Genomic DNA, 115,343 nt, shown 5'->3' with positions numbered 1-115,343 from the left:
GGCCGGACGATCTCGGCCGTGGCTTCCGCTACGCCTTCATCTGCCGGCTCGAGTTTCCGCTTGGGCCGGTCGCCGACTGCCGTATCGAGCGGCCATGCATCGGTCAGCAACCGAATCACCCAGGCGCGGACGGCCTCGTTTTCGTCGCCGCGTAAGACGATGAGCAACCCGTCCTGTAGTCGGCCGATCCCGGCGAGCGTCCAGAGGGCCTGGAGCCGCAGTTCCGACTTGGCGATCGCGGCTGTTGTGAGGAGGGTGCGAACGTGGGTTGTATCCTCGCCCTTCACCGCGCGGTCGACCAGTTGCAGCCGGGCCATGCGCGACCGCCAGCCGTCCTCGCTGGCGAGCATGCCGACCAGTTCGAGGGTGCTGGCCTTCGTCAGGTCGATCGGTCGGGCTGGGGTGGGCTTGCCGTAGGTGATTTTGAAGATCCGGCCCGAGGTCCGGACGACGCCCGTGCTGTCGTGGCATTCGCCGGCGTCGCTCCAGTCGAGGACGTAGACGCCGCCGTCGGGACCGGCCGTCAGGTCGATGCCCCGGAATTTGAGGTCGGGGGAGAAGAACCGATCGGGCTCATGCTTGCCGACGAACCCCGCGCCGGAGCGTTCCAGGCGCTCGACGTTCGCACGACGGCCGTGGAAATTGAGGGTGAAGAGCTTGCCGCGGTCGGCCGCCGGCCACTGCGTCCCCTGGTAGATCATGACGCCGCTGTGGGCGTGCCCGCCGCCGAGCCGGCCGTGCTCGCCCGAGGCCGATCGCGAGTCGGTCCAGTCCTTGGCGGTGTCCCAGTGGTAGTGGTCGGCGTGCTGGTCGATCAACGCGTAGGAATGCGGGTTGGCGTCCACGGTGTGCGGGCGGGCGTAGTGGGCGCCGGGGATGGAGTGCCAGAGCTGGCCGTTGACCGTGTTGATGAAGAACAACTCCCCGCGAGCGTCCCAGTCGTGGCCCCAGGGGTTCGTGGTCCCCTGGGCGAGGGCCTCGAACCGCTTCGAGCGGGGGTCGAACCGCCACATCGTGCCGGCGATCGGGATGCGGTCGGCGTCGGCCGTGCCGGGGACGCCGATCCGCCCGGGGCTCGACGCCCCGCAACGGCCGTAGAGCCAGCCATCAGGACCCCACCGCAGGCCGTTGGCGAAGTTGTGGTAGTTCTCCTGCGGCACCGTGAAGCCGTCCAGGACCGTTTCCGCCGGGCCGTCGGGGCGGTCGTCGCCGTCGCGGTCGGGGATGAAGAGGACCTTCGGCGGGCACATCAGCCAGACGCCCCCGCGGCCGACCTCGACGCTCGTCAGCATCTGCACGTCGTCCGTGAACACCGTGCGCTTGTCGAACCGGCCGTCGCCGTCGGCGTCCTCGAAGATCAGCACCCGGTCGCGGAACCGCAGGTCGAACCGGGCGGAACGCTCGGCGTACGTGTAGTTCTCGGCGATCCAGAGCCGCCCGCGCGCGTCCCAGGCCGAGGCGATCGGGTTGCGGACGTCGGGCTCGGCGGCGAACACCGAGACGTGGAACCCGTCCGGCACCTTGAACCCGGCCGCCGCCTGGTCGGCGGGCATCGGCGGCGACTTGTCGGGATCGGTGTCGATCACCTGGGGAAAGTCGTCGCTCCGGGCCGCCGACGCGAGGACCAGAACGAGGATCCCGATCCGGCCTATGAACGAGGCTCGACGCATGGCACGTTTCCCGGGTGACGACAAGGATGAGCCGGTTACAGAATTCAGACGCTAATCCCTCCACGCTCGTGCGGCAAGCCCCCGCGCCCGCTATGGTAGGATCGCCGTCTCGAACCCACCGCAGTCGTCGATCGGACTCATACCTTCGGGGTCGCCCTCATGGGAACAAGTAGGCAAATCGGTCGGGGTTGGCTCGTGCTCGGCCTCGCTTGCGTCTTGCTGTTGGTCGGCCGCGCCTCGGCCCAGACGGACCCGGCCGGCGACTGGCCGAGGGTTGGGAACGATCCGGGGGCGATGCGGTATTCGTACCTCTATCAGATCAACCGGGGGAACGTCTCGCGGTTGAAGCCGGCCTGGACGTTCCACACGAAGGAGCTGGACGAGAAGGGGAACGGCAAGACGATCGAGTGCACGCCGATCGTGATCGACGGCGTCATGTATCTCACGACGGGGAACCTCAAGGTCGTGGCTCTCGATGCGGCCACCGGCGAGGAGAAGTGGCGGTTCGACCCGCTGACGGAGAAGCCGTCGAAGTATCCGTTCTCCTCGGGGGGCGTGAATCGAGGCTGCGCCTTCTGGTCGGACGGCAAGCCGGACGGCGAGCGTCGGATCCTGCACGGGACGTCTGACGGTCGGCTGTTTTCGCTGGACGCGAAGACGGGAAAGCTCGACCCGAAGTTCGGCGAGGACGGCGTCCGCGACATGCATGCAGAACTCGATCCGAAGGTTGCGAAGCTCCCTTATGGGCCGACCTCGGCGCCGGCGGTCTGGAAGGACCTGGTGGTCGTGGGCGTTTCGTGCGGCGAAGGCCCGGGGATCGCGGCTCCCGGCGACGTCCGGGCGTTCGACGTCCGAACCGGGGCCCAGGCCTGGTCGTTCCGGACGGTTCCTCGTCCCGGCGAGTTCGGGGCCGAGACCTGGGGGGCGGAGGCCTGGAAGGACCGCGGCGGGGCCAACGCCTGGAGCGGGCTGAGCGTCGACCTCGAGCGCGGGATGGTCTTCGCCGGGCTCGGCTCGGCCTCGTTCGACTTCTACGGCGGCGACCGGCCGGGCGACAACCTCTTCGCCAACTGCGTGTTGGCCCTGGATGCGAAAACAGGCCGTCGCGCCTGGCACTTCCAGACGCTCCGCCACGACATTTGGGACCACGACCTGCCGACCTATCCCGTCCTCGTCACGGTCGAACGCGACGGCCGCAAGATCGACGCCGCGGCGCAGGTCACCAAGACGGGCTTCCTGTACCTCTTCGACCGCGTCACGGGCAAGCCGCTGTTCGACATCCAGGACGTCCCCGTCGCGAAATCGGAGATCACCGGGGAACTCGCCGCGACGACTCAGCCGATCCCCGTCAAACCCCCGCCGTTCGCCGCCCAGAAGTTCGACGAGTCCGACGTGACCGACATCGGCGAGGCGAACCGGAAGTCGGTCCTGGAACAGCTCAAGGGTCTGAAGTACGGCCCGGCCTTCCTGCCGCCGAGCCGCGAGGGGACCGTCCTCGTCCCCGGCTTCCACGGCGGGGCGAACTGGTCGGGGGCGTCGTTCGACCCGACGACCGGGCGGCTGTACGTCAACTCGACGAACATGCCCAACATCATCACGATGACCGAGACCGAGGCGGCCAAGGTCGTCCAGCACGGCCCGTTCGTCCACAAGGGATATATCCAGTTCCGCGACCATGAGGGCTACCCGGCCATCAAGCCCCCGTGGGGACTGCTGAACGCGATCGACCTCAAGTCCGGCGACTTTGCCTGGCGGTCGGTGCTGGGTGAGCACCCCAAGCTGACCGAGCGGGGCATCCCGCTCACCGGCACCGAGAACTTCGGCGGCTCCATCGTCACGGCCGGCGGGCTGGTCTTCATCGCCGGCACGCTCGACGAGCGGATCCACGCCTTCGACAAGGAGACCGGCCAACTTCTCTGGGAGCACGACCTCCCCGCCGGCGGCTACGCCACTCCTTCGACCTACCGCGCGAAGGGCCGCCAGTTCGTCGTCATCGCCGCCGGAGGCGCGGGAAAGTTGAGGACGAAGGCGGGAGACGCCTTCGTGGCCTTCGCCCTGCCGGAGTGAAGCGGGGCGTCGGCTTCGATTTGGCTTTGTTCGCGTGATGTGACAGCGTCGCAAGTCCTTGGCGGAAAACGCGTTTTGCTTCGTGAGGCGCTGGCTTCGTTCGGGTGCTTTCGCGACCGTTCTCGCCCAGTATTCGCCGAGGAAAGTAGCCAAGGGTGCCATGGCCACGCTTGCGTGGCCATGCGATTGGCGACGGTCCTGCAACCGTCCTACGCCGGTTCATGGCCACGCTTGCGTGGCCATGGCACCCAAGGTTCAACTCCCACGAGTAGTAGGAGTTCGGTCGATGCCCTGATGCCTTGGGGCGACACTCTCTCCTCCCGCATGCCGCGGCAACGTGCTCGATCCCACCGAATTGTCAAAGAGGAGCCTTACGCCGCACCGTCCCTCACTCTTCGCAGACCGCCTCGATTGGGTCCGAAATGGGTTCGTCCGTCTGGGGGTTGAACCTGTGAGCGGCGGTGTAAAGACTGATGATCACGGTGTTTGCGTTGCGGCCAAGCGGCGGCTTCGTTTGACGGCTTTCGTAGTGGTTGCCGTTGGCGGCTCGAGGTCATGGGGACGCCGTGGTGCCGCTCGGTGGCGGTCCGCACCCGCGTTCTCCATCTCTATCAGGGCTCCCAGACCGCGATTGCGATCGGGATAAAACGCCTTCGGCCCGGCTTGCGCGGTGGGATATGAGGATTTTGATGGCAGTAGCGATGGGCGGGCGGTGAGAGGGCCGTCAGCGGAACTGGCTGTAGTCGTCTACCGAGGGACCGTCAACCTTGACGCCGGCGGCGGCCTCTTTGGTCTGGAACCGATGGACCGTCAAACCAACCGCCGCCGCCGTGGCGAGGGCGACGAGCGTCAGGCCGAGGATCGTGCGGACGAACGGTCGGAATCTGGCGAGGGGCAGGACTTCGGGGAGTGCGGCGAGCATCGGGGCGAGGAAGAGGATCGCGGCGGCGTCCGGCTTCAACTCACCGAAGCAATAGCCGACGAGCAAGAGGCCGAACAGGATCACGACGCCCGCGCCGGGGAGGGCGTCGCGGTCGTCACCCCGCCAGAGGGCCGCGAGGATTGAGCCGCCGGCCAATGCCGCTCCCAGAGGGAGTCCGTTCATGCCGCCGGAGGCGTACCCCGAGAGCATCACGGCCAGGCTCGCGCCGCCGACCGCGACCGCCAGGGCGAACGGCACGCGAAGGGTCGAGGCCGACCGCTTGGTCGTCCATTCCAGCAGCGACCATCCCGCGAACAATGCCAGGCCGAGGCCGGCGAGGATCGAGTAGCGAATCGCCGGAGGCCACTCGGCCGAGCCCGGCCCGGCCAGGTCGGCGACGTAGCTCGACCCGTAGAGCAACACCGGCGCGACGGCCATCGAGGCGACCAGCCGCACGACGATCTTCACGGCTCGGGAAGCTCGAGGCGTGTTCCCCGCCGCGTCCAGCAGCAGGACGGCCGGGAGGACCAGGAGCAGGAAGCGGTCCTGGTCCTCTCGGGGCGGCCATTTCGGATGGACGTCCAGGACGAACAGGCCCGCGCACGCCCCGAGGGCGATGGCGAGGGCCTGGGCGACGCCCGCCCAGCGGCGATCGAGCCATCGGCCCGCCGCGACCACCAGGGCCGAGACGAGCAGGGCAGCCGCGATCGATTCCAGGATTAGGACGGGGTCGGGCATGGGGCGATCAGGACTTCGTGCCTTCGAAGCTGATCTGAATGACGACCTCGTCGCCGGCGGCGGGGATCATCTTGTCCATGCCAAACTCCGACCGCTTGATTGAGATCTCGGTGGAGTAACCGGTGCGCTGGACGCCCTTGGGGAACTCGCCCGTCTTGCCGCCGACCAGGACGAGGGTGACGGGCTTGGTGACGCCGTGCAGCGTCAGATCGCCGACGACCTGCAGGCCGTTGGCGTGCTTGGAGACGGAGGTGCTGACGAAGGTGATGGCGGGGAACTGCTTGGCGTTGAAGAAGTCCGGGCTCTTGAGATGCCCGTCGCGCTGGGCGTTGCCGGTGTCGAGGCTGTCGACCTTGGCGACGATCTGGAACTTGGAGGCCTCGGCGTTCTGGGCGTCGATCGTGAACGAGCCCGAGACGTCGTTGAAGCGGCCGTAGGTCCAGCTGAAGCCGCCGTGCTCGACCTTGAAAACCGTCGCGGTGTGGGCGGGGTCGACGGTGTACTTGTCGGCCGCCTGCGCGGAGGAGGTCGTCGCCAGGCTCAGAACGGCGGCCAGCAGGCCCGAGGTCGTCGCGAGTGCACGCATTGTCGGCTCCGGTGGAGGGTAGGACGTGAGGCGTCGCAGCGACGCCTCGCCCCGATTCTACCGGGCGGAGGAAGCCCCTTCCGCAGCCTCGCGCCAGAGGCGGAGCAGGTCGGGGAGGCCGTCGACGGCCAGGCTGGGCTCGACGAGGGCGGGAACGTCCTCATGGGGAGCGACCCAGACGGTGAACATCCCCGCCGCCCGGCCGCCGACGATGTCCGAGGCCTGGCTGTCGCCGACCATCGCCGCCTCGGCCGCCGAGCAGCCCAGCCGGGCGACAGCTTCTTCGAACAGCCGGGGATGGGGCTTGCCGACGACGATGGGCCGAACCCGCGAGGCGGTGGCCACCGCCTCCACGAGCGCGCCGCAACCGGGGTCGAATCCGTCGGAGACGGGATAGCGGGCGTCCAGGTTCACCGCGAAGAAGGCCGCTCCGGCGGCCACGGCTCGCGAGGCGGCTCGGAGCCGGCCGAAGTCGAACATCGGGTCGTTGGCGACGACCACGGCTCGGGCCTCGGTCCAGCGTTCGGGGGGGATCGGGGTATGGCCGGCGTCGGCCAGCGAGTCCGACAGGTCGTCGGTCCCGATCGCCAGCACGGGGACCGGACCAACCCGCTCGAGCAACTCCGCGGCCGTGAGGTCGAAGGCGGCGACGACCTCGGCGGCCGTGGCCGGCACTCCCAGGCGAGTCAGCTCGCGGGCCAGCGCGGTCGCCCCTTTGCGCGAGGAGTTGGACGCGAAGACGACCGCCAGCCCGGCGTCCCGCATCGCGGCCACGATCTCCGCCGCACCCGGAAGCAAACGCGGGCCGGCCCAGATCGTGCCGTCGAGGTCGAACGCGAATCCCCGGATCGTTCGCAGGCTCGTCAAAGGCTCCTCCCCTCCGGCTCCGTCGGCTTCCCCCCGAGCGTGAGAGTCTACCACGTTCGGCCCGCCGGCCCTACCCGATCGCCCAGCGAGCGATGTTCCCAACAGTCGCCCATCGCTATAATGCCTTCTGGAAGCGACGTGGAACACGATGTCGAATGCATCCTTGAACGCCAGCGAGCGAGGAACGCGGAATGAGCCTGCTTGACCAGTTGCGTGCGATGACGGTGGTGGTGGCCGACACTGGTGACATCGAAGCGATCGCCCGGTACAAGCCCCGCGACACCACCACGAACCCATCGCTCCTTTACAAAGCGGCCCAGATGCCGCAGTACAAGCGGATCGTCGACGCCGCCGTCTCGTTCGCTCAGTCGACCGAAGACGATCCCAAGGCCCAGCTTGAAGCCTGCATGGACAAGCTGGCCGTCGGCTTCGGCAAGGAGATTCTCCAGATCGTCCCCGGGCGCGTCTCGACCGAGGTCGACGCCCGGCTCTCGTTCGACGTCGAGGGGACCATCGCCAAGGCCCGCCACCTGATCGACCTGTACAAGGCGGAGGGGGTGGACAAGGATCGGATCCTCATCAAGATCGCCTCCACCTGGGAGGGGATCCGGGCCGCCGAGCGGCTGGAGAAGGAAGGGATCCACTGCAACCTGACGCTGCTCTTCAGCTTCCCGCAGGCCGTCGCCTGCGCCGAGGCCGGCGTGACCCTGATCTCGCCGTTCGTCGGCCGGATCCTCGACTGGCACCTGAAGGACCGAGGCGTGAAGTCGATCCCGCCGACCGAGGACCCGGGCGTCGAGTCGGTGCAGCGGATCTACCGCTATTACAAGTCCCACGGCTACAAGACCGAGGTCATGGGCGCCAGCTTCCGGAACATCGGCGAGATCGTCGAGCTGGCCGGCTGCGACCTGCTGACCATCTCCCCCGACCTTCTCAAGGAGCTGGAAGCGACCGACGAGACGCTCGTTCGCAAGCTCTCCCCCAAGGCCGAGGGCGAATCCGAGCCGAAGATCTCGCTCGACGAGAAGGGCTTCCGCTGGATGCTCAACGAGGACGCCATGGCGACTGAGAAGCTCGCCGACGGCATCCGCAAGTTCGCCGCCGACATCGTCAGCCTGGAGAAGCTCGTCTCCAAGATGATCGGCCAGCCGGTCGGCGTCTGAGTCGTTCGCCGTTCAGAAAGCCGTGGGCTCGGACTCGCGCCACCAAAGGGCGGCGCGTTCCGAGCCCCATTCGTTTGCCGAGGAGCAGGCGGCCAGGGCTCGCTCCAGGTCGCGGATGTTCTGGTAGCGATCCTCGGGTCGCTTCTCCAGGCAGCGGAGGACGACGCGCTCCAGATCCTCGGGGACGCCCGGACGGCGCTTCGAGGGGGGCGTAACCGTATCGCGGGCGGCGGCGATCAAGATCGCCACGGCGCTTCCCTGGGCGAAAGGGGGTTCGCCGGTGAGCAGGAAGTAGGCGACCGCACCCAGGGAATAGACGTCGCTGCGGGCGTCGACCTCGGCGTCGCCGGTGGCCTGTTCGGGGGCCATGAACGCGGGGGTCCCCTGGATCCGCCCTTCGCCGCTCAGGTCGGCCGAACGGGCGTCGGGGATCCTGACCAGGCCGAAATCGAGCAGCTTGGCCACGTCGTCGACGCCCCCCCGGCGAGTGGCGAAGATGTTCGACGGCTTGATGTCGCGGTGGACCAGGCCGGCGTCGTGAGCCTCCGCGAGCGCCATGCAAACCTGCCGCAGCAGGTGCACGGTCCTCCCCGGCGGCAGCGGGCCGTGGCGGCGGACGAGATCCTCCAGGCTCAGGCCCGGCAGGTATTCCATCACGTAGAAATACTCGCCGTCCTCGGTGCGGCCGTAGTCGTAGACGTCGACCGTGTTGGGGTGAGACAACTCGGCCGTGATCCGGACTTCTCGCTCGAACCGCTCCAGCGTCCGGGCGTCCGCGACGACGCCGGGGCGGATCAATTTCAAGGCGCAAGGCCGCTTGAGGAACTTGTGCTCGGCCAGGTGGACCTCGCCCATCCCCCCGGCTCCCAGCTTGCGGATCAGGCGGTACTGGCCCATCCGGCGGGCCTCGCGCTCCTGGCGACGGAGTCGGGTGATGGTGTAGGCGCCGTGCGTCGACCAGGCGGCGAGGATCAGCAGCAGGACGGCGTCGAAGCCGAAGTGCGCCAGCGGCGTGCTGCCGCGCTCCCGGCCCAGTTGAGCCATCCAGGTCATCGGCCCGGGGTGCCGCATGAGCAGGATGACGAGCGTCACGAACGGCAGCAGGGCGATCGAGCCGACCACCAGCGCGGCTCGTCGCCAGCTTGTCGGCGCGTAGATGCCGTACGACATGATCAGGATGGTCGCGATCAGGACCCGATGGTTGAACACGAGCTGCGCCCGGTCCGGGTCGTCGCGGAGCGAGAAATCGAGCATCGTCTGATACTGGGCGAACGCGTAGACGACGGCGACCGTCCCGATCATCCCCAGCTCGATCGCCCGGAACTCGGAGAGCGTGAAGAGACGCGGACCGTTGAGGACGAGGACGAGCGTCCCAAGAGCGACGACGAGCAGCGAATACGGCAGAGCTTGCCAGGGGTTCGGGTCGCGGACGACGGTGAATTTCCAGGCCAGAATGAACAGCGTGATAACCAGGCACGTGGTCGTCAGCCCGATCAGGCGGCGGCGGGCGAGGTCGCGTCCCCCGATCGAATGAGAGGCCGAGGCGTGCCGGATCGCCTCATAGGGCGTGAAGCCGCGCCGGCCCCCTCGGCCCTCGTTCGATTCCGTGGAGGATTCCTCGGGTTCCCGACCTCGCGGACGGACCCAGGTCGTCGAGGCCGATTCCTCGGGGAGCGAGAGGAAGCCGTCCCCTTCCGCGCGTTCATCCTGTCGGACGAGGCGTCGGATCTCCTCCAGCAGCTCGAGATCCTCGCCGCAGGCGGATTGCAGCCAGCGGTCGCGATCGGCGACGGGAAGCTGAACCGCCTCGTCGAACAACTCGGCGACGCGCCGCCAGCGGGCGTCGTTCATCCTTCTTCGCCCCCGCGGAGCTGTTCGCCCAGCCAGGCCCGCGCCAGCCGCCAGTCGCGCTCGACGGTGACGACGGCCACCCCGAGGGCCTCGGCGACCTCCGGGACGGTCATCCCGGCGAAGTAGCGGAGGGTCATCACCTGCGCCTGCCGCTCGCTCATCTTCGCCAGGCGGTCGAGGCTCTCGTGAACGGCGATCACGTCGAGCCCTTGCTGCTCGAAATAGTCCACGACGCCGTCCATCGGCACCCGCTTCCACTTGCCGCCGCGACGCCCCGCAGCGCGTCGGCGGGCGTGGTCGATGAGGACCTCGCGCATGGCCCGCGCCGCCGAGGCTAGCAGGAAGCCGCGGTCGTCGGCCTTTTCAAAGACCTCTTCGCCCAGCAGCCGGATCACGGCCTCGTGGACGACGGCCGTCGGCGAGAGCGTGTGGTCGGAACGCTCTCGCGTCATCATCCGGCCGGCCACCCGGCGCAGCTCCTCATAGAGCAGTGAGAGCAACTCGTCCCGAGCGTGCTCGTCGCCGCCGCGCGCTCGCCCGAGGATCTGGGTCACCTCGCCGCCCGGTTCCATCACAACTCCCCGTGGAATTTGATTGTCGGCCCTCGCTGTTTCAGACGAACATTTTCCAGGACTTGCGAGAACTCGGCAAGCCGATGAAGGGTCGCGTCGAGATTCCTCGCGTCCCTTGCGGCGGGCGAGGTGTCGAATCGGACGCGAGACGTGGGGAGACGGGATCATGACGATGCGATGGCGCTTCTTCGGCTTCATGATGCTGCTCGCGGTCGCCGTCGACGCGGACGACGAACTCCTGGGACAGGCCCGCGACCGCTTCCGATCGCTCCCCAAGGACATGGCGACCGCCGACGCGCCGACCACCCCCGAACGGGTCCGCCTGGGCCGGGCGCTGTTCTTCGAGCCGCGGATCTCAGCCGACGGCACGACGAGCTGTTCGCGGTGCCACCTGCCGACGCTGCCGGCGATCGACGGGCTTCCGCGATCGATCGGGGCCCTGGACTTTCACCTTCCGCGCAACGCCCCCACGGTCTTCAACGCGGCGCTGCATTCCTCTCAGCACTGGGACGGACGGTTCCCGACTGTCGAGGATCAGGCCAGGACGGGAGTCGCGGGCAAGGGCTTCGGCAACTCGGGTTTCGACGCCGTGAAGGCCCGGCTCGAGGCGATTCCCGGCTATGCGCCGCTCTTTCGCGAGGCCTTCCCCGGCCAGGTCGATCCGATCAACGACGAGAACTTCGGCAAGGCCGTCGGGGCGTTCGAGCGGACGCTGATCTCGCGATCGCGGTTCGACGAGTATCTCGACGGCAGGGCCGACGCCCTCACTCCCGCCGAGCGCAAGGGGCTTCAGAAGTTCATCGAAATCGGCTGCGTCGACTGCCACAAGGGCGTGGGCGTTGGCGGCGAGGGCTTCCGCAAGTTCGGCGTCGTGGCCGACTACTGGACGGCGACCGGCTCGACGGTGCACGACGAGGGCCGCTTCGGCGTTACCAACAATCCAGGCGACCGCTTCAAGTTCAAGGTCCCCGGCCTCCGCAACGTCGAGGCGACGGCGCCCTACTTCCACGACGGCTCGGTCGCCGACTTGCCGAAGGCCGTCCGCGTCATGGGAAAAGTCCAGCTCGGCGAGGAGCTGTCCGACGACGACGTCGCATCCATCTCCGCCTTCCTCGGCAGCCTGACGGGTGCCGAACCCGCGGAGTACCAAAAGGTGCCGACGCTTCCTTCGGGCGGATTTCCGACGGAATCCGGCCGACGCTGATCCAGTTGGTTATTTTGATGGTCAATTCGATCTGGCTCGCGACCCCGGCATCAACCGGGGGATGGAAATTGTACGCCCAGGATCGGATCGAGATTTTCAAGGAGTTTCACATGGCCACGCTACCGAGGCGAGAATTTCTGGCGGGCGCGGGGATCGCCGCGGCGGCTGCGGCCGCGACGGCGGCGTCCAGGCGAGCGGAGGCCGGCGACCCCACCTTCATGAACAACGTCCCCGACCCGGTTCTCGCCGGCGAGGAGCTGCCGACCTTCAAGTTCGAGCTGGAGAAGTCGCACGGCAAGGTGATCGGCGGCAGCTACGGCAAGGAGGCGACGGTTCTGCAACTGCCGGTTTCCAAGGGGATCGCCGGCGTTTCGATGAAGCTGGAGCCCGGCGCGATGCGCGAGCTTCACTGGCACGCCACGGCCGCCGAATGGGCCTTCGTCCTGGATGGCCGCGTCCGGACGACCGTCATCGACCCCAACGGCGGCTCGGAGACCAACGACTTCGAGCCCGGCGACGTCTGGTACTTCCCGCGCGGCCACGGCCACATGCTGGAGTGCCTGGGGGACGAGCCGTGCCACTTCATCCTGATCTTCGACAACGGCTACTTCTCAGAGTTCGGCACGTTCAGCATCAGCGACTGGATCGGCCACGTCCCGAAGCCGCTTCTCGCCAAGAACTTCGGCCTGCCGGAGTCGGCCTTCGACGGGTTCCCGAAGGAGGAAGTTTACTTCGCGAGGGGGCCGAAGCCTCCCGAGACTCCGCAGAAGCCGATCGAGGGCTGGGTCCAGCCGCCGCTGACGCATAAGTACGAACTGCTGAAACGCCCGCCGCACCGGACGTTCAACGGCGGGCGAGAATGGCGGGTCGATTCCAAGGCCTTCCCGATCTCCAAGACGGTGACCGGCGTGATCCTCGACCTCGACCCGGGGGGGCTCCGCGAGCTGCACTGGCATCCGACGGCCGATGAGTGGCAGTACGTGATCGAGGGGGACGTGAGCGTCACGATGTTCGGTTCGCACGGCCGGTACCGCACCGAGACGCTGTCGAAGGGGGACGTCGGCTACATCCCCCAGGGGTATGGGCATTCGGTGGAGAACGTCGGCGACAAACCCTGCCGACTGCTGATCGGCTTCAACACAGGCGTCTACGAAACGATCGACCTCTCGCAGTGGATCGCCGGCAATCCGGTCGACGTCCTGGCGACGAACTTCTCGAAGCCGGCCTCGCTCTTCGAGAAGTTCCCGCGCAAGGATGTTTTTATCGCGCCGGCGACAGAGTGAGGCTCTCGGCGGGGACGACTCGCGGCCTCAGAGGGCCGCGAGGTAGCCGCCGTCGACGGGGAGGGCGACGCCCGTAATGTAGTCGCTGGCCTTGCTGGCGAGGAAGACGGCCGCGCCGGCCATGTCCTCGGGCTTGGCCCAGCGGCCGTAGGCGATCCGCGCGACGACGCGCTCGTGCAGACCGGGAACCTGCTGGCGCGCGGCGATGGTCATCTCGGTGTCGAACCAGCCGGGGAGGATGGCGTTGACCTGGATGTTGTCGGCCGCCCATGAGAGGGCCAGGCTCTTGGTGAGCTGGACGATCGCTCCCTTCGACGCGGCGTAAGCGGTCGCAAAGGGGGAGCCAAGAATCGACGTCATGCTGCCGGTGTTGACGATTTTGCCGCCCCCCTGCTTCTTCATCCAGGGGTAGACGGCCTTGGAGGCCAGGAACGCCGAGGTGATGTTGGCGTTCATCACCTGGTTCCACTCGTCCAGCGAAAGATCCTGGGGCGGCTTGCGGATGTTGATGCCGGCGTTGTTGAACAGGGCGTCGATCCGCCCGAAGTGCTCGCCGGCCTCGGCGACGGCCCGCTCAACGTCTTCCGGCTTGCTGAGGTCGGCGACGACCGCCAGGGCCTTGGCGCCGGTTTGGCTCGTCACGCTCTCGGCGGCGGCGCGGGTCTTCTCGGCGTTGCGTCCCACCAAGGCGACTGATGCGCCGGCCTCGGCCATGCCCATGGCCATGCCCAGGCCGATGCCGCCGTTGCCGCCGGTGATGATCGCGGTCTTCCCCGTCAGGTCGAAGAGGCTCAAGGAACCGTTCCCTTTCCCGACGCGCCGGGCCGTCTTGCCGTCTCGGCGCGAAGGTTGGATCATGAAGCAAGTCTGTTCCGGAGGCCGTTGCGCCCACGCGCTTCGATCTCCTCGTTCGAAAGGCTAATCGACGTCCCCTTCGCGGGCAAGCGGGCCGAGACCGGCCCGGCTCGCGTCCATGAGGGCGTCTCGGAGTCCGCCGCGATGCCCGACCCTCGCTGGGAAACCCTGGCCGACATCCTCATCGACCACTCCGTCCGGCTTCAGGCCGGCGAGACGCTCCTCATCGAGTGCTTCGACCTTGCCGACTCGACGCTCCCCCGGCTCCTCGTCAAGAAGGCCGCCGAGCGAGGGGGAATAGCCCTCGTCGAGACTCGCGACCAGCGGATTCTCCGCGAGCTGGTGCTGCGCGGCTCCCCCGAGGCGATCGCGACGTGGGGCCGGATCGACCGGGCGCGGATGGACCAGGTCCAGGCCTACCTGGGACTCCGTGGGGCCTGGAACATCAGCGAGATGAGCGACATCCCCGCCGATCGGCTGGACGCCTACAACGCCCTCTACCAGAAGCCCGTCCACTTCGAGCGTCGGGTGACTCACACCAAATGGTGCGTTCTGCGACTGCCGAACGCCAGCATGGCCCAGCAGGCCGCAACCAGCACCGAGGCGTTCGAGGACTTCTACTTCGACGTCTGCACGCTCGATTACTCCAAGATGGCCAAGGACTTGAAGCCGCTGGTCGAGCGGATGAACGCGGCGAAGGACGTCCGGATCACGGGCCCGGAAACCGACCTATCGTTCTCGATCGCCGGAATCCCGGTCGTGCCGTGCGCCGGGACGATGAACATCCCCGACGGCGAGGTCTTCACCGCCCCGGTCCGCGACTCGATCGAGGGCCACATCCGGTTCAACACGCCGACCATCTACCAGGGTGCCTCGTTCGACGGCGTCCGGCTGGAATTCTCGAAGGGAAAGATCGTCCAGGCCGATTGCGCGGGGGGAGACGTCGAGAAGCTCCGGAAGATCCTCGACGCCGACGAAGGGGCGAGCTATACAGGTGAATGGTCGATCGGTTGCAATCCGCGGATCATGTCGCCGATGCGGGACATCCTCTTCGACGAGAAGATCGCCGGGAGCTTCCATCTCACCCCCGGCAACGCGTACGACGAGGCCGACAACGGCAACCGATCGAAGATCCACTGGGATCTGGTGCAGATTCAGCGTCCGGAATACGGCGGCGGCGTCATCGCCTTCGACGGCGTCCCCATCCGCGTCGACGGCCGATTCGTCGTCGACGACCTCCGCCCGCTCGATGCCCGATGACCACGCTGATCCACATTTCAGGTCGCAAACCCCGAACCCCGGCCGGAAACCCGTCGTAAAACTCGACGAACGCGCCGACGTCCTATACGATTCGTGGTCGCCAGTTGCTATTGTGGGATGAAGTTTTCTTCATTCTCTCCCGTCGGTCGGCAGCGTCCTGCCGAGGAATCCCCATGACCGTCATTGGTGAATCCGTGCCTTCTTCGCCCCAGCCTTCGTCGGTTTCACGGACGGTCCAGGCCAGGACGCAGCCGCCCATAGCCAGGACCTCGTTCCTTTGGGGGCTGTTGAAGTTTCTGGTGTTCGCGGCGTTGGTCGGCGGCGGGGCGTGGCTCGTGTACACGGGAAGGGCTCCGAAGGAAGTGACCGAGGTCCTGGCCCGGCTCTTGCCCGTGAAACCAGAGGGACACGGGGAGGCGACGCCCGCTGCTCCGGCGTCGCCGAAGAAGTCCGCCGAGCCCTGGAACGGACTGGTCGGCCTGAGCGACGATCAGATTGCGGCGGTCGGGGTACACGTCGTTCCCGTCATGGCCCAAACCGATCCGATCAAGCTGGCGCTCACGGGCCGGACGGCCTACAACGAGAACTCGCTGACCAAGATCCGCCCCAGGTTCGACACCCTCGTCGAGGGAGTGCTGGCCGAGAAGGGGCGGCGGGTCAAGAAGGGCGACCCCCTCGTCGAGTTGTACAGCACCGAGTTGGCGAAGGCCAAGAACGCCTTTCAGATCAACTACGTTCAGTGGCAGCACGACCTTCGGTTTCTGAAAGTCCGCGAGAAACTGGTCAAAACCGGGGCTGTCTCTGAGCAAGCGTATGTGGACACGGTCAACGACGAGAGCAAGAGCCGTCTCGACTACATCACCGCTCTGGAGAACCTTCGGATCCTCGGCGTCCCCGAATCCGAGATCGAGCCTCTGACCGCCAACCTCAGCGACGCCAGCTCCAGCAACGATCTCCTCAATGTCAGCGACAAGGCGAAGCTGACCCTGCGGTCGCCGGTCGACGGGATCGTCATTCAGCGTGAGGTCGTCCCCGGCAACCTCTACGACAACAACGACGTCCTGATGATCATCGCCCCCCTGGATCAGCTCTGGATCTGGGCGAACGTCTTCGAGCGCGACCAGTCCAAGGTGAAGCTCGGCCAGCGGATGAACATTCAGTTCCCGTTCCTGGAACGCACCTTCCCGGGAACCGTCGAGTATGTCTCCAGCGAGGTCTCGAAGGACTCGCGGGCCTTCCAGATCCGCGCCTCGATTTCCAACCCGGACGGTCAACTCAAGGCCGACATGCTCGTCAAGGCCATCGTCGAGGTCCCGCCCGTCGAAGGCCAGACCGCCATTCCGAGAATCGCCATGGTGATGCTCCACGGCGATCCCTTCGTGTTCGTTCGCGACACCGCCGCCGAGAAGGACGGCAAGACCAAGCTCTTCGCACGCCGGCGCATCTTCCCCGCCCAGGAAAACACCGACGTCGTCATCGTCCACGACGGCCTTAAGGCGGGCGAGGAAGTCGCCACCAACGGCAGCCTCATCCTGGCCCAGATCTACGAGGACTTGCAGGTCGTCGCCACCGGCGCACCGCCTGAGTAAATCCCCTTCAAGGCTGACAGGCGGTAAAGCCCTTGCAATCCGCATAACGCGTGTCGGCTCGCCTGGGCCGGACAAATTGCCCTCAAGTCTCGCAAACTTTAGATAAAATGGGTTGATTGCGAAGAATAGTGCGGCAGGATTGGAGCAGGCGGAGAAATCGCTTCGCTCCAATTGAGCCTCTTCGCGAGCACATCTATGATGGCGGCGTTTGGTCTTGGCGTGGTTCTGGCGGCCTCAATCGGGACGATTCACGGGGGGCATGATCGGGTCGTCGCCGAGTGCTCTGACTGCGGGGCCGAACAGGCAGCGGTGCAGGAGAAGGTGGACAAACTTCGGACCTCCTCGCACTGGATCGTGCGGCGGAAGGCGGCCCGTTCCTTGAGGGCGTTCGACTGGCGTCGACATCCCGAAGCCGTCGAGGCGTTGGCGGACGCCGTCCGATGCGATCGCCAGTGTCTCGTTCGCCAGGAGGCCGCCGAGTCGCTGGGCAAGATGAAGCCGTGCTTGCCCGTCGCCCATGAAACGCTCGCCCACGCGGCCGAAGACGACCCGAGCCTGATCGCCCGTTGCGCCGCGAAGAAGGCGTTGAAGGCCGTGGGCAAGTCGTGCATCGAGCCCTGCGACGTCTGCGAGGGAGACGTCGAGTTCGGCGATGAGATCCCGCCGTTCCGCGAGGAACCCGGATTATCGCCGTTGCCGACGATGCCCCAGGGCTCGTCGGTCGTTCCGGAGACAACCCTGGAACCGCTCGCGCCCACCACGTTCACGACGCCGATCGCACCGCCGACGCCATCGCCGTTCGTACCGGTCGACGATGCTGGATTCCCAGCTCGGCCGCCGGTCGGACCGTCGCGGTTCGATCCCAACGGCTATCGTCGACTCGCGCCGCCGACGGTTCCCGTCGACCGCTATAACCCTCGGCCGGGCGAGGCGGCGCCGACGCCGGTCGGCGACGACGTCCCCGCGCCGAAGGTGGGCTGGTCGGATAAGCCGGCCGTTCAGTCGACGGCCAGGTAACGGCGGATCAGGTCGGGCAACTGCATGGTGAACTTGCTGCGAGGCATGACCTCCTGGCAGCCGGCCTCACGGGCCGCCGCCAGAGCCTGGGTATCGACGTGCGATCCGAAGGCGATGAACGGGACGTCGTCGCCGGCCTCGCCTCGCAGCTTCGTGACGATCTCGGGCGCGGCGAGAGGACCGGCGGCCAGGTCCACAAAGACGGCGCGAGGATTAAGCTCGGCGATCAGGGCCGAGGCCCGATCGGCGTCGCCCGCGACCTTGACCTCACGGCCAAGCTCGCGGGCGGTCCCCGTGATCTTGACCGTGAACATCAGGTCGCGACTCAAGAGCAGGCCCGTCGGGGGGGGGGCGTCCGGCACGGCGGCCTCCTTCGTCGTCATCGCAGGATCAGCGGGCCGGGACGTCGGCGAACGTCTCGTCGATCCACGAAGGGGTCAGTGCGGCCAGGCCGTCGATCGTGGCGTCGGCGCCGGCGCGGAGGAGATCGTCGGCGGGGTAGGTCTGGGTGATCCCCACGGCCTTCATCCCGGCCCCCTTGGCCGACTGGATGCCGGCCGTGCTGTCCTCGATCACGAGGCAGTCGGCCGTTTCCAGGTTCAGGTCGGGGTACTTCGCGCGGAGCGCTTCCCACGCCTGGACGTAGCCGGCGGGGTCGGGCTTGCAGTGGTGGGCGTCCTCGGCTGCGATGATGGCCGAGATGCAGTCGCGCAGGCCCAGGCGGTCGAGGGTGAATTCGATCTCGGCCCGCAGCGCGCCCGAGTTGATCGCCACTGGATAGCGGTCGGCCATGCGGCGAACGGTTTCCGCGGCATTCGGGAAGTATTTCAGGCCCTTCTCAGCCACTTCGAAGTATCGACGGCCCTTGCGCGCGATCATGTCCGCGATCCGGGCGGCGTCGTAGGTCTGGCCGAAATCTTCCAGGACGTGTTCGAAGCAGCCCGCGTCGTCGTAGCCGAGGTAGCGGTCGTGGTAGTCCTGGTAGGAGATGATGACTCCCTCTTGCTCCAGGACTTCGCGGAAAAGATCGAAGTGAACGTACTCGTCGTCGACGAGGACGCCGTTGAAGTCGAAGATCACGGCGGAAATCATGAGGGCGTCACCAGGGGGGCTGCAAGGGGGGCGGCGGGGGCGGCTTCAGATGGCCTCCGGCCCGCGTTCGCCGGTGCGGATGCGGATGCAGTCGTCGAGCGGCAGGATGAAGATCTTGCCGTCGCCGATCTTGCCGTCGGGGCCGCTGCGGCCGGCTTCGAGGATGGCGCTGACGGTGGGCTCGACGAAATCCTCGTTGACCGCGATTTGAAGCTCGATCTTGCGCAGGAGGTTCACCGTGACCTCATGGCCGCGGTAGACCTCCGTGTAGCCTTTTTGCCGGCCGAAGCCCTGGACGTCCATGATCGTGAGTCGAAAGACCTCGACCTTGGAAAGGGCCTCCTTGACGGCTTCGAGCTTGGTGGGCTGGATGATCGCGATGATGAGCTTCATGGAGGTCCGGCCCCGGGCGCGGAGGATTCAGGACGCGGACGCCGCGCCCAGGGCGTCGATTTTCGAACAGGGCCGTACTCGGCGTCAATCGGGGCTTGGCGGAATCCCGGGATCGACCGAGGATCGCGTCACTCCGCGTCGTGGCTGTGGCCGTGCCCCTGAACGTGGTCGTGCGAATGCTGCGCGGCCGAGTACGGGCGGTTCATCGACGCCGGATAGTCTTGATAGCTTCCAGTCCAGGTGCAACCCGTGAGGCCGAGGGCCAGGGCGAAGCACGAGAGTCCGACGAGGGCCTTCCTGGCCATGGCTCGGTTCCTTCCGACCGGAGTCGGGGTCAGGGGAGTTGGGGGAGGTTCGCGTCCGGCGTCCTTGGCAGGACGGGCTCCAGCGGCCGCATCGGCGGAGGGGGAGGAGGCGCAACGCCCTCGCCACGGATGTTCGCGGCTGCGCCGCCCGTGCTGGAGCCGGAGCCGTCGTCGCTCTGGGGGGCGTTGGGGACGAACGACTCCGCGACGCCCCGTGCGGTGGTGGGCGATGGCATCGTGAGTGTCACGTCGTCTCGGCGGGCGTCGCCCTGCAGGGGCGGACCCGTATAGGACCCCGGCATCGCGGCGAACTGCCCGGGGATCGGAAAGTCGTCGCACTCGTCGCAGAACGTCGCGCAGCCGATCCCGCCCGTGGCCAGGGCGACGGCCGCCACCGCGTGTCGTAGTTTGAACATGACGAATCCCTTCTCCTGAGGGCGGCTCGATCGGCTTCTTCCTGCCCCCGATCCAGGGCGTGTCCGTCACCGATCATCGGCAGGCCTTGCGACCGACGATGAGCCGAAATCCCCCAGCCTGCCCCTCCGCCGACCCCTCGCCGGCCTCCCGGTCGATCCGACGGGATGAATTCTTCCATGCAATCGCGGGGCGAGTTGACCGGCGCTGAGGACGTCTTACGGTAATCAACGGACGGGCCGGGCCGGGGGGCCACGGGGCCGTGGACGACATCAGGAGCATCCTCATCATGCCCACGAAGAGCACCAGCCGGCGCGACCTGGGCGGGTCGCCGTTGCAGATCTATCTCCAGGACATCAACGAAACTCCGCTCCTCTCCGCCGAAGAGGAACGGGCCCTCGCCGAACGCGTCGCCGCCGGCGATCCCTACGCCCGCGAGCACATGGTGAAGGCCAACCTCCGCCTCGTGGTGAATATCGCCCGGGGCTATCTAGGCAAGGGCCTGAACCTGGAAGACCTGATCGAGGAAGGGAATCTCGGTTTGATGCGGGCCGTCGAGGGATTCGACGGGATGATGGACACCCGCTTCAGCACCTATGCCAGCTACTGGATCAAGCAATCGATTCGACGCGCCGTGATGAACAACGGCAAGCCGATCCGGCTCCCGGCGTACATGGTCAGTCTGTTGGCGAAGTGGAAGCGGGCCTCGAACATCCTGGGCGATCGCCTCGGCCGGCAGCCGACGCCCGAGGAGATCGGCAAGGCCCTGAAGCTCTCCAAGAAGAAGATCGGAATCGTCACCAAGGCGATTCGCGTCAACAACCTGACGCACCAGATGGAAGGTTCCGATGACGAGAAGCAGATCCTCGACGACGTCCTGACCGACGACCGCGGTCGAGGGCCCGAGGAATTGATGATCGAGGCCGACGACCTGGAGAAGATTTTCGGCCGTCTGGAGCTGCTCGACTGCCGCGAGGCCGCGGTGGTTCGGATGCGGTTCGGCCTGGAACCTTTTGATCCGATGACTCTCCGCGAAGTCGGCGAGCAACTGGGCCTCACCCGCGAACGCGTCCGGCAGCTTGAGAGCCAGGCCCTTCGCAAACTCACCCACGACGTCGACGGCATGGGCGAGTTGGTCCCTCGCACCTGAGGCCGGCCAGTCCGCCTCAGCCGAGGATCAGCATGGCGTCGCCGTAGCTAAAGAAGCGGTATCGCTCGCGGATGGCTTCCGCGTAGGCGGTTCGGATCAATTCCGTCCCCGCCAGAGCGGAGACCAGCACCAGCAGGCTGCTCTTGGGCAAGTGGAAGTTGGTCACCAGAGCGTCGACTGCTCGAAAGACGTGGCCAGGGCGGATGAACATGTCGGTCCGCCCTCGGAAAGCTTGCAGCCCCCCCATCGCCGCGGCCGTCTCCAGGGTCCGGGTCGAGGTCGTACCCACGGCCACGATCCGGCCCCCGCCGGCACGTGCGGCGGCGAGCGTTTCGGCCGTTTCGGCCGTCACCTCGGCCCACTCCGCGTGCATCTTGTGGGCCTCGATCGACTCAACCTCGATCGGCCGGAACGTGCCGACGCCCACATGGAGCGTGACGTCGGCCGTCGGGATTCCGCGAGCGGCGAGACGGGCGAAAACCTCGTCCGTGAAGTGCAGGCCGGCCGTCGGCGCGGCGACCGAACCGGGGGCTCGCGAGTAGACGGTTTGGTAACGTTCCATGTCTTCGGCCGTCCCCAACCCGCGCCGGATGTAGGGGGGCAGGGGAGTCAGGCCGTACTTCGCCAGGAGATCGAAGGTTGTCGCACCGGCATCTTCTGAGAGACCAGGGCGTGGGCGGACGATCCAGGAGCCCCCGGCTCCGCGTCCTTCCAGAACGAGGGCCAGGCCGGGATCGGGACCGACTTCGACGCTTTCGCCGAGGGCCGGTCGGCCGCGGGTCCGCGCCAGGACTTCCCAGGTTCCGTCGACCCGGTCGTCGAGGAACAGGCCTTCCCACCGACCCTTCGTCGCGGCTCGTCGGCCGATCAGACGCGCAGGGATGACGCGGGAGTCGTTGCGAACGAGGATGTCGCCGGGCGAGAGCAGGCTTGGGAGTTCGGCGAACCGGTGGTGGGCGATCGTCCCCGCCCGGCGATCGACGACCATCAACCGAGAGGCGTCGCGAGGCTCGACCGGATGCTGGGCGATCAGTTCGTCGGGGAGGTCGAAGTCGTATTCCGAGGTCAACACGGCCGCCGGGCTCTCTCTCGTTGCGGATCCCAGGTAAGATCGGGACGGGGCGGACGCCGACGTCGCCGCCCGGCCTCCCATTCGAAGTGACGAGTATACCGTGCAGAGCCTGAAGCGACGCCTGGAGATCGCGCGGAGATCGCCTCTTCCCTGGCCCGACGCCCCGGTTCCCATCGCCTTGACGATCACCGATCTGGACGTCGGCGGGGCGGAAAGGGCTTTGACGAGCCTGACGCTCGGCCTGGACCGGCGTCGGTGGTCGCCCGCTGTCGTGAATCTCAGCGGCGAGGGGGCGCTGGCCGAGGGCATCCGATCGGCCGGCATTCCGGTTACAAGCCTGGGCCTGGGACGTCGCAGTTTGTTGCGAGGGGCCGCCAGGCTGGCTTCGACCTTGAAACGGCATCGGCCGGCTCTGGTTCAGAGCTTTCTCTTCCACGCCAACATCCTGTCGCGGTTGGCCGCACCGATGGCCGGATCCCCGTGGGTTCTGGGCGGATTGCGGGTGGCCGAGCGTCAGAAGGGCTGGCATTTGACGGTTGATCGACTGACCAGCCGGTTGGGTTGCGGGTCGGTCTGCGTCTCGGAGGGAGTTCGGCGTTTCAGCGTGGAGGAGGGAGGGCTCGACCCCGCGCGGCTGAGGGTCATCCCCAACGGCGTCGATCTTGGGCGGATTGATGTCGCGTCGCCCTCGCGACGCGGCGATCTGGGAGTTTCGACCGACGACGTTCTCGCTCTGACCGTGGGACGGCTCGACGTTCAGAAAGGATTGCCCGACCTGCTGGACGCGGTTGAGGAGGCCTCGAAGATCGCGCCCCGACTCCGGCTGGCGATCGTCGGGGACGGTCCCCTGCGCGGCTGGCTGGAGTCGAACGTCGCCGGACGGCCGGGGTTGTCGAGCAGGGTCGTCGTCCTGGGACGTCGCGATGACGTCCCTTCTTTGATGAAGGCGGCCGACCTGCTCATCCACGCCTCCCACTGGGAGGGGATGCCCAACGTCGTTCTTGAGGCGATGGCCGCTGGGCTGCCGGTGGTCGCAACGGCCGTCGAGGGGACCGACGAACTGGTCGTTCCTGGGCGGACGGGCTGGCTCGTCCCAGCCCGAGATCCGCGCAGCCTGGCGGCGGCGGTCGTTGAGGCCGCCGCCGACCGCGAAACGCGCCGTCGCCTGGGCCAGGCGGGGCGCTTTCGCGTCGAGGAGGAGTTTTCAATCCCCCGGATGGTCGAGCGATATGAGGATCTCTGGGCGGCCGTGCTTGGCTTCAGTGCCGGTTGACGACCGTCAGGAGTTGCCGCGCGACCAGGCGGAGGCCCGGACGAGCCGCAGGGAGGCGTTGGGCCGGAGTCGGCACGTCTCGGCGATCGCCAGGGTGCACTCGAGGGGATCGAAAGGAGTGTTCACCTGGTCGAGGATGGCCCAGTGGAGCGTCCGGGTGAAGGACGGGCTGAGGGTCACTCCGCGCTGAGCGCGGATGACGCCGTCGTCGGCGCCGACGAGCGAGATCCAGAGGAGGGCCCGTTCTTCCGGAGCGCCAGCCTCCGACGGAGTCGCTCGGGATTCGGGATGCTGGACATGCCAGGCGTATGGGACGTCCCGCCAGGCGGCCGAATCGCCGAAACGGAAGGCGAAGTAGAAAACGGGACCGAGGTTGGTTAGGGCGAATTGGGCGTCACCCTGGCGCACGTCGTCGATTTCCTCATGGGTCGGATCGGCGACGAACAGGGTCAGTTCATGACCATAGGGTCCGTAGCCATAATGAACGCATTCCGGCCAACGGACGCGACCATCCTGGAACAACTCTCCGACGCGATAGGCGGGGACTTGGGGTTCCTCGGTCGTCGTCGTGACCCGGGGCCAGGGGAACGTCGGGACCAACCGGTTATGGGTTTTCATCTCGACCTCGTCCAGGTTTGACGTCTTCCCGAGAACCATCCACGTCCCGGGATCGACTCTGGTCGTCATGTCCGTCTCAATGGGGACCACGGTCCAAAACCACGAGGCGGCGACGTCTCCAACTGCTGTCACTGTTTGGTCAAACGGGCGTCATCCTCCGACTTCAACGCAAGGCCGCTGCGAATATTACAAAGAATTCGCCGAAATCTTGGACGCCCCCCAGGAGCCATCCAGATGACATCGGACACAACCATACGATTCGATATGATCCATGTCGAATCGCGCCTACGCAGCACTGTGCAGAAAGCGATGCCTTTTGTTTGCAGTCATCCAAGCCGATCTGAGAATTTGCTAAAGAAAGTCGAATGGATACCGATCTCGGCACCCACCTCAGGGGGACACGCCGAAGGGGTTCGGCTGTCTGGATTCGATCCAGGGGGAGAGAGCCTTAGGACCCCCTCCGAATAAGGTCGGAATATGCGTGCTCGGCGTCGAAATCCTACATCCCGATTGGACTTTCGTTGAAACGCCCCGACAATCGAGACGGGCCGGGAGGAGGAACTGGCAGGAAAGGGGACTGCTTGCATCGTGGAGTTGATTTGGTTGTGTATTAGCGGAATTTTATTGATGCGACTCCACTTCTTAGGCGATTTGACTCGTTTCGCAATTGATTTTTTTTGGAGCCGTCGTAATATCACATTCATAAGGTAGAGATGCGGACGGGGCTGTGGATCTTCCCCCTTTTCAGTCATCTCGATCTCCTGGCTTTTGCATCCTGCGGGAAGAAACGAGACGTTCCATGAACCTTGCAAAACGGATTCGCGATCTGCGTTACGCCAAGGGGTGGGGCCCCGACGAGTTGGCAAGCCGCGCGAAGATCTCCCGGACGGCCCTCTATCAGATCGAGCGCGGCAATACGAGCAAGCCTCAGGCGGGGACGCTGCGGCGGATCTCCCGAGCCTTGGGAGTGCCGCTTGAAGTTCTGCTGGATTCGACCCCGTTGCTTGGCGACCAGGGTGAGACCGGAGAGTCGACGGTGGGATCGACCCATCTTGGAACTCTGGTGACCGTTGATCGTCTTCCCTCTTCGGAGCGCGGCGAGGAACTGATCGAAAAGTTCCGGCTCCTGCTGGCTTCGCCGATGGCCGACGGCATCGCTCGGATCGTTGAGGAATCATTCCGTCTTCTGCCGATCATCCCGCCGCCCGTGCAGAGCGAGACCTCCCGCTATCTGGCCGCGATGGACGCCGAGCCGACTCGTCGCCCGCGGACCCCGCGCCAGACGCAGCCCTCCGGCGAGTGACCGCACCACTGCTGAACTTTTTTTCGGCCCTCGATCTCGGGGGCCGTTTCTTTGCGCGGCGAGGTTGATCTTGCCGCTGCAAGGCCCGTGGCTACAATGCCCGCGGACTCGGGCTGATGCCGAGGATGGATCCTCGGGCGGCAAGGCCGTCGCCCGCGCCCGCCGCCCCGCCGGAAGGAGCCAGCGTGGTTCGTCGCCGATCGCTTCCCTGGATTCTCGGCGCGCTCGGTCTGACGATCGCGGCCGTAGCGGCTCTCGCCGTCGCCTCCCGCGACTACTGGGTCGAGAAACGGGTCCAGATCGTCGAGCCCGGCCGATTGGTTCGCGGCGCCTGGCAGCAGCCCGGCCCCCTGCGCCGGATTGTCGCGCGCGAGAAGATCAAGACGATCGTCACCCTGACGGCGATCAACACCACGGACGAGAAGTTCGTCGGGCAGAGTCGCGTTGTCCGCGACCAGGGACTGGACTGGGTGATCGTGCCGATGCGCGGGTCTCGGGCGACGGTCGAGCAGATGGCGATCGCCGCCGACCTGCTGGCCGACCCGGATCGACAGCCGGTCTTCTTCCATTGCGTCGCCGGCCACCATCGGACCAGCCTGGCCCACGCGGCCTACCTCATCCGCCACCAGGGCTATACGGCGAAGCAGGCCTGGGAGACGATCTCGGCCTATCCCTGGGCTCGGCCCGACGCCCTGGTTGACCGGAACGACCAGTTCTTGATCGAAGAGTTCGCAAGGGTTCAGGCGACGCTCACGCCCGACCCGGAAAAGGATTCGTGGGAGGTCGGGAGTGGCAAGCATGCGCAGGCGGCTCGTCCGCAGGATCCTGGCGACGATCGCCTTGCCGTTCCTGGCGGCGGCGGCCTGGATCGGCTGGGACCTGGCGAACGACAACTTCGGGACCGTGCAGCCGGGGAAGATCCTCCGATCGGCTCAGATGTCGTCGGGCAGGCTCTCAAAGACCATTCGTGAGCACGGCGTCAAAACCGTCCTGAACCTTCGTGGGCCGAATCCGGACGAGGCCTGGTATCGCGCCGAGCGCGACGCGACGACCTCCGCCGGAGCCACGCAGGTCGACGTCTCGCTTTCCTCGTGCGTCTGGATGTCCCGCGTTCAGCTTCGGACGCTGGTGAAGGCGCTCGACGAGATGCGTCCCCCGGTCTTGATCCATTGCGCCTGGGGCTCGGAACGGACGGGCCTGGTCTCGGCGATCGCCGAACTGCTCCGCGAGGGTTCGACCCTTGAGGACGCACGCGCCCAGTTCACGGTTCGATACCTTTACGTTCCGGTCGGCGACGGTCGGATCATGTCCGAGGCGGTCGACCAGTACGAGGCCTGGTTGAAGAGCCAGGGCCTGGAGCATAATCCCACGGCGTTTCGGCGCTGGGTCGAATCGGGATATCGTCCCGGCAACCCCAGCCGCGAGGCCTGGCCGTACGACCCGTACCCTCTCATCGTGGTGACTCCCCCCGACGCCGGGCCGACCGCCCAGGCTGCCGGGGCTGAGCGGCGATGAGCCGCAGGCCGTCCGGGGTGTTCGATCTGTTGCGAAAGGCGAGGTGATGAGCGAGGTCGATAGCTGCGAGACTCAGATTCGGGTTCGGTACGCCGAGACCGACCGTATGGGGCTTTTGCACCACGCCAACTACGCCGTCTACTTCGAGATCGGCCGTACCGAGTTGCTGCGCGCCCGAGGTGAAAACTATCGGGAAATCGAGGACGCCGGCTTCTTCCTGGTCATCGTCGACCTGGAGTGCAAGTTCCGGCGCTCGGCCCGCTACGACGACCTCTTGACGTTGCGCACGTCGGTCGCGCGGGTGACGCACGTCAAGATCGTTCACGAATACAAGCTGTTCCGCGAGAATGAACTGCTCGCCGAGGGTCGCACGACGCTCGCCTGCGTCGACCGCGAGGGGAAGCCGCAGGCGCTGCCGGGAACTTTGAAATAGCCCGTCTCCTCAATGTTCGATGACGACGTCTCCCCCGAAGAAGCGGCGGGCGTCGGCGACGACGGACTGAACGAGGCCGGCGGCTTCTTCCTCGGTCATCTCCATGCGCTTGCGGACGGCCTCGAGGCGTTCCTGGTCGTCCTCGCTGAGGCGTCGGTCGGCGATCAGGCTTCGGATCATCATCGTGAACTCCTCGCGCATGGCGGCGTCGACCCAGGCGTCGTCGAGGTTCAGGGCCTTGGCCTCGCGCATGAGGGTGGGCCATTCGGTGTCGGACGCGGGGTCCTTCTCGAAGATGTGGTGCAGCTTGCGCCGCCACTGCGTCCGGTCGTATTCCGAGGCGACCTGGTCGGCGGGTGAATCGCCGGCGACGGCGGCCTCGTCGTCGAGGCCCCAGGCGTTGCGGAACCGTTCGAGCGACTCCTCAGAGCGCTCGGCGTGGGAATGGTCGGTCAGCAGGTGCCGGAGCGTGCTGAGAAAGCCCATGGCGTCGCCTCTTCTGTTGAGTGCAGCCGGCCCGGCGCATTGCGGGCCGGCTGTGGTTCCGCGGAACGGTCGTCACTTGGTCGCGGCGGCCTCGCCGGAGGATGCGGCGGCGGTCGGGGAGGGGGGGGCCTTGGCCGTGAAGTAGTCGTACACTTCGCGGGCGGTCTTGGCGCAGAGGACGTTGCCGGCGTTCTCGTCTCCCCAGCTCTGGTCCTCGTTGGCGTTGGTCATGACGCAAAGAGCGACGGGCCCCCCCTTGGTCTCAATGACCCCGGCGCAGGTGCGGGCCTCGTCAACGCTGCCGGTCTTGAACGCCACCTTCGTGCCTGCCGGCAGGAAGCGGGGGAACTTGGCCTTGTCGTCGCAGGTGAGCAGGTGCTTCCACATGGCCTCGCTGGACTTCTCATCGACGAGCTTCTTGGCCTGGAGCGCCTCGAACAGCTTGACCATTTCGCCGGCCGTGGTGCTCCCCAGGCCGAAGACCTTGCTGCGGTCGGGGAAGACCGACGTGTCGCGACGAAAGACCTTGGAGTGGATCTTGGTGTTGGGATAGCCGAGCTTCTCCATCGTCGCGGCCGTTGAGCCGATGCCGACCGCGTCCAGGACGATGTTGGTCGCCGTATTGTCTGAGTAGGTGATCATCAGGTGGACGGCGTCGACGAGCGGGAAGGTGGCGCCGTCGGAGAAGTGGTAGGTCAGGACGCCCGAGCCCGGCACCATGTCCTTCTTGCGCAGCGTGACCGGCGCGTTCAGGTCGATCTTTCCCTCGGCGGCCTGGCGGTAGGCCTCGACCATGACCGGGAACTTGATGAGGCTGGCGGTGGGCATCGGCTCGTCGGGGTTGATCGAGAAGGTCTCGCCCGTCTTGAGGTTCTTCAGCGCGACCGTCGCCTTCCCCTTGTGCTCCTTGACGAGCTTTTCGATGCGGGCGCCAAGCTCCGCCGGAGGGGTCGTTGAGGGCGTCGCCTGCTGCGCCGAGGCCCCGGCGGCGGTCAGGATCAGGGCCGCTATCGTGGCGGCCGCGACGGCGCGCCGCCGAGCCGAAGGAAGGCGTCGCTTGAAGATCTGCAAGACGGTTGATTCGATCATGGTATGCAATTCCACTTGTTTCGTCCTTCGCTCCGGCTGAAAATCAATTGTGATTCGCGCCCGGCCGCGAGTCCAGCCCCATGCCTCCTCCTCGTCAGTCCCGCCTCAACGCCGGAAGCAAGCAAGGAGATCGTTTTGCTCCCTTCCTCGTTTCGAACGTTGCCTCGCGCTTTGGCCGCGGCTTTCGGGATTCTGGCCTTCGCGGCCGCCGCGCAGGCCGCCGACGCCCCGAAGCCGGGCGCTCGGCTGGAACGTCAGGGCGACGAGATCGTCGTCGCCGGCCAGCTTTTCCACACCTCGACGCCGGTGGTCCTCTGGACTGATCCGGGCGGGTATGACGCCTATCGCGTCGATCCCCACTTCAGCGCGCCCGACAAGAAGAAGGCCGATCTGCCGGCGACGCGCTTCGGCGTCCGCAAGGCGGGGCTCTCTGAGGCCGAGCTGAAGCAGGTGCAGTCCGGCGGCTGGGATCTGCCGCTGCTCCAGCGGGTCGTCGACCAGTTCGTGATCCACTACGACGTCTGCGGCACCAGCCAGCGCTGCTTCCGCGTGCTCCACGACGATCGCGGGCTGAGCGTCCATTTCATGCTCGACGTCGACGGCACGATCTACCAGACGCTCGACCTCAAGGAGGCCGCCTGGCACGCCACGATCGCCAACGGCCGGTCGATCGGCATCGAGATCGCCAACATGGGCGCCTATCCGCCGGGGCGGACCGAATCCCGCGACCGTTGGTATGAGAAGGACGCCCAGGGCCTGGTGAAGATCAAGCTCCCCGGCACTCCGGAAGCGAACGGCATCCACAACCCCTCCGCGCTGCTGGCCCCCGCCCGCAACGAGCCCGTCACGGGCAAGATCCGCGGCGAGACGCTGGAGCAGTACGACCTCACGAAGGCCCAGTACGACGCCCTGACCAAGCTCACGGCGACGCTTTGCACCGTCTTCCCCAAGCTCAAGTGCGACTATCCCCGCGATTCCTCGGGCAAGCTGCGGCTGGACACGCTTTCGCGGCCCGAGTTCGACGCCTACCAGGGCGTTCTGGGGCACTACCACGTTCAGACCAACAAGACTGACCCCGGTCCGGCCTTCCAGTGGGATCTGCTCATTGACGGGGCTCGCTCGCAGATGAGCCAGAAGTGACCGCCGACGGCGGCGGCGGTGCGGGCGATCCGTCCGCCGTCGCCGTCATCCACAACGACAGCCGCTCCGCGACGACGTCGGCCCAGACCTCGGCGCCCTTCGGCGACAGATGTTCGTCGTCGATATGGCGGTTGTACAGCGGGCTTCGGGAGAAGGAACCGCCCGAGGCCCTCGTCTTGATCTTCAGCTTCAAATTCTCGTTGATGAATCGTTCCAGCGGATCGCAGTAACTCGCGGGCGGCCCGTGGAAGATGTTGTTCACCAGCCCCGGGTAAAAGCCGTCCTTGCGCGTGCTTTCCACCTGCGGGAAGCTCGGGATCGGAACGACCAAGCACGTCACATTCCGCGCCCGACACCAGCCGTAGATCTGCTCGATCCAGTATTCGGCCTCGGCGATCCAGTCGGGACGGCCCTGGAGAATGTCGAACTCGCTGCCGAAGTCGTTGGGGCAGACGCTGACCACCACGAAGTGCGGCTTCATCCGCTCGCCGTATTCCTTGAGCGAGTAGAAATACTGTTCCGGCGAGTAGCCCATATGTCCGGTGTTGGCCACGGAGACGGCCGTTCCGCGGAGTTCGGAGAGGCGGCGAGCCAGGTGGACCGGCGGCGTCTGATCGTCGGGGCTGAACATCCCCTGCATGAACGAATCGCCCAGGATCACCCCTCGAAGCGGGGCGCTGGGATCGGGCTCGGGTCCTCGCAGTCCCCATGAGTTGGTCGTCGTGGCCGAGGGCTCGTCGACGATCGCCCCCGCGCGGCCGGCGGCCTCGCGGACCTCGGGGGTGTTGGGGACCAGGAGGAGGCTGAATGGGCCGTTGAGGAGCACCACCTGGCGGAGCCAGATCGACCGCGTATTGGGCAGGAATCGATACGATCGTCCCGAGTCGTCGCGTTCGAAGACCTTGGAGGAGATGAGGAACGTCTGGTCCGCGCGGCCGTATCGGACCAGGCCGTGTTCGGGGTCCATCCCCGCGACGCGGAAGAGGGCCCGCATGTTCTCATCGGTGCCGTCGTAGAATTTCCGGAGTGTTTCCTCTGTGCTTTGGAGCGTCAGATTGCGTCGGCGCTTCCAGTCGGCCTCGATCTCGGCGCGGTCCGGGGTGAGGCCGGTGACTTGATAGATGACGGCCCGGCGGACGGTGTTCCAGGTCTCGACCGCATAGTAGCGACCGACACGGAACGACGCGATCGTCAGGGCGACGGCGGCAAGCGTGGCGAGTAAGATGAACCGCTTGAACCGTCGGATCCGCGTGGACGACGGTTGATTGGCGGGGGCGGGCTGTGGGGCGGGGTCCAAGGTCGTCGTCTCCGACTTCGCGGTCGCCGCCCGCCGGATCGAGGGGCAGGGAGGGTGAGTTTGATGAGGATCGCAGTCACGGGCGCGACCGGCTTCGTGGGTCGTTACATCGTCTCACATCTGGCGGCTCTGGGACATCAGCCTATCTGTTGGCAGCGGCCTTCGAGCGATCTGGCCGGACTCCCCGACGACATCCTCTGGATCGAAGGCGGCCTCGACGATGATCGGTCGGCCCGCGAGTTGGTCCGTGGCGCCGACGCCCTCGTCCACGCCGCGCTCGACCGCCCGGGGCAAGCCTTTCGCGGTGGGGAGGGGGACGTCGTCGAGTTCGTCGAACGCAACGTCGTGGGGACGATTCGACTCTTCGAGCGGGCTCGCGAGGCGGGCGTCGGCCGCGTCGTCTTCATCTCCTCTTGCGCCGTGCACGACGAGATCCTGCCCGACCGGCCCCTCGATGAGACCCACCCGACCTGGAGCAGCAACCACTACGGCGCGCACAAGGCCGCAGTCGAGTCGTTCGTCGCCAGCTATGGATTGAGCGGGCGTTTGAACGTCTGCTCGCTGCGGCCGAGCGGCGTCTACGGAATGGCGCGGCCGGCGACGGCTTCCAAGTGGTTCAGGCTGATCCGCAACGTCGTGGCGGGGCGTCCGGTCGAATGTCGGAAGGGGGGCAAGGAGGTCCACGCCGCCGACGTGGCGCGAGCCGTCGAGGTGCTGCTCAAGGCGGATGCTTCGGCCGTTTCGGGACGCATGTTCAACTGCTGTGATCGCTACGTCTCCGAGTATGAGGTCGCCCGGTTGGCGCAACGGTTCTCCGGGACGAACGGACCGATCGAGGGCGAGATCACGCGGCCCCGGAATCAGATCGCGACCGACCGCATCCAGGTGCTGGGCATGACCTTCGGGGGCGAGCCTCTGCTGGAAGAGACGGTCGCCGATCTGGTCGCCGCGGCGGCTGGAACGGACGATCTCTAATCGGCCAACGCTCAAGGCGAGACGGAAGCGACCTCCGAGCCCGACGAACCGGGCTTGGTCGGGGAGGGGGGAGCCAGCGTGGTCGGGTCGGCGATCACGCGGTCTCCCTGGCGGACGCCCGAGACGACCTCGACGTAATCCGAATCACTCAGGCCCAGGTCGACCTTTTGCCATCGGTAGGCCGGCTTACCCTCGGGGCCAGAGGCCGGCTCATGAACGGCCACGAACGACTGGCCTCCAACCTGGCGGACGGAGTTCAGGGGGACGCGCTCGACATGCAAACGACGGTCGTGCAGGAAGGAGACCTCAGCGCTGAGGCCGGGGCGAAGGTCCTCGAAGCCGTCGACGACGTCGATCAGGGCGTAATAGCCGCGGACGTCGGACAACGGGCCGTTGACCGGGGCTGCGATTGCCGTGACGTCGGTCACCTTGCCTTGAAGCGGGCGGTCGGGGAATGCATCGATTCGGATCGTGCAGCCCTGTCCCGGACGCAGGAGTGAAACCTTCGTCTCGTTGATTCGGGCCTTGATCCGCATCCGCTTCGGGTCGGGGAGCTGGAAGATGGGCTGGTCCTGTCGGACCGTCACCCCTTCCTGAATGCCTGCTTCGGTGCGTCCCCAGCCGTTAGTCTGGTTGACGTAAACCACGATGCCCTCGCCCGGCGCGCGGAGGGTGCAGGCCGCGACGTTCTTCTCCAGCCGGCGGAGGCGTTCGTCCTCGAGGGCGAAGCTGGCGTCCTGGGCGAGCTTGTCCGCGCGGATCGAGGCTAGCTTGGCCTCAAGTTCCTTGAGGTTCTTCGGGCCGGTGTACTTCTCCAGCCGTTCGAGCATCCCCTTGGCCTCGCTGAGGACGAAATCGGTCTGGTCGAGGGAGAGCTCGTCGGCCTTGAGCTGGGAGCTGGTGCGGAGGCCCTTTTGTTGCACCGTGCGCGACCACTCGACGTTGCGGGCGGCGCGGTCGCGGTCGATCTCGCAGGTTTGCACATACTGACGGATGAGCTGCATGTCCTGCGGATAGATCCCGTCGCGATACTCGCGCAAGGTGATCTCGTTGACGGCGAGGTTCGCATTCGCCTGTTCGACGAACGACTTGGCCTGGAGCCAGCGGACCTGCTGAGCCTTCACCTCATCGCGATAAGAGGCCGAGTCCAACTCGCAGACCACGTCCCCCGGCTTGACGTGAGTTCCCTCAGGGAGGATCGAGATGATTCGGGTCGACCCGGGCTTCTCCTCCATCCCGCCGCCGCCTCCGCCGCCGCGACCGCCTCGGCCGCCGCCGCCTCCTCCGCCGCCGCCCGAACCACTCGAACCGGAATTGCTGCCGGACGTCGACGATGATTTCGAGGTCGCGGTCGTCCGCTTCAGGGGGGTGTACTTGGCGACCGTGTAGTTGAAGCTGCGGATCGTCGGCTTCTTGCTCGTCGAGGTTCCCGAGGAGCTTGAGGACGAAGTGCTGGAGCTTGAGGACGTGGTGCTTGAAGAGCTCGTCCCGGACGTCCCGCTCGTGCTCGATTTGCTCGTACTCGACCCGCTCGTACTCGATCCGCTCTTGGCCGTCGACGAGGATGAGCTTTTGGTGGAAGACGTTGTGGTGGTGGGCGTCGTGGATTGAGAGCTCGACGATTGAGTCGAGCCAGAGGTCGAGCCTGAGCCCTTGGTCGTGCCGTTCGAATTACTGCCGCCGACCAGGCCGATCAGAGCTTCAACCTGGCAACGAACGACGGCGTCCGACGCGCTCTCCACGGTTCCGTATTCGACGACGTAATCGGCGATGTCGCCACGGTCGACCTCGACCAGTTCGAACGGGAGGGCCTGGTTGCTCTGGAGCCACGAGGGGCGATAACCTTGCTCCCACGCCCAGGCTCCGGCCCCGAGCACACCGAGCACGCTGAGCAACCCCGCGAGCCGTCCCAAGATCGATGAACGAGCGGGGGGGCGTTCCAGATCGATGCGAGGGATTGAGATCGGTTGGTCTTGCATGGGCCGTCCGAGATGGGGAGAGCGGGATCGAATGGGGACGGGCTGATCCGCGCGGGCTCGCATTCCGGTCGAGGGACAAGGAACCTCGACCGGGCGACAGGGCACATTTCCCGATATCTCTTTAATTATCGGAAGTCCCCGACACCCGTCAATGCGCCCGGCGCGCGAAGCTCCTCTTTATCGGCGTCAAAACCCCCTCGGTCGGACCAGGACGTCGCCGAACCGCTTCGATTTGCGGCCGATGCTCATTTCCCGGGAGCCTGGATCGAGAACCGATCCTCCGCGTCATAGAGCCGATAGACGGCCTGGGTGTGAGCGAACTCCGGAAGGATCTCGAACGGCCAAAGGGAAGCCCCGTCGGGCCCCACGTCGTAAGAGACCTCTAGCCCTCGCGGCGCCGCGAGGGAGGCCAGTCGGCCGATGTCGCCAAGCCTCAAGAGGTTAGGGGCGAGTGCACCCATTCGGATCGATTTCTGCGCCGTCGGCGAGCCTTCGGCAAGTTGCACTGGAGCGAAGTCGGCGGTCACGTTCGCGACGCCCGGAGCGTACGGCGACGCGAGGATGGCCGCGATGCCGGCCACTCCCTGGCCCTGGAGCGAAATCGGCGCTCGGCGGAAACTCGCCGCTTCTGGCAGCCGGTCGACGACGTCTGTCACGACTTCGATCCACTGGAGCAGGTCATAGACCCATTGGCCGAGCAGGGGGCGGCCTATCCAGACCCCCCATTCGGCCTCGTTGTGGTCGGCCGCGTTGGCCACTCGGGAGGTCGCCGGCTTGAGTCTCCCCAGGGCTCGCAGCTCGACGGTCGCGACGGCCAGGCCGGCCTTGCCGGTTCGACGCATGCCCCGTTCCTGAGCGGCCTCGGCCGTAACCTCTTCCTCGCTCGCGTGGATCACGACGCTCGGCGGATCGACGGCGGAGGGCTCAGGGAGTGATAGGTAGCCCCGAAGCATCAGTCCGGGCTCGGGTTCCATCTCGATCGTCGCGAGTCGTCGTGCGGGGTCGTAGCTTGTTCGCAAGACTCTCGGCGCCGTTTCCGGCAGGCCGCCGAGCACCTCCGCTAAATCGGCGCGGAGGGTTGCGGCCTCGGCCTCCCAGGCTTCTCGATGGTCGGGCGGCGGCGGAAGGGCGGCGAGTAGGGCCGCGGCCTGGCGACGGCCGAATTCCGGGACGGAGACGATCGACTTCGGCCGTGACGGACCGTCCGGGTAGCACCGGAGCGTCTCGGGGTCCTCGGTGACGATCATCGGTTCGGCGACGGGCGAGCCATCTCCCTTGCCGCGCAGCCATCGGTCGAGCCAGCCGTACATGGCCTCGCGCATCGGCTGGTTGTAGTCGTGCTTGGAATCGATCCCGACGTGTCGCAGGCGATCCCCCGCGCCGAGTGCCTCGAAGCGAGACCGGGCGCGGGCGACGCTCTTGGCGGCTTCCCCAAAGCTGAACTGGGGAGAGTCCTGAAGAGCGCTGACGACCAGCAGGGCCCGAGGCGCGATCATCGCCAGAACGTCGCCGGTGCGGGCGAACTTCAGGCCGCCCGGGACGACCTCGCAGACGCAGCACGCGGTCTCCAGGTAGGCCTCATAAGTTCCGACGCCGCAGACGGGGACGACGGCCGTGAAGCGATCGTCGAGAGCCCCGGCGTAGAGCGTCTGGTTGCCGCCGCCGGAAGCGCCGGTGATCGCCAACCGCGTGGGATCGACTTCCGCGCGGGAGGTCAGGTAGTCGACGGCCCGGCGGTTATCGTGAACCTGAAGCCCGATGAGCGGGACGCCGGCCGCCCAGAGCATGCCCGCGGGGGGGCCGCCGTGGTAAGTCCCCCGCGCCGGGATCGGGGCTCGTTCCCCGGCTCCGAAGGCGTCGACGCAGAGACAGATGTACCCGAGCTTCGCCAGGCCGATGCAACGAGCTTGCACGGTCGGATCGATTCGGGCCCAGGGCCAGTGGCCGTGGACGCAGAGCACGCCGGGAGCGGGTCCGTCCTGGCGTCGAGGACGGTAAAGGTTCGCCGTAACCCGTACGTCCGGCTGACTCTGGAACGTCAGTCGTTCAATGACGTAGTCGTCCCGCTCCACCACCCCGAGGACTTCGGGAGCGAGGTCGCAGCCCTTAACGTGGTCGAGGCCAAGCGCTTCGTACAGGCCCTTTCGGACCTTTCTCAGATGTTCGTCCCAGCCCGAGGCGTTCGTCGGCGGGGGCGACGGTTTGGGCTGACGTCGGATGAAGGCTCCGTAAGCGTCGCGAGGATCGACCGGTTCGTTGGCTCGCATGCAGGGCCTCGACGCGAGTGGGGCGTCGCCGACGGAAAAGGCGACGGACACGCTCAACCTATCCCTCCCGACAGGGCGTCGCAAGTCTTCGGGGAACGGCCCGGGCGGCGGTTGATGAATTGGCCCCATGAGCCAATGACGGTGTGTTCACTATCGCGTTGGAGCAATCCGCATGACCGGTACCGTCGGCGCGGTGGGGTAGGGTCGTCCGGCCTGTGTCGGCGGGCCTCTCCGGATTCTTTAGATGATCTCTGGAATCGCGCTCTAGTTTTCCTGTATCGGAGGAATCACAGGGAAATTCGGCAGTCCTCGGGCATGCGGTAATGCGGTCGAGATCGCTGTAATCGAAAACCTCTGTGTATCTCGATTTCTCGACAGTCATGGGAAACCCCCAAGGGGAAGCGCCGCCGGCGACGGCGATTGGCTTTGCCAGGGATGTGGGGCTTGGAACAGGGAGGGCTGATGCAGGCGAAGCGGCTAGGGCTGGCGAAAGGGCCAAGGAGACGGGGACGATCCACGGTCATCGACGGTTTGAGACGCGATCCAGGCGTCTTGGAACTCGGCGGCGGTCGGATGGTTCAAAACTCTCCTGCACCCGGATCCTCAGCCGAGCCCGACGACCAGCGGGGTGCACATGCTTGGGCTTCCCATGCGGGCTCTCGGAGAGAGGTCCTGGAAGACGTACAAGGAGGTTGTGCGGCGGGTTAGAGGATGGGGCGAGGCGAAACTCCAGCGAGTGCCGCGTCGTTGGCCCTCGGCGTTGGAGGTGCTTGAAGTCCGGGCGCTGATGGCGACGGAGGGGTACGATTACGTCCTTTCGGGCGCCAGTTGGGCGAACCCCTCCCGGATCACCTACAGCATCGCGCCGGACGGCGTCCAGTGGATCAGCGGCACGAACGGGATCAACTCGGCGTTCAACGCCAAGTTCGGGGCCGGGGTGTGGCAGCGCGAGATCGCCCGGGCCCTGGCCACCTGGCAGGCGTCGGCGAACATCAACATCGTTCCAGTTTTGGACGGAGCCTACCCGGAGAACATGCCCGGAGCGCAGCAGGGAGACTCCCGCTTCGGCGACATCCGGATCGGCGGCGATGTGTTGGTGAACGACACGCAGACCCTCGCCCAGACGTACTATCCGCCGCCGATGGGATCGACGGCCGGCGGGGATGTTGAGATCAATCTCGGCATGTCATACTCCATTGGGACCCAGTACGACCTGTACAGCGTTGTCCTGCACGAGACCGGCCACGCGCTGGGGCTGGCCCACACGCCCAACGATCAGGAAGTGATGCGTCCCGTCTACGGCGGCGAGGTCGGCGGTCTGGACGACGGCGACATCGCGGGGATCCAGGCCATCTACGGCGCCCGCAAGCTGGACGTCTACCAGAACGCCGGTTACGGGCTCAGCGCCGCGAAGCCCATCGACCTATCGCCCGCCGTTCAGACGACTCAGACGTCAACCGCGTACGGTGCGTCCCTCACGGCGATCGGCGACGTGGAGTGGTTCAGCTTCGTCGCCCCGAGCTACGCGAGCGGCTCCTGGCAGGTCATCGCCTCAGCCTCGAACGTGAGCATGCTCAGCCCGCTGGTCAAGGTCTTCGACGAGAACGGAACGCTGCTCGGCCAGGCCTCCGACGCGAGCAAGTGGAGCAACGACGCCAAGGCTTCCATGGGGTCGATCGTCGCGGGCCATCGCTACTACGTGGCTGTGACGGGGGCTACACGCGACGTTTTCTCCGTCGGCGCCTACAGCCTGACGGTTTCGATGTCGAAGGCGCCTCAGGTCTCAACGCCCGTCACCTCGACTCCCTCGCCGGTCGTCACGAGTCCGACCACAACGCCCGTCACGTCGACCCCCTCGGGGCCGATCTACACGCCGGTCGTCGTCTCCGCCGATCGCTTTGAGTCCAACAACACCACGTCCAGGGCCACCAAGCTGGGGAAGACCGTTTCGACGACCATCGCCAGCCTCACGCTGACGACGGGCGACGTCGACTACTACTCGTTCCAGGCCGGCGCGGCCGGCGTCTATCAGGTTTCGGCGCCGGGGACCGTGGTGCAGATCCTGAACGGTCGAGGGCGGGTCGTCGCTCAGGGGAGCGGTTCGGCCAGAACCAACGCACCGAGGAACTCGTCGTTGATCGTCCGGATCCAGTCATCGGACGGATCGAGCGTCGCCAGCTACTCGCTGAGCATCAGCAAGTCGGCGACCACGGTTCGTCGGACGGCTCGTCAGGAAGCGTCGCCGGCCCTCACGGCTCGCGCCGCGGCCGACGCCTGGGCTCTGGCTTTGCGGTCGGCGACGGCCTGATCGGAAGCGACGGGCGGCGCGGGACTTGCCTCCGATTCCTGGAGAACCGGTCCGGGCTATGGTAGTTTGTCCGGGACGTTGGGCCCGCCCGCCGGCGGCGATCAGGCCGGCCGGGGGCCGCAGCCCCAGGGAACAAGGAGCGACAGGATTATGGCCGAATACACCGTGCCCCCGCTGACCTACGACTTCGGCGCGCTGGAGCCTCACATCGACGCCAAGACGATGGAGATCCACCACGACAAGCACCACGCCGCCTACGTCAACAACCTCAACGCCGCCCTCAAGGACCAGCCCAGCCTTCAGGGGAAGCCGATCGAGGAACTGATCGCCGACCTGAACGCGGTCCCTGAGTCGATCCGGACGGCGGTGCGGAACAACGGCGGCGGACACGCCAACCACTCGTTCTTCTGGAAGATCATTGGCCCCGGCGGCGGCGGCGAGCCCAAGGGCGCCCTGGCCGACGCGATCGCCTCGGAACTCGGCGGTTTCGCCGCGTTCAAGGAGGCCTTCACCAAGGCCGCCACGACTCGGTTCGGCTCCGGCTGGGCCTGGCTGTCGGTCGGCAAGGACGGCAAGCTGGCCGTCACCTCGACGGCCAACCAGGACAGTCCGATCATGGAAGGGGCCACCCCGCTCCTCGGTCTCGACGTCTGGGAGCACGCCTACTACCTCAAGTATCAGAACCGTCGGCCTGAATACATCACGGCCTTCTGGAACGTGATCGACTGGACCGAGGTCGGCCGGCTTTACGAGGCCGCCAAGAAGTGAGCCCGCAACGGGGGCTGGTCGGCCTGACTTGACCGCCTCCTCGCGATCGCTATCATCCGGACGCCCGGGCCGCTGCGCCCGGAGCGTCCGTTTTGCGTTTCGCGGGTGGTTGGAGGTTCCGTCGATGGATCGACCCGACGTTCCTTTCATGCGTCTTCGGATCGGGGGCGTCCTAGTTCTGGCGATCATGGCGGCGGCCGGCTGCCGGAGCACCAAGAGCGAGGTTCCGCCCGGCAGGGCTTACTCCCGGACAGGCGGGGCCCCCCCTACCGTCGGCTTCAGCAACGAACCCCATCCCGCCGTCGGCCCCTCGAACATGAACTCGTTCAACGCCGCGCCGGGGGCTTCCGGCGACGACCGCCTCGTCCGCGCTTCGAAGCCGGCGATCTTCGGCACTCCGACGGCCGGCGAGAGGATTGCGCAACCGACCTCGAACAAGTACGGCCCGCCGGGCACATCGGGCCTCGACCCAACTCAGGACGCCACTCCCGCCGATCTGGCCGAGGGCTTGATGCGGTCGAACGAAACCGGCTCGCAGTCGCTGACGAAGGATCTCAGGGCGAACCCACCGTCCGACGCCCCCCAATGAACGCCGGCCTCCACGTCCTCTTTGAGGACGAGCATTGCCTGGGCGTGTTCAAGCCGGCCGGCCAACCGACGCAGGGGACGTGGGCTCCCGCCGGCGAGACCACCCTTGAACAGGACGTGCGGCTTCACCTGGCTCCCAATTCACCCGAATCAGCCTATGTAGGCATCGTTCACCGCCTCGACCGGCCGGTGTCGGGGGTCTTGCTCTGGGCCAAGACTCCGAAAGCCGCGCGACGACTGGCGAGCCAGTTCGAGAAGCGGCAGACGGTCAAGGAATACTGGGCGATCGTCGAGACGCCCGATGAAACGACGGCCGTTGAAAGGCCGTCGCCGCTGCCGCCCATCGGCGACGTCTGGCTGGACTGGCTGACCGTCGCAACCGATGCGGCCGGGCTGATTCACGTCGTCGCCGAGGGTATGCCAAGAGCCCGCGAAGCGCGAACGCGCGTCTCGGTCGACGCGTCTGCGACTCTTCCAGACGGGCTCCGCTGGCTGCGGCTCTGGCCCGAGACCGGCCGCACGCATCAACTGCGAGTGCAGGCCGCAGCGCGAGGGACGCCGATCGTGGGAGACGCCCTCTACGGCGCTCGATCAGACTTCGCGCCGGGGATCGCCCTGCACGCTCAGTCCTTACAGGTGCGGCATCCCTCGACGTCGAGGCCGCTGATTCTGACCGCCCCGCCGCCGCCGTCATGGCGGGAGCGGGGGATCGATCCGAAGCGAATATGAGCGAGCCGACTTACTCGACGCCGATCTCGACGACCTTCAGCTTGAGCGTCCCCTTGGGGATCGGCACCTCGACCTCGTCGCCGACGCGCTTGTTGACGAGGGCCTGGCCGATCGGGCTGGTCAGGAGGATGCGGTTCCGGTCGTAGTCTTCCTCGCCAGGGCCGACAAGGACGAAGTCTTCTTCATCGCCCATGTCGACGTCGAGGACGCGAACCTTGGAGCCGAAGACGACGCGGTCGGTCGGCATGTTCGTCTTATCGACGATGAAGGCGCGTGAGAGCTTGTCCTGAAGGTCGTTGATCCGGGCCTGGAGCATGCCCTGGGCTTCGACGGCGGCGTCGAACTCGGCGTTTTCAGAGAGGTCGCCGTAGCCGCGGGCCTGGGCTATCTGCTCGGCGATACGGGACATGTCCTCATTTTTCATCTTGTCGAGTTGGGCCTTGAGCTTCTCGTAGCCTTCCTTCGACATCGGAATGCGGTCTGTGGACATGCCGAACTGCTCCCATCTTCGTCTTCGTCGTCGTTACATGTGCGAATCGCACGACAGCCGCCGCAAAGGCGACGCGCTTCATGCGGCCGGTGGGGTTGAGGCGTCGTCCAGCTTACGGGTCCGGGAAGCGGGCTCGGACAAAGGACGACGGCGGTTTGGCCCTGATCTCCGTGTGGCTCCGGGGACGGCCCCGGACAAAAAAAATGAGACGGCCGAATGCGTAGGCCGCATCCGGTGACGTCCATCTGCAATCAAGCCTAGTAATCCCTGTACAGCGACGCAAGCCCAACCCGGGGATCCCCCGCGGCCGACGTCGACGTCGGCCGCGGGACGTCGCTCGAATCATTCGTGGCGCAGCGCCTCGATGGGATCCATCATCGCGGCGCGTCGCGCAGGATACAAACCGAACAGAATCCCGACAGCCACCGAGATGCCGAAAGACAGCAGCACCGACAGTCCGGTGACGAACGCCTTCTGGTCGGGGATGAAGTAGACCATCACCATCGGGATCGTCACCCCGAGGAGAACACCCAGCACGCCCCCCACGCCGGAGAGCACGACCGTCTCGATGAGGAACTGCTGGGTGATGTCCTTGCGCTTCGCCCCCAGGGCCCGGCGGATGCCGATCTCTCGGGTGCGCTCGGTGACGGTCGCCAGCATGATGTTCATGATGCCGATGCCGCCGACGAGCAGCGAGATCGCCGCGATCGTTCCCAGGATGATGCTGAACTGTCGGGCCGTCCGTTGCGACTCCAGCAACAGGTCGTAGGGGACGGTCATCTCCACGTCCTTCTTCGGGTGCCACCTCTCGTAGGCCGCCTTGATGACGGGAACCGTGGGCTGGACCTCGTCGGTGCTGCTCACCTGGAGAGTGATCTGCGAGAGCTGCGTCTCCTCCGCCTCCATGGAGCCCGAGCGGTTGTTGACGATCTTCTCGCCGAACCGAACGCGGCAGGTATTCAACGGGATGTAGACGTCCTTGTTGAAGTCCTGAGCCGCCAGACTGCCGCCGACGCCCGCGGAGCTTTCGCGTTCCCTCGTGACCCCGACGACCGTGTAGTAGTCGGAGCCCAGTTTGACCGTCTGATTGAGCGGGTCTTCGTAGGGGAAGAGCGTCTTGGCGGTCGTCGCGGCGAGCACGGCGAAGTTCTGGTACTTGTCGTTGTCCGCCGCCGTGAGGAACCGGCCGCGCTCCATTTGGAGCATGTTGAACTCGGCGTAATCCGGGGTCGTCCCCACGACGCGGCCGTCGAGGAAGTATTCGAGACGACGGACCTGCTTCCGGATCTCCCGGATCGGCAGCGCCTTTTTAATCGTCGGCACGGTCGACATGATCCGGTCGTAGTCGTCGTATTTGAGCCCGTAATTCAGGATGCGCGAGGGGCGGCCGCCGGTGGCCTGGGCCTCGTCGCTGGGCTTGACCGAGCGGACGATGATGTTGGTGGCGCCCAGGGCCTGAATGCGTTGCAAGGCGTCTCGGCTGGAGCCCTCGGCGATCGCCAGCATCGAGATAACGGCGGCGACGCCGAAGACGATGCCGAGCACCGTCAGGCCCGACCGCAGCTTGTGCAGCAACAGGCTCTTCATGCCGAGTTTCAGGCCGCGCCAGATGCGTCGCATGAGTTCGATCCTTGACGGTGGCGGTCGAGAAGGAGGGCGGGGCTGTCGAGTCGAACGAGGGTCAGGCCTCAGCGCCGGCGGCGACCGAGGAGTCTTCCGCGGCCTTGGCGGCCGCGATCATGCGCGGGCTGGGACCGTCCTCGATAATGAGGCCGTCGCGCATGCGGATGATCCGCTTGGCGTGCTCGGCGATGTCGTCTTCGTGAGTGACCATGATGATGGTCTTGCCGGCGTCGTTCAGACGCTGGAGCATGTCCATGATCTCATGGCTGGTCTTGGTGTCGAGGTTGCCGGTGGCTTCGTCGGCGAGGATGATGTAAGGGTCGTTGATCAGCGACCGGGCGATGGCCACGCGCTGCTGCTGACCGCCGGAGAGCTGGGTCGGCCGGTGATCGAGACGCTCGTCGAGTCCGACCATCTTGGCCAGTTCAACGGACCGCTCAACGGCCTCGGGGCTCAATTCGCCCCCTCCCTGATACGTCAGCGGAAGCTGGATGTTCTCCAGCACCGTGTACTGCTGAATCAGGTTGTACGACTGGAAGATGAAGCCGAGGTAGCGGCTGCGGACCTCGGACAGTTCGTCGTCGTCGAGTCGAGAGACGTCGCGGTCGCCCAGGAAGTACTGGCCGCTGGACGGGCGGTCGAGACAGCCGAGCAAGTTGAGCATGGTGCTCTTGCCCGAGCCCGAAGCGCCCATGATGGCGACGTACTCGCCTGGGTAGAAGTCGACCGACACGCCCCGGAGGGCGTGTACAGTCACCGTCTGCGCAGGCCCCCGGCGGCCGAAGATCCCGCCGCCGGAGGGTGCGTGACCCATGACATAGGTCTTGCGAACGTCGACGATCGAGACGAGAGGCTTGTCAGCGCGAGGAGCGCCGTTGGAACGGACATCCACGATCAGTTGCCTCCCGGCCCTTCGCCGCCGCCGCCACCACCACCACCCGGACCACCGCCGCCCGGACCACCGCCGCGACGGCCGCCGCCGCCGCCCGGACCGCCCGGACCGCCGCCGAATCCGCCACCACCGCCGCCGCCCTGCTGACGCATCTGGCGCATCTGGTCGATCTGCTCGGGCGTAGCTCCAGCCTTCTGAAGGATGGCGGCCCTCTCCTCTTCGGTGGCCGTGCGCAGCTTGCTTCGATCTTCCTCGCTCAGCTTCTGGAAGATGGCGCCCATGGCGCCCATCCCACCGCCCGCGCCGCCACGGCGGGCACCGGCGCCCTTGCCTTTGGCCTTGGCTGCATCAGGCGATCCCCCGCCGGGTCCGCCAGGGCCGGCCGGTCCGCCGGCTGCTACTGGTCCGCCGGGGCCGGCCTCGCCCTTGGCTTCGCCTTCCTTGCCTTCGGCACCCTTCTTCGAGCCCGCGCGACCCACGGAGAAGAGCTCGCGCTTCTCGTCGTCGCTCAGGAGGGAGACCGGATTCAAGGCGACGACCTGGCCGGCGGTGACGCCCTCGGTGATCTGGACGTACTTGTCGTTCGTCGCGCCGAGGCTGACTTCCTTGCGGGTGTAGCCCTCGGCCCCCTTCACGGCGAGGTGGTCTTTCCCCTTGAACTCCAGGACGGCCTGAACGGGGACGGTCAGCACGTCTTCCTTGCGGTCGACCAGGATCACGACCTCGGCATTCATACCCGGGCGGAGGCCCGCCAGAGCGCTGTCGATTTTGATGTGCGAGGTGTAGACCTTGATGTCGGAGCTAAAGAAGCTCGACGGGTCGGGCAGGGGGGCGACGTCGACGACGGCCCCATCCAGTTCCGTATCGGCGAAGGCGTCGACGCGGATCTTGGCCTTCATCTTGGGCGTGATCTTGTCGATCTGCGACTCATGGATCTTGGCGTTCACCTGCATGTTGCCGATGTCTGGCAGGCTGAAGATCTTCTGACGTTCGCGGACGCTCGCGCCTTCCTCGATCTGGGGGGTGTTGGAGCCGAAGTTGCGGCCGGGGTCGTTGGCGTAGACGACCAGACCGTCGCCGGGGGCGAAGAGCTTGCAGTTGGAGATCTGCCGCTCGTACTTCGCCTCCTTCTCCTTTTCCAGCATGTAGGTCTGTTCCTTGGCCTTTTCGTCGGAGAGGGCCTTCTCGACGTCGGAGCGCAACTCCTTGATGGTCTTTTCCTTGGTGAACTTCTCAAGGACGTCGAGCTTGCTGTTGGCCTGTTCCAGGGCGAACTGGGCCTTCTGGAGGTTCAGCTCTTCAGAGACCTTCTGGGCGCGGGAGACGTAGCCCTTGTCGAACATCCGGTTGGCCCATTCGACGCGGTCGGCGGCGCGGGCGAGGTCGGATTCAGCCAGCTTGATTTCGCCGTTGATGGTCGCCTTGTCCTGGGCGTAAATGCCTTTGACGTATTCCTCAACGGCGATCTCAGCCACCTCGCGGGTGAGCTTGGCCTGCTGGAAGGAGGCCTCGGCGCCGCGGGTGGAGATCTGCTGATTGATGAGCGACTCTTTGAGGGTCGCCGAGTCGAGTTCGCAGACCAGGTCCCCCTTCTTGACCCTCGTCCCTTCAGGGAGGATCGTGATGATCGTGGTCGTCCCCTCGACCTGGCAGAACACGTCCTCGTTCTTGGCGCTTTCGAGGGAGCCCTTTTCGGTGACCGTGATCGGTAGGACGCCTCGTTTGACCTCGAAGGGGATAATGTCCATCGTGGTCGGGGTGAAGAAGCCGCGGACCGGCTTGCTCAACCCCGGGACGGTGACCAGGGCCACGCCTCCGATCGCGAGGAGGGAGGCGAGACCCAGAGCCAAAATCTTGCCGAAGGAGGCCTTACGGCGTTTCGGCCGCTGCAGCGGCGGCAGGTCGCGGGGTGCTTGTGCCGGGGCCGAGGCTGGGGCCTCGGTATTCTGCAGGGAAAAGTTCACTGAACGCCTCCCATTCATCGTACGGCAAGGTGCCGATGTCGCGGTACAGGGTGAGTCGAGCGGTCTCGTAGGACTGCCAGGTGCTGAGGATCGTCCCCTCGGAGTTGATCAGACCGCTCTGAGCGCTAAGCAAGTTCTGGTTCTGGGTGGCCGCGTTGGCGTTCTGGGCGAGGTTCTGACCCGAGGTCGCCTGGGGCGGGGCCACCAGCTGCTCGAAGGCCTGGTCTTTCAGTCGGGCCTGGAGCTCCAACTGCTGCTTGGCGATCGCATAGTTGATATAGGCGATTTGCATCGAGCGGATGTCTTGCCGAATCTGCAGTTTCAGGGCGTCTTCCGAGGCTTGGAGACTGCGACGCTGTCTTTGGTAGTTGATAATCGCTTGACGGAAGTTGTTCCGCTCGGCGACTCGGATCAAGGGAAGCTCCGCGTTCAGCACCAGGCTCATCTGAGTGGCCTGGGACATGAAGCCGAATGGGTTGGTGGTCGTGGGGGGAGTCAACACCTGGTTGGTCAGACCCACGTTCAATATACCTTTGAGAGAGTTTGCCTGGTAGCGGATTTGTCGCCAGGCGTCGTAGAGCTGGGCCCGGTTGTTCAGCATGTCGAGCCGATACTCCAGGGCGATCCGCACTCCAGACTGAAGGATGTCTTCGAGGCCGTCCTCGTCGGAGATCAACTGGGCGTTGGGTCCCTTGTATGGGCTGAGCACCGATCGGCCGTCGAGGACGACGTCTTCCAGGTCCGGGAGATTGCCGACGATGTCCGGCAACTCCTTCAGGTCTCGCTTGGGGTTTCGCTGCCAGTTGTCGATCTGGCGGAAGACGTCGCGGAACGGATAGTAGATCCCCAGATCGACGGTCAGCGGCGTGTCCGTCGGCAGGCCCATCTGCATCTTGAACTGATCGAGGCCGTAGCGGTAAGTCAGGATGTCCGAGGCCAGCGTGCGACGACCGGTGGCCAACTGATTCTTCGCCTGGTCGACCTGGAGCTGCGTCAGACCTGAAGCCTCGCCGTCGATCAACTCTTCATACAGGCTGACGACCTGTTCCAGCGTGGCGACGTTCCGTTTATCGATCTCGATCTGAGCGGCGTCGAGGACCAGCGGGATGAATCCGACGACCGGGTCGGTGTTGCCTGCGCTAGAGAAGCCGGCCAGGTTGAACGTCGAACCGAGGTTCTGGACCGACCCGGCGATGAGCACCGAGACGATGAACTCCTGACGGAACTTGGCGAAGGCGCGGACCTGGTAGAGCAGCGAACGCTCAGCCAACGTGAGGGCTTCCAGCGTGACGGCTCGGCCGCCTCCCCTGAGGAGGGGCTGAACGAAAGTCAGCGGGAGCGACGACTGGACGGTCGGTTGGAAGGGCTTGTTCCCCACGAAGTTGAAGACGAGCTGGTTGGCGAATCCGGTCAGGACTCGACCGCCCGAGTTGAGTAGTTTGCCGACGCCGGCGACCTCGCTGATCTGATAGGCCGAGACCTGACCGCCGGGGGTGTACCGCGTCTGGTAATTGAAGACGTTGCTGGGGTTCAGGGCCGGGAAGCCGGCACCCAGAGGTGAGGTCTGGGGCGACATGCCGGCGTAGAACTGAGGCTGGAACGCGAACCGCTGCAGCGTGACAGCCAACGCGGAGCTGTAGAGCGTTTCGAGGTTGGTCTGATAGTAGCGGCTATTGATCAGGGCCAGGGTGAAGGCCTGCTGCATGTTGACTTTGTAGTACTTCGACCCCTTGGGCAGACCGCCTGCGACTTCCTCGTCGAGCGGGGTCGTCTCGGGGACGAGGAGCCCTGCCAGCTCGGCGGCCTGGCCCTCAGTGAAGGCGCCGTCGCCCCGGCCGGGGACCATCTGTCCCGGCCTCGGGAGGTTCGGATCGGCCTCGTCGCGGCCGCGGGGGTTCGGGTCCAGGGGGACCGCCGGCGCCGGCGTGAGGGGACGCTGCGGGTCTTGCAAGGCGTCCTGATAGGCTGTGCGTGTCAGGGCCGGGTCTCCCTGCCGCTGCGGCGGCGGGATGACCGGCTTGAAGCTCTCGGCCGATCGTGGCCGAGGGATCCCTCCGGTACGAGCGTCGGCCATAAGTTCCGGAGAAGCCTTGGGATCTCGCCCGGGGGCGGGACGGTTGAGCTTTAACGTGTTCGGCCCCGGCGTTGAGGTCGCCGGGTTAGGCGGCGAGAACGGCGAGGGGCCGCCGGAGGGGCCGGGCGGGGCGGTTGGGGTCGGCTCGTCCTGGCGCATTGCCTCGCGTTCTTCCCGCCACCCTTCGAGCATGGCCGTGTAGCCGGTCCCCTCGACCGGGATCATCAGCCGGTTGTCCGGCGATTGGGGGACCGGGGAGAGGGCCTCGGCGGCCGGGTCGTCAGGAGGGGCTGGCGGGAATTCCTGATCGTAGGGGTCGGCGAACCGAGAGAGGGCGGGGGGCTCGACCGAGAACGTGTCCAGCCGCCATCGGGGGTCGCGGCTCTTTTCGAAGACCGCTTCGGAGACGTCCTGGTTTGCCCACTCGCGGAAGAATTCGCGGGTGCATCCAGGGAGTACGCCCAGCGTCGCTGCGAGCAGGGCCGGCAGGGCGCCCAGCCGCTTGAGGGGCGTGCGGGGGGTCTTATGCGTAAATTCGGCCATTTTTTCGCCTCGACGACTGGCATCCCGTGGGACAACCGCCCGGTGGGGGCGCGTCGCGTTGCTCGGCGGGCGTCCCGGGCCTCCAGGGAACGGGGACGCGGACGACCTCGCGGGCCGCGACAGAGGTTGTATCGGGTCTGCGGATTGTCCGAGTTGAATCGAAGGTGCGACGGCTTCCCACTCCAGGGGATGCGCCCGGGGTGGATTGGAGTGGAGGCCGAGACGCGTCAAGGCCGAAATCTCAGTGGTAGTAAGGGACCCTTGGCGGCGGATTCGCGCCGAACCCGCCCTCGCCGACGGCTGAAGCCGCCCGGTGCGGGCGAGACTCACGAGGGACGCCCGCCGCGAGGCCCGTGCGAGAGCACTCGGGGCGGAACGCGGAAGGATGCCTGGGAGAAGGGAGTCTCCAAGATGCTGATTGGCAAGCGCGGACCTCGGCTCGGCCCTTCGAAGCGCAAGGCTGCGAAGTGCCTCCCGCGAGCGGAAAGTCTCGAGGCGAAGATCCTGCTGTCCATTGACCTGGGGGGGACGGCGCCGCCGGCCCTGCCCAACATCGCCAGCCAGAACGTGGGCGTCGCGATGGTCGGTACCAGTACGCCTCTTCAGAACGCCGGCTACAGCGTGGCGAACCTGGGGAGCGTCAACGGTACGGGCTATGACGCCTTCCTGGTCGGCGCGCCGGCGATCAACAACACGGGGACGAACACGACGTCCGCCGCCTACCTGGTGTTTGGTTCGCAGGCGAACTCGACGTCCGGGCCGGCGATCTCGGACTGGTTGAACAATGTGCCCAACGGGCGCGTCGGCGACCTGACGCAGCTTGGCGGCGTGACTCAATCCAACCCGATCACGGGGACGACGACGAACGCCTACAATTTCAACGGCGTGACGTTCATCACCAGCCAGCAGACGAACTCGCAGCTTGGCTACTCCGTGGCCAACGCCGGGACGATCCGCGGGACGCAGGCGTTCCTGATCGGCGCCCCCAATGGCACCGAGGCGGGGTCGTTCACCAGTGGAGCGGGAACCGGCCGCGCCTACCTGGTCTACGGCGCCTCCAACCTCTCCACCCTGGCGAACAAGACGATCGACCTTGACGATCCGGCGTCGGCGGCGGCGGCGGGCGTTCAGGTCATCACGTTCGTCAGCTCGGCGTTGGGAGCCCGCCTGGGCGACTCGGTCGCTGGGATCGGCAACTTCCTCAACGACGGCTCCAACGGCATCGCCTTGGGTGCCCCGAACGCGTCGATCAGCGGCACGGTGACCTCCGGCGCCGTGTACGTTATGACGGGCAACAACCTGCCCGGGTCCAACTCGACCATCGACGTCACGCAGATCGGCCAGGGGAGCGTGAACGGCCTGGTGATCGCCGGGCCCAGCGGCGGCAGTCAGACGGGGACCGCGGTCGGCGGCGACGGCGTCGACGTCAACGGCGACGGTCTGGCCGACATGGTCATCGGCGCCTCCGGCACCAGCGGCGGCGCGGGGACGGCCTACCTCGTCTACGGCGGCAACCTGGTCAGCCAGACGATCGTCACCAACAGCTATCGCTCGCTGTCCCTGGCTCGCGTCGGGACGGCCACCGGCTCGACGCCGACCCCGGTCGCCGGCGCCGCGATCACGGGCTCGTCCGGCGAGCAGCTCGGCTTCGCGGTCGCCAGCGCGGGCGACTTCAACAACGACGGCTTCGGCGACGTCCTCATCGGCGGACCGGGCTATAGCACCAGCACCGGTCGGGCGATCCTCCTCTACGGCGGCGCCAACAACGTCGTGAGCGGGATCTTCACCGCCGACACCATCCCCAGCTCGATCAGCTCCATGACCCTCATCGGCACGGCCGAAGGGGACGAGGCCGGTTACGCTCTGTCGCTGGCCGCCGCGGTCAACAGTGGACAGCCGAACGGCATCCTGGTCGGCTCGCCGGGTTATCTCTCCGACCGTGGAACGGCCTACTACCTGCCCGGCCACGGCGGGCTTTACACCGGTACGTTCTTGCTGTCCGACGCTGAAAATTCCGGCACCCTGGCCGGGCTCCAGCTCTTCGGGACGACGCCGGGCTTCTCCGTCTCGACGAACGCCCCGCGGTTCGGTGCGGCGGTCTCGGGTCGGCTCCTGTCGAGCAGCCAGACCTTCACGGCCGACGGCGACAGGCTGGGCGACTTCATCATCGGCGCCCCGGGTTTCACCGTCATCAACTCGGGCAACTTGGCAGGCGCCGGGTTCATCGTTCAGGGAGCCGAGATCAGCGTAGGCATCCCGCCGGCGACGAACGTGATCACCAGCCAGATCGTTCGGATCGACAGTGCGACCACGGCGCCCTTTAGCATCAGCGCCACGACGCCGGCCACGGTGCAGATCTACGTGACCAGCGCCACGACCCCGACTGGCGGCACCTTCAACCCGGCGACGGACATCGACCCGACGACGATCGTCGTCAACGGCGTGGCCTTCCCGACGGCGACCGTCGCCGTGGATCCGGCCAACTCCTCGCAGGCGATCATCACGATCACGCCGCGGTCGTCGCTCAACCTTCCCAGCAGCGGGACCACGGCGTTCACGGTCAGCGGACTGACGAACTCCACGGCTTCGGACCCGAACCAGCCCTGGACGGCGACCACGACCGTCACGACTGGCGGTGGCGGAGGGGGTGGCGGCGGCGGCGGCACGGGGCTCTCGGCGGCGGTCCCCCCGGGCGCCACCACGAGCACGACCTTCGTCTCGCCGTTCGGCAGCTCGTTCGTCCCCTCGCTGTCGTCCCTCTCGCAGTTCAACTACGCTCCGATTCCGGTGAGCGTGGCCATCAGCCAGTACTTGCCTCAGGGCGGCTTCCGGCAGCGGATCCAGGCCTATCACGGCATGAAGATCCAGGGACGGAACCAGAACCGGAGCCGCAACTCCGATACGGGTTCGGGGATCTGGACGCTCGGCCGCAGCGTCTTCACCCGCAGCCGGTTCCACAACGGCAAGACCTACACCTGGACTCACGCCGGCAACGTCGTGCCGATCCAGAACAAGTACGTCAAGTACAACCGCGTCAACAACCACCTGCCGGGCTGACCCTCGGGTCCAGTCTGGCTGCTCCGGGCCGGCCCTCTCGCACGAGAGGGCCGGCCCGTCGGCTTTTCGAACCGAGGGACCTCGTCACTTCTTCTTGCCGACGCGCTCAGCCATCCGGGTCGCCAGACGTTCCAGGGCCGGGCTGTGATCGTAGCGGTCCAGGTGGACGTTCAGCAGGCTGAAGCTCCCCGTGTTGGCCCAGGCCCGATCGAGAGCGGCGTCCAGCTCGGCGACCGTCCGGACCTCCATCCCCAGGCCGACCCCCAGCACCTCGGGGATCCGGTGATATTCCCAGTTGAACACGTCGTTGAACGAGCCTTCCAGCATGAACCGCTCGGTTGTGTAGCCGTGGTTGTTCAGGACGACGATGATCGGGTTGAAGCCGTGACGGGCGATCGTCGACAGCTCCATGCCCGTCATCTGGAAGGCCCCGTCGCCGACGAGCACCAGCACCCGCGACGACGGGTTGGCCATGTTCGCCCCGACCGCCGCCGGCACGCCGAAGCCCATTGACGTGTAGTACGCCGGGCTGAGGAACTCCGTGCGCCGCTCCATCTCCAGGTCGGTCGCGCCGAAGAGGGAGTCTCCCACGTCGGCGATCACCGTCGTGTCGGTGGTCTCTCGCAGCAGCCGGTTCAGCCGGGCGAAGACCTTCGAAGACGTGGCCTGTGAACTCGGCGGGCCGATCTCGACGTCCTCGAACGCGCCTTCCCGCTTCGGCACGGGCGTCTGGGCGACCTTTACCCGGCGCTTGATCAGCCCCCGGATGTAGTCGTCGAGACGGACGTCCCGATAGTGGTGGCGGCGGATCTGCAGGTCTTCGCTCGTCGCGTCGATGCACTTCGACGGGTCGAGCTTGGCCGTGAAGATCCCCAGGTTGATGTCGGTGAGGAAGCAGCCGAGCATCAGCAGGCAGTCGGACGATTCGACGAGCTTGGTGACTTCGGGCCTTCCCATCGCTCCTTCGTAGACGCCCGCGAACTGCGGGTGGGCTTCGGAGACCACGCTCTTGCCCAGGATGGTGGTGGCGATCGGCATGCCGGTGGACTCGGCCAGCTCGATCAGCTCGTCCTGGAGGTGGAAGCGGTGGATCTCGACGTCGGCCAGGATCATGGGCCGTTTCGCCGCGGTCAGCATCGCCTCGGTTTCATCGAGCGCCTCACGGAGCGCGTCCGGATCGCTCTCGACGACCGTCGTCCGGCGGTGGTGCGGGGCGTCGGGGACGACGTGGACCTGGTCGCGCGGCAGCTCCAGGTAGACGGGCCGCTTGTATCTCAGGGCGGCGTCGAGGACGCGGTCGATCTCGGAGAAGGCCGTCTCGGGACGGTCGAGGATCGCCGAGGCGACCGTCAGGTGCTGGAAGACGTCGAACTGGGTGTCGAAGGTCTTGACCTTGTGGTGCAAGAGCGGGTTGCGGGCACGCTCGCCGATCCCTGGCGAACCGCTCAGGACGATCACCGGCGACTTCTCGGCGAACGCCCCGGCGATGCTGTTGGCGGCCGAAAGCCCACCCACGCAGTACGTGACGCAGACGCACCCCAGTCCGTTCACCCGCGCGTACGCGTCGGCCGCGAAGCCGGCGTTGTCCTCGCGCGTGGTGCCGACCAGTTTCAACGGGCTCTCTTCGAGCATCTTGTACAGACCGAGGACGTAGTCGCCCGGAATGCCGAAGACGTGCTTCACGCCCAGGTCGGAGATGCGTTCGATCAGGTAGCGTCCAACGGAAGGCGACGATTCGGCCATGGGACTGCCTCCTCGGCCCCAAAGCGTCGCGGCGTCAGCCGCGTGCCCGGGGGTTGATGACTTTCGCCAGGTCGTGGAACAGGGATTCGAGGACCAGAGACATATAGATGTTGCGCTGAAGGTGGTAGTCGGCCTCCATCGCGCGGTCCGCCAGGATGAAGACGTCCTCCGGCTCAAGACGTTCGGCGAGCCGGGCGATGGCGCGGCGGTCGTCGGGATCGGGGGAGGGGGGCTCAAGGCCGGCGGTCTGCCAGAGGACTCCGCGGAAGAGCCTGGCCAGTTCCCAGACCATCAGCCGGACCCGTCGCCGCTGGGCCGACGCTTCTTTCCCAGCCTGTTTGGCAAAAGCGTCCAGCAGTTTGACGTGCTCGCCCGGGTCGAACCCCCGTTCTCCGGCCAGGCCGTCGATCAGGTCGCGACGGTATCGGCCGAGGTCCGGGTCGGCCAGCCCGACCGCGCGGCCGACGCTGCCGTCGGCGAGGGTCGCCAGCTTCAGCGCTTCGGCCGGCTCGCTGGCCACGCCCTTCTCCAGCAGCAGAGACGCCAACTCGTCGGTCGCCAGCGGCTCGAAGCGGACGACCTGGCAGCGCGAGACGACCGTCTCAAGCTGCTGCTCGGGGGACGTGCCGATCAGGATGAGCACCGCGCCCGGCGGGGGTTCTTCCAGCGTCTTGAGGAAGGCGTTGGCCGCCTCGTCGTTCATCGTGTCCACGTCGTCGACGACGGCGACCTTCCGACCCCCTCGCGCCGGCTTGAGGGCGAACTCGTCGCAGAGGTCGCGGACGACCTTGATCGGGAGTTCCTGCTTGTCCTCGGGACGGCCGGCGGTGATGAGGTCCGGGTGGGTGCCGGCCTCAGCCTGGAGGCAGCCCGGGCAGACGCCGCAGGGGTCCAGTTCGGACTCCGCGCGGGTCTCGCAAAGCAGGGCCTGGGCGAGCGTCAACGCGAAGTAACGCTTGCCGATCCCCTCGGGGCCGACGAACAGGAAGGCGTGCGGGAACCTCCCCGAATTGAGGCCTGCCCGCAGCGATTCGACGACTCGGTCATGGCCGCGGATCGAGTGCCAGGGCATCCTGGACCTCCTTCCGGATGAGGGCGAAGACGGCGTCGGCTTCGAGGCCGCCATCGATCACGGTCAGCGGGCTCGAATACATGGAACGATCCGCCGGTGCGAGGAGAAACCCCGCACGGACGCGGTCCTGATACTCGGCCGGCCGTTTCTCGATCCGGTCGCGGGCGGGGCCGGTCCGAGAGCGGGCGACCTCCTGCGGAACGTCCAGCAGGAGGGTCAGGTCGGGCATCAGCCCCCCCGTCGCGACCAATCCGACATCCGCGATCTCGTCGACGGATAGTCCTCCGGCCACACCCTGATAGATGATGTTGGAGAGGACGAACCGGTCGGAGACGACGATCCGTCCCGCCGCCAGGGCCGGCCGGATCACCTCGTCGACGAGTTGGGCGCGGCTGGCCATGTAAAGGAGCATCTCGGCCCGCATCGTCGGGTGGACCGATTCGTCGGAGAGGATCACGGTACGGAGCCGCTCGCCCAGGTTGGTCCCCCCGGGGTCGCGGCAGGCGACGACGTCGAAGCCCTCTTCACGCAGCCACTCGATCGTCCGCGCCGCCTGGGTCGACTTCCCGCCGCCGTCGGGCCCTTCGAAGACGAGGAAGAAGCCGGGATGCGGCCGAAGTCGGGTTGTGTCGTCCACCGTGTCCTTGTGCGTCACGTCGGGATCCTCCTGGAAGGCATCCTATCCGTGATTCCCATCGAAGGCGAGCCTGCGCCCGGCGGCTTCGTTTGCGCACAACGTGCATCGAAGCCGTCGGACGCAAGTGCTTTTCGATTATTGAGTTGGGGACTCATTTCCCAGGTCCTGACGGTGGCTTCGTTCGGCAACTCTTCCGCCGATCGCTCATATCGGGTGGCATGGCCACGCTTGCGTGGCCATGAACCGCCGTCGGTTGTTCGCGAGACCGACGAGCCACAATCGGGATTGGGTCCGAAATGGGTTCGGTCGTCGCACTTCATGGTCCGTTTTGTCGCTGGTAAGTGATTTTGTTTAATGAGTTTGCGTCGATTGACGGAGTTGGCTTCGATCGTCGAGAAACGTCGTCTTTCCCCGGGCGTTTCGTCCCCCCTTGGTCCCGGGGGGATGGGGCAACGCCTGGTGGTGGGTCCCTCGTCGGTTCATGGCCACGCAAGCGTGGCCATGGCACCCGAGGAACGCGGATGAGGCCGCCGAATCGAAAAAAAGAGGCCGCCTCTATATCGATACGCTACTCACCGAGTTTCGGTACGATGGAGGACCCCGGCCGATTCCGCTGGTCGAGGCATTGGTCGTAAGGGTCGGGAGACTTCCTCCGCGAGAACCCGGCCGAGCAGGCTCGGGTTGTCGGGAGCGGGCGCCGGTTCCAAGCTCGCCTCAAGTCGGATCTGTCTCAGGACTTCACGAGCACGTCCTTGCAGACCCTCAGAATGTTTCCGCCGAGGATTTTTCGGATCTGGTCGTCGGTGTAGCCGCGTTGGACCATCGCGACGGTGAAGAGGGGCCAGTTCGTCCAGGCGAGGGGCCGGGCGCGAGGCCAGTTGCCCCCAAGCGCACCCTCGGGCCAGAGGGACGCGAACGGGGCGCGGCGGCGGCCTCGGGATTTCACCTTGGCGTTCTCGGCCGCCGCATAACGCGACTCATGGGCCGCGTCGGTGCCGATCGCGACGTGGTCAGCGCCGAACTTCTTGACCACGTAGTCAATGTGATCCACCAGGCGGGCGATGTCGCCGTTGCCGGCCAGGAAGTCGGGGATGCAGCAGATGCCGACCAGGCCTCCCGTGTCGCAGATCGCCCGGATGACTTCGTCGGGCTTGGAACGGATGTGGGAATGGACCCCCGCGCAGGTGGTGTGGCTGGCCACCATCGGCTTCGTCGAAGCCTGGGCCGCTTCGAGGCTGGTCCGCCAGCCGCTGTGGGCCACGTCGACGATCACCCCCAGTCGGTTCATCTCCTTGACGGCCGCGCGGCCGAAGTCGCTCAGACCGCCGTTGGCCGCCTCGGCGCAGCCGTCGCCCAGCAGGTTGCGGCGGTTGTAGGTGACGTGCATCATGCGGATGCCGAGCTGGAAGAAGAGCCGCACGAATCCGAGGTCCGCCTGCATGCTGGTCGAGTGACCGGCCAGCGGGACCCCGTTGCCCGTCAGGTACAGGCAATGCCGACCCGCGGCCCTCGCGGCTTCGATGTCTTCCGGAAGCGTCGCTCGCGCGAGACCGCCGCGCATCATGTCGCCCAGGTAGGTGAAGTGGGCCAGTCGCTTCATCAGCACGAGCGGATCGGAGCTTTCCTCGCCGGCATTCTGGAAGATGCAGGCGACGCCCGCGACCTTCATGGCGTTCAGGAACTCTTCCCGTTCCTGGGCCACGAGCGCCGGGCGGGTCATCGCCATTTCCTGCCGCAGGAGGTTGAGTTCGGCGTCGGACGCCCCCTCCGCCTCGGCCTGGGCCATCGCGGCCCCATCGATGGCCGCTCGCGGAGCGAAGCCGTAGGCGTCGAACACCAGGCAGTCGCGGTGCAGCTCCAGCCCTCGCTGCAACTGGGCCGGCGTCGGTTTCAGGACCTCGAGCGCCTCATCGCGGGCCCTGGCGATCCCCGGGTGGTCCGAAGCCATCAGCGGATCGCCACCCGCCGGAAGCTTGGCGTCAGCTTCCTGGGCCCGGCCTTCCGCGGCGTCGGCCTGCCGTCGTCTCGATAATATCGTCGCTGCGCCGGCCGTCTTGAGAAACATGCGCCGGGAGGAATCATGAGAGGGATTCGCGGCGTCCGAGACCGATTCAGGAAGAGGAATCATCGAGGGTTTCGTTCCGTATCGTGAGGATGACGTGGAGGAGAAGACTCGTCGAAGTCCTATTCGAGAGACGGCAGGCTGCCGTATGTTAACCGGTCCTTGGACATATACCGGTTCCCCTCCCGTGCGCTGGGCAAAGGCGAGTCGTTTACTACTGAGAGGCCCCGATTCGCGACGCGTCACCTCCGAATCCGTGATAACAGAATCTGATCACGACTTAAGCGGAGAACTCTCGTTATGCCTCGCCCGGATCGATACACATGGCGAGCGATCCGAATCCCCTACCGCACGATCAGACGAGTCTATGGCAGTGACAACCTCGACGATGCTGGTGATGACCTCGTCTATGCCCTTCGGATCGTCTCGGAATATCCGAACCAATTTCGCCACCGCTTCAGCACTGACTCCAGCCACGACAACCCGTGGTATCACGAATTGATCTTCGAGATCGAAGGCATCCCCGAGCCTACATACGATCGGTTCGTCGAGGAAATTGCCGCCCTCGGACTCCTTGAGACACCCAGGACAAGCTAAGCCGAATCCGACAAGCCTCCTGGAGGCCTGGCAAACGGTTCCAGCAGAACTGCGAGGATCAGTCTGTCAGACGGACCAGTCGTCGATCATCAGTCCAGGGATGTTGTCGAAGTCGGCTCGATTCCGGGTGAGCAGGACCGCCTCTCGAGTGATGGCGATGGCGGCGATCTTGAGGTCCATAGATCCTGTGCGCGGAAATGAGCGTTTGAGTCGGCCGTATTCAACGGCGGCCATATCGTCGAAATCGAGGATCGGGACACGGCAGAAGTTCTCGTGCATACGCCTCAGACGGGCATAGGCGTCCACCTGGGCGTCGAGGTTACGAGCCTTCTTGATATAGGCCAGCCATCCTCGGGATTGTTCCTCGAGGGAGATGATGGTGACGGCTGCGGACGTCTCCTGCTCCTGCAACCTGGCCCGCAGCCTGGAAGACGCGGTGCTGTGAACTTGTTGGAGAAACGAGAAATGGTCGGTGTCCAGGATGAACACCTCAGGGTTTCCTTCCAGCTCGGGGCCGTTTGGTCCTCAGCGACTCTCGGTACTCGCGGCCTAGCTGGACGATCTGGTCGTAGATCGGATCGTCGGCGAACGTCCCAGCGACGGCGTCCCACCATGGGCGATCATCTCGTGCCACCTGCGCTTTGAGGCGGGCCATGTCGCGTTCGAGCGCGGCCAGACGGTCTTCGATCGGCACGGAAGACATCACAGGCCCCCTTCAGTCATCAAAGTCGCATCGCTCGCTTGCGGCACGACGCCGGCTGTCGGGATGGTAAATGCGGGATTGAAGGCGGTCAAGAACCGGTGACGAGAGCTTCAGCCGGAGGAGGGGGCTCGTCGGCTTTTTCGATCCAGGCCTTGGCCTCGGCGAAGACCTGGCGGATCTTGGTGTGGTAGAGGAGGCGGTTGATCTCGTCGAAGGTCCCCCAGTGGAACCAGTGGCCGTGGGGGTCTTCCATGTGCTCGGCGGAGCGGGTGGGCTCGATGGGGTCGCGGACGTCGACGACGAAGTACGTGACGGTCTTGACGACCTTGCGGCCTCGGCGGATGTAGGTGTAAGAGAGGCTGCGTTCGAAGCCCTCACGGAACGTCCAGTCGGGGAGGCTGGTCTCTTCCTGGAACTCACGACCGGCGGCCTGGCGCGGAGTCTCGCCGGCCTCGACGCCCCCCTTGGGGAACTCCCACTTGGCGCGCGGGTTCCGCACCGTCGCGGAGTGCAGGACCAGGAACCTGTAGACCAGGCCTTCTCCGCGATGGAAGGGGATGACGCCAGCGGATCGTTCGTGAAACGTCGTCATTTTCCGGCGGCGACCTACCCTAGCGCGTGACTTCGCCGCGACCGCCGGAACCCCCGTTGCGGCCCGACCCCTCGCCGCCACCGTCCTGCTCCTCGATCGGATCGACGTAGCCGAGGATGGATCCCGGTGTCACCAGGTCGTCCTCTCGACCGCGGATCTCCACGAGGCGCCCGGTCGCGGGCGCGGAGACGTCGAAGATCAGCGGGCCGGCCGAAATCTCGACCAGGCGCTCGCCTTCCAGGACGTGCGACCCCCGCGCGGCGTACCAGTGGCTGACGATGATCGGCATGTCGGGATCAGTCCCCAGCTCCGGAAGGATGACAGCCTCCAGGCGCATGGCGAACCCCGTCACGTCGAATTGTGATATCGTCGGCCTCGAGTCGCGAAGGAAAAGCCTTGCGGCGGTTCCTTCACGCTCACTTCACTCTCCAGCTTATCTTGACGGCGGCCTGTTGAACAGACCGAAGAGTTCCGTTTTCGATTCATAAACGCCTTGCATCGCCGCCCCGATCCGCTGCGCGAGCGTCGCCGCGGGGAACGAAGTCGAAGACGCCGTAAGCGTCGCGGAGCCACGACTCGCGCGAGGAGGCCGGATCGACGACGAACGACTGCGAGTTCCGGAGTTCGTACTCCCGGCCCATCTCCGCCAGCCATTCGCGGACCGCCGGATCCTCGGCCTCGTAATCGCGGAAGAGGACGACCCGCAAGGGATGGGCGTCGGTCCACTGGGAGGGATCGGGCTGGAACGGAATCTTCTCGCGGTGTCGGGGCGAGTAAAGCCGTTGGTGGAACAGATAAACGGCCGACATCCCTGCTTCCCAGGTGTGGGCCTCAATCTCCCGGCCGAAGTCCGCCTTGAGACAGGCCAGGTCGGCGTCGCGCGCCTGCTCGGTCCAGAACGAGCGGGCGAATTCGCGGGCGTGCACGTCCTTGTAGACGCGGTAGGGCATCGCCAGGTCCTTGACCATCAGACCCACCGCCAGGAGGACCATCGCCGTCAGCAAGAGCCTCGGCACCCGCGCCGCGAGACTCGGCCGTCGGATCCGAGAGGCCGCGACGGCCATTCCCAGCCCGGCCGCTAAACAGGCCGAAGGTGCCAGATATTGCACGATCCGCGCCTCGCCCCCGTAGGGATACTTGCCGAGGAAGGCCGCGACGATCCCCAGGGCGAACGGGGCCGTCAGTGTCGCGGCCAGGGTCTTCCGGCCCGAACGCCAAAGCGCCAGCAGGCCGACCAGTGCGCAGATCAGGGTTCCCGAACTCCCCCCCTTGCGCTCGCCGACCGGATACGCCATGAGGTTTCCGGCGTGCTGGTCAATCAACCAGACGGGGATCCAGGCCGGCTGGTCGAGCGGCGGGAACGACTCCTTCCAGTAGCCCTCGCGATAGTGCGTCCCCATCGCCTGCTGCTGCGCGGAGGTCGCCGCCAGGTAGATGGTGAGGAACGACGCCAGGAGCACCGCGCCGTAAGCCGTCCAGGCGACCCGGACGCGGTTGTTCCCCCGCAGGAGGATCGCCGGGGCCGCCGCCGCGACCACGCCGCCGGCGACGAAAACGGCCGGATAGGAAACCGCCAGCAGCAACGGAAGAGCCGCCGCGCCGATCCACCACCATCGGGCGGATTCCGGCCGTCGCAGGTATTCAACGGCGAAGGTCAGGATCAGAAGCGCGGCCAGAAGGTCCGAACCGTAGGGCTTGATCTCGTTCCCGTGGCGGATCGGATACCAGGCCGCCGCCAGGATCCCGGTCGCCAGCACAAGCCCCCAGCCCCGGACGACCCGCGACGCAAGATGCCGAAAGACGACGACGCTCGCGATGCTGCAGAGCGTCGGGAAGAGGCGGAGGGTCAACTCGTTGTAACCCAGCGCGAGGACGAACAGCCGCTCGATCACCAGGAACATCCAGGGGGCGACCTGTCCGTACTCCAGCGGTCGGGCCAACTCGAGGAAGTTCCGATCCCAGAGGCTCGCGGCCAGGAACGCCTCGTCGTGCCAGATGGGGTAGTCCACCAGGAACCGGACCAGTCGGACGGCCACGCCGAGAGCCACGAGCATCCAGCTCACACGCTCGAACCAGCGGTCGTCGGCTTCCGAGCCGGCGCCGATTCGAAGGGGCGCGAGCGGAGTGTCGGGCGTCGTCGACGGAGCGTCGGTGCTCATTCGGCTATCCTTTGGGTCGTCTGGGCGAGGGGGGCGAATTCGTAAACTCGCCAGGTCTCAACGATCGTTCGCGGGTCGTCGCCGAACGTGCCGGCGACGGGGATCGATCGGACGGCACGTAATCCGTAGATCGACTGCATCCGGGCCAGCCAGGCGATCATTTCAGGATTTTCAGGATCCTCGTCGAAGGCCACGCAGCGCAGCGGGCGGGCCCCCGAAACGTCCTCGAACCGAGGCCGGCCCTCCCGGCGCTGGGGCGAACAGATCGCTTGGTTGCAGAGATACCAGGCCCGTTTCCCCTGCCAGAGCCCGGAGCGGCCGAGGCCGAAGTCCAGGTACGTGCAGGCGACGACGGCGTCGCGGCCCACCTCGGGCCAGAACGCCCGGGCGAAATCTCGGGCCTCGCGATCGTGGACCATCCGATAGGGCCGCTGCCAACTGGCCGCCTGGGGAAGCAGAACGCACAAGATCAGGGCAACGACCCCGACGCGAACCAGTGTGGTGCGGAGCCTCGGTCGGCGGATCGCCTCGAACATCGCGCCGAGCCCCGCCCCGGCCAGCAGGCAGATCGCCGGAGCGGCGTACTGAGCGAGACGAGCCTCGGGGCCGAACGGGTAGCGTCGCAAAGCCGCGGCGATCAGATTCAGCCCGATCGGGGCGAGCAAGGCGACGACCAGCGCCGGCCGACCGCGACGGATCATCGCGATCGCCCCGACGAGACACGCCAGGGAAGTCGCGAAACTCGCCCCTCGCGCGCCGCCTCCCGGATAGGCGAAGACGCTTCCCGTCAGCGCCGAGAGGAGCCAGCCCGGAAGGGCCGACGGCCTGTCCAGCGGCGGAAAGCCAGCCGCCCAGTACCGCTTGAGACCTTCGATGGCCGCAGCGCTTTGTTCGCCGCCGAAGCCGACGTGGAGCACCAGGAACGACCCGATCGACACCGCGGCGCAGGAGGCCAGCGCCAGGCGTTCGGCCGCTCGCCCGGTCTTCCAGACCGGGACCGCCAGGCCAAGCAGAATCCCGGCCGCGACGAAGAGGGCCGGGTTGGAAATCGCCAGCGCGAAGGGGAGCACGAACAGCAACAGCCAGAGCCGCCGAGGGCCGTCGCGATCGATCAGCCAGGCCGTTGCCGGGGCGAGCAGCGCGAGGGCGGCGAGGAGGTCGGACGCGTAGGGCTTGACCTCGGCCGCGTGCCGGATCGGGTGGACGCTCACCGCGAAGATCCCCACCGCCGCCAGCAGCGCGGGGCCGGTGAGGATGCGACGGGCCACGCGCTCGAACAGCACGACCGACGCTAGCCCGCAGGCGAGCGGAAACAGTCGCAGCGACCACTCCGAATACCCCAACGCCAGGACGGCCGTGCGCTCGATCCAGAGAAAGAGCAGCGGGCAGACCTGGCCGTTCTCGAGGGGCTTCATGAGGTCGAGGTAGCCACGGTCGATGAAATTGACCGCCAGGAAACATTCGTCCGACCAGAAGGGTATTCCCTGGGCGTACCGGACGAGCCGCGCCACCATCCCCAGCGCGACCAGGGCGATGAGGACCGCACGCGGGGAGAGGATCCCGATCGGAGCGTGGTCTTCCTCCGGCCCTGGGAAATCCCCCAGCCGGCGCCGACGCAGCCTCCGCTGGGGCGCGTCGAAGGTCGACGGGCCCGGGAGGGGTCGCGATTGGAGGGGCGGTTCCGGTTCCATCCGGCTCGGCTCGGCTTGACGAAGGGGGCGTTCCGCGGTTCCTTCCGCGTGCGCGCGTCGACGTGCATCTATAGGGGAATTCCGATTTCGTACAAGGGCGCTTCGGGCTATCCTGAATTCCAGGTGTGAGAATCAGGGCCCAGTGGCGACGCAGCCTGGGGGTTGTCGATGCAGCGATACGCATGGTTTTGGGCGTGGATGCCGATCGCAATCGCCTGCGCCGCCGTCGGCGGGGCGCCAGATTGCCTCGCCTTCGAGGACGCCCCAAAGGCTTCGGCCGTCGACCGTATGGTCGGCCGTCGGATCGGGGACTTCACGCTGCCGGACGTCCTTTCCAAGCGCGACGTCCGCCTATACGGGTTCGCCGGCAAGGCGGGGGTCGTGATCGTCTTCACGGGGACGCAGTGCCCCGTCGGCGATCTCTATCTGCCGACGCTCGTCGAGATGAACCGCGAATATGCGTCGAAGGGGATCGTCTTCCTGGCGATCAACGCCAACGCCGGCGACTCCGACGACGAGATCGCCGCCCACGCTCGCGAGTTCAAGGTCGATTTCCCCGTGCTCCGCGACCGCGGCAACGTCGTGGCCGACTCCGTGATGGCCGAACGCACGCCCGAGGTCCTGATGCTCGACGGAACGGCCCGGATCCGCTACCGAGGGGCGATCGACGATCAGTATTCCGTGGGCTCGCGGAAGCCTGCCCCGACACGGAGTTACCTCAAAGAGGCCATCGACGCCGTGCTCGCCCGCAAGGCGGTCGAGGTCAAGGCGACCGAGGTCGCCGGCTGCCTGATCGAGCGAGCCGAATCGACCCAGACCGCTTCGAAGCCGGAGCCTCCGCGCGTCCGCGCCCCGTCGGCCGAGATTCGCGCCGCCCGCGAGGCGATGGATCCCAAGGTCGCCGATGTCGGATCGGTCACGTACGCCTCGGGCGCTGCGGCGATCATCCAGGAGAAATGCCAGTCGTGCCATCGGCCGGGGCAGGTCGCCCCGTTCTCGTTGTTGACGTACGACGAGGCCCGGAAGCACTCGGCGATGATCCGGGAGGTCGTCGACGACCGCCGGATGCCCCCCTGGCACGCCGACCCGCGTCACGGCGTCTTCTCCAACGACCGCAGCCTATCCGCCGAAGAGCGGGCGAAGATCCTGGCCTGGGTCGACCAGGGGACGCCGTTGGGAGACGCCGCCAAGGTCCCGTCGCCGAAGACCTTCCCCGAAGGCTGGACGATCGGCAAACCCGACGTCGTTTTCGAGATTCCCGAGGCGAACGTCGTCCCGGCGCAGGGCGTGCTCGACTACGTCCGGGTCAAGGTCCCCTCGAACTTCAAGGAGGACGTCTGGGTCAGCGCGGCCGAGGCGATGCCCGGCGACCGCACCGTCGTCCACCACATCATCGTCTACGTCGACGATCACACCGGGAAGAGTCGCCAGGGGCTGGGGGGCGCTCACCTCTGCGGCTACGCGCCGGGGGACATGCCCTCGGTCTACGCCCAGGGGACGGCCAAGAAGATCCCCGCCGGCTCCGACCTGCTGTTCGAGATTCACTACACGCCCAACGGCAAGCTCCGCGAGGACCGCTCCAAGCTGGGGCTGATCTTCGCCAAGGGGGAAGTGACCCGCGAAGCCTTGACTCTGCCGATCGCCGAGGCCGGCTTTATCATTCCGCCGGGGAATCCGAATGTCCCGGTATCGGCCTCGATGAACGTCCCCGCGGAGATGCGGCTGCTCGCGTTCATGCCCCACATGCACGTTCGGGGCAAGGACTTCCAGTACACGATCACCAAGCCCGGCGGCAAGCCGGAAGTCGCTTTGTCGGTTCCGGCTTATGATTTCGGTTGGCAGAGCTACTATACTTTGAAGGAGCCGATGACTCTGCCGAAGGGGACCGTGATCGACTGCCTGGCCCACTTCGACAACTCGGCCGACAACCCCGCGAACCCCGACCCGACCAAGACCGTGCGCTGGGGACAGCAGACTTTTGAAGAGATGATGATCGGCTACATCGACGTGGACGTCCCGGTGGGCGTCCGCCTCGACCGCCGAGCGATGCGGCCGGAACCCCGGCCGGGCCTCCAGAATCTCGGAGGTCTCCTCGGCAATCGTCGTCGCGGGGAGGAACGGAAGGAAGCAAAGCCGCAGTAGTCAGAGCCCGTTCCGGAAGGAGGCGGGCGACCTGTTCATAACGGCCCTCCCGCTTTGAGAAGCAGTGATGGCTTCACAACGTCTTCAATGAGGGTGATCTCCCGATAGCCGGCCGCATTCAAGTCCCCTCTCCCACCGGGAGAGGGTGGCCCGAAGGGCCGGGTGAGGGTCGTCGGACTGTAGGCATAGCCTCGATCTATGGCCTGCGCGACCGATGTGCCCTCCGAAATCCGACGACCCTCACCCGCCGCTGCGCGGCTGCCCTCTCCCGGCGGGAGAGGGGGCCTTAGCAGCCGAGCGTAGTCGACAGGTTGTGCCGCCATGACTGCTTCCCCGGGGGGAAGACGTCCGTTCGGAAAGGTCGCTCTGTAGCCTCCAGGACGGTCTCCCAGACCGACCGAGGGACGAACGATGCGCCGACGACCTCTCTTCGCCTTGCTCCTGCTCGCCCCTGTCGCAGCTTCGGCCGTCGGCGACGACCGGCAGATTCCCCCGCCGTTCGCTCCTCTGGAGTATCTGGTCGGCAGTTGGAAGGGCCAGGCGATCCCGCTGGAGGACCCAGCCCAGCGCGTCCGGGGTTGGACCGAGACTCACGCCTGGGCCTGGACCTTCGCCAGCGGCAAACCGACCGGCATGGCGGTGAAGGTCGAGGGCTCGAAGATCATCCGCTCGGCCACGTTGACCTACGACGAGGCCCGCAAGAAGTTCGCCCTGAAGGCTTCGCCGATCGAGTCCGACAAGGGAGGCGAGGTTCTCTACGAGGGGGCCCTCGACGGCACGGGCAAACTGCTGACGCTCGACCGGACGACGCCAGCCGCCGCGGCGGGCAAGTTTCCCGACCGGCTGACACTCCGCCCCAACGCCAACTACATCCGCTACACCCTGAGCTTCGAGCGGAAGTCAGCGCGAGGCACGACGACCACCCGACTCCTGGAAGTCGGCCTGACGAAGGAGGGCGAAACCTTCGCCGCTGGATCCTCGACCGTCCAGGCCGCGAAGTGCGTCGTCACGGGAGGCGCGGCGACACAGTCGCTCACCTACCAGGGAAAGTCATACCCCATCTGCTGCTCGGGTTGCCGCGACGAGTTTATGGAGTCGCCCGAGAAGTACCTCAAGAAGCTCGCCGCCGCCGCCGCGAACGGTACGGCCGACGAGCCCAAGAAGAAGGACGCCCCGGCCAGGAAGGGGCGGAGCGACGACGATTTCTGAGCGACCGTCTCGGTCGGAAGCTCGACTCGCGGCCGTTTCGAGCCTAGCCCCTTTCCCACGGAGAGAGGTTGCCTCCATCGAATCAACATTAGGCGGCGGGAAGCCGCCAGAGGTATCGATGCCGACCGAGGAGGAGCTCGCCCTCAAGTGCGAGCATCTGGCGGCGAAATTCGAATGCGCCGCGGAGAAGAACGATTCGAAAGCGGACGAATTCTCTCGTGTGGCTGTGCACAGAGTGCGCGTGGCTGCGGAACACCCAGAGGCTCTCGATCTCCGCGCTGATGCTGAAGAATTGATGGGTGTCGTTGCTTATTGGCAGGAGCGAGCCGCGTGGGATCGGGAGATTGCGAGCAAGTTCCGGCGAAGGGCGGAGGGGCATCGGGCGAGGCTCGACTCCGACCTTGTAGCGGCCGACTCCTAACCTCATGTCGCGGCGGGTGTCGTGTTATGATCGCTGGCTCGGCGGTGCGAATTCGCTGAGTGTTTTCGTTAGTCGGCCGATTTCGGAGGTCCGCGATGCCAACCCCTTGGAAGGTCCGCTGGCCGGTGCTGACGGCCGTCCTCTCGGCCCTGCTCGCTGGTGTTGGGGTCTGGGGCTACATGACGTGGGCCGGCAACCAGGGCGGGCCGCCGAGCAACGCGATCATGGTGGTCGCCCCGTACTGGTACAACGGCACATGGGTCTTCGATGATCCGGCCGTCGGCTTGCGACGCGAGCCGTTCGTCGCGGGGATTCCGGAGATGATCGACGTCCTCGTCAAAGACGTCGACGACGCGAAGAACGGATTCAGACTGCTCTTCTCCGGGCGACCGTTCCCCGGCCATCAGAAGAAGCTGACCTGGCTCCGCGGCAGTTCCGAAGGCAACTACTACAAGCTCGACGACCCTCCGATGGAGGGCTGGATCTGTCCGGCGATGTTCAGGTACTACAAGACGCCCCCCGAGGCTCTCTACGTCAAGGCGGAGCCCCTGCGGCGGTAAGCGACTTGAACCTTGTTCGATTGATGAGCAAGCGGTAACAGCAGAGGTATCCGCGTCTCGCGGGGCCGATACGCCTGCCGAAATCCGACGACCCTCACCCGTGCCGGGTGAGGGTTACCGATCCAGTAGTTCGGCTCGAACAATCCATGCTGTACACCTTTGGCGTCGCCCCTACCACGTGTGATGGTACCCGTCAGGTAGTATCGCTATTCATTGATCCTACCAATCCCCGGCTCTAGCTATAGAATAAATCTCGGTGTTGTAGGCGGTGCCAATTCTGTCCAATCAAAGTTAGGCGGCTCGGGAGACGACGGGGTGGGAAAGCGTCAGAAATGGACTCGTGGAGCGGTTGTGACAGTACCATTAGGCGATGGCTTCCACACCTACGCTCAGATGCTCGAGGATCCCGAGTACGCCTTCTTCGACTGCAAGACCCAGGACGCATTGCCGGCAGTGACCGTTGTCAGTCGACCGCTTCTGTTCCGGCTCTGGGTCATGAGGTACGCCCACTCCACGGGCCGCTGGCCAAAGATTGGAGTCGCGCCGATTCTAACAACGCTGCAGGAGCCGGTCTGGCGGTACAACCAAGATCCTCTTCGACCTCAGGACATCCGCATCACTTTTGATGGCTGCAACGGGCCGCTTGGGTCTTTAACAGACTGCGAGGGCCTGGAATGCGCTGCCGTCTGGGACCCAGAACACGTCGAAAGTCGGCTGAAGTCCCATTACGCTGGCGTCCCGTGTCGATTGACGTTGTCGCTTCGTCCCCGAGTCGTCGACGTCTAGCGCTGCAGCCCCGCTGCAGGATTAAGCAATCGGTTACAGCTGAGGCAGGCACGCCTGGAGTTGCGGCTCGCCGGACCGAGGTTCTTACCGAAATCCCACGACCCTCACCCGCCGCTGCGCGGCACCCTCTCCCGGTGGGAGAGGGCACTTTCAGCGTCGTCCGGTGCGTCTGTTGGAACGCGGTTGATCACTCCGGGTCATACGACAGGTTCGGGCCCAGCCAGCGTTCCACGACCGAGAGTGCGACGCCCTTGCGGGCGGCGTAGTCCTGCGCCTGGTCGCGCTGGATGAAGTCGACGGCGAAGTAGCGGGCCTTGGGGTGCATGAAGTAGAGGCCGCTGACGGACGCACCGGGGTGCATGGCGAACGACTCGGTGAGTCGGATGCCGGTGGCCGCCTCGGCGTCGAGCAGCTTCCAGAGCGTGGCCTTCTCGGTGTGATCCGGGCAGGCGGGGTAGCCGGCGGCGGGGCGGATGCTACGGTACTTCTCGTCGATCAACTCCTCGGTCGAGAAGTGTTCATCCAGGCCGAAGCCGCAGTCGCGGCGGGCCTGGGCGTGGAGCGACTCCGCGAAGGCCTCGGCCAGCCGATCCGCCAGCGCCTCGGCCATGATGGCGTTGTAGTCGTCCAACTGCTCCTTGAATCCCTGGACGAGAGGATCGGCCCCGATGCCGGCCGTGACGGCGAACGCCCCGATGTAGTCGGCTCGGCCCGAATCCACCGGCGCGATCAGGTCGGCCAGGCATCGGAAATCGGTCTGGCCATGGCGTTCCCACTGCTGGCGGAGGAAGTGGAACCGAGTCAGTTCCTTCGTCCGCGACTCGTCGGTGTAGACCACCACGTCGTCGCCGATCGAGTTCGCCGGGAAGAAGCCGTAGACGCCCCGGGCGGTGAGGAGCTTCTCGCGGACGATCCGGTCGATCAGCTCCGTCGCCTTCTGATACAACTCGCGGGCGATCGGGCCGACCTCGGGCGCGTCCAGGATCGCCGGATACTTTCCCTTCAGCTCCCAGGTGGAGAAGAACGGCGACCAGTCGATGAACGGGACGAGCTTTTCCAGCGGGTAATCTTCCAGGCGCTTCACGCCCAGGAATTCGGGCTTGGCGATCGAGCAGTCGGCCCAGTCGGTCTGCGCCCGGCGTTCGCGGGCGACCTCCAGCGGGACGAGGTTCCGCTCGCGACGGCCGGCGAAGGCCTCGCGCTCGCGTTCCTGCATCGCGCGGTTGGCGGCGTCCAGCTCGGCCCGCGAATCGGGGCGGCCGACGCGGTCGACCACGCCGACGCTCCGCGAGGCGTCCTTGACGTGCAGCACCGATCCCTTGTACTGCGGGGCGATCTTCACGGCCGTGTGTTTGACGCTCGTGGTGGCACCGCCGATCAGCAGGGGCGTGTCGAAGCCTCCGCGCTGCATCTCCTTGGCGACGTACACCATCTCGTCGAGCGAGGGCGTGATCAGGCCGGAGAGGCCGATCACGTCGACGTCGTGCTCCTTGGCCTTCTTGAGGATCTCCTCGCAGGGGATCATGACGCCCAGGTCGATGACCTCGTAGTCGTTGCACGCCAGGACGACGCCGACGATGTTCTTGCCGATGTCGTGGACGTCCCCCTTGACCGTGGCCATGAGGATCTTGCCGCGGGCCTTGTGCTCGGCGGCCGTCTCGCCGGCCGCGGCCGCGCGGGCCTTCTCGGCCTCCATCAAGGGGGTCAAGTGGGCGACGGCCTTCTTCATCACGCGGGCGCTTTTGACGACCTGCGGCAGGAACATCTTGCCCGCGCCGAAGAGGTCGCCGACGACGTTCATGCCGTCCATCAGCGGGCCTTCGATGATCGACAGCGGCTTGGGGTATTCCTTCAGCGCGTCGTCGACGTCCTGCTCGACGAAGTCGACCGTGCCGGTGACGAGTGCGTGCTTGAGACGCTCGGCGACCGACTGGTCGCGCCAGGCCATGTCCTTCGTCTTTTCCTTCTTGCCGTCGGTCTTGACGGTCTCGGCGAACTCGGTGAGCCGGTCGGCCGCGTCGGGCCGGCGGTTCAGGAGCACGTCCTCGACCCGCTCGAGCAGATCCTTGGGGATCTCCTCGTAGACTTCAAGCTGGCCGGCGTTGACGATGCCCATGTCCAGCCCGGCCTTGATGGCGTGATACAGGAACGCCGCGTTCATCGCCTCACGGACCACATCGTTGCCGCGGTAGGAGAACGAGACGTTGCTCACGCCGCCGGAGGTCTTGCACTTGGGCAGGATCCGCTTCAACTCGCGGACGGCCTCGATGAACTCGACGGCGTAATTGTTGTGCTCCTCAATGCCAGTGCCGACGGTCAGGATGTTGACGTCGAAGATGATGTCTTCGGGGGGGAAGTTGAGCTTCTCCACCAGCAGGTCGTGGGCCCGCTTGCAGATCCGGACCTTGTCGTCCTTCAGAACCGCCTGACCGGTCTCGTCGAACGCCATGACGACGACCGCCGCCCCGTAGCGCTGGACCAGCCGGGCCTGGTCGAGGAACTTCGCCTCGCCTTCCTTCAGGCTGATCGAATTGACGATCGACTTGCCCTGGATGCACTTCAGGCCGGCCTCGATCACCTCCCACTTGGAGGAGTCGACCATGATCGGGACCTTGGAGATGTTCGGGTCGGCCGAGACCAGGTTGAGGAACCGGGTCATGGCGGCGACGCCGTCGATCAGGCCCTCGTCCATGTTGACGTCGATGATGTTCGCGCCGGCTTCCACCTGGTCGCGGGCGACGGCCAGGGCCGTTTCGTAGTCGCCGGTCTTGATGAGCCGGGCGAACTTCTTGGAGCCGGTGATGTTCGTCCGCTCGCCGACCATGATGAAGTTGGTCTCGGGGCGGATCACCAGCGGTTCGATGCCGCTGTAGGTCGACCAGCCCGGGAGATCCGGAATCTTGCGCGGGGGGACGCCCTCGACGGCCTTCGCGATGGCCGCGATCCACTCGGGCTTGGTCCCGCAGCAGCCGCCGACGAGGTTGAGCCAGCCGTTGCGGGCGAACTCGCCCAGCGTCTTGGCCATGTGGCCCATGTCGCCGTTGAAGCCGCCGAAGCCGTCGGGCATGCCGGCGTTGGGGTAGCAACTGACCCTCGTCTTCGAGATCGCCGCCAGAGCCTCGATCGACGGCCGCATCTGGTCGACGCCCACGGCGCAGTTGAGGCCGACGCTCATCGCTGGGTAGTGCGAGACCGAGTAATAGAACGACTCGGCCGGCTGCCCGGAGAGCGTCCGGCCGTCCTTGAAGACGGTCCCCGAGATCATCACCGGCAGCCGCCGGCCGATCTCCTCGAAGTACTCGTCGATGGCGAAGAGGCACGACTTCATGACGAGCGTGTCGAACGACGTCTCGGGCAGCAGCAGGTCGACGCCCGCCTCGACGAGCGCGGCGATTTGCACCTTGTAGTTGGCGACCATCTCGTCGAAGGTGACGTCGCGACGGCCGGGGTCCTCGACGTGGATGCCCAGCGAGAGCTGCTTCTTGGTGGGGCCGATGCTGCCGGCGACGAACCGGGGCTTGTCCGGGTTCCGCCGGGTGTAGTCGTCGGCGGCGCGGCGGGCGATCTCGACGGCCCGCACGTTCAGCTCGCGGACGTGCTCCTCGAGGCCGAATTCCTCAAGAGAGAGGGGGTTGTTGTTGAAGGTGTCGGTTTCAATAATGTCAGCGCCGGCTTCAAGGTAGGCGCGGTGGATGTCCTCGATCATCTTCGGCTGCGAGATGACGAGGACCTCGGTGCAGTTCTTGAGCTGGATGTGGTGGTTCGCGAACCGGCTTCCCCGGTAGTTTTCCTCGGTAGGCTCGTAGGAATAGATGACCGAGCCCATGGCCCCGTCGAGGACCAGGATCCGCTCCGAGAGCAGTTCCTCGAGGCGTGACGACGCGGCGGGGATGTCCTTCTTCACGATGGTCGATCCAGTCGGCGGCGGGCGGCCCGGCCGGAAGACCCCTTCGACGAGGAGGCCGGGGTCGAGAGCGGGGACGAGCCCTGGGGCGGGGGCGGACGACGAGCCTCATCCATTCGAGAGGGAATTATCTCGGCCGGTGCGCGGGAGTGTCAAGCGGACTTGAGAGGGGAGGGCCGATGGAGGCCCCAGAGGTGCACATGGCCCGGTTCGATCCCGATCTCGATATGACGGCTCGGCCGAGACCGGTGGCCGCGGAGGACGTCGCGTTATATCAGCGGCTGGTCGTCAACCCGCTGCTGACAGTCCTTGCGCTGCTGGGGGTTTGGACGCTTCTCTGGAATTCGCTGGAGGTTCGGAACGTCTACCTCTTCCTGGCCAGCCTGTTCGCGGGTTTCGTCTCGTTGATGTTGATTCAATACCACTGTTTGGACTGCGGCCGGACCGATTTCATCCTCCGATCGCGCCGGCACGTCTGTCCGGCGGTCGTCCATCGGAGCATGACCGAGGAGGAACCGTTCTTCCCTCCCCGGGTGAGCAGCCAGGTCAAGGCGTGGGGGATTCTCTTCGTCACGACGCTCCTGGCGCTGGCGATCGTCTTCGCACCCGGGCCGTAAGCTCAGGGTTGTTCCGACAGCGTCCCCGATCCCGGCGATCCATACCCGCGCCCTTTCCACTCGATCGGCCGACCCAGAGCGTTGCGGACGAACGCCTGCCACTGGATCGCCACAAGCAGTGCGACGCCGATCGGATGCAACACGGCGCCGAGGAACGGCTGTCGGAACCTCGCGACGGCGGCGAACCTCGGCAGCCAGGCCGCCGCCAGGGCAACCACCGCTGCCGCGATCTCGCCCCGCGTCCAGACCCGAGGCCAGGCCGCGAGGATCGCCGCCGGCATCAAGAAGGGCGCGACTTGACCGCAAAGGAGCATGGCCGAGGTCGGTACGATCAATCCCGGCGCTGCTAGAGCCTCGCCGGCGTTCTTGGAGAGCCCCCGCCAGACCTCGCCCGCCGTGCGATACATCCGGCACGAGGCGACGTCCGTGGCGTCGAACAGGTCGTTTCTCAGGCCCGCGGCGCGGAAGGCTCTTGGAAGCTTGATGCCGTCGTGGAGCGATGCGCGGATCGCCGAATGCCCTCCGGCCTGGAAATAACCTTCCCGCCGAGCGATGAAAAGCTGCCCGCAACCGGCCGAGAGCGACGGCATCCGCGTTCGCCGCATGCTGGGGATCGGCATGAAGCCTAGCATCACGAAGTGAATCAGAGGGATCAACAGCCGTTCCATGAGCCCGACCGTCACCTGCCGCGGGATCCCGCTGGCCAGGTCCACACCCGTTTCGTTCATGAACCGGGCCATTCGAGCGAGGGCGTTGGGCGCGAGGCGGACGTCGGCGTCCAGGAAGACGAACAGGTCGTATTGGGCCTCGTTCGCCAGCAGCCAGCACGAACGCTGCTTGCCGCACCAACCGGGCGGGGGGCCGTCGCCCTGGATCAGCCGGACGCGATCGTCACGCGCGGCGATTGCGCGGACGACCTCGGCCGTCGCATCTTCCGAGCGGTCGTCGAGCACCAGCACTTCGATCCATCCCCGGTTCGCCAGCACGGACTCGACGGCTTCCCCGATCGACGCTTCCTCGTTCCTTGCCGGGATGAGAACCGAGACGGCGGGCATTTGCTCATCAGGTCCGACTTCTGGCGGCGGGCGATACGCGCGGAGGTTGATCGCGAAGAGGATGGCGGGGACGAGCGCCAGGAGCAGGCAGGCGACGAGCGTCGCGGTCATGACGGAGGGGAATCCTGGTGCTGATGGACCTGGTGCTCGGGCGAGAACGTCTCGCCGCGAAACATCGATCGGAGGCGACGGCCGATGTCGTAGATTCCTCCGACGCCCGCCGAGCCGCGCACGAACGTCTCGAACCGGTCGACGTCTCGCGATCGGCTCGATTCCATCAGGCGGTCCTGGCAGTCTTCCAGGGCCGCCTCCATCTGACGCGTCCAGGCGTCGGCCGGCTGCGATGCGCCATCTCCAATTGCAATCCACGGGCCGAACCGGACAAGCGCCTCCGGTCGGCGGTCGTTCCAGAAGGGATATTCAACGGCCATCGGTGCGATGAAGATCCCTCGCTCACGGTGCAGAAGCCGGCCGAGCCCCTCCTTGAATCGCACCGGCCGGTCGCGAGGGTCGACGAACTGACCCTGGGGAGTGATCCAGAGCATCGATTCCGTGCGAGCCAGGATCGCCGAAGCCCGCCGCATGAAGGCGATCCCGCCTCGGGGCGTCTCCAACTGCACGCCGAAGAAGCCGAGACGTTCCAGGATCGGATACTGTTTCAGCCCCAGCTCGTCGATTGGTGCGAAGTGGATGCGCGACGGTGGGAACAACTCCGTCGCCAGCAGCGCCGTCATTGGGTCCCACCAGGAGGCGTGGTTCAGGGCGACGATCGCCGGCCCTGGGGGATTGGTGGGCCGGCCGTCGCGATCGATTCGGAGGGCGTGGAAGTTCCGGCCGACGAAGCGTCGCGCATACTTGCGGAAGCCCCGAAAGAACCACGGGGTGGACCGTGGGACAGCATCGGCCGCAGGCTTCCGCGTCACCGGGCGCCCGCCGTCTGAGAGGCCATCGGCTCGCGGATCCGGTCGACGATCCCATCGGTATCGAGGGCGTCGGCGGCGATCCAGCCCGACATGAGGACCATCGGCATCCCCGGCCCCGGATGAGCCGCCCCGCCGGTGAGATACAGGCCCGGGACGTCCGGGCTCCGGTTCGACGGCTTGAACCCGCCGCTCAGCCGGCCGTGGCTGGCCAGACCGTAGATCGCCCCGTTGAGCACCCGGTAACGGTCGTGGATGTCCTGGGGAGTCAGCCAACGCTCCAACTTGATGTGCTTCTCCAGGTCCGTGAGTCCGGCGGTCCGGGCGAGCTTGTCCAGGATCGTCCGACGATACTCCGGGTACATGGCCTTCCAGTCGTGGTGCGGCCGGAGGTAGGGCGTGTGGACGAGGATGTACAGAGCCTCGCCCCCCTCGGGGGCCGTCTCGGGCTCGGTCCCAGCCGTGGCGCAGAGGTAGCAGGTCGGGTCGGGGGCCGGTTCGCCCTTGTTGTAGATGTAGTCGAACTCCTCGTGCGGGTCGCGCGAGAAGACGAAGTCGTGGTGGGCCAGTTGCTCGTAGCGGCGGTCGAGGCCCAGGTACATCACGACGCCCGAGCAGGCCGGCTCGTACTTGCGGCGGGCCTCAAAGCGATCGGCTGCGCCTCGGCCGGCGAGCAGTTCACGATGTGTGCGGACGGCGTCCGAATTCGAGACGACGGCGGCCAGCGGGATTTCCCTCCCGTCGCCCAGCACGACGCCCAAAACTTTCCCGGCGGCGTCCGTTCGGATCGACTCCACGCTCGTCCCTGTGACCAACTCGACCCCCAGCTCGGAGGCGAGCTTCACCAGAGCCTCGGCGACGGCCCGCGTCCCGCCTCGGGGATACCAGACGCCTTCGCCGGTCTGCATGTGGGCGATGCCGCAGAGGATGGCCGGCGAGAGGTCGGGCGACGAGCCGACGTACTGGGTGAAGTGGTCGAGCATCTGCGCGACGCGGGCGTCCTTCACGTATCCGCGAATCGTTTTGCCCACCGTGCTCCACGGCCGCATCGCGATCAGGTCGGAGAGCATGGCGAGGTTGAACGTCGACGACGGGTCGAACATGTCGCGAACGGAGCCGATCGCCTTCCAGAAGTAAAACCGCTGGGAGATGTCGTCGAGACGCTCGGAGAAGTCGAGGAACCGCCCGTACTGCTCGCCCCCGCCGGGGGCGAAGGCGTCGACCGCCCGGGTCATGGCGTCGCGGTCGGCGTGGAGGTCCAGCACGCTGCCGTCGTCGAAGAACGACCGCCACTGCGGGTCGAGCGGGACCAGTTCGAGGGCGTCCTTCAGGTCGCGGCCGGCCTCGGCGAAGATCCGGGCCAGGACCGAGGGCATCAGCAAGATGGTCGGCCCCATGTCGAATCGGTAGCCGGCCTCAGTGAGCACGGCCGCCTTGCCCCCCAGCCAGGGGTTCTTGTCGAACAGGACGACGTCGTACCCTCGCGCCCCCAGCACACAGGCCGAGGCCAGCCCCGCCAGTCCGCCGCCGATCACTCCGATGCGTTCCGAACGGCTCATGCGTCGACTCCTCGCGCCATGCTGGTCAATCCGGTCAGCGACGGTACGGCCAGCCGCCCGGGATCGAGCAGACCGTCGTCGCGGCCGATCGGGACCGTCACTCCCAGGTCCTCTCCCACCAGCCTCGACGTGATCCGGGCCGACTCGAAGATCACCGGCAGGCCGCTGCCGGGATGCGTCCCCCCGCCGACCAGATACACGGACCTCAGTCCTTCGAACCGGTTCCTGGGCCGCAGGTAGAGCATCTGCGAAAGGCTGTGAGCCAGGTTGAAGGTCGCCCCAAGATGGATCTCGTAACGGTGGTCCCAGTCGGCCGGGGTCGTCTGGTGCTCGTAGACGATCCGCGACTCGACGTCCCTGAGCCCGACCTTGGCCAACTGACGGAGGGCCAGTTCGCGGAAGGCGGGCGCCTCGCGCGACCAGTCGACGTTCTCGTGCTGGTGGGTCACCGGCAGCAGGACGTAGAGCGTGCTGCGATCCTTCGGGGCGAGCGATGGGTCGGTGACGCAGGCGTTCTGGACGTAAAACGACGGATCGCGCGACAGGGCGTGGCGCGATTCGATGTCCCGGAGATTCTCCTGGTAGTCCTCGGAGAGGTAGATCGTGTGATGCGCCAGGTCGTCGTAGCGGCCCTCAATCCCCAGGTAGAGCATATAGGTCGAGCACGAGAACCGCTTGCGGGCGATCTTGCGGTTCGTCCATCGGGGGCGGAGCCGTTCGGGGACGAGCCGCGTCATGGCGCGGGCGAAATCGGCGTTGATCACCAGGGCGTCGCACTCATGGACGCCCGACCGCGACCGAACGCCGACGGCCCGGCGGCCGTCGAAGAGGATTTCCTCGACCTCGTCGTCGAGCGAGATCGAGGCGCCCAGATCCTCGGCGACCCTCGCCATCGCCTCGGAAACCGCTGCGCAGCCTCCGAGCGGGTGGAAGACGCCGTATTCGTACTCCAGGAACGAGAGGATCGAGAACAGGCTCGGGCAGTTGAAGGGGGACATCCCCAGATACTTGGACTGGAAGGTCATCGCCAATCGGACGCGAGGGTCCTGGAAGTATCGCTTCAACTCGCCGTCGAGCGAGAGCCAGGGGCGGAGCAGGGGGAGCATCTTCGCCAGGGAGGGCGACATCATGTCGCGCAGCCGGAGGAAGGGCGTTTCCAGGACGGTACGGAACTGGTCCATCTTGACCCGGTTGTCCGCCAGGAACCGCCGAAGCTGGCTCGCGTCGTCAGGGGAGAGCGCCGCGATCTCCCGCTCCATCCGGGCCAGGTCGGGGGTCGCCCGGATCTCGCCGCCGTCGCCGAAGACCAGGTGATACTGCGGGTCGAGACGAACCATCGTCGTCTCTCGGTGCAGGTCGCGGCCTATTGCTGAGAAGATGGCTTCCAGGACGCGGGGATAGAGGAAGAACGTCGGCCCCACGTCGAACCGGAAGCCCTCCGCCTCCAGCGCCGAGGTCCGGCCCCCCGGACGCGGCATCCGCTCCAGGACCTTGACCGACATCCCCGCCGCCGACAAAAGCATCGCCGCGGCCAGCCCTCCCGGACCCGCTCCGACGATAACGACCCGTCTCTTGTCGCGCATCGGCTGTACGCTCCTTCGACAGCGGCGACGAGTGGTCGCCGCTCCATCCCCTCGGCGTGCCTCCCTGCGGAAACGCCTGGACGAGTGGGATGGACCGAAATTACGGCAAATCCTGTTCCGAGATCAAGCGGGCGAACGGGCGAGTCGCCGGGGTGTGCTCCAGGATGATCTTGAAAATCACGGTCAGGGGCACGGCCAGAACCAGGCCGACGAACCCCCAGAGGAGGCTCCAGAAGGCCAGCCCGACCAGCACCACGAGCGGGTTGAGCCCGAGCGCCCGTCCGGTCATCGCCGGCTCGATGACGTTTGATGTCACGCCGTGGATCGTCAGCAGAATGGCCGCGAACGCCAGTGGGGGCCCGATCGTGGAGAACTCCAGAAGGGCGATCGCCAGCGGCGGCAGGATGGAGACCAGCGGGCCGATGTAAGGAAGGAAGTTGCCGAAGAACGTCAGCACTCCCCACGTCGCCGCGCCGGTGACTCCGAACGCCAGGCAGAGCAGGCCCACCGGCACAGCCACCAGCAGGCTCGCCTTGACCTTCACCGCCAGGTATTCCGAGACCGCGAGGTTGATCGAATCCACAATCTTCATGATCCGCCCGGCTCGCTGGGACGAGAAGCTGGAGCGGATGCGGTCCGGCAGCCCCGCCGCCGACTGCAACAGGAAGATCATGTAGAAGGCGACCACGATCGACTCCAGGCCGATCGACACGAAGGCCGTCGCCGCTCCCCGGACCAGCCGGTCGGACAGCTCAGCGGAGAGCGAATCGTCCGGAGACGCAGCGTCGCCTGAGGTGCGGTGTCTGGCGAAGGCGGGGGTCAGGCCGGCGGCCGCTTTGCGGAAGCCCTGTTCCAACTCTGTCTCACGCGCCTGATAGCGAGGGCGGTTCTGGTCGATCGTGACGACGTCATGGAAGACCATTCGGCCCAGGGCCAGGACGCCGATCGTGAACCCTCCCGCGATCATGATGAACGCGACCACGGGCTGCACCCGCTTCCGCAGTCTGTTGTAGAACGGGAGGAAGAGGTAGCAGAGGAGGACGGCGATCAGCAGGGGCCGAAGCACAGGCTCCAGGCGTTCAAGCAGGTAGAGCGAAGTCGCCGCGACGATCAGCACGTAGGCCAGCGTTCGGACCTCGCCCGCCCCCGGGGCGCGTTCGAGCAGTCCGCCCGCCGCGACCTCGTTCAGCGCGCCCGCCGCGTCGTCCGCGGCCTGGGGAGGCGTGTCGTCCGGTGCTGCCGGGGGTTGGTCGGGCGTCGCATCCACCGTTGACGTTCCTCGGCTTCGAAGGACGGTGCGGAGCGCTTTGGGCTCGGTGTACAGAGGAAGGATGATCGGCTTCGGATGCGCTTCCGACGGGCGTTCGCAATCCCGCGCCGGTCATCCCCCTCATCTGACCGCTTCGCGGTCTGTCTTCCCCCTCCAGGGAGGAAGATTTCGAAATGCGAAAATCATCTCTGCGTGGCAGTGGCTCAGGCTCCTGGGGTCGTGGGCTCGACCCAGTCCTGCAGGGCCGGGTCTTCGAGCTTGGCTCGGAAGTCGGCCAGGGTCGCGTCGAGCGGTCGCATCATCCCGGGCAGGACGGATTCCAGCCGGTCGATCTTCAGGCCTGAATCCAGTGGTCGGGGGGCGCCCTGGGCGATCTCGGCCGTTGGTCTGCCGACGATCAGCGACGGGTCTAACCCGAAGGCGCGGGCGATTGCGCGGGCGAAGGCGACGCGGTCCATGACCTCGGGACCGACCACGTGGACCATTCCGGAGGCTCCGGCCTCAGTCAGAGCCAGCACGGCGTGGGCGACGTCGGGGCCGTAGCTCGGGCTGGAGACCTGATCGCTGGGGCAGGGCATGGATTTGCCCTGCATCAGGTTGCGGATGAGCTGATAGGCGAAGTTCTTCCCCTGTCGTTCGGGGCCGAAAACCCAGCAGGTGCGGGCGGTCAAGAGCCGGTCGCCGATCGCGGCCTCGAGTGCATCCTCGGCGTCGCGCTTGGCCTGCGCGTAGACGGACAGCGGATTGACCGGGTCGGCCTCGGCGTAGGGGCCGGACTTCCCGTCGAAGACGTAGTCGGTCGAGAAGTAGACGAACCGCGCGCCGGCCCTGGCGGCGGCCTTGGCGACGGTTAGAGGCTGTTCCAGATTCGCGCCGTAGGCCTTGGCCCGATCGCGTTCGCAGCCGTCGACCCAGGTGAAGCCGGCGGGATAGAAGACGACCTCCGGGTGGAGATCATCGATGAGCCTGGCGGCGGCGTCACCGTCGGCGGCGTCGAGCGGGGTCAGCCCGGGAAAGGACCGGGTGGAGTACGTCCCCGTCGCCTCATGCCCTCGCGCTTCGAGGTAGCGGAGCAGCCAGCCGCCGATCTGTCCCGAGCCCCCGACGACGAGGGCCTTCATCCGTTCCTTCGCGGTCCCCTCGCGAGAGGCGAGAGCGTCGGGCCGCGCGATCGAGAAATCTGATGACATCCGACCTCCGAAGTCGCCTGGCTCGGCCGCGGTCCGAGAGCGAACGGCGGCCGATCGAGGCCGACATCATAGCAGACGGCGAGGCCGCGAACAGCGGAGGCCCAGGGGATTCCGCTGCGCGGCCCGCCCGCGATCCAGGGCGAACATGGGCCGCCCCGGGGAGGTTAATGCGACTTCGAGTTCATGGTGCCGAAGTCTTTCGAGCCGGCTGGACCGAAGGCCACGACGTACTCGGGAAGGATCCCCACCGTGTTCCCGTTGTTCCCCCAGCTCAGAACCTCGGTCCGGACGCTCGCCAGGTTCGCGGCCAGCTCGGATCGGGTCGTGGCTGTGGTGATCGCGGTTTCAAGCAGTTCCGCCACCGATTGGCCGCCGTCGTCCGTCAGCGCCGGGTTTGTGCTCGTCTGGGCCGTGAAGTTGGAGAGCCCGGCGCCTCCCGTCGGGTTGTTCGTCCCCAGGCCGCGGCCGTAGGGGAGGCGAGCCTCAAGGGCGGCCATCCGAGCGTCGATGTGGGCCAGGGCCGTGCCCGACGCATACAGGTACGATGCCGAGCCGCTCCCGAGCGTCCCGACGCCGACCTTCGAGTTGAAGGCGTCGGTGAAGCCCCCTTCCTTGTCATAGAGCGCCAGGGCGTTGCGGGTGAAGTTCACGATCGCCGTGTTCACCGCGGCCTGGACCTCCGCGTAGGTCTTGCTCGTGAGCACGAACGCGCCGTGCATCCCCAGGGAATTGGCCCCGCCCGCGACGGCCGGGAACTTGAATCCGCCGCCGTTGAGGACGACGCGGTCCTCCATCGGGGCTACGCCCTCGGGGACGAATCGGTGCTTATTCATGGGATGTTGCTCCTGGTGGTCGAGATCGTCGGGGAGAGCAGACGCCGTCGACCCATGACGAATCACCGCAAATCCGTGGATGCGTGTTTCGCTGGGAGGATTTAGGTGCACGTCCGCTGGTTGTCTGTTCGAGGTCGTGCAAGTCGACGTGTTCGCGACGGCCTCGCTTGACATTACGCGATTCCGAGGCCGGCCTGACAAGTCGACATTAAAAAATCGAAAAATAAGAACAATGAGCGACAGTCGCCGTCTGTTTTTCTGGCGAATGGCACGGCGACGATTCGGTTTGTCGCAAAGATTGCGCCGGGATGGGCCGGCTTCGACGCGACGGTCCTATGGGGCGGGGGGAGCCGGCGGGGCCGCGTTGAGGGCTTCCTGGAGAAGCTCCACCTCCGCCCTGCGCTGGTTCGGATCGGCGACCCGGGCACCGGCCTCGCCCTGGGGGCTCCCCTGGGACTGCCAGATTTTGAAGGCCCGAAGTTGGATGGCCTCGTGGATTTCGCGTGAGGCCTTGGCCCAGTTCTCATCGGCGACGGCCCGGCCCGCTTCTCCCTCCGGAGCCCCCTGCGCTTTCCAGATCTCGAGGGCTCGCAACGCGATCAGCTTGTGGCGCTCGGGAGATTCGGGGTCGGGCTGAGGGGCGGGCGGGTCCACCTTCGGCGCCACGATCGGCGGGGGCGCCGGGGCGGGGGCGTTGAGAGTCGACGCCCATCGGGCGGCCGTCGCCAGGACGACCGCGGCGAGGCCCGCGGCCAGGATCGGGCGGCGGACTCCCGAGGCGGGCGTCAGAGCCTGATCGAGTTCGGTGAGGAATACCTCGAGATCGGCGTAACGTCCTTCAGGGTCGTGCGCCAGGGCTTTCATCAGGACGGCGTCCAGTCGATCGTTGCCTCCCGGGGAGACCTCGGAAGGGGGCTTGAACGAGCCCACCGGACGTTTCCCGGTCGTCATCTCATAGGCGATGGCGGCCAGTGAATACTGGTCGGACCGCTCGTCGACGACCCGTCCAGCCTGTTGTTCGGGGGAGGCGTAGACCAGCGTTCCCAGACCGCGGTTGGTTTGCGTCAACAGGCCGCGATCCTCCTGGAGCACGGCCAGGCCGAAGTCGGCCACTTTGACGAGCGAGTCGGTCGGGGTCAGGATGTTCTCCGGCTTCAGGTCGCGGTGGAGGATTCCCTTGTTGTGGAGGTAGACGAGGGCCTGGCCGATCTGGATCAGGATCGCGCGGCGACGGGGCGTGGGAATCGGCCGACCGTCGCGCAGGAGCTTGCGGAGGTCGCCGTTCTCGATGTACTCGGTGACGAGGAAGGGCGTGCCGTCCTCGGGGGAGGCGCCGAAGTCGAGGATGGTCAGCACGTGAGGATGCGCGGCCATCGCCAGGATCTTCGCCTCGCGGCTGAACCGCTCGCGGGCCTCAGCCGTGGGCCCTCCGGTCGGACTGGCGAGGAATTTGACGCAGACGTTTCGCCCCAGCGTCCGCTGGCGCGCAAGGTACACGCGACCCATGCCTCCCATGCCGATGAGGCGGAGGACCTCATAGCCCGGGATCGTCGGCGGCGTTTCCGAAGCTGCGTCGGTTGGGGGCATTGTCGACACCTCTCGGGCGGCGGTCGAGGATCCGGAAGCGAAGGCCTTGAAGCCCGCCAGGACGAAATCAGGCATCGAACCTCTGTTTTGAGCAGATGTTGCGCCGATATTCAAGGTCAGGCGTCAAATCGCGCGTCGCGTCTCGCACGGTCGCAATCGCGGAATCCGATGGTCGTGCGGGATGCGCGCTGGCGTCGCCGACCCGAGCCGATTACACTCGTCGCAGGTTAGGCGGGGCGAGGCGCAAGGGGGCCGCGGCGGGCGTCCCCGACCCGCGGCCGGGGCTGCTTCGGGCGGTGAACCGATGGGTTCGTTGGGCTCCCCCTGGATCTGGGCGCAGGCGACGGGAGCCGGAAGCCCGGCGGCCGCGGCCTATCTCGCTTTAAGGCGATGGTGCGGCGGCCTGACGCTTTCGCCGTCGCGGCCGGCTCCGGATTGGGAGATCCTCTGGATCATCGTCGTGGGGCCGCTGCTGCTGGCGTTGCTGGCGACGCTGGTGCAGGGGCCGGGGGCCGTCTTGCGGCAACTCGTGGATGTTCCGGGACACGTTCGGCTCGTTCGCGAAGCCATGACGCGCGTCTGGCGGGCGGCCGGCATGGTCACGGTTCTGCTGACGCTGACGGTCCTTTCCTGGACGGCCTCCCAGTGCGTCGGCTTTTTCTTCGAGGACGCCGAGCGCGGTCGATCGGATCTCCTGATGCTCAAGCGCGGGCGGACGCCCGTCGAACTCGTCGCCGAACACGCGGCGACGGCCGCCGTCACACCCTTGCGCGACGTGGCGGGACTGGGTGATTCGCTGCCGATTCTCGCCACGGCCCTGGCGATCGTCCTCTCGGCGGGGAGGCTCCGGGCGGTCTCGAAGGGCCTCGGTCCGGCGGGAGGACCGTTGAGGCTCAACGGCTTCGAGCAGGAAGGCGTCTCGGCGTGGCAGGGCGTCGTCGGCACATGTCTGGGACTCCAATTGCTGTACCGGCTCTTTTGCCGGTTGGCGGGAGGCGGCGATCTTCCGGTCGGAAACTGTCTGCTCATTGAAGTGGCGATCATTCCTTTTCTGATGCTGGTCTGCGACGGCTTTCTGTTGGCCTGGGTGCTCGTGGAGATCCGCGACGGCGAGCCGAGCGAGGACTTCAGCTCGCGCTTCGATCCTTCACGGGCGTTCGGGTTGATGCCAGCCGCCTGTCTGGGATGCCTCGCCGCCTTGCCGGGCCGGTATGCGGCGACGGCGTTGGTGCTGGCCTCGCAGCATTTCCCGGCCTCCTGGATGGCGACGGAGCCAGGCCGAGTTCTGCGGTGGAGCCTGGGGCCGGGACTGGTCTGGATTCAGACCGCCTCGCTGGTGGTGATGGGGATCGTCGGGGCGATCGCCTGGAGCGGCGGCGGATGGGGAGAGGCCTGGCTGGGGTTCCGCCGGAGCCTCCGCCGCGAGGGTGGAAGAATGGCGGTCGCGACGGCGATGGCCGTCGTTGCGTGCGCGGGGCTTTCGGCGGTCGCTTACGCTCTGGTTCAGATACTTCCTCCGGCCGGCTGGGTTCTTCCCGCCGCCGACGCCTACGCCCACTACGCGACGCTCCCCGTCGGTCTCTGGACTCTCGCCGTCTTCATCGTCCTGGCCGAACAGGTTTTGCCCGTCGCTCGATCAGCGGAGGTCGAGAGGGCCGCCGAGTCGCCCGAGTCCGAGATCGAAGCCGCGCCAATCCCGAACGCCGGCTGATTTGCTCGAACCCCTGCGGGCGTTGCGGCGTCATCATTAAGAGAGGGTGCGTTGCATCGACGCCTCGCTCGCGTCGTCTCTTTACACCCCCGATTTTCGTTGCGACTCCAAGGTCTGGACCCTCGATCGTCCGGTTTTTTATGACGCCGTCGGTCAGAATCAGGGATTGGGTCGTACCATTGAGGTAAGTGCGGCGGTTGATACGGCCCTGGGAGGCGGGTCGACGGCCTCCGCTACGCTTGACAGATTCGCGAGAACGGGGTTGTAATGACGATCGACCACCCCGGGTCGCGCGACGGCGGCCCGGTCGGCGTTCCTTCCTCTTCGGAGACCCTTTCGTCCCCCTTCCGGACCAACGCTCGCTCGTCGACCGCCGTGGGAGATCCGAACCGGTCGAGCCAGCCTCCCGTCGCGTCGTTCTCATTGGCAATGCGGTCGCGCCTCTCAGCCGGAACGGGGCGTACGCCCCCCCGCGCCCTTAGGCCGACCCCGCCCCTTGAGCGACCGACGCCGCCCGCATCGACTCCCCCTCGGACGCAATACAGCCTGAATTAACGACCTTCAGGAGGATCCCCGTCATGTCCGCAGGATCGGATCTCATCGCCCTGGTCGCCCGCCGTCAGAATCCGGACGAGTACAAGCAGAAGCATTGGACCGGCACGTTCGCCGATTATTTGGACGTCGTTCGCGACGATCCGAGGATCACTCGAACGGCCTACCAGCGCTTGTACGACATGATCACGAGCAAGGGGACCGAGGAGATCACCGTCAATAAGGAGAAGCTGGTTCGATACCGCTTCTTCGACGACCCCGACGACGGCGGTCAGGACGCCATCTTCGGGCTCGAACGGACCATGATCAGTCTGGTCAACGTCCTCAAGAGCGCTGCGCACGGCTACGGCACCGAACGCCGCGTGCTGCTGTTGCACGGTCCCGTCGGCAGTTCCAAGAGCACGCTGGCGCGGCTGCTAAAGAAGGGAATGGAACGCTACTCGCATTCGGAGGAAGGCCGTCTCTTCAGCTTCGGCTGGAAGGACGTCGGTCCCGAGGGCGAGGAGCTGTTCCACGAGTGCCCGATGCACGAGGAGCCGCTGCACCTGATCCCCCAGGACGCCCGCGCCGACGTCCTCGGCCGGCTCATCCAGGGGACCGAGGATTACCCGTACGACTTCAACGTCGTGGGCGACCTCTGCCCGTTCTGCCGCCAGATGTTCAACGACAGGATGGAGCGCTACGCGGGCGACTGGTCGAAGGTCGTGCAGGACGTCCGGGTCCGCCGCCTGATCCTCTCGGAGCAGGACCGGATCGGCATCGGCACGTTCCAACCGAAGGACGAGAAGAACCAGGACGCCACCGAACTGACCGGCGACATCAACTACCGGAAGATCGCCGAGTACGGCACGGAGAGCGATCCCCGGGCGTTCAATTTCGACGGCGAGTTCAACATCTCCAATCGCGGCATCATCGAGTTCATCGAGGTCCTCAAGCTCGACGTCGCCTTCCTGTACGACCTGCTGGGCGCCAGCCAGGAACATAAGATCAAGCCCAAGAAGTTCGCCCAGACCGACATCGACGAGGTCATCATCGGGCACACCAACGAGCCCGAGTACAAGAAGCTCCAGTCCAACGAGTTCATGGAGGCTCTTCGCGACCGTACGGTCAAGATCGACGTCCCCTACGTCACCCGGCTCGCGGATGAAATCCACATCTACGAGAAGGATTACAACGAGCGCAAGGTCCGCGGCAAACGGCTGGCTCCCCACACGCTGGAGGTGGCCGCGATGTGGGCGGTCCTCACCCGGCTTGAGGAGCCCAAGAACGCCGGCCTGACCCTGATGCAGAAGCTCAAGCTGTACAACGGCAAGACCCTCCCCGGGTTCACCGAGGACAACATCAAGGAGCTTCGCGAGGAGTCTGAACGCGAGGGGATGCAGGGGATCAGCCCGCGCTACGTGCAGGACAAGATCTCCAACGCCCTCGTCGCCCACCCGACGGAACGGTCGATCAACCCGTTCATGGTCCTCAACGAATTGGAGTCGGGCCTCAAGCACCACTCGCTCATCAACAGCGACGAGACCCGCAAGCACTACCGACACCTGCTCTCGCTGGTGAAGGAGGAGTACGAGGACATCGTCAAGAACGAGGTCCAGCGGGCCATCGCCGCTGACGAGGACGCCCTGACTCGGCTCTGCGGCAACTACATCGACAACGTCAAGGCGTACACCCAGCGCGAGAAGGTCAAGAACAAGTACACCGGCCAGACCGAGGAGCCCGACGAGCGGCTGATGAGGTCGATCGAAGAAAAGATCGACATTCCTGAAAGCCGCAAAGACGACTTCCGCCGCGAGATCATGAACTACATCGGCGCCCTCGCCCTCGACGGCCGGAAGTTCGACTACCGTACCAACGAGCGTCTCCAGAAGGCCCTGGAACTGAAACTGTTCCAGGACCAGAAGGACACGATCAAGCTGACCAGCCTGGTCTCCAGCGTGGTCGACAAGGACACTCAGGAAAAGATCGACATCGTCAAGGCTCGGCTGATCCGCAGCTATGGCTACGACGAGGATTCGGCAACCGACGTCTTGAACTACGTCGCCAGCATTTTCGCCCGCGGCGACGTCAAACGCGGCGGCCACTAAGGCTTCACCTCGCGCGGCCCGCGACGGTCTCACCGACCTTCTCGCGGGCCGCACGCGGACTAGGCAGAACGAGCCCGAAAGTCGGGCGTCGTGATGCCGGAAAACCACGCGCGCCATGCGGTAAGGCCGGAAGAGACGGGACGTCTTGAAGACGCCTGGGCGCGCGGCCTACAATTTGCTGAGGAGACGGAGATCCCCGGGATTGGAGCCCAGTAGCCTCGACGCGAGCCGCAATTCAAGCCCACCCCTTCGTCGTCCGGCCCGTCTCGACTCGTTCCAGTCGTCATCACCTACGAACTTTTCATCGCTCTTTGCCAAGTGGAATCCGGCGGATCTCAGGCGATCCCCGGAGCGTTCGTCGTTCCGCGTGCGCCGGGCCGACGCGGCGGGTGCGTTTTCGTCCCGGTCGCGCCGCGGTCGGACTTCGCGAGGACGGGAAACCCAACAAACCAGCGAGCGGCGGGGGCTCTACAGCCGTGGTGCGAAAAATCGATCGCGACGCCAGTCGCTTCAAACAAATCGTTCGGGGCAAGATCAAATCCGATCTTCGCAAGTACATCACGCACGGCGAGATGATCGGCAAGACCGGCGGCGAGTTCGTGTCGATTCCTCTGCCCCAGATCGAGATCCCTGAATTCCGCTACGGCGAGAAGAACCGGGGCGGTGTGGGGCAGGGCCCCGGCGACGTCGGCACGCCCATCGGCCGCGGCGGCGACGGCGAGGCCGGCCCCGGCGCGGGCGAGGCTCCCGGTCAGCACATCCTCGAAGTCGAGTTGACGATGGACGACCTCGCCCAGATCCTCGGCGAGGAACTCGCGCTGCCGCGAATCGAGCCCAAAGGGCGGGCCAACATCATCGAGGAGAAGGACAAGTACACGGGCATCCGCCAGACCGGCCCCGAGAGCCTTCGCCACTTCAAGCGCACCTACAAGAAAGCGCTTCGGCGTCAGATCGCGTCCAGCCAGTACGACCCGCGCGACCCGCTGGTCATTCCGATCCGTGAGGACAAGCTCTACCGGTCCTGGAACCCGATCATCTCGCCCCAGTTCAACGCCGTGGTGTTGTACCTGATGGACGTCTCCGGGTCGATGACCGACGACCAGAAGGAGATCGTTCGGACCGAGGCCTTCTGGATCGACGCCTGGCTGAAGAGCCAGTACGACGGGGTGACGACCCGCTACATCATCCACGACGCCGTCGCCCGCGAGGTGGACGAGCACACGTTCTACCACACACGCGAGAGCGGCGGCACGCGGATCAGCTCCGCCTACAACCTGGCCAACAAGATCATCGACGAGCATCACTCGCCGATGGACTGGAATATCTACGTCCTCCACTTCTCCGACGGCGACAACTGGGGAGAGGACAACCGCCAGTGCATCGGGCTGCTCCGTGAGCAACTGCTCCCCAAGTGCAACCTCTTCTGCTACGGCCAGGTCGAAAGCCCCTACGGCTCCGGCGAATTCTACCGGGAACTCGAAGAAGCTTTTGACGAGGTCCCGAACCTGGCGCTGTCCGAGATCCGTAATAAGGAAGGCATCTACGAATCGATCAAGGAATTCCTGGGGCGCGGGCGTTAAGGGCCCATCGAGGTGAGAAGGGACCCGAGCGTGACACGGAGAGGAAGGATTCATGGCGACCATCACGACGTCTGAGACGACGGCCGAGACCCAGAGCGACCAACTCGTCGCCCTTGAGGGGATCGACTGGGCCGGCTACGCCGCGATGCTCCGCCTTCGCGGTGGACGCAGCCTCCCCAGAATGACCTACCTCGACGGGAGGCTGTCGCTCGGGTCCCCGTCCTATCGGCATGAAACCCTGAAAAAGCTTCTCGACTATTTCATCGCGTCGGCTCTCGCCGGGCTTGGCGTGCCGTTCCTTCCAGCCGGGTCGACGACCTTCCGCCGCAAGCGTAAGCGAGGTGGAGTTGAAGGGGATGAGACCTACTACCTCGCGAACCGGGCCCTTATCCAGGGGAAAGCGGTTATCGATCTGCGGATCGATCCCCCTCCCGACCTGGCCGTGGAGGTGGTCGTCACCCACGACGCGGACGACGCGATTGAGGTCTACCGTCGACTGGGCGTTCCTGAGGTTTGGATTTGTACCCCGACCGAGATCGTGATGCTGACGCTCGGCGAGGACGGCCGGTACGCCAAGACTGAGGCGAGCATCGCCGTCCCGGGCGTCAGCGCCATCGAGGTCCATTCCTGGATCAATCGGCCGATGGAGGCGGGCGTCACCGCCTGGGCGGACGAGGTCCGCCGCTGGGCCGCCGAGGTCGTCGCCAAACGCCCTCGAGGGCCGGCGACGTGAAGTGAGATGACACGACCGCGGGCTTGAGATTCGCGAGAGTTCCCGAGACGAGAGACCCGAGCCATGTCGACCGTCAACACCCACGACCTTCCCGCCGACCTCAGGGCCATCCAGGTCGAGACCGAGGGCCACGCCCGCGAGTACGGGCTCGACTTCTATGAGTGCATCTTCGAGGTCTGCGACTACGACGAGATCTCGATGATCGCCGCTTACGGCGGATTCCCCACCCGCTACCCTCACTGGCGGTTCGGGATGGAGTACCAGCAGCTCTCCAAGGGCTACCGCTACGGGCTCCAGAAGATCTATGAGATGGTCATCAACAACGACCCCTGCTACGCCTACCTCCTGCGCTGCAATCAGTTGGTCGATCAGAAGCTGGTCATGGCCCATGTCTACGGCCACAACGACTTCTTCAAGAACAACATTTGGTTCAGCCAGACGAACCGCAAGATGATGGACGAGACGGCCAACCACGGCAGTCGGATCCGTTCGTACATGGAGCGGTTCGGCGAGGACGCCGTCGAGAGCTTCATCGACTCGTGCCTGTCGCTGGAAAACCTGATCGACGTCTACTCGCCTCTCATCAAGCGGCGAGATCCCGTCAGCCGCTACGACTTCGACGAGGAGGGTGTCGAGGCGGAGAGCCGGCCCTCGAAGTTCCAGAGCAAGTCGTACATGGACGACTTCATCAACCCGCCAGGCGTTCTCAAGGAAGAACAACGGCTCAAGGAGGCCGAGCGTCAGAAGGCCAAACCGATGTCGTTCCCGGAACGGCCGGAACGCGACGTTCTTCTGTTCCTGCTGGAGCACGCCCCGCTCAAGCCGTGGCAGCACGACGTCCTGGCGATCATTCGCGAGGAGGCGTATTACTTCGCCCCCCAGGGCCAGACCAAGATCATGAACGAGGGCTGGGCCTCGTTCTGGCACTCGACGATGATGACCCAGAAGCTCCTGCACTCCTCAGAGCTTCTTGATTACGCCGACCACCACTCGGGGACGATGGCGACCCAGCCCGGGCGTCTCAACCCGTACAAGATTGGCATCGAACTGCTCCGCGACATTGAGGAGCGTTGGAACAAGGGCCAGTTCGGCGCCGAGTGGGAGGAATGCGACGACTACGAGGAGAAGCGACGCTGGGATAAACAGCTCGGTCTCGGCCGTCAGAAGATCTTCGAGGTTCGTCGAATCCATAACGACGTGACGTTCATCGACACGTTTTTGACGCAGGACTTCTGCAAACGCCACAACCTTTTCAGCTTCAAGCACAACGAGCAGAACGACCTGTACGAGATCGAAAGCCGCGAATTCAAGAAGATCAAGGAGCGTCTTCTCTTCAACCTGACGAACTTCGGTCAGCCGATCATCCGAGTTCGGGACGGCAACTACCGCAACCGCGGTGAGATGTACCTGGGCCAGGAGCATTTCGGCGTCGACCTGCGGCTGGATTACGCGCAGGACACTCTCCGTCATCTTCACCGCCTCTGGACGCGCCCGGTCCACCTGGAGACGACCGTCGACGGGCGGCCCACTTTGCTGTCGTTCGACGGAACCGATCACTCGATCCGACCCTTGGGAGGTGTTTCCCATGACACTGAGCCGAAAGATCGCCGCCGCGCTTGACGAGAACACTCGGGCCTACAACCTGCCGTGCTCCGTCACGGTGGACGAGGGTCCCGACCGAGTAACACTGGAGATCGCCGCCCTGGACGCTGTGGGCGTTGCTCTCGACGGGCTCGAATTTGCGACGACCGACCGCAAGGAATGGTCGCCCCCGGAATTGAACGCCTGGGGCGAGCGCATCGCGCGTAGGGTCACCTATCTGATGGAGCCGCTCCACGTCCTGGAGGTCGACGGCGGCCGGGGCGAAGTGCAGCTTCGCAGCCAGACCCCGACCAGCCGGGGCGATGCGCGCAATTACTATGAGGTGCGTCTGAGTCGCGACGGGATTTGCCGCGTCGAGCGCTTCGCCTACGACCCGGCCGACCGCCGCCGCCGCCGGACCACGTGCCACCTGACCCGCGAGGTCGTCGAGCGTTTGGCCGAAGACCTGGCCGCGACCTCGCGGTGAGGTGTTGGAATCAATCATGGTCGGCTTGAGAGCCCGCCGGTCAGTGGAACGGCGGGCTCCCAGGCTCGGTCGTCAAGCTCGCCGACGTCTCCGAGGGGGGAGCCGTCGTCGTGGTTTCCGTTGTGGCCGATCGTGTCGCGACGTGGTAGCCGCCGCATCGAAGGCAGCGGTAGATGATCAGTCGACGGCCTTGAAGGTCACGTCCTGTGGCCCGATTCCAGATCTCTAACGCGATGAGGTGCGCCCGCGCGCCCTGCCGGTCGACATGGAAGACCCGCCGACACTCCGGATCGAAGACGGGTCGAATCATCTGAGGCGACATGCCGAGAACCTCCTGATTCGGTTCGGGTACGTGCGGCCTCCCTACCACCATGAATCCCCGCGAGTCTCCTTCACTCCGATGCCGCCCCCCCTCGGAGGCGCCGACGGTTGACTTCATTGTCGAAATGAACGCGATGGTTTAACGAAGGGCCCAGGCGTTCGGTGACTGTCGAGTGGCCCATGTTAAATCACGTCGGCGCGTATGCTGCCTAGAAACGACATTCAGCATGCGACAAATAGCCGGAACCCCCGAGCTTTCCAGGCCGGGGTGCGGTTCCCGACCTCGCCGGTCCGCCTTGATCGGGCGTTCGGACGATGGCTCTCTCGCGAGCCTTTTCCGACGTTTTCCACCGGACTTTGCGGGGCGGCTCGCCCTTTCGCATCTCTGGAATGCTTGAGTGCGCAGGGGGGGAAAGGTTACATTAAAAGGAGGGCCACGCTGTCCCGGCGATGAAGGCGGGCGTCTTCTCCTCTTTTCTCCCGTCCGCCAGGCTCCCCTGGGCGGTTCAGGATCCGGCATGCTCGATCCGACGACATCGCGATTTTGGCAGGCGGCGCTTCAGAGCAGTCTTCTTGACGCTGAGGCGCTGGCGGCGTGCTGGGAGGCGATCCCTCCCGAGAAGCGCGACGCGCCCGAGCACATCGACCGACGTCTCGGCCGCCAGGCGGTGTTGCTGGACTTGTTGACCCTTTGGCAGGCGCAGCAGCTCCTCGCAGGCCGCATCACGGGCTTTCGGGTCGACCGTTACGTGCTCGAGGATCTGATCGGGCAGGGGGGCATGGGACGCGTCTACTGCGCGAGAGATACGCGTCTCGATCGCCAGGTGGCTTTGAAGATCCTCTCGCCGGACCGGATCAACAACCCTCGAGCGATCGCGCGATTTCGCCGAGAGGCCAAGGTGGGGGCCCAACTCCAGCACGAGAACCTGGTGCGGCTGTACGATTTCGGTGAATCGCAGGGCCGCCACTACCTCGTCATGGAGTTCATCGAGGGGAAGACCCTCGGCTTCCACATCGCGGTTCAGGGGAGGATCCCGCCGAGCGCGGCCGCACAGTTCGGCCGGCAGGTGGCGTTGGGGCTCGACCACGCTCATAACAAAGGGCTGATCCATCGCGACGTCAACCCGTACAACGTGATCGTGACCCACGACGGGATCGCCAAACTGGCCGACATGGGACTGGCCATCGATCTGGCCGACGAGGCGAAGGTGACGCGCGACGGCGCGACCGTCGGCACCTTTGACTACGTGGCCCCGGAGCAGGCTCGCCATTCGCACTCGGCAGACATCCGTAGTGATATCTACTCGCTGGGATGCTCTCTCTACCACATGATCGCCGGCCAGGTGCCCTTCCCCCATCCGGGCCTGGCGGAGAAGCTCTTCGCGCATCAATCGCAGGAGCCTCCGCGGCTGGAGGACCTGGTTCCGGAGCTTCCCCCGGGACTCGGCGAGGTCGTCCGGACGATGATGCGGAAGAAGCCCGAGGAGCGGTTCCAAACCCCATACGAAGTCGCCGTCGCGTTGAAGCCTTTCGCCGACAAGAGCTCCGAACGCCGCCCTGTCCTGGCTGTGGGAGCGAAGAGCGTTGAGTCTCGTGGAACGGAACTCCCCTCGGATGCGCCCGCCGTGGGCTCCACGGGGGAGACCGGCAGCGAGGCCGACGTTTCCGAGGAGTTCCCGATCCACGTCGATCTCCGCGAGCCGGCGCTACTGGACTCGGTGCGACCCAATCGGTCCTGGTTCAGCTCCAGTGGTTCGAAACCCTCATCCGGGTCGGACGGCGGCTCGGCTGTATCGGACGCGGGCTCGGCTTCGGTTTCGTCAACGCTTGAGACGATCCTCTCCGGCCGGCGGAAGATGGCGGCCGGCGTCCTGCTGGGGTTGCTCGCTCTTGGGGCCGTCGGCCTGGCCGTTTTCTGGCGAGGGGGTGGAGCCGGGGCCGGGCATGCTCAAACGCCTCCAACGAACTTGGTCGGTGGAAAGCTCGTCCAGCCGACGCCCCGACCTGCGCCGATCGACTGGGGAGACTCCTCGATCGCCGTCCAGTCGGCGGATCATTCCCCCAAGCCAGTTCCGGACCTGCTTCAGGCGATGGAGGCGGCGATCGCGGGCAAGGGGATCGTCGTTCTCAAGCCTGGAACGCCCATCGAGTTCAAATCAGGCCCGGGGCGCATGGTGTCGGGGCGAGGGAACCTCCTGATCAAGGGGGGCGGAGAAGCACCCGTAGTCGTCAAGGTCGAGCTCGACGGCGATCAGCCGTTCATCTCGGTTGGACCGGGGGTCAACCTTGAACTCCGGAACTTGATCTTCGAGGTCAATCGCACCAAGTCGCCGGCTGCTTCGTCTCCCCCGGTTTTGCTGCTGGCGGGGAAAGGGTTGATCGACCACTGCGCTTTTCGGACCGCGCCTTTCGAAGGCTACCAGGGCTCGCGCGCGGTCGTCTCCGATGGAGCGGTTCTGGATGTGTCCGATTGCTGGTTCGAGGGTTTCGCGACAGCCCTGGAGATCCAGGCGATGGCGGGGCCTCAGCACACCATTCGGCAGTCGATGTTCGTCCCCGGCGGGACCCCGACCGAGGCCGTCCAGGCTGAGAAATCAGTGCGCAGGGGATGGGCGGCGAAGATCGCGTTTGGGGGAGGCGGGGTTCGAGACGCTGGCCGCTCGATCAGGATGGAACATTGCACTGTGGCCGGCGAGGGGATCTTCCAGATCGCCGGCTTTTCCGAGAACGCACCGCTCCTGCTGGACGTCGTCTCATGCGCCGCGAAGGTCGATCGGTTGATCGACTGGACGCCTGCTCAATCGGACGACCCCTGGAAGCCCGGCTTGCTGAAATGGTCCGGCGTTGACAATCAACTCGACGTCATCGGCGACGCCTGGGTCGCGGGGCCCAACGGCGTCGCCGCGGTCGCTGGGTTCGACGACTGGTCGAAGGCTTTCCAGGAGACGGGGGCGATCCGAACGGGGGTCCAGTTCTCGATGGCGCCGGCGGCCGTCGACGGCCGCCTGACTCCCAACGCCTATTCGCTCGTCCGACCAGACGCCACTCGGCCCGGGGCTGACCCCCAGCTGGTCGGGACGAAGCCCTGGAAATAAAGTCGCCTCAGTTCCCGTCTTCGTTGAGCAGATGCTCACTCGACTTGAGGATGCGCTGCTGCCGATGCCGTGATTCGTGAACGGCGGAGGGAGCGACGCTCTGAGCTTCCAGGTCGGCCAGGTTCGCCTGGCAGAATGGACATTCCACGATCTCCAGGTGGAACCTGAAGTATTCCCCCAGGTCCGGGTCGAGCGCGTCGAGCAGGTAGCTGCCGAGTTGCTGGCGCGTGGGGCAGGTCAGTCGGGAGCGCCGCCAGATCGCGCCGAGGCTGTGGAGTTGGAAGTCCTCGCGATCGTTACGCACGTCTTCGAGACGCGCCCGGAGCGAGGCCGACTCGCGCAACGCCTTCTCGACGCGCGCCATCAACTCGGACGGGAGACGGTCGGCCAGGTAGCCGCGGAGCGTCTCCTCGTCGATCAGGGCGGGGGCTGGGAGCGGTTCCTCACGATTCATCACGCCGTCACCCTTGGTTCAGGTCGTCGAGGCTCGTCCCGGCGCGTCGGGCCATTTCCTTGAGCCGGGCGATCGTCTGGAACTTGTAGCTGGCCACTGCCTGTTCGGTCAGACCCAGGCTCTTGGCGACGTCCTTGTTGGCCCAGCCCTTGACGACGAGCAACTCCAAGCATCGAATCCGGTCGAAGTCGCCGCGGCCGAGCCACTCGCGGATGAGTTGGCCCATCGATTCGCTCAGAACCCTTTCCTCTTCCCGACGGCGTTCGCCGCTGCGGGCGATGCTGGAAGCGGCGCGGGCGCCGCCGGGTACCTCGTCGAGCGGACGGCCATGGTCGTCGGAGCCGAACTGGTCGATCGGCCGCCGTCCCTGCTTGCGCAGGTGATCGGTCAGCTTGTGGGCGGCGATGGAGAAGAGGTAGGCTTCCATGTCCCGCTTCTCATCGTAATGCGGGAGGCTGGTGAGGAAGCCGATGAACGTCTCCTGAACGACGTCCTCGCTGGCGGCCCTGTCGCGGAGCCGACTGTCGACGAAGGCCAGCAGCCGCCCCTCGAAGCGCTCAATGAGTTGTCGCCACGCCAGGGCATTGCCGGCGCGAACCTGTCGGACGAGGAGGCCGTCGGATTCGGACATCGCCATCGGTGGAAGTGTCCCGCCTGGATCGGGGCCCTGTCCAGCGGTGCGCCATGGACCCCCACGGATGATTGTAACTCCGGTCGGGGGCCCATGACCACGAAAACCCACTCGGAGCCGAGCGGAGTTCAGACGAGATAACGGTACAGGATGACGCCGGAAGCTCCGACCGCCGCGGCTGCGGCCAAACGCAGCCGATTGGTGTAGTAGCCTCGGGTCGCCTCGTCGGCGCGGATGTACCCCGAGACGGCGGCCAGGCAGGCGAGCAGGAACCCGAATCCGGCTCCCAGCTTGATCGTCCGGTCGCGGCCGACCTCGCGGCGATACGAGTCGATCAGGAAGTTCCGCCGGGAGTCGCTGAAGTCGGCGTCGAGGACCGCGGTGTAGACGGTCCCGTAGTCCTTCTCCGTGGGCGTCACGCGGGTCTCCTCAACCATGTCGCGGAGCAGGGGGGCGGGAGCGTGCCAGGATGAAGCGACCTGCGGTCCCAGCCAGTCGGCGACCTCGGTTTCGAGGGTCCGCAGGGCGTCGTCCTTGGCGCGCTCCTCGGTCGCGGAGACCCGGCCGGCGACCTGCCGGATCACGGGCTCAACGCGGTGGGAGACCTGAAGGCGAGTCTGGCGAGGCTCCCCGGGGCGTCCGAATCGGACGTGCACGCTCCGGCCGCCTCGCGGTCCCAAACGGTCCTCTCGAACGACGTGGACCGTGGACAGCAGAACGAACGCCGCGAGGCCGAGGAGAAGCAGGATTTCAATCAGACGTTTCATGGGATTAGGTCCATCTCCGACGACGGGGTCCGTTCAAGGCCCTCGCACGATGAGACGCTGTCAGGCGACACGGCCTTTGGCTCGGGCCTTTTCAACGGCCTTCACGTACTGGTTGTATCGGGCGGCCGGCTCGCTCCACGGGCTGGCCAGCTGAACGACCAGGGCGATGATCCCCGCGATCACGGCGCCCTGGCCCGGGTCTTGCTGCCACAACGGGCTCAGCACGCCGGCCAGCAGGAGCGTCCAGATCAGCGGGAGAACGCGGAATCGCCGCGAGCGGTCGCGAGCGGCCTGGCCGTTCCAGCCGGCCGTGACGGTGTACATGGCGGCGAAGTAGACAGGAGCGAGCGTCGCGGTCGGCGAGAGCATCAACCCCTGTTCCAGCAGGAACGCGCCCCCGCCGACGGCCGCGCCGGCGGCCATCGCCGCGACGCGACGGCCCACGGCGTCGAGATCCCGTCCCTCCAGGGACTTGTTCACGATGATCGAGGCCCACGTTCCAAGCAGGGCCGTTCCATAAAGGAAGACGAGCCGGGGAACCTCATGGGCCGGGTCGATGTGGAGCAAGGCCGCCGCCGGCAGGATCAGCAGGGCCACCAGAAACGCCGCCCAGAGCATCGACGCAGTCGCCTCGGCGACTCGGGCTCGGCCGGTGGCGGCGAGCGGCGGTTCGACGGGTTCGACGAACGCCTGGCGCGGCGTGAACGCCGGAGACTCCACCCCGGCGCGGACGAAACCGGCCTGCCGGACCGGCGGCCGTTTCGATCCGCTCCCCCCCCGCATCCGCCGCCAGTCCGCCTTGAGGCGATCCTGGAGCGACGCCTGCTGGCGCGGAGGCACCGTGTCCGGGCCGATGTAGAAGACGGGCTCCTCGGCCTTGATGACCAGGACGTCCTCGGCGACAGCCGCCGGGTGTGAGTCCTTGTCGCCGATGATCCGGATCTCTGGATCGCGAGGGGCGTCGGCGGGGAGGAGCAGGTCGTAGAGCTTCGTCGGCCGCTGGTTCGGGTCCTTGGCGAGCGCCCGGCCGACGATCCCGCGATACGCCTCGGGGAGCGGCGTCAGGTCGGGACGGGCCGTCAGGTGTTTCATCAGGATTTCGTTGACGGTCTCGCCGTCGAACGGCACACGCCCGGCGAGCATCTCATAGAGGATGACGCCCACGGCGTAGACGTCGATCGGCCGGTTGTACTTGCCCGAGCCGATCTCCGGAGCCATGTAGTGACAGGTGCCGATGCTCTCCGAGTGCTCGCTGCCGTGGCTGGCGGTGATGAGTTTGGCCAGGCCGTAGTCGCCGATCTTGACGACGCCCTCTTCCATGAAGAGGTTGGCCGGCTTGAGGTCGCGGTGGACGACGCCGTGGTCGTGGAGGTAGGCCACGCCCTCGATCAGTCCCTTGAGCCAGTGTCGAACCTCGTCCATCGGCAGGCCGCGAGGGTGCCGGCGGAGCACCTGGGCCAGGCTAGGGCCTGCGACGTACTCCATGATCACGAACGAATCGCCGGCGTCGTTCGACTTCAGGTCGAAGATCGACAGCAGGTTCGGGTGCTTGAGGTTCATGCACTGGACGACGCCCCGGCGCTCGACGTCCAGGTTGCGGAGGATCAGCTTCAGGGCCACCTCGCGGCCCGAGTCCGAGGTCGCGTAATAGACCTCGCCGAAGCCGCCGCGGCCGACGGCCCGCTTGATGGTGTAGCCGTCGAGGGGACGGTCGCCGGAACCGAAGGCGAACCGGCCGCCGGCCTGCCGAGGAGGGCTGGTTTCGATCATGGAAGGAATTCCCGTCAGCAGGACGTCGCCGCGGGGCGACGCGTCGTCGCCGCGATAAGGGACCGTCTCGTCGATGTCGGGCCGAAGCCGCGCGTCGGCCATGGCGTTCATCGGTGGTTCAGCTCCGGAGTCCGGGGGCGGTTCGCGTCGGGCCACGTCGTAGTCCTTCCCGGCCTATGGTCTGTTCGCCGAGGATGGGGAAATGTTGAGCGACCGGGGACGGATTCCGGATCGATCGGTTGTCGTCCTCATGGCAGTCGCAACGACTCCGAGGTCAGACCGAGTTGGAACTCAGGGGCTCCAGGCTGAACGAGAAGCCCTCGCCCAGAACGCTGGAGGTCATGGTCAGCGGGGCGCGAGCGACGCACGGACGGCCGTCGACCTCGAACCCGCCCTTGGCCCGGCACCAGATGGCGGCGCCCTGGCGATAAAGGACGATGGAATCCCGCAGGGCCGGTGCCGGGATGTGAGCCTGGCTCTCCCGGCCGACGATGCAGGTGTCGGCCATGAGCAGGACCCCGTCGACGGCGATCGGCAGCCGATGGCGGCTGACGATCATCAGCCGGGCCGTGGCGCTGAACGGGCTGGGCTGACGGAACTCCAACTCGACCGTCGAACCCAGGCGGATCACGTCGCCGTTGCGGAGGACGGTCGGCTCGGCGATCCGCCGGCCGTTGACGAAGGTGTCGCGGCGAGGCTCGATCATGTAGCTCTCGCTGCCGCGAACCAGGACGGCGTGCTCGCGGGAGAGGTCGCCCATTAAGGGGACGTCGGCCGGGCTGTCGGCTCCGGCGCGGCCCAGAACGACTCGGTCGTTCAGGCAGACCAGATAGCCGCCCACGGCGTCGGCCCAGAGGAGGAAACGACCCTGCGGACCGCTCGCCGAGGGATTCGCCAGCGGCCGGGCTGGTCCCGGATCGGGGCGGGCCGTCGGTCCAAGCGCCGGAAAGACGCGGCCGATCGTCAGGTCGACTGGGGGCGGCTCGCCCCTGTCGGCCGGCTCGGAGCTTCGGACGGGGCGCGACGGTCCCTTATCGCGACGCGACCATTGCGATCCGCTCGAAGGACCGATGGCGGCGATCTGCTGCCACGCCTTCGCCCGCGCCTGTCGGGCTGCGGGGTGTTCGGGGACGGCCGTCACGAGGGCCTCGGCGGCGGCGAGGATCTTGGGCCATTCGCCGCCGCCGAGGGCCGCGTAGAGCGCTTCGACCATGGGCGCTGTGGTCTTTTGACGGGCTTCCAGTTCGCGGCGGGCGGCGGCGATCGCCTGCTGGGCGGCCTCGGCGTCCGAGCCGGCGGCCAGGCGCTCGGCCCGGTCGAGGTTCTCCATCGCTTCGCCGAACTCGCCGCGGCGGGCCTCGGCCGTCGCCGTCCGCCAGGCCTCGGCGACCTCGCGATAGCGTCGCAGGGTTGGCCCGCTGATCTTGTCCTTGGCCAGCGCCTCGATCCGCTCGAGGGCGCGGACCGGCTCGCCGACGTCGAGATCGCCGCGGATCTCGGCGGCGACCTGATCGGCCAGGCTCAGGCGGGCGGCGGCCAACGAGTCGGGCGGCGCGCCGATACGCTCGGCCAACCGCAGGTCGTCGATGGCTCCCGCCACGTCGTCGCACGAGGCTCGTCGCGAGGCTCGGGCGATCAGATCCAGGCCGATCCGGCCGCGGAACTGGACCGCCTGGTGGTGGTCGACCACTTCAGGCCGACCGGCCAGGGCGAACGCCTCTTCATACTTGCCGGCCCGGGCGGCCTCTTCGGCCTGCCGCAGGACGACCCGCCATTGCCCCATCATGGTTGATTCGCCGCCCGGAGTGGCCATGGGGTTTTCAATCTCCGACATCTTACGCTGGACGCCTTGCGCCGCTCAACCGTCGAAAGCCGCCTCGTCGGGACCCAGAAGGGAACCGGACGAGGCCGGCCGTCCGCCACGAGTCGGGCGTCCGGACGGCCTCGGGGGTCCTCCTCCTCGCGGGCGTCGAATCAGAGGCTCTTACCGCTGGGCTTGACCTCATGGGACGGCGCCGACGTCGGGCTGAACTCGGCGTCGATCTCCTCGACCACGTCGCGGGTCGGGGCGATCTCGACCGGGACGCCGATTTCGGCGTATCGGCCTTCCATCTCGGCGGTGCGGGCCATCACCTCAAGCCGCTTCTCCAGGTCGCTCACCGTCTCCTTGGCGCGGGCCAGGGCGCTGCCGTCGAGCTGGACGTCGTTGGTGGCCTGGGTGGCCTCGATCTGATGGAGCTTCGCCTCGATTTCGTCGAGCTTGGTCGTCAACGCCTTCTTCTGCGCCATCATGCCGGTGAGCTGCTGGCGGAAGGCCACGATTTCGCCTTGCTTGGCCTTGTAGGTCGATTCCTTGGCTTCGAGGATGCTCTTGCTGGTGTTGAAGGTGTCCCAACGCCGGGCCAGGTCGTTCTTGACCTCATCCTCGGTGTAGGCGACCCGGCTGTGGCCGGCCAGGCGGTATTCGCCCGTCTTGAGGCTCTCACGCAGGGAGACGATCGCCGTCTTCTCCACGTCCATGTTGGTGCGAATCTTGACGATTTCCTTGTCGAGGTGCTCGACGTCCACCTCGGCGCGGGCCAGCCGCTCGATGTTCTCGCGGATGGCGGGCTCCAGATCGGCGATCTGCTGGCGGGCTCGTTCGATGTCGAACGGCAGCGGCACCATGTCGCGGGCGTCGTGGCGGATCTTCCTGATGCCGGTCTTCAAGTAGCTGGGAGCGTGCGTGCCGAACACCATGAAGAGCGTACCGGCGCCGAGCGCCGCGCCGACGAGCGATTTCTTGATCAATGAGCAGGCCATGCTGAGTCTCCTGAATCCGAAGGCCGAGGTGTCGTCCGCGTCCGACTTGACTTGAGGTCGTGAGGACCGATCGGCGGTCGTCGCTTTGCGTCTCGACCGCCTTACACAAGTGATTCGACGGGCCCCAGGGTTTATTGTCCCAGTCGATCGTCCGTCGAAACAGGCCGGCCGACACCCAACGCCGGTCCGCCTCCTCGTACTTCGCACGTCAGAGCCATACTTTGGGATGAGATTTCACTTGCTTTGTAAGATTTCGCCCTCGAATTCCCGGCCGGCGCTGATTCCGGCGGCATGACCGTTATAGTCGTTTCAGTCGTAACCCGTTTGGGCCTATTTCTTTCCGATTTGGCTTCGGCACGCCGGTTGCTCTAAGGGGGAGCGTCTTCGCCGAACGGCTGCCGACGTCCTCCGATGGCGTCCGCAGCCAGCCGACAGTCTCACCCCGCAGTGATTTCCTCCGGCTCTGATTGATTTCCGGCCGCTTCGTCCTCGCCGACCCGGTCCTTCTGGTCCGTCCCTCTTGTGGGGCGGTCGTGGGGTTCGGAGCGTCCCCGGTGCGCCTATACGAGTCTTCATCATCGAGAAAGGCAGGACTCCATGTCGAACATCCGCTCCCCTTGGATCCTTGCGCTCCTCTTCGCCGCCGTTTCCTCGACCGCTTCCGCCCAGGACTCCGACGGGCCGATCGCCCGACTGGTGAGCCGGTTCCGCGAACCTGCCCACACCCACCAGCACGTTCACACCGCTCCGGCCGCTCCGGCGTACGACTACACCTATAGCCAGGCTCAGCCCGCGGCGACGGAAGCCGTCGAGCAGGAACTCCCCGCGGAGGCCGCTCCGGCCGTCGCCGCCGAACCGGAGGCTGCTCCCGTCTACGATGCGTACGCGATGGGGAGCGACCCTTACGGTTTCACCCCGATCCTGAACCAGATCCGGGCGTCTGTCGGTCTGCACCCGCTCGTCTACGATCCGAACCTCTCCTCCTGGGCTCAGCAGAACAACGCTGAGCAGTGCCGTCGCGGGCTGGGTCATCACGTCAATCCGGCGGGCATCCAGAACTGCGCTTACAACTACGGCGACGCGAATTCGGCCGCCCAGGGCTGGATGAACTCGCCGGGGCATCGCCAAAACATGCTTTCTCCCTCGGCGACCCATTTCGGCATCGCCTTCGGCCCGGGGCCTTACTGGACGCTCAACGCCCGCTGAACCTTCGGCTGGGTTTGAGCGACTTCGAAACGCGATGGGCCTTGCCTCGGGACGCCGAGGCAAGGCCCATCGCGTTGTAAGGAAACGACAGACGTCTCAGTGAGTGGGCGAAGCCGTCGCTGGGGCCGGGAGGATGAGGCATTGGCCCACTCGAGGCCGCCCTTCGACGCTGAGGGCGTCGCGGTTCAGCGCGATGATTTCCAGGGCCTTCCGTTCGTCGCCGCATTTCTCGCGGGCGATGATCCGGAGAGTGTCCTCGGGCCGCACGACGTAGACTGCGAATCCGCCGGCGTTCGTCGTCGATGGACTGGCGGGGTCGGTAGAGGCTTTCTCGAAGGACGTCCGAACCGTTTCGGGGTCACGACGGGGGCCGATCGATTCGAGTGGAGGGAGAGCGTTGTTCTTCGCGTGGGCCTGGGCCATGACCGCCTTGGGTTCAAGCTGGCCGAGACCGGGGATCTTGATCGTCTTACCAGCGGTCAGGGCGTCGGGCCATGTGACCTGACCTCGGTTGGCCCACCAGAGGGCGGAGGCGTATCGTGCATCCCCGTAGAACTTTTGGGAGAGGCTCTCGAACGTGTCGCCTCTCATCGAGGTGTACTTTTGAGGGCTTACGGAGACGGCGGCCCGATGGCTGCTATGGCTCGCCTGGGAGACTTCGGCGTCTCGAACCGAGGCGGTGCGGTTGGTCGAACCCTGCAGGTTCTCTGAAGCCGGCCAGGGAGAGTGGAACTTCCCGACGATGATCGGCTCGCCGCCCGCCAGTGAGCCAATACGCGACCCCGCCTCCAGAGCCGTCGCAGACCCTTGCGGCGTTGAAGGAGCCGGTGAGGACTCCACAACAGGGGCCGATGGGGCGGGCTCGACTTCGAGCGGGATCACTCTGGACGCGGGAATCGTGCCGGCGGTCGTCGCCGCCATGACCCTGGGCTGCAGAGCTGGTTCGGGGTTCTTTTCCATTCCCAGCAAGCGAGCAAGAGCGGCGATGCGGGGGAACTCAGGCCCTGAGGCCGCCGGACTCACGGGTCGCTGGTGAACGTGGGAGGGGGCGGGGGCCGCCTGCTTCACTGAGCCGATGACCAACTTCGGCGACGACGGCGAGGAGGTGCGAGCGAGCGCCACCGCGCCCTGGGCGCTGCTGACCACGATGGCCTCCTCCCCTTCACGAGGATGGGAAGAGACGATGTGGATGACGCCGTCCACCTTCTCCACGACGCTCACGAGCTTGAGCAACTCGGAGATGGTGACCTTGTCGAAGTCGACGGTGATCGTCCCGTGGACCTTAGCGGATTCCGCATCTGCGGAGGCCGTTGATGGGGGGGACGCGGCTGCGGGGTCCTCGGCGCGGGCCAGGGGATCGACGAGGCCCGCCGCGAACCACAGGCCCAGGGCCGGCAGATATGGTCTTATGCGTCGGATCCAGTTCAAGGGATACGTCCTCGTCGATCAGCCTGCCCCACCGCGCGCCGGGCGTCGGACGACGTCCGCACGGCGTTAGAGGTGTTATCTGGTTTCGGCAACGATCGGGAGGAACTTAAGGATTGCAGCGGTTGTGCGATTGCGTCGACGCCGACTCCTCCAGGTGCCGCTGCAAGAAGTCGATTTTCGCCGTCAAGACTAAGTTGACGTCACGAACTTTGCGGTCTATCGTTTAGATAGACGGAGGGTGAGTGAGCCGATTGATCTCTGGATGCATCGGCGCTCTGACGTCAGCGGTTCTGCGGTCGAAGCCTCTCTTCGAGGGTGAGGCGAGACGGAAACCATGCGGTAGACGGGCTTTCGGATTTACTCCCACGGCTGCATCGATCGCTCTCTCGAGACGACCTGCTATTCCGATCGACGACGACCTGATGCCTGGCGAGGGTGAGCAGGCGGCGGGATGAACTCCCGCCGCCTGCTTTTTTTGCGCGCCAAAGAAGGCGGCGTGTCCTTAAACAATGCAGAGTTCGACGGCCTCGGCGAGGCTCGTGAGGGGATCGCGGACCGGGATGAACTCGTGGGCGAAGAAGACGTCGTCTTTGACGTCGGCGATGGCCTTGGCGATCGCCTTGTAGTTTAGCTCCTGGGTCTCGTCGATCTCGTGGCGGCCGGGGTTGCCGCCGGTGTGGTAGTGGCCGAAGGCGGCGTGATCCTTCTCGATGGTTCGGATGACGTCGCCTTCCATGATCTGCATGTGATAGATGTCGTACAGCAGCTTGAAGTTGTTCGAGCCCACGCGCTTGACCAACTCGACGCCCCACTTGGTGTTGTCGCACATGTAGTCGGCGTGGTTGACCTTGCTGTTGAGCAGCTCCATGTTGAGGACGATGCCGGCCTTCTCGGCCACCGGCGTGATCTCCTTGAGCGCCTTGACGCAGTTGTCCATGCCGACCTTGTCGTCGATCCCCCGGCGGTTGCCGGAGAAGCAGATGACGTTCTTCCAGCCTTCCTTCGCCGTCGCCTCGATGGCGGCGTTCATCATCTGAAGGCATTTGTCGTGGAATTTGGGGTCGGCCAGGCCGTCTTGCAGCGGGTGCGAGCTGACCATGGTGCAGACCAGGCCGTGCTTCTTGACGGTCTCGAAGTCGTTGGGGCCGAGAAGGTCGATCCCGACGAGGCCCATCCGCTTGGCGGCGGAGCACAGCTCGTCGAGGGGGATCTTGTTGTAGCACCAGCGGCAGACGGACTGCTTGAGCCGGCCTTCAGCGGCCGACTTGCGGGAGGAGTCGGCCCTGGCGGTCGGGAGTGCGCCGAGCGCTGCGCCGGCGGCGACCGTCGCCGAGGCCGCGCGGATGAGGCCGCGTCGAGTCGTTTCCGGTTGGGACGGGGTGTTCATCGTCGAGTCCTTCCAGGGGATGAGGCGGATGTGGGAAACCGAGGGTGGATCAGACCGAGGCCGGATGAACCCAGGGGCTGCGGTAGGCCTTCTTGATCTGGGCGTTGGCCTCGTCGTCGCCGACGATCTTGTGGTTCTGGGCGTCCCAGGCCAGCGATCGGCCGAGTCGCTGCGACATATTGGCCAGGATGCAGGCGGTCGTTGAGATGTATCCCTGCTCGATGTCGGCCACCGGCTTGCCTCGGTTGGCGATGGCGGCGAGGAAGTCGAGCATGTGGTAGCGGACGGCCGGGGCGACGTGTTTCTCGATGTCCTTCTCGGTCTGGTCTTCGGGGTACTTGTCCAGCTCCATGGTGACGTCGCGATGGACCGCCGGGCCATTGGTGGGGATGAAGTCGTACCCCCAGACGCTGAACTTGAGCGTCCCCTTGTCGCCGTAGAGCGTCGCGCCCCAGGGATACTTTGGGTCGGGCGCTGAGCCCCAGGTGCGGTGCTGCCAGACGACGTCGAGGTCGTCGAACGCGAAGGTGGCGACCTGAGTATCGGTCGTGTCTCGGGCCCCGCGCTGATTCATCACGATCCCTCCGGCCGAGGAGACCGTCTTGGGCGCACCCAGGTCGAGCATCCAGCGCACGGAGTCGAGCATGTGGATGCACATATCGCCGAGGGTGCCGTTGCTGAACTCCTGATATCCTCGCCAGCCGCGGGGGTGGATGCTGGAGTTGAAAGGCCGCATCGGCGCCGGCCCGACGAACATGTCCCAATCGAGGTAGTCCGGCGGGTCGGAGTTCGGCGGGGTATTCCCCTTCGACCCGTAATAGCAGTAGGTCTCGGCGAACCCGACCTTGCCGAGCTTCCCCGCCTTCACGATATCGTTCCGAGCCTCGATCAGGTGCGGCGTGCTCCGGCGCTGGGTGCCGACCTGGACGACCCGGTTGTGGGCCCTCGCGGCGCGGAGCATCGCGGTCCCTTCGGCGATGTCGTGGCTGATGGGCTTCTGGACGTAGACGTCGGCCCCGGCCTCGACGGCGGCGATCATCGGCAGGGCATGCCAGTGGTCGGGGGTGGCGACCAGGACGATGTCCAGGTCCTTCTCCTTGAGCATCTCGCGGTAGTCGCCGTAGGTCCGGGGCCGCTTCTTGGAGGCCTGGCGCGACGCGATGATGTCAGCCGCGCCGTTGACCATGTTCCGGTCGACGTCGGCCAGTGAAACGACCTCGACGGGGGCCACCTGGATCAGCCGCAGCACGTCGATCTTGCCGTACCAGCCCGGCCCGATGACCCCCACCCGCTTCACCGGCTGATCGGCCGCCTGCTCGGCCATGGCGCGGAACGCCGGCGACAACGCCATCCCCATCGCACCCGACTTGAGAAACCTGCGACGATCCATGTGGTGACCCTCTCGACGGTTCCCGCTGCGAATTGTCGACCCTCGCACTCGCCCCACTCTATTCCCTCGCCGCCCGGTTCGCGAGTGCCCAGAGTCATCGGCTTCGATTCGGCTTCGTTCGTGTGCCGACAGGATGTCGTAAGTCGTCTGCGATTATGGTGTTTGTGTCTGAATCAGCCTTGGCTTCGATCGCGCGGTTTCGCATGCTCCCCATAACGCTGCCGCCGCTCCGACCGAATCATCCAAGGACCGGCCGCCGCCCGTCGCCAATCGACCGCGTATCGACGCGATTGTGTTCGAGACGGGTTCGTTCGTCGCGAGTGTGAACGTTGTGGGTGCGATGCAAATGCTTGTGTTCATGAGTTTTGCGTTTGACTGAGCGGCTGGCTTCGTTCGGCTGATTTAGCCTGATTTGATCGTCTCGTCTTTCCTCAGATGGGATCACCTTCGGCAGCTTCCTGTCTCGCGATCGACGGCGTTGACACAGCCTCGCCGATCGCTCCAGGGGGCAACCTCCCTCTGTATTATTGGGGTCTCAAGACCACAATTCCGATCGAGGAGAAGCTCTCCGAAGCCAGGTCGGCCTGTCGGATTCGACGAATGTGAGAGTGGAAGCGGTGAGGACGGAGGGGAGAGCCGCAGCAACGAAGGAGCCGGGCGAGTCGTGACGGGCTTTCTGGCGCTCAATATCTAAAAAGTGCCACTTTTGCCATTGGTGCGACGCTGAGGAGCTTGCGAACCAGTGTCAGGAGCCACGCTCTGAACTTTTCGCTGACCCCCCGAGCTTGGAAGGTTCGTGGAGTCCAAGGTCCAAACCGGGGCGACACTCAGCGGGCCACGCACCAAAATGAGGTTTCGGAATCGATGGGCAAGTATCGTGAGTCGGCGACGAATGACCCTGAGCCATCCTCAACCGAAGCAATCCCCGGTCTAATATCAGCGCGAGGCAAGTATGTAACATGCGACTCCCCAAACTACGCATCTCGATGCGGGGGGCGATGCTCTGGATCGGTGTGATCTCGATTCTGCTGGGGGTCGTCTCCTGGGCACGAAAGAACGTCCCGATCTCCTATCAGGAGTTCCCGACGCGTTCCGGTCAGACCAACTATCGGGCCTATTATGCCGATGGGACCTTCAGGGAGAAGAATGGGAAGTCGGGCCGTTGGGAGAGAGATCCAAAGTCAGGCCATTGGGTGGTCAAACCGTGATCGCCTCACACGCCTTGCAGCGTCTCGGCGCACAACTTTCCGGACGAGTATCCGCATCTCATGCGAAATCGCGAATCGAGGTGACGATCACGAGCCTGCGGTCTCGATCAGGCCCGGGATGAAGAACTTCGGGATCTCATCGTGAGAGAGCTTCGTTCGCACGAACACGACCCCCGACTTCTTGAAGGCCGGCTGTATCGCGGCTGCGTGATCCTCGTCTGAGTGGTTCATCACGAGCGTCCCAGCGTCAACGCCCAGGCTCTTGGCGATGGCGGTCCTCAACTCGTCGGCGACTTCTTCGGTTTGAGTCTTCGGGCGGTACACGCAAACGAAGCGCGAGGCGTCTGGACGTCCACCGGCAAGGCGGTCGACGGCGTGCCATCGCTCGCAAAATTTGACGAACCTCTCGACCTTGGACCAATAGGTGCAATCGAAGAGCCACAGGTCGGTCGGTACGCCGCCTCCCGGCAGGATCATGGCCGATCCGGCCGCTTCTTCCAGCGGAATGCCCGCGCCGGAGTGGCCGCAGAGGTAGACCCGTTCGATCGCTTCTTTCTCAAAATCGGGAGGGAGGAAATGGCTGCCATCCGGCCTCGGGAGGCGGGCCAAATGACGACGGCAGTCCTCGACGAGCAACTTCAGCCTCGCGGGGTCGTCGTACTGACCCGAAGGCTCCTTCGCCCAGAAGGACCCCGTCGCGAGCGTGCTGACCTCGGGGGCCAGCACCATCGGTTCGTTCTTGAGCCTCGGACTGAGGGTGTCCAGCCCGTAGACGAGAGGTGCCGCGTCCTTCCCCGAAGCACCCGCCCGCGCCAAGGCGTCACTAGCCGCCCAATCGGGCACGCGCGAACGACCCTTGGCATCCACGGTGACGTAGCCGTTGTGGCCGTGGAAGTAGAGCAGGACGCTCCGAGCAGGCTCTTTGGGCGTATGGCACCAGACCGCCCGCGCGTCTTTCAGGTCTCCCTGCGGCCGTAGCGGGGCCTGCTCGGGAAAAATCAGGGCCGTACTCTCGTTGATCGCCACGTCATCGCGGAACGTATCCTCGGCCGGAAAGACCGGAATCGGGGCGAGGGAAGCTCCAGCGAGGCCGAAGGCCGTGGCGCGGAGGATCTGACGTCGACTCAGATGATCAGGATTCGTTGACATCGGCTCGCCTGGCGTATGGGTCGTCAACAGCATGCGGCGCGACGTTCCGCCGAGGGGGATTTGTCCGGATGCCCAGGACCCTGCTCATCGTAACGCGTGGTTCTTGCCTAGCAAAGGGTCGGCAGACCGTGTGGGCACCCGTCGGTGTTGGCACCCGTCGGTGTCAGTTCCGTTTTCTGGGAGAATGATGGCATCCAGACGCTCGTCGGATAACTTAACCGGGCGTGCACGAAAATTGAAAGGATGGAGCAGGTCGGGCCGTGGTTTGTTCTGCCTGGTCCATTCAAACTTCCTGGCCGCAGTGCGTGCTTAGACGGCTGGTGGCCACACCCTCGTCGGCCGTCGAGTGGATTTGCTCCCACCCTCTTATGCCCCCGCTGAAGAGAGTGGTATCACGGAGTGTGGGGGAGCGCAACGAAAGAATTGAAACATCTCCAAAGAAAGGGGATACTCGGGCGCGACTGCAAAGGCTTGAGATAGCCAGGGAGATGACGATGTTAGATTCCGCCAACGAAGCCCTGACTGAATGGTTCAGCGGTCCGGGCAACGGCTACAGCTACTCTTGTCCCTGCGGCGTCACGACGCCTATTTCCACCTCCCAGGCCGGGTCTCAACTCAATTGCGACTGTGGCAAATCGGTCAAGGTCCCGAGCCTCAGCGTCCTCAGGACTCTTTCCGGCAAGGACAGCTACGAAGCAGGCGTCGTGGACGAGATCAAACGGATGATCCGGTCTGGATGCCTTCCGTCGGTCGAGAAGTGTTTGTTGTCGAAACAGGCGACCGAGGACGTCGTCACCGCCAACATCCTGATCCCTCGGTTCTTCAAAGATCAAGCCAGCGACGATTGGAAGATCGCCATGATCTTCGGCTGGACCGCGGTGCTGCTTCTCAACATCTTCCGAAAGCCGGCGTTCGAGGAAGAAGGGTCGTTCGCGATCAAAGTGCCTGTGAGGGCTTCTGCCTCCCAGCAACCGAAGCTGAGAACGCTGAGCCAGCATCGACTGCGAAAGCTCATGCAGATCGAGCCGCTCTATGCGCGTCTCCTGAAGGAAAACCCGAACAGCCAGATCACCATTCTGGAGCGATGGGATGTCGCAAACAGCGCCGAATGGACGTACAACTCGACATTCGGATTACAGCCAGGGGCGAAGCGACGATCCGAAGAAGCCGGATTCAAGGTCATGGATGAGGAATAGCAAGAGCCCGTCGGTGTCAGTCCTAACTTCCGGGTAGAAGGAAGGCGATGCGCATGGCGCTAGCTCGCGAACACGTCGATGCCAAGCTCTGACAATCCTTGCGACTCCTGATATCTCTTGGCTAGGAGTTCGATTTCGCCCAGGGGCTTCTCATGTACGTGTCGCTCACTCCCGAACTCGAGCAACTCGTCCACCGGAAGGTTGAGTCCGGACTTTACCTTTCGGCGAGCGAGGTGGTTCGCGAAGCCTTGCGCCTGCTTGAGGAGCGGGACAAGCCTCAAGCGATAAAGTGCGAGGAGATCCGCAAGGAAATCCAGCTCGGCATCGACCAGGCAGACCGGGGCGAGGTCGCCGCCCTCGACGTCACGGGGACGCTCGCCAAGGTCCGGAGCCGCCGAAGGAACGGTTGCAAGGGGGCCTGATGGCGACGGGCACTCGCATGCCACTCGCCCAGCAAGATCTGGAAGAGCCTTCCCTGTGACTGGCCAGCAGTCCTGGGGAAGTTGTTTCCTCGGGATACAAACCCTGCTGCTCCCCTCTCGACTTAATCTATCCCAATGGGATATAGTGCGGCCGTGGGTAGGACGCCGCGGGGATGGGCGATGTACAGCGAACACCACTTCAGGAAGCTGGCCTCGCATCTCATCCCCCTGGATCGGCTGCCGCTCTTCATTGAGGCCGTTGGGTTCCGCGACGAAGGGGAAGACCTAGCCCTCAGCGAGGCCGATCTCCACATCCTCCAGTTGGAAATCGCCGCCCACCCGACGGCCGGTGACGTGATCGCCGGGACGAACGGCGTCCGCAAGGTCCGGTTCACGGCGCCGGGGTCGGGTCGAGGCAAAAGAGGCTCTTACCGCGTCTTCTACATCGCCCTTCCTGAATACGGCGTCGTGGTCCTCGCCATGACGCTGGCCAAGGGCGAGAAGGACAACCTGACCAAGGCCGAGCGGAATGTGATCGCCGGTTTCGCGGCGACAATCAAGGCGGAATTGGATAAGGAGTACGCGGATCGTGAAGAAAGGCGATACCACAACCAAGGGCAAGGCTGCGGCCAAGCCTAGAGCCAAGGGGAAGGCGGAGTCCTTCGGATCTCGCCTGGCCTCGCGCCTGCAATCGGTAGCCGAGGCACTCCAGTCGGGCGAGCCGTTGGAGAATCGGCTGACCGTGCGGACGGTCGTGCTCGATTTGACTCCGCGATCCTACGCGGCGGACGACGTGAAGGCGGTTAGGGCCAAGTTCGGCGCGAGCCAATCAATCTTCGCTCAGTTCCTGGGCGTCAACGTCCAGACGCTCCAGAAATGGGAGCATGGGCAGCGGTCCGTCCCCGCAATGGCTGCCCGTTACCTGGACGACCTCCAGGAGTTTCCAGAGATCTGGTCCAGGCGGATCAAGATCGCGAAGGGGTGAGCCCCCTGCCGCGCCGACCGTCGCGGGTCTTTTCATGCGCGCATGAAGCTGGAACATACTCGATAACATACGCATCGGCATCACCCACGGTGCTCGAGGTATACCGAAGCTCTTCGAGTGAGCCCGACTCGACCGGCGACAGGCGACCCTTCGGAGGAACACTCGGAAGGCGAACCTTCGGAGAGCCGATTACGTCGAGGTTACGATGGGGGTCCATCGGGAGGGCGATCGGCGTGAATACGGTTCAAAGGCTGGCCGATCAGGGGTTGCTGCGTCCTCCGCGGTGGCTGGCGGGGAACGTGCAGTATGAGACGATCATGGGGAGCGTCGCGTATGGGGTGTCGTCGGACACCAGCGACGTCGACGTCTACGGCTGGGCGATCCCGCCGAAGGACGACGTCTTCCCGCATCTTCGGGGCGAGATCCCCGGGTTCGGCAAGCCGTTCAAGCGGTTCGAGGTCTTCCAGGAGCACCACATCGCCGATCGCGACGCCCTGGGAGGGCGCGGGCGGACCTATGACGTGACGATCTTCGGGATTGTCCGCTTCTTCGACCTGGCGATGCAGAACAACCCGAACGTCCTCGACTCCCTGTTCACGCCGGTCAACTGCGTGCTGCACTCGACGCGGGTGGGGGAGATGGTCCGCGAGAACCGCCGCGTGTTCCTGCACAAGGGGGCCTGGGCGAAGTTCAAGGGGTACGCCTACTCGCAACTGCACAAGATCGCCACGAAGCAGCCCGAAGGCCGCCGCGCGGCGCTGGTCGCCGAGCACGGCTACGACGTCAAGTTCGCCTACCACGTCGTCCGCCTCGTCGGCGAGGTCGAGCAGATCCTGACCGAGGGGGACGTCGACCTCCAGCGCGACAACGAACGCCTCAAGGCCATCCGTCGCGGCGAATGGACCGAGGAACGCCTGCGATCCTGGTTCGACGACAAGGAGAAGCAACTCGAACGCGCCTGCGCCGAGAGCAAGCTGCCGGCCGGCCCCGACGAGCCGAGGATTAAGGACCTGCTGATGCGATGCCTGGAGGAACACTACGGCAGCCTCGACGCCTGCGTCGTCGAGCCCGACCGCGTCGTCGTCGCCCTCCGCGCCGTCCAGGCGGAGCTGGATCGCGTGAAGGACCTGCTGTAATGGACGCCGATCGACGCCTTGCAACCGCCGCCGCCGAACATCCGTTCCCGCTGATCTTCGCCACGATCAGCGGAGCGCACCTCTACGGCTTCGCCTCGCCAGATTCCGACTTCGACCTGCGCGGCTGTCACGTCTTGCCGGCGGATCGCGTCCTCGGATTGGATCCCGGCCCGTGGACCGTCCAGGTCGATCGCAAGGACACCGACGGCTTCGAACTCGACCTGGTCACGCACGACGCCCTCAAATTCTTCAACCTCATGCTGAAGAAGAACGGCTACGTGCTGGAGCAGGTGCATTCGCCGCTGATCGTCGTCACCACTCCCGAGCACGAGGAGTTGAAGGCGATCGCCGGCCGCTGCGTCACTTGCTTCCACGGCTATCATTACCTGGGCTTCGCCGAGACCCAATGGCGGCTCTTCGAGAAGGAGCAACCCCGGCGCATCAAGCCGCTCTTGTATTGCTATCGCGTGCTGCTGACCGGCATCCATCTGATGCGTACGGGCGAGGTCGAGGCGAACCTCGTCCGGCTGAACGAGGAGGCGCGGCTTTCGCATGTCGACGACCTGATCGCCCGCAAGGTCGGCGGCCGCGAAAAGGAGACGCTCGAGGACGCCGACGTCGCTTTCCACCGCGGCGAGTATGAACGCCTCCGGGCCGCCCTGGAGGCCGCCGGCCGATCCAGCAGTCTCCCCGAGCGGACCGACGCCCGTCCGGCGCTCGACGACCTGCTCATCCGCCTCCGCATGAGGTCCATCGAGGGATTCCCAGCATGAGCCCGATCCAGGGAGAAGACGCCGTCGCCAGGGCCTTTCTGATCGAGGCCCGCACGAGACTCGACGAGAGCGTCGGCCTGATCCGGCATTGCGTCGGCCAGCTTGACGAGCAGCAGCTCTGGTGGCGGCCTCGCGAGGGGATGAACAGCATCGGCAACCTGCTGCTCCACCTGGCGGGCAACCTTCGCCAGCGGTTCCGGTCGGACGTCGGCGGCGAGCCCGACGTGCGTGACCGCTTCGGCGAGTTCACGGAGCGTCGGGAATTGCCCAAGGCCGAATTGCTCCAGCGCTTCGACGAGGCCGTAGCTGGGGCTGAAGACGTCCTCGACGGCCTGTCGCCGACGGCTCTCGTCGAGACGCGTCGGACGAATCGGAGCGTGGGTGAGATCGAGGTCCCAGTGCTGGCGATCCTGTTCCAGGCGCTCACGCATCTCACGGGCCACGCGCAGGAGATCGTTTCGATGACGCGCATGCAGCTCGGCGATCGTTATCAGTATCGGAGCCCTGGGCTCGTGCCGCCCGAGATGCGGCCGAAGGATTGAACGGACCACGCGACGAGAGGACACGATGGGCAAGGTTTACGAGGAGATTGACGAGAAGCTGGCCCGGTTCATCGCCGACCAGCGCATGTTCTTCGTGGGGACCGCGCCCAACAACCCGGACGGTCGGCTCAACGTCTCACCCAAGGGACACGACACGTTTCGAGTCCTGGGGCCGAAGACGGTCGGCTATCTGGACCTGACCGGCAGCGGCGTGGAGACGATCGCCCACCTCCGCGAGAACGGTCGGATGACCATCATGTTCTGCGCCTTCGAGGGCCGTCCCCTAATCCTCCGGCTCCAGGGCCGAGGACGAGTCGTCGAGCCTCGCGACGACGAGTGGGCGACGCTCTCTCCTCGCTTCCCCGACACCCCCGGCGCTCGCGCCGTGATCGTGCTGGAGGTGGAGCGGATCGCCGATTCCTGCGGCTTCTCCATACCGCTCTACGACTACCAGGGCGAGCGCACCCAGCTCATCGACTTCGCCGTCAAGAAGGGCGAGGACGGCCTGGAAGCCTACCGTCGCCAGAAGAACGTCGCGAGCATCGACGGTCTCCCGGGCCTCGAACCATCGGAGGCGACGGCCGATGAGCGCTGAGCATCGCGACCAGGTGGAGATCCGGGAAGCCACCGAACCAGGCGATCTGGAAGCCGTCCGCCGATTGCTCCAGGACTACGCCGAGGAGTTCGCCCCGACGATCGCCGACAACCTACGCATCCAGCGCTTCGACGAGGAGTTGGCCAATCTCCCCGGTCGCTACGCCGGTCCCTCGGGCGGCCTGCTGCTAGCGACCGTCGCGGGCCTTTCCGCCGGCTGCGTGGCCGTTCGCGACCTCGGCGACGGCGTCTGCGAGATGAAGCGGCTCTACGTCGCCCCGGACTACCGATCGATCGGCCTGGGGAAGCTCCTCATCGCGGCGATCGTCCAGCACGCGACGCGCCTCGGCCATCGCCGCATGGTCCTCGACTCGACCCCCGAGATGGCCCGAGCCGTGGAGCTTTATCGGTCCTTCGGTTTCGAGGAGACCGATCCCTACAACGACAGCACGCACGCCCTCTTCTTCTCGCGCCCGCTCGCCTGATCCGCAAGGTTGCTTAGGACCCGCCTGGCGTAGGTTGAATTCTTGTTTTACCATCAGGCGGTCTGAAGCAGTCCTCTCCCGGGAAAGGAGCCTGAGATGTCGTCGCGTCGTGGTTTTCTGGAGTCGGTTGGAGCCGGATCGTTGGCGCTTCTGGCGGCTGGTTCGGCCAGAGGTCAGCAGTCGCCGGGGGCGGAGATCCTGGGGGCGGAAGGGGTCAAAACGTCGGCCCGTTCGTCCAAGGTGTGGAGGCCGGTGTCGGATCGGAAGATCCGGGTGGGGATCATCGGCTACGGGGTCTGCAAGTTCGGCGCGGCGTTCGGGTTCCAGGATCACCCCAACGTGACCGTGGCGGCCGTCAGCGACCTCTTCCCCGACCGTTGCGCCGAGCTGGCGAAGGTCTGCCGTTGCGAGAAGACGTACCCCTCGCTTGAGGAGTTGGTGAAGGACGACACGATCGAGGCCGTCTTCATCGCGACCGACGCCCCCAGCCACGCAAAG

The 115,343-nt window shown here is 65.9% G+C and carries 100 protein-coding genes (2 of these 100 cut by a window edge); 47 read left to right on the top strand and 53 right to left on the bottom strand.

The window, feature by feature from the left end; genetic code table 11:
- Positions 1–1,670 carry the 5' portion of a PVC-type heme-binding CxxCH protein gene (locus G5C50_RS16275; protein WP_165071071.1) on the bottom strand. 1,417 nt of this gene lie to the left of the window's left edge, so the window shows 1,670 of its 3,087 coding nt (coding positions 1–1,670); it begins with the start codon at positions 1,668–1,670; the stop codon falls past the left edge of the window.
- 195 nt (positions 1,671–1,865) lie between these two features.
- On the opposite strand from G5C50_RS16275, the gene G5C50_RS16270 reads away from it, so the two are divergent.
- Positions 1,866–3,737 carry a pyrroloquinoline quinone-dependent dehydrogenase gene (locus tag G5C50_RS16270; protein WP_240907111.1) on the top strand — a complete coding sequence of 624 codons (1,872 nt, stop codon included), beginning with the start codon at positions 1,866–1,868 and terminating at the stop codon, positions 3,735–3,737.
- A gap of 724 nt (positions 3,738–4,461) precedes the next feature.
- Here G5C50_RS16270 and G5C50_RS16265 read toward each other — a convergent pair.
- From G5C50_RS16265 to G5C50_RS16255, 3 genes are read right to left on the bottom strand one after another with little or no spacing between them, the layout of a single operon-like run.
- Positions 4,462–5,397 carry a hypothetical protein gene (locus G5C50_RS16265; protein ID WP_165071069.1) on the bottom strand — a complete coding sequence of 312 codons (936 nt, stop codon included), beginning with the start codon at positions 5,395–5,397 and terminating at the stop codon, positions 4,462–4,464.
- Positions 5,398–5,404: 7 nt separating this feature from the next.
- Positions 5,405–5,983 carry a YceI family protein gene (locus tag G5C50_RS16260; RefSeq protein WP_165071067.1) on the bottom strand — a complete coding sequence of 193 codons (579 nt, stop codon included), beginning with the start codon at positions 5,981–5,983 and terminating at the stop codon, positions 5,405–5,407.
- 57 nt (positions 5,984–6,040) lie between these two features.
- Positions 6,041–6,850, bottom strand: a complete 810-nt coding sequence (locus G5C50_RS16255) for an HAD-IIA family hydrolase (RefSeq protein ID WP_165071066.1) — start codon at positions 6,848–6,850, stop codon at positions 6,041–6,043.
- A gap of 191 nt (positions 6,851–7,041) precedes the next feature.
- Between G5C50_RS16255 and tal the strand changes: the two genes are divergently transcribed.
- Positions 7,042–8,013: a transaldolase gene (gene tal, locus G5C50_RS16250; RefSeq protein WP_165071064.1), complete on the top strand. Its 972-nt coding sequence runs from the start codon at positions 7,042–7,044 to the stop codon at positions 8,011–8,013.
- 12 nt (positions 8,014–8,025) lie between these two features.
- On the opposite strand, the gene G5C50_RS16245 is transcribed toward tal, so the two are convergent.
- Both G5C50_RS16245 and G5C50_RS16240 read right to left on the bottom strand, forming a co-directional pair.
- Positions 8,026–9,864, bottom strand: a complete 1,839-nt coding sequence (locus G5C50_RS16245; RefSeq protein WP_165071062.1) for a serine/threonine-protein kinase — start codon at positions 9,862–9,864, stop codon at positions 8,026–8,028.
- Positions 9,861–10,436 (bottom strand): ECF-type sigma factor, encoded by a 576-nt coding sequence (locus tag G5C50_RS16240; protein WP_165071060.1) that lies wholly within the window; start codon positions 10,434–10,436, stop codon positions 9,861–9,863. The genes G5C50_RS16245 and G5C50_RS16240 overlap by 4 nt, the downstream gene beginning before the upstream one ends.
- Positions 10,437–10,602: 166 nt before the next feature.
- Between G5C50_RS16240 and G5C50_RS16235 the strand changes: the two genes are divergently transcribed.
- Positions 10,603–11,640 (top strand): cytochrome-c peroxidase, encoded by a 1,038-nt coding sequence (locus G5C50_RS16235; RefSeq protein ID WP_165071059.1) that lies wholly within the window; start codon positions 10,603–10,605, stop codon positions 11,638–11,640.
- 110 nt (positions 11,641–11,750) lie between these two features.
- The gene (locus G5C50_RS16230) at positions 11,751–12,923 is read left to right on the top strand and encodes a cupin domain-containing protein (RefSeq protein WP_165071057.1); all 1,173 of its coding nucleotides are present in this window, start codon (positions 11,751–11,753) and stop codon (positions 12,921–12,923) included.
- A 27-nt stretch (positions 12,924–12,950) separates the two neighbouring features.
- Here G5C50_RS16230 and G5C50_RS16225 read toward each other — a convergent pair whose 3' ends face one another.
- On the bottom strand, positions 12,951–13,781 hold the full coding sequence (locus G5C50_RS16225) for an SDR family NAD(P)-dependent oxidoreductase (protein ID WP_165071055.1): 831 nt from the start codon (positions 13,779–13,781) through the stop codon (positions 12,951–12,953).
- A gap of 141 nt (positions 13,782–13,922) precedes the next feature.
- On the opposite strand from G5C50_RS16225, the gene G5C50_RS16220 reads away from it, so the two are divergent.
- The 3 genes from G5C50_RS16220 (at position 13,923) to G5C50_RS16210 (ending at position 17,644) form a co-directional block, all read left to right on the top strand.
- The gene (locus G5C50_RS16220; protein ID WP_165071054.1) at positions 13,923–15,038 is read left to right on the top strand and encodes an aminopeptidase; all 1,116 of its coding nucleotides are present in this window, start codon (positions 13,923–13,925) and stop codon (positions 15,036–15,038) included.
- 173 nt (positions 15,039–15,211) lie between these two features.
- Entirely contained in the window at positions 15,212–16,627 is a 1,416-nt protein-coding gene (locus G5C50_RS16215; RefSeq protein WP_165071052.1) for an efflux RND transporter periplasmic adaptor subunit, read from the top strand.
- Between the two features lie 198 nt (positions 16,628–16,825).
- Positions 16,826–17,644, top strand: a complete 819-nt coding sequence (locus G5C50_RS16210) for a HEAT repeat domain-containing protein (protein ID WP_165071051.1) — start codon at positions 16,826–16,828, stop codon at positions 17,642–17,644.
- Here the strand turns inward: G5C50_RS16210 and G5C50_RS16205 are convergent.
- From G5C50_RS16205 to G5C50_RS16185, 5 genes are all read right to left on the bottom strand, one after another.
- On the bottom strand, positions 17,626–18,006 hold the full coding sequence (locus tag G5C50_RS16205) for a response regulator (RefSeq protein WP_240907110.1): 381 nt from the start codon (positions 18,004–18,006) through the stop codon (positions 17,626–17,628). The two genes, G5C50_RS16210 and G5C50_RS16205, sit on opposite strands and share 19 nt — an antisense overlap.
- 28 nt (positions 18,007–18,034) lie before the next feature.
- Complete coding sequence (locus tag G5C50_RS16200; RefSeq protein WP_165071048.1) at positions 18,035–18,736, bottom strand: HAD family hydrolase; 702 nt, start codon at positions 18,734–18,736, stop codon at positions 18,035–18,037.
- 45 nt (positions 18,737–18,781) lie between these two features.
- Positions 18,782–19,129: a P-II family nitrogen regulator gene (locus G5C50_RS16195; RefSeq protein WP_165071046.1), complete on the bottom strand. Its 348-nt coding sequence runs from the start codon at positions 19,127–19,129 to the stop codon at positions 18,782–18,784.
- 128 nt (positions 19,130–19,257) lie between these two features.
- Positions 19,258–19,434: a hypothetical protein gene (locus tag G5C50_RS16190; RefSeq protein WP_165071045.1), complete on the bottom strand. Its 177-nt coding sequence runs from the start codon at positions 19,432–19,434 to the stop codon at positions 19,258–19,260.
- A gap of 29 nt (positions 19,435–19,463) precedes the next feature.
- Entirely contained in the window at positions 19,464–19,850 is a 387-nt protein-coding gene (locus tag G5C50_RS16185) for a hypothetical protein (protein ID WP_165071044.1), read from the bottom strand.
- Positions 19,851–20,137: 287 nt separating this feature from the next.
- Between G5C50_RS16185 and G5C50_RS16180 the strand changes: the two genes are divergently transcribed.
- Positions 20,138–20,998 (top strand): sigma-70 family RNA polymerase sigma factor, encoded by an 861-nt coding sequence (locus tag G5C50_RS16180; RefSeq protein WP_165071042.1) that lies wholly within the window; start codon positions 20,138–20,140, stop codon positions 20,996–20,998.
- A 16-nt stretch (positions 20,999–21,014) separates the two neighbouring features.
- On the opposite strand, the gene queA is transcribed toward G5C50_RS16180, so the two are convergent.
- A complete protein-coding gene (gene queA, locus G5C50_RS16175) occupies positions 21,015–22,070 on the bottom strand; it encodes a tRNA preQ1(34) S-adenosylmethionine ribosyltransferase-isomerase QueA (protein ID WP_165071041.1) in 1,056 nt (351 codons plus the stop codon).
- A gap of 100 nt (positions 22,071–22,170) precedes the next feature.
- Here queA and G5C50_RS16170 point away from each other — a divergent pair, with 100 nt between their 5' ends.
- Positions 22,171–23,343: a glycosyltransferase gene (locus tag G5C50_RS16170; RefSeq protein ID WP_165071040.1), complete on the top strand. Its 1,173-nt coding sequence runs from the start codon at positions 22,171–22,173 to the stop codon at positions 23,341–23,343.
- 6 nt (positions 23,344–23,349) lie between these two features.
- Here the strand turns inward: G5C50_RS16170 and G5C50_RS16165 are convergent, their stop codons facing one another.
- The gene (locus G5C50_RS16165) at positions 23,350–23,961 is read right to left on the bottom strand and encodes a hypothetical protein (RefSeq protein WP_165071038.1); all 612 of its coding nucleotides are present in this window, start codon (positions 23,959–23,961) and stop codon (positions 23,350–23,352) included.
- Positions 23,962–24,760: 799 nt separating this feature from the next.
- On the opposite strand from G5C50_RS16165, the gene G5C50_RS16160 reads away from it, so the two are divergent.
- The 4 genes from G5C50_RS16160 (at position 24,761) to G5C50_RS16145 (ending at position 27,212) form a co-directional block, all read left to right on the top strand.
- Positions 24,761–25,264, top strand: a complete 504-nt coding sequence (locus tag G5C50_RS16160; protein WP_165071037.1) for a helix-turn-helix domain-containing protein — start codon at positions 24,761–24,763, stop codon at positions 25,262–25,264.
- A gap of 185 nt (positions 25,265–25,449) precedes the next feature.
- Entirely contained in the window at positions 25,450–26,235 is a 786-nt protein-coding gene (locus G5C50_RS16155; RefSeq protein ID WP_165071035.1) for a protein-tyrosine phosphatase family protein, read from the top strand.
- Positions 26,201–26,779, top strand: a complete 579-nt coding sequence (locus tag G5C50_RS16150) for a tyrosine-protein phosphatase (protein WP_240907109.1) — start codon at positions 26,201–26,203, stop codon at positions 26,777–26,779. The genes G5C50_RS16155 and G5C50_RS16150 overlap by 35 nt, the downstream gene beginning before the upstream one ends.
- A gap of 46 nt (positions 26,780–26,825) precedes the next feature.
- Positions 26,826–27,212 carry an acyl-CoA thioesterase gene (locus G5C50_RS16145; protein WP_165071033.1) on the top strand — a complete coding sequence of 129 codons (387 nt, stop codon included), beginning with the start codon at positions 26,826–26,828 and terminating at the stop codon, positions 27,210–27,212.
- Positions 27,213–27,221: 9 nt separating this feature from the next.
- Here the strand turns inward: G5C50_RS16145 and G5C50_RS16140 are convergent, their stop codons facing one another.
- Together G5C50_RS16140 and G5C50_RS16135 are read right to left on the bottom strand one after the other, a co-directional pair.
- Entirely contained in the window at positions 27,222–27,698 is a 477-nt protein-coding gene (locus tag G5C50_RS16140; RefSeq protein ID WP_165071031.1) for a hypothetical protein, read from the bottom strand.
- A 72-nt stretch (positions 27,699–27,770) separates the two neighbouring features.
- On the bottom strand, positions 27,771–28,787 hold the full coding sequence (locus tag G5C50_RS16135) for a serine hydrolase (RefSeq protein WP_165071030.1): 1,017 nt from the start codon (positions 28,785–28,787) through the stop codon (positions 27,771–27,773).
- A 135-nt stretch (positions 28,788–28,922) separates the two neighbouring features.
- Between G5C50_RS16135 and G5C50_RS16130 the strand changes: the two genes are divergently transcribed.
- Positions 28,923–29,927, top strand: coding sequence for an N-acetylmuramoyl-L-alanine amidase (locus G5C50_RS16130; protein ID WP_240907108.1), 1,005 nt, complete (start codon positions 28,923–28,925; stop codon positions 29,925–29,927).
- Here G5C50_RS16130 and G5C50_RS16125 read toward each other — a convergent pair.
- A complete protein-coding gene (locus tag G5C50_RS16125) occupies positions 29,890–31,224 on the bottom strand; it encodes an SGNH/GDSL hydrolase family protein (protein WP_165071027.1) in 1,335 nt (444 codons plus the stop codon). The genes G5C50_RS16130 and G5C50_RS16125 overlap by 38 nt on opposite strands.
- Before the next feature lie 63 nt (positions 31,225–31,287).
- On the opposite strand from G5C50_RS16125, the gene G5C50_RS16120 reads away from it, so the two are divergent.
- A complete protein-coding gene (locus G5C50_RS16120; RefSeq protein WP_165071026.1) occupies positions 31,288–32,199 on the top strand; it encodes an NAD-dependent epimerase/dehydratase family protein in 912 nt (303 codons plus the stop codon).
- A gap of 11 nt (positions 32,200–32,210) precedes the next feature.
- Here the strand turns inward: G5C50_RS16120 and G5C50_RS32685 are convergent, their stop codons facing one another.
- Positions 32,211–33,434 carry an HlyD family secretion protein gene (locus tag G5C50_RS32685; RefSeq protein ID WP_240907107.1) on the bottom strand — a complete coding sequence of 408 codons (1,224 nt, stop codon included), beginning with the start codon at positions 33,432–33,434 and terminating at the stop codon, positions 32,211–32,213.
- Between the two features lie 154 nt (positions 33,435–33,588).
- Here G5C50_RS32685 and G5C50_RS32680 point away from each other — a divergent pair, with 154 nt between their 5' ends.
- A complete protein-coding gene (locus G5C50_RS32680; protein ID WP_240907106.1) occupies positions 33,589–33,810 on the top strand; it encodes a hypothetical protein in 222 nt (73 codons plus the stop codon).
- 613 nt (positions 33,811–34,423) lie between these two features.
- Here G5C50_RS32680 and G5C50_RS16110 read toward each other — a convergent pair.
- On the bottom strand, positions 34,424–36,445 hold the full coding sequence (locus G5C50_RS16110) for a S9 family peptidase (RefSeq protein WP_165071023.1): 2,022 nt from the start codon (positions 36,443–36,445) through the stop codon (positions 34,424–34,426).
- A 634-nt stretch (positions 36,446–37,079) separates the two neighbouring features.
- Between G5C50_RS16110 and G5C50_RS16105 the strand changes: the two genes are divergently transcribed.
- The 4 genes from G5C50_RS16105 (at position 37,080) to G5C50_RS16090 (ending at position 40,838) form a co-directional block, all read left to right on the top strand.
- Positions 37,080–38,753, top strand: coding sequence for a matrixin family metalloprotease (locus tag G5C50_RS16105; protein WP_165071022.1), 1,674 nt, complete (start codon positions 37,080–37,082; stop codon positions 38,751–38,753).
- Between the two features lie 150 nt (positions 38,754–38,903).
- The gene (locus G5C50_RS16100; RefSeq protein ID WP_165071020.1) at positions 38,904–39,521 is read left to right on the top strand and encodes a superoxide dismutase; all 618 of its coding nucleotides are present in this window, start codon (positions 38,904–38,906) and stop codon (positions 39,519–39,521) included.
- A gap of 124 nt (positions 39,522–39,645) precedes the next feature.
- Entirely contained in the window at positions 39,646–40,110 is a 465-nt protein-coding gene (locus G5C50_RS16095) for a hypothetical protein (RefSeq protein ID WP_165071019.1), read from the top strand.
- Positions 40,107–40,838 carry an RluA family pseudouridine synthase gene (locus tag G5C50_RS16090; protein ID WP_165071017.1) on the top strand — a complete coding sequence of 244 codons (732 nt, stop codon included), beginning with the start codon at positions 40,107–40,109 and terminating at the stop codon, positions 40,836–40,838. The genes G5C50_RS16095 and G5C50_RS16090 overlap by 4 nt, the downstream gene beginning before the upstream one ends.
- Positions 40,839–40,848: 10 nt before the next feature.
- Here G5C50_RS16090 and greA read toward each other — a convergent pair whose 3' ends face one another.
- The 5 genes from greA to G5C50_RS16065 all read right to left on the bottom strand — a co-directional run bounded on the left by greA (position 40,849) and on the right by G5C50_RS16065 (position 48,424).
- The gene (gene greA, locus G5C50_RS16085) at positions 40,849–41,328 is read right to left on the bottom strand and encodes a transcription elongation factor GreA (RefSeq protein WP_165071016.1); all 480 of its coding nucleotides are present in this window, start codon (positions 41,326–41,328) and stop codon (positions 40,849–40,851) included.
- A gap of 342 nt (positions 41,329–41,670) precedes the next feature.
- Positions 41,671–42,948, bottom strand: coding sequence for an ABC transporter permease (locus G5C50_RS16080; protein WP_165071015.1), 1,278 nt, complete (start codon positions 42,946–42,948; stop codon positions 41,671–41,673).
- Between the two features lie 61 nt (positions 42,949–43,009).
- Positions 43,010–43,765, bottom strand: a complete 756-nt coding sequence (locus G5C50_RS16075) for an ABC transporter ATP-binding protein (protein WP_165071144.1) — start codon at positions 43,763–43,765, stop codon at positions 43,010–43,012.
- A gap of 80 nt (positions 43,766–43,845) precedes the next feature.
- Positions 43,846–45,807 carry an efflux RND transporter periplasmic adaptor subunit gene (locus G5C50_RS16070; RefSeq protein WP_240907104.1) on the bottom strand — a complete coding sequence of 654 codons (1,962 nt, stop codon included), beginning with the start codon at positions 45,805–45,807 and terminating at the stop codon, positions 43,846–43,848.
- The gene (locus G5C50_RS16065; RefSeq protein ID WP_165071013.1) at positions 45,713–48,424 is read right to left on the bottom strand and encodes a TolC family protein; all 2,712 of its coding nucleotides are present in this window, start codon (positions 48,422–48,424) and stop codon (positions 45,713–45,715) included. The genes G5C50_RS16070 and G5C50_RS16065 overlap by 95 nt, the downstream gene beginning before the upstream one ends.
- Before the next feature lie 411 nt (positions 48,425–48,835).
- Here G5C50_RS16065 and G5C50_RS16060 point away from each other — a divergent pair, with 411 nt between their 5' ends.
- Entirely contained in the window at positions 48,836–51,481 is a 2,646-nt protein-coding gene (locus G5C50_RS16060; RefSeq protein WP_165071012.1) for a beta strand repeat-containing protein, read from the top strand.
- 84 nt (positions 51,482–51,565) lie between these two features.
- Here G5C50_RS16060 and G5C50_RS16055 read toward each other — a convergent pair whose 3' ends face one another.
- The 4 genes from G5C50_RS16055 to G5C50_RS16040 all read right to left on the bottom strand — a co-directional run bounded on the left by G5C50_RS16055 (position 51,566) and on the right by G5C50_RS16040 (position 56,998).
- Positions 51,566–53,224, bottom strand: a complete 1,659-nt coding sequence (locus G5C50_RS16055; RefSeq protein ID WP_165071011.1) for an alpha-keto acid decarboxylase family protein — start codon at positions 53,222–53,224, stop codon at positions 51,566–51,568.
- 34 nt (positions 53,225–53,258) lie between these two features.
- On the bottom strand, positions 53,259–54,296 hold the full coding sequence (gene holB / locus G5C50_RS16050) for a DNA polymerase III subunit delta' (RefSeq protein ID WP_165071010.1): 1,038 nt from the start codon (positions 54,294–54,296) through the stop codon (positions 53,259–53,261).
- Entirely contained in the window at positions 54,268–54,951 is a 684-nt protein-coding gene (gene tmk / locus G5C50_RS16045; RefSeq protein WP_240907103.1) for a dTMP kinase, read from the bottom strand. The genes holB and tmk overlap by 29 nt, the downstream gene beginning before the upstream one ends.
- A 712-nt stretch (positions 54,952–55,663) precedes the next feature.
- Positions 55,664–56,998, bottom strand: coding sequence for a dipeptidase (locus G5C50_RS16040; RefSeq protein ID WP_240907102.1), 1,335 nt, complete (start codon positions 56,996–56,998; stop codon positions 55,664–55,666).
- A 297-nt stretch (positions 56,999–57,295) separates the two neighbouring features.
- On the opposite strand from G5C50_RS16040, the gene G5C50_RS16035 reads away from it, so the two are divergent.
- Complete coding sequence (locus tag G5C50_RS16035; RefSeq protein ID WP_165071008.1) at positions 57,296–57,592, top strand: hypothetical protein; 297 nt, start codon at positions 57,296–57,298, stop codon at positions 57,590–57,592.
- Positions 57,593–57,658: 66 nt separating this feature from the next.
- Here G5C50_RS16035 and G5C50_RS16030 read toward each other — a convergent pair whose 3' ends face one another.
- From G5C50_RS16030 to G5C50_RS16005, 6 genes are all read right to left on the bottom strand, one after another.
- A complete protein-coding gene (locus G5C50_RS16030) occupies positions 57,659–58,081 on the bottom strand; it encodes a type II toxin-antitoxin system VapC family toxin (protein WP_165071007.1) in 423 nt (140 codons plus the stop codon).
- 1 nt (position 58,082) lies between these two features.
- On the bottom strand, positions 58,083–58,295 hold the full coding sequence (locus G5C50_RS16025) for a hypothetical protein (protein WP_206107729.1): 213 nt from the start codon (positions 58,293–58,295) through the stop codon (positions 58,083–58,085).
- An 88-nt stretch (positions 58,296–58,383) separates the two neighbouring features.
- Entirely contained in the window at positions 58,384–58,887 is a 504-nt protein-coding gene (locus G5C50_RS16020) for an NUDIX domain-containing protein (protein WP_165071005.1), read from the bottom strand.
- A gap of 19 nt (positions 58,888–58,906) precedes the next feature.
- On the bottom strand, positions 58,907–59,224 hold the full coding sequence (locus G5C50_RS16015; protein WP_165071004.1) for a biotin/lipoyl-containing protein: 318 nt from the start codon (positions 59,222–59,224) through the stop codon (positions 58,907–58,909).
- 145 nt (positions 59,225–59,369) lie between these two features.
- Positions 59,370–61,046, bottom strand: a complete 1,677-nt coding sequence (locus tag G5C50_RS16010; RefSeq protein WP_165071003.1) for a hypothetical protein — start codon at positions 61,044–61,046, stop codon at positions 59,370–59,372.
- Positions 61,043–62,737, bottom strand: coding sequence for a hypothetical protein (locus G5C50_RS16005; RefSeq protein ID WP_165071002.1), 1,695 nt, complete (start codon positions 62,735–62,737; stop codon positions 61,043–61,045). The genes G5C50_RS16010 and G5C50_RS16005 overlap by 4 nt, the downstream gene beginning before the upstream one ends.
- 168 nt (positions 62,738–62,905) lie before the next feature.
- On the opposite strand from G5C50_RS16005, the gene G5C50_RS16000 reads away from it, so the two are divergent.
- The 5 genes from G5C50_RS16000 (at position 62,906) to G5C50_RS33250 (ending at position 67,855) form a co-directional block, all read left to right on the top strand.
- Entirely contained in the window at positions 62,906–64,879 is a 1,974-nt protein-coding gene (locus G5C50_RS16000) for a redoxin domain-containing protein (RefSeq protein WP_240907100.1), read from the top strand.
- Positions 64,880–65,290: 411 nt separating this feature from the next.
- A complete protein-coding gene (locus G5C50_RS32375; protein ID WP_206107728.1) occupies positions 65,291–66,088 on the top strand; it encodes a hypothetical protein in 798 nt (265 codons plus the stop codon).
- A 118-nt stretch (positions 66,089–66,206) separates the two neighbouring features.
- A complete protein-coding gene (locus G5C50_RS32370; protein ID WP_206107727.1) occupies positions 66,207–66,509 on the top strand; it encodes a hypothetical protein in 303 nt (100 codons plus the stop codon).
- A 95-nt stretch (positions 66,510–66,604) separates the two neighbouring features.
- Complete coding sequence (locus tag G5C50_RS15990; RefSeq protein ID WP_206107726.1) at positions 66,605–67,069, top strand: DUF6717 family protein; 465 nt, start codon at positions 66,605–66,607, stop codon at positions 67,067–67,069.
- A 315-nt stretch (positions 67,070–67,384) separates the two neighbouring features.
- Positions 67,385–67,855: an Imm26 family immunity protein gene (locus tag G5C50_RS33250; RefSeq protein WP_407673553.1), complete on the top strand. Its 471-nt coding sequence runs from the start codon at positions 67,385–67,387 to the stop codon at positions 67,853–67,855.
- Between the two features lie 187 nt (positions 67,856–68,042).
- On the opposite strand, the gene metH is transcribed toward G5C50_RS33250, so the two are convergent.
- A complete protein-coding gene (metH, locus tag G5C50_RS15980; protein WP_240907099.1) occupies positions 68,043–71,759 on the bottom strand; it encodes a methionine synthase in 3,717 nt (1,238 codons plus the stop codon).
- A gap of 179 nt (positions 71,760–71,938) precedes the next feature.
- Here metH and G5C50_RS15975 point away from each other — a divergent pair, with 179 nt between their 5' ends.
- A complete protein-coding gene (locus tag G5C50_RS15975; protein ID WP_165071000.1) occupies positions 71,939–72,376 on the top strand; it encodes a hypothetical protein in 438 nt (145 codons plus the stop codon).
- Between the two features lie 2 nt (positions 72,377–72,378).
- Here G5C50_RS15975 and G5C50_RS15970 read toward each other — a convergent pair whose 3' ends face one another.
- From G5C50_RS15970 to G5C50_RS15935, 8 genes are all read right to left on the bottom strand, one after another.
- Positions 72,379–73,542, bottom strand: coding sequence for a glycosyltransferase (locus G5C50_RS15970; RefSeq protein WP_165070999.1), 1,164 nt, complete (start codon positions 73,540–73,542; stop codon positions 72,379–72,381).
- On the bottom strand, positions 73,539–74,354 hold the full coding sequence (locus tag G5C50_RS15965) for a lysophospholipid acyltransferase family protein (protein ID WP_165070998.1): 816 nt from the start codon (positions 74,352–74,354) through the stop codon (positions 73,539–73,541). The genes G5C50_RS15970 and G5C50_RS15965 overlap by 4 nt, the downstream gene beginning before the upstream one ends.
- Positions 74,351–75,910, bottom strand: a complete 1,560-nt coding sequence (locus G5C50_RS15960; RefSeq protein ID WP_165070997.1) for a phytoene desaturase family protein — start codon at positions 75,908–75,910, stop codon at positions 74,351–74,353. The genes G5C50_RS15965 and G5C50_RS15960 overlap by 4 nt, the downstream gene beginning before the upstream one ends.
- Positions 75,907–77,493 carry a phytoene desaturase family protein gene (crtI, locus tag G5C50_RS15955; RefSeq protein ID WP_165070996.1) on the bottom strand — a complete coding sequence of 529 codons (1,587 nt, stop codon included), beginning with the start codon at positions 77,491–77,493 and terminating at the stop codon, positions 75,907–75,909. The genes G5C50_RS15960 and crtI overlap by 4 nt, the downstream gene beginning before the upstream one ends.
- A 100-nt stretch (positions 77,494–77,593) precedes the next feature.
- A complete protein-coding gene (locus G5C50_RS15950; RefSeq protein WP_165070995.1) occupies positions 77,594–78,760 on the bottom strand; it encodes an AI-2E family transporter in 1,167 nt (388 codons plus the stop codon).
- Between the two features lie 206 nt (positions 78,761–78,966).
- Positions 78,967–79,953 (bottom strand): SDR family oxidoreductase, encoded by a 987-nt coding sequence (locus G5C50_RS15945; protein WP_165070994.1) that lies wholly within the window; start codon positions 79,951–79,953, stop codon positions 78,967–78,969.
- 164 nt (positions 79,954–80,117) lie between these two features.
- Positions 80,118–80,786 carry a hypothetical protein gene (locus G5C50_RS15940; RefSeq protein WP_165070993.1) on the bottom strand — a complete coding sequence of 223 codons (669 nt, stop codon included), beginning with the start codon at positions 80,784–80,786 and terminating at the stop codon, positions 80,118–80,120.
- Between the two features lie 333 nt (positions 80,787–81,119).
- Positions 81,120–82,448, bottom strand: a complete 1,329-nt coding sequence (locus G5C50_RS15935; RefSeq protein ID WP_165070991.1) for a serine/threonine-protein kinase — start codon at positions 82,446–82,448, stop codon at positions 81,120–81,122.
- Between the two features lie 229 nt (positions 82,449–82,677).
- On the opposite strand from G5C50_RS15935, the gene G5C50_RS15930 reads away from it, so the two are divergent.
- The 7 genes from G5C50_RS15930 (at position 82,678) to G5C50_RS15900 (ending at position 94,520) form a co-directional block, all read left to right on the top strand.
- Positions 82,678–84,084 carry a hypothetical protein gene (locus G5C50_RS15930; RefSeq protein WP_165070990.1) on the top strand — a complete coding sequence of 469 codons (1,407 nt, stop codon included), beginning with the start codon at positions 82,678–82,680 and terminating at the stop codon, positions 84,082–84,084.
- A 578-nt stretch (positions 84,085–84,662) separates the two neighbouring features.
- Positions 84,663–86,723 (top strand): PrkA family serine protein kinase, encoded by a 2,061-nt coding sequence (locus tag G5C50_RS15925; protein WP_165070988.1) that lies wholly within the window; start codon positions 84,663–84,665, stop codon positions 86,721–86,723.
- Positions 86,724–87,199: 476 nt separating this feature from the next.
- A complete protein-coding gene (locus tag G5C50_RS15920) occupies positions 87,200–88,303 on the top strand; it encodes a DUF444 family protein (protein ID WP_165070987.1) in 1,104 nt (367 codons plus the stop codon).
- A gap of 52 nt (positions 88,304–88,355) precedes the next feature.
- The gene (locus G5C50_RS15915; RefSeq protein ID WP_165070985.1) at positions 88,356–89,036 is read left to right on the top strand and encodes a Uma2 family endonuclease; all 681 of its coding nucleotides are present in this window, start codon (positions 88,356–88,358) and stop codon (positions 89,034–89,036) included.
- Between the two features lie 63 nt (positions 89,037–89,099).
- Positions 89,100–90,656: a SpoVR family protein gene (locus G5C50_RS15910; RefSeq protein ID WP_165070984.1), complete on the top strand. Its 1,557-nt coding sequence runs from the start codon at positions 89,100–89,102 to the stop codon at positions 90,654–90,656.
- Positions 90,622–91,104 (top strand): hypothetical protein, encoded by a 483-nt coding sequence (locus G5C50_RS15905; protein WP_165070982.1) that lies wholly within the window; start codon positions 90,622–90,624, stop codon positions 91,102–91,104. The genes G5C50_RS15910 and G5C50_RS15905 overlap by 35 nt, the downstream gene beginning before the upstream one ends.
- Before the next feature lie 839 nt (positions 91,105–91,943).
- Entirely contained in the window at positions 91,944–94,520 is a 2,577-nt protein-coding gene (locus G5C50_RS15900) for a serine/threonine-protein kinase (RefSeq protein ID WP_165070981.1), read from the top strand.
- 7 nt (positions 94,521–94,527) lie between these two features.
- Here G5C50_RS15900 and G5C50_RS15895 read toward each other — a convergent pair whose 3' ends face one another.
- The 6 genes from G5C50_RS15895 to G5C50_RS15870 all read right to left on the bottom strand — a co-directional run bounded on the left by G5C50_RS15895 (position 94,528) and on the right by G5C50_RS15870 (position 100,944).
- Positions 94,528–94,974, bottom strand: a complete 447-nt coding sequence (locus G5C50_RS15895) for a hypothetical protein (protein WP_165070980.1) — start codon at positions 94,972–94,974, stop codon at positions 94,528–94,530.
- Between the two features lie 7 nt (positions 94,975–94,981).
- Entirely contained in the window at positions 94,982–95,611 is a 630-nt protein-coding gene (locus G5C50_RS15890; protein ID WP_165070979.1) for an RNA polymerase sigma factor, read from the bottom strand.
- A 122-nt stretch (positions 95,612–95,733) separates the two neighbouring features.
- Complete coding sequence (locus tag G5C50_RS15885) at positions 95,734–96,372, bottom strand: hypothetical protein (RefSeq protein ID WP_165070977.1); 639 nt, start codon at positions 96,370–96,372, stop codon at positions 95,734–95,736.
- 60 nt (positions 96,373–96,432) lie between these two features.
- Entirely contained in the window at positions 96,433–98,253 is a 1,821-nt protein-coding gene (locus G5C50_RS15880; protein WP_165070975.1) for a serine/threonine-protein kinase, read from the bottom strand.
- A 163-nt stretch (positions 98,254–98,416) separates the two neighbouring features.
- The gene (locus G5C50_RS15875) at positions 98,417–99,955 is read right to left on the bottom strand and encodes an FHA domain-containing protein (RefSeq protein WP_206107725.1); all 1,539 of its coding nucleotides are present in this window, start codon (positions 99,953–99,955) and stop codon (positions 98,417–98,419) included.
- A 161-nt stretch (positions 99,956–100,116) separates the two neighbouring features.
- Positions 100,117–100,944 (bottom strand): hypothetical protein, encoded by an 828-nt coding sequence (locus G5C50_RS15870; protein WP_165070972.1) that lies wholly within the window; start codon positions 100,942–100,944, stop codon positions 100,117–100,119.
- A 597-nt stretch (positions 100,945–101,541) separates the two neighbouring features.
- Between G5C50_RS15870 and G5C50_RS15865 the strand changes: the two genes are divergently transcribed.
- The gene (locus tag G5C50_RS15865; RefSeq protein ID WP_165070971.1) at positions 101,542–102,150 is read left to right on the top strand and encodes a CAP domain-containing protein; all 609 of its coding nucleotides are present in this window, start codon (positions 101,542–101,544) and stop codon (positions 102,148–102,150) included.
- A gap of 96 nt (positions 102,151–102,246) precedes the next feature.
- Here the strand turns inward: G5C50_RS15865 and G5C50_RS15860 are convergent, their stop codons facing one another.
- From G5C50_RS15860 to G5C50_RS15850, 3 genes are all read right to left on the bottom strand, one after another.
- The gene (locus tag G5C50_RS15860; protein ID WP_165070970.1) at positions 102,247–103,578 is read right to left on the bottom strand and encodes a LysM peptidoglycan-binding domain-containing protein; all 1,332 of its coding nucleotides are present in this window, start codon (positions 103,576–103,578) and stop codon (positions 102,247–102,249) included.
- A gap of 502 nt (positions 103,579–104,080) precedes the next feature.
- The gene (locus G5C50_RS15855; protein ID WP_165070968.1) at positions 104,081–104,965 is read right to left on the bottom strand and encodes a hydroxypyruvate isomerase family protein; all 885 of its coding nucleotides are present in this window, start codon (positions 104,963–104,965) and stop codon (positions 104,081–104,083) included.
- A gap of 49 nt (positions 104,966–105,014) precedes the next feature.
- On the bottom strand, positions 105,015–106,355 hold the full coding sequence (locus G5C50_RS15850) for a Gfo/Idh/MocA family protein (protein WP_165070967.1): 1,341 nt from the start codon (positions 106,353–106,355) through the stop codon (positions 105,015–105,017).
- A 959-nt stretch (positions 106,356–107,314) separates the two neighbouring features.
- On the opposite strand from G5C50_RS15850, the gene G5C50_RS15845 reads away from it, so the two are divergent.
- Positions 107,315–107,563: a hypothetical protein gene (locus G5C50_RS15845; protein WP_165070966.1), complete on the top strand. Its 249-nt coding sequence runs from the start codon at positions 107,315–107,317 to the stop codon at positions 107,561–107,563.
- An 87-nt stretch (positions 107,564–107,650) separates the two neighbouring features.
- On the opposite strand, the gene G5C50_RS15840 is transcribed toward G5C50_RS15845, so the two are convergent.
- On the bottom strand, positions 107,651–108,712 hold the full coding sequence (locus G5C50_RS15840; protein ID WP_165070965.1) for a hypothetical protein: 1,062 nt from the start codon (positions 108,710–108,712) through the stop codon (positions 107,651–107,653).
- Positions 108,713–109,113: 401 nt separating this feature from the next.
- On the opposite strand from G5C50_RS15840, the gene G5C50_RS15835 reads away from it, so the two are divergent.
- The 10 genes from G5C50_RS15835 to G5C50_RS15790 all read left to right on the top strand — a co-directional run.
- Positions 109,114–109,908, top strand: coding sequence for a hypothetical protein (locus tag G5C50_RS15835; RefSeq protein WP_165070963.1), 795 nt, complete (start codon positions 109,114–109,116; stop codon positions 109,906–109,908).
- 152 nt (positions 109,909–110,060) lie between these two features.
- The gene (locus tag G5C50_RS15830; RefSeq protein WP_165070962.1) at positions 110,061–110,330 is read left to right on the top strand and encodes a type II toxin-antitoxin system ParD family antitoxin; all 270 of its coding nucleotides are present in this window, start codon (positions 110,061–110,063) and stop codon (positions 110,328–110,330) included.
- Between the two features lie 153 nt (positions 110,331–110,483).
- Positions 110,484–110,969 (top strand): hypothetical protein, encoded by a 486-nt coding sequence (locus G5C50_RS15825; protein ID WP_165070960.1) that lies wholly within the window; start codon positions 110,484–110,486, stop codon positions 110,967–110,969.
- Entirely contained in the window at positions 110,920–111,315 is a 396-nt protein-coding gene (locus G5C50_RS15820) for a helix-turn-helix domain-containing protein (RefSeq protein WP_165070958.1), read from the top strand. The genes G5C50_RS15825 and G5C50_RS15820 overlap by 50 nt, the downstream gene beginning before the upstream one ends.
- Before the next feature lie 233 nt (positions 111,316–111,548).
- Positions 111,549–112,451 (top strand): nucleotidyltransferase domain-containing protein, encoded by a 903-nt coding sequence (locus G5C50_RS15815; RefSeq protein ID WP_165070957.1) that lies wholly within the window; start codon positions 111,549–111,551, stop codon positions 112,449–112,451.
- Positions 112,451–113,224: a nucleotidyltransferase domain-containing protein gene (locus G5C50_RS15810; protein WP_165070955.1), complete on the top strand. Its 774-nt coding sequence runs from the start codon at positions 112,451–112,453 to the stop codon at positions 113,222–113,224. The genes G5C50_RS15815 and G5C50_RS15810 overlap by 1 nt, the downstream gene beginning before the upstream one ends.
- Positions 113,221–113,766 carry a DUF1572 family protein gene (locus G5C50_RS15805; RefSeq protein WP_165070953.1) on the top strand — a complete coding sequence of 182 codons (546 nt, stop codon included), beginning with the start codon at positions 113,221–113,223 and terminating at the stop codon, positions 113,764–113,766. The genes G5C50_RS15810 and G5C50_RS15805 overlap by 4 nt, the downstream gene beginning before the upstream one ends.
- A 25-nt stretch (positions 113,767–113,791) precedes the next feature.
- Positions 113,792–114,361, top strand: a complete 570-nt coding sequence (locus tag G5C50_RS15800; protein WP_165070952.1) for a pyridoxamine 5'-phosphate oxidase family protein — start codon at positions 113,792–113,794, stop codon at positions 114,359–114,361.
- Positions 114,351–114,845 carry a GNAT family N-acetyltransferase gene (locus G5C50_RS15795; RefSeq protein ID WP_165070950.1) on the top strand — a complete coding sequence of 165 codons (495 nt, stop codon included), beginning with the start codon at positions 114,351–114,353 and terminating at the stop codon, positions 114,843–114,845. Before G5C50_RS15800 ends, G5C50_RS15795 begins: the two co-directional genes overlap by 11 nt.
- Before the next feature lie 96 nt (positions 114,846–114,941).
- On the top strand, positions 114,942–115,343 hold the 5' portion of the coding sequence (locus G5C50_RS15790; protein WP_165070948.1) for a Gfo/Idh/MocA family protein. 786 nt of this gene lie beyond the right edge of the window; only the first 402 of its 1,188 coding nucleotides appear in the window; the start codon lies at positions 114,942–114,944; the stop codon falls past the right edge of the window.

This window comes from Paludisphaera rhizosphaerae, from assembly GCF_011065895.1.
GTDB classification, from domain to species: domain Bacteria; phylum Planctomycetota; class Planctomycetia; order Isosphaerales; family Isosphaeraceae; genus Paludisphaera; species Paludisphaera rhizosphaerae.
This window is presented reverse-complemented; position numbering and strand designations above follow the sequence as displayed.

Coding starts and splice junctions, on each gene's coding strand:
- G5C50_RS16265 (WP_165071069.1), bottom strand. CDS start 5,397: ATGCCCGACCCCGTCCTAATCCTGGAATCGATCGCGGCTGCCCTGCTC.
- G5C50_RS16260 (WP_165071067.1), bottom strand. CDS start 5,983: ATGCGTGCACTCGCGACGACCTCGGGCCTGCTGGCCGCCGTTCTGAGC.
- tal (WP_165071064.1), top strand. CDS start 7,042: ATGAGCCTGCTTGACCAGTTGCGTGCGATGACGGTGGTGGTGGCCGAC.
- G5C50_RS16245 (WP_165071062.1), bottom strand. CDS start 9,864: ATGAACGACGCCCGCTGGCGGCGCGTCGCCGAGTTGTTCGACGAGGCG.
- G5C50_RS16240 (WP_165071060.1), bottom strand. CDS start 10,436: ATGGAACCGGGCGGCGAGGTGACCCAGATCCTCGGGCGAGCGCGCGGC.
- G5C50_RS16235 (WP_165071059.1), top strand. CDS start 10,603: ATGACGATGCGATGGCGCTTCTTCGGCTTCATGATGCTGCTCGCGGTC.
- G5C50_RS16230 (WP_165071057.1), top strand. CDS start 11,751: ATGGCCACGCTACCGAGGCGAGAATTTCTGGCGGGCGCGGGGATCGCC.
- G5C50_RS16225 (WP_165071055.1), bottom strand. CDS start 13,781: ATGATCCAACCTTCGCGCCGAGACGGCAAGACGGCCCGGCGCGTCGGG.
- G5C50_RS16220 (WP_165071054.1), top strand. CDS start 13,923: ATGCCCGACCCTCGCTGGGAAACCCTGGCCGACATCCTCATCGACCAC.
- G5C50_RS16215 (WP_165071052.1), top strand. CDS start 15,212: ATGACCGTCATTGGTGAATCCGTGCCTTCTTCGCCCCAGCCTTCGTCG.
- G5C50_RS16210 (WP_165071051.1), top strand. CDS start 16,826: ATGGCGGCGTTTGGTCTTGGCGTGGTTCTGGCGGCCTCAATCGGGACG.
- G5C50_RS16200 (WP_165071048.1), bottom strand. CDS start 18,736: ATGATTTCCGCCGTGATCTTCGACTTCAACGGCGTCCTCGTCGACGAC.
- G5C50_RS16195 (WP_165071046.1), bottom strand. CDS start 19,129: ATGAAGCTCATCATCGCGATCATCCAGCCCACCAAGCTCGAAGCCGTC.
- G5C50_RS16190 (WP_165071045.1), bottom strand. CDS start 19,434: ATGGCCAGGAAGGCCCTCGTCGGACTCTCGTGCTTCGCCCTGGCCCTC.
- G5C50_RS16185 (WP_165071044.1), bottom strand. CDS start 19,850: ATGTTCAAACTACGACACGCGGTGGCGGCCGTCGCCCTGGCCACGGGC.
- G5C50_RS16180 (WP_165071042.1), top strand. CDS start 20,138: ATGCCCACGAAGAGCACCAGCCGGCGCGACCTGGGCGGGTCGCCGTTG.
- G5C50_RS16165 (WP_165071038.1), bottom strand. CDS start 23,961: ATGAAAACCCATAACCGGTTGGTCCCGACGTTCCCCTGGCCCCGGGTC.
- G5C50_RS16160 (WP_165071037.1), top strand. CDS start 24,761: ATGAACCTTGCAAAACGGATTCGCGATCTGCGTTACGCCAAGGGGTGG.
- G5C50_RS16150 (WP_240907109.1), top strand. CDS start 26,201: ATGTCGTCGGGCAGGCTCTCAAAGACCATTCGTGAGCACGGCGTCAAA.
- G5C50_RS16145 (WP_165071033.1), top strand. CDS start 26,826: ATGAGCGAGGTCGATAGCTGCGAGACTCAGATTCGGGTTCGGTACGCC.
- G5C50_RS16140 (WP_165071031.1), bottom strand. CDS start 27,698: ATGGGCTTTCTCAGCACGCTCCGGCACCTGCTGACCGACCATTCCCAC.
- G5C50_RS16135 (WP_165071030.1), bottom strand. CDS start 28,787: ATGATCGAATCAACCGTCTTGCAGATCTTCAAGCGACGCCTTCCTTCG.
- G5C50_RS16120 (WP_165071026.1), top strand. CDS start 31,288: ATGAGGATCGCAGTCACGGGCGCGACCGGCTTCGTGGGTCGTTACATC.
- G5C50_RS32685 (WP_240907107.1), bottom strand. CDS start 33,434: ATGGAGGAGAAGCCCGGGTCGACCCGAATCATCTCGATCCTCCCTGAG.
- G5C50_RS16110 (WP_165071023.1), bottom strand. CDS start 36,445: ATGCGAGCCAACGAACCGGTCGATCCTCGCGACGCTTACGGAGCCTTC.
- G5C50_RS16105 (WP_165071022.1), top strand. CDS start 37,080: ATGCTTGGGCTTCCCATGCGGGCTCTCGGAGAGAGGTCCTGGAAGACG.
- G5C50_RS16100 (WP_165071020.1), top strand. CDS start 38,904: ATGGCCGAATACACCGTGCCCCCGCTGACCTACGACTTCGGCGCGCTG.
- G5C50_RS16095 (WP_165071019.1), top strand. CDS start 39,646: ATGGATCGACCCGACGTTCCTTTCATGCGTCTTCGGATCGGGGGCGTC.
- G5C50_RS16090 (WP_165071017.1), top strand. CDS start 40,107: ATGAACGCCGGCCTCCACGTCCTCTTTGAGGACGAGCATTGCCTGGGC.
- greA (WP_165071016.1), bottom strand. CDS start 41,328: ATGTCCACAGACCGCATTCCGATGTCGAAGGAAGGCTACGAGAAGCTC.
- G5C50_RS16080 (WP_165071015.1), bottom strand. CDS start 42,948: ATGCGACGCATCTGGCGCGGCCTGAAACTCGGCATGAAGAGCCTGTTG.
- G5C50_RS16075 (WP_165071144.1), bottom strand. CDS start 43,765: ATGGGTCACGCACCCTCCGGCGGCGGGATCTTCGGCCGCCGGGGGCCT.
- G5C50_RS16065 (WP_165071013.1), bottom strand. CDS start 48,424: ATGGCCGAATTTACGCATAAGACCCCCCGCACGCCCCTCAAGCGGCTG.
- G5C50_RS16060 (WP_165071012.1), top strand. CDS start 48,836: ATGCTGATTGGCAAGCGCGGACCTCGGCTCGGCCCTTCGAAGCGCAAG.
- G5C50_RS16055 (WP_165071011.1), bottom strand. CDS start 53,224: ATGGCCGAATCGTCGCCTTCCGTTGGACGCTACCTGATCGAACGCATC.
- holB (WP_165071010.1), bottom strand. CDS start 54,296: ATGCCCTGGCACTCGATCCGCGGCCATGACCGAGTCGTCGAATCGCTG.
- G5C50_RS16040 (WP_240907102.1), bottom strand. CDS start 56,998: ATGTTTCTCAAGACGGCCGGCGCAGCGACGATATTATCGAGACGACGG.
- G5C50_RS16035 (WP_165071008.1), top strand. CDS start 57,296: ATGCCTCGCCCGGATCGATACACATGGCGAGCGATCCGAATCCCCTAC.
- G5C50_RS16025 (WP_206107729.1), bottom strand. CDS start 58,295: ATGTCTTCCGTGCCGATCGAAGACCGTCTGGCCGCGCTCGAACGCGAC.
- G5C50_RS16020 (WP_165071005.1), bottom strand. CDS start 58,887: ATGACGACGTTTCACGAACGATCCGCTGGCGTCATCCCCTTCCATCGC.
- G5C50_RS16015 (WP_165071004.1), bottom strand. CDS start 59,224: ATGCGCCTGGAGGCTGTCATCCTTCCGGAGCTGGGGACTGATCCCGAC.
- G5C50_RS16010 (WP_165071003.1), bottom strand. CDS start 61,046: ATGAGCACCGACGCTCCGTCGACGACGCCCGACACTCCGCTCGCGCCC.
- G5C50_RS16005 (WP_165071002.1), bottom strand. CDS start 62,737: ATGGAACCGGAACCGCCCCTCCAATCGCGACCCCTCCCGGGCCCGTCG.
- G5C50_RS16000 (WP_240907100.1), top strand. CDS start 62,906: ATGCAGCGATACGCATGGTTTTGGGCGTGGATGCCGATCGCAATCGCC.
- G5C50_RS32375 (WP_206107728.1), top strand. CDS start 65,291: ATGCGCCGACGACCTCTCTTCGCCTTGCTCCTGCTCGCCCCTGTCGCA.
- G5C50_RS32370 (WP_206107727.1), top strand. CDS start 66,207: ATGCCGACCGAGGAGGAGCTCGCCCTCAAGTGCGAGCATCTGGCGGCG.
- G5C50_RS15990 (WP_206107726.1), top strand. CDS start 66,605: ATGCCAACCCCTTGGAAGGTCCGCTGGCCGGTGCTGACGGCCGTCCTC.
- G5C50_RS15975 (WP_165071000.1), top strand. CDS start 71,939: ATGGAGGCCCCAGAGGTGCACATGGCCCGGTTCGATCCCGATCTCGAT.
- G5C50_RS15970 (WP_165070999.1), bottom strand. CDS start 73,542: ATGACCGCGACGCTCGTCGCCTGCCTGCTCCTGGCGCTCGTCCCCGCC.
- G5C50_RS15960 (WP_165070997.1), bottom strand. CDS start 75,910: ATGAGCCGTTCGGAACGCATCGGAGTGATCGGCGGCGGACTGGCGGGG.
- crtI (WP_165070996.1), bottom strand. CDS start 77,493: ATGCGCGACAAGAGACGGGTCGTTATCGTCGGAGCGGGTCCGGGAGGG.
- G5C50_RS15945 (WP_165070994.1), bottom strand. CDS start 79,953: ATGTCATCAGATTTCTCGATCGCGCGGCCCGACGCTCTCGCCTCTCGC.
- G5C50_RS15940 (WP_165070993.1), bottom strand. CDS start 80,786: ATGAATAAGCACCGATTCGTCCCCGAGGGCGTAGCCCCGATGGAGGAC.
- G5C50_RS15935 (WP_165070991.1), bottom strand. CDS start 82,448: ATGCCTGATTTCGTCCTGGCGGGCTTCAAGGCCTTCGCTTCCGGATCC.
- G5C50_RS15930 (WP_165070990.1), top strand. CDS start 82,678: ATGGGTTCGTTGGGCTCCCCCTGGATCTGGGCGCAGGCGACGGGAGCC.
- G5C50_RS15925 (WP_165070988.1), top strand. CDS start 84,663: ATGTCCGCAGGATCGGATCTCATCGCCCTGGTCGCCCGCCGTCAGAAT.
- G5C50_RS15915 (WP_165070985.1), top strand. CDS start 88,356: ATGGCGACCATCACGACGTCTGAGACGACGGCCGAGACCCAGAGCGAC.
- G5C50_RS15910 (WP_165070984.1), top strand. CDS start 89,100: ATGTCGACCGTCAACACCCACGACCTTCCCGCCGACCTCAGGGCCATC.
- G5C50_RS15905 (WP_165070982.1), top strand. CDS start 90,622: ATGACACTGAGCCGAAAGATCGCCGCCGCGCTTGACGAGAACACTCGG.
- G5C50_RS15900 (WP_165070981.1), top strand. CDS start 91,944: ATGCTCGATCCGACGACATCGCGATTTTGGCAGGCGGCGCTTCAGAGC.
- G5C50_RS15895 (WP_165070980.1), bottom strand. CDS start 94,974: ATGAATCGTGAGGAACCGCTCCCAGCCCCCGCCCTGATCGACGAGGAG.
- G5C50_RS15890 (WP_165070979.1), bottom strand. CDS start 95,611: ATGGCGATGTCCGAATCCGACGGCCTCCTCGTCCGACAGGTTCGCGCC.
- G5C50_RS15885 (WP_165070977.1), bottom strand. CDS start 96,372: ATGAAACGTCTGATTGAAATCCTGCTTCTCCTCGGCCTCGCGGCGTTC.
- G5C50_RS15880 (WP_165070975.1), bottom strand. CDS start 98,253: ATGAACGCCATGGCCGACGCGCGGCTTCGGCCCGACATCGACGAGACG.
- G5C50_RS15875 (WP_206107725.1), bottom strand. CDS start 99,955: ATGGCCACTCCGGGCGGCGAATCAACCATGATGGGGCAATGGCGGGTC.
- G5C50_RS15870 (WP_165070972.1), bottom strand. CDS start 100,944: ATGGCCTGCTCATTGATCAAGAAATCGCTCGTCGGCGCGGCGCTCGGC.
- G5C50_RS15865 (WP_165070971.1), top strand. CDS start 101,542: ATGTCGAACATCCGCTCCCCTTGGATCCTTGCGCTCCTCTTCGCCGCC.
- G5C50_RS15855 (WP_165070968.1), bottom strand. CDS start 104,965: ATGAACACCCCGTCCCAACCGGAAACGACTCGACGCGGCCTCATCCGC.
- G5C50_RS15850 (WP_165070967.1), bottom strand. CDS start 106,355: ATGGATCGTCGCAGGTTTCTCAAGTCGGGTGCGATGGGGATGGCGTTG.
- G5C50_RS15845 (WP_165070966.1), top strand. CDS start 107,315: ATGCGACTCCCCAAACTACGCATCTCGATGCGGGGGGCGATGCTCTGG.
- G5C50_RS15840 (WP_165070965.1), bottom strand. CDS start 108,712: ATGTCAACGAATCCTGATCATCTGAGTCGACGTCAGATCCTCCGCGCC.
- G5C50_RS15830 (WP_165070962.1), top strand. CDS start 110,061: ATGTACGTGTCGCTCACTCCCGAACTCGAGCAACTCGTCCACCGGAAG.
- G5C50_RS15810 (WP_165070955.1), top strand. CDS start 112,451: ATGGACGCCGATCGACGCCTTGCAACCGCCGCCGCCGAACATCCGTTC.
- G5C50_RS15805 (WP_165070953.1), top strand. CDS start 113,221: ATGAGCCCGATCCAGGGAGAAGACGCCGTCGCCAGGGCCTTTCTGATC.
- G5C50_RS15800 (WP_165070952.1), top strand. CDS start 113,792: ATGGGCAAGGTTTACGAGGAGATTGACGAGAAGCTGGCCCGGTTCATC.
- G5C50_RS15795 (WP_165070950.1), top strand. CDS start 114,351: ATGAGCGCTGAGCATCGCGACCAGGTGGAGATCCGGGAAGCCACCGAA.